Raw genomic sequence first — 115343 nt, forward strand, 5'->3', positions numbered from 1 at the left:
TTATGCATGCATAACAAAATAAAGTGTTTAACTTTAAGAAAATTGACACCTAAAGATATGGATACCACTGCAGAAAAACGATCAATCCGAGGAGGAGAATTCCTCATCAGAGAATCACAAGCCCAAGACATCTTCATCCGAGAAGAATTTACTGAGGAGCAAAAAATGATGGCTGAGGCCACTCAGGATTTCATTGAAAAAGAAATCAACCCTAACATAGAAAAAATTGAAAAACAAGAAGATGGCATCATGCCGTCTTTGATGGAAAAAGCTGGAGAGCTTGGCCTATTGGGCATATCTATCCCCGAAGAGTACGGCGGACTAGGCATGAGCTTCAACACCTCCATGCTCATCGCTGATGAAATCGGAGCTACAGGCTCATTTTCTACGGCCTATGGCGCGCACACGGGCATTGGCACTCTGCCGATCTTATACTATGGCAACGAAGAGCAAAAGAAAAAGTACTTGCCCCTACTCGCTAGCGGCGAATGGAAATCTTGCTACTGTCTCACCGAGCCAGACGCAGGATCCGACGCCAACTCTGGTAAGACCAAAGCAGCCCTGAGCGCTGACGGCAAGCACTACGTGATCAACGGCCAAAAAATGTGGATCTCCAATGGAGGATTTGCAGACCTGCTGATTGTATTTGCTAAAATCGACGACGACAAGAAATTGACTGCCTTCTTGGTAGAAAAAACATACGGTGGCATCACCATGAACGACGAAGAAGTGAAGCTGGGTATCAAAGGCTCATCTACACGTCAAATCTTCTTCAACGACTGCCAAGTACCCGTAGAGAATATGCTCTCCGAACGAGAAAACGGTTTCAAAATCGCTGTAAATATTCTGAACATTGGCAGAATAAAATTAGGCGCAGGTGTGCTCGGCGGATGTAAAACGGTGATCTCTCAGGCCACCAATTATGCCAACGAAAGAAAGCAGTTCAACACACCTATCTCTAGCTTTGGTGCGATCAAACACAAACTAGCTGAAATGGCGATCCAAACTTGGGTCACAGAATCGGCCTGCTACAGAGGTGGACAAAACATCGACGACAAAATCACTGATTTAATCGATAGAGGCACTGATCCAGCTGAAGCCAAACTCAAGAGCTTCGAGCAATTTTCGATCGAATGTGCCATTATCAAAATATTAGGATCTGAAGCATTGGATTATGTAGTAGACCAAGGCGTGCAAATCTACGGTGGCATGGGATTCTCAGAAGAAGCCCCTATGGCCAGAGCGTACAGAGATGCTCGGATCACCAGAATCTATGAAGGCACCAACGAAATCAACAGAATGTTGATGGTAGGTATGATCATGAAGCGCGCCATGAAAGGTGAGCTAAACATCATGGAGCCTGCCATGGCTGTAGCGAAGGAATTGGTTTCGGTCCCTTCTTTCGAAGTGCCTGATCTTTCTAAACCATTTGCCAAAGAAAAAGATGTACTGGTCAAATTGAAAAAAGCAGTGCTGATGGTAGCGGGAAAAGCGGCTCAAACCTTCGGGCCAAAGCTGGAAGAAGAGCAAGAGATCATGATGAATGCAGCGGATATGATGATACAAATCTATGCAGCCGAATCTGCGCTCCTCAGAGCCGAAAAACTGGTAAGCATCCAAGGAGAAGAAGCCAGCAAAATGCAAATCAATGCCGCTAAAGTGTATCTCTACGAGGCCGTAGAATTGATCAATAAAGCAGGCAAAGATGCCATCGCTTCTTTTGCCACTGGAGACGAACAAAAAGTCATGCTGATGGGATTGAAAAGGTTTACTAAAATCAACCCTGTCAACATCAAACAACTCAGAAGAGAAATCGCTGATCACTTGATCAGCAAAAACCAATACGCTCTTTGATTATACAACCCCCAAAAACACAATTGTTTGATTTAGTATCTAGAGGCCGTTTCGTCAGGAACGGCCTTTTTTATTTCAAACTACCCACTATGAGTTTACCATGATAGGCATCTGCCTTTATGAGCTGATCTACAGCAACGAGATTCTTATTAGTGATTTTTCCTGCCGCTATGATTTGAATTTGATTTAAAGCAATAACCTTCATTTGCTGTAATACATTAACTCCTGCTTCGGCAGTTGGCGCTCCTCCAGAAGTGAGCACAGAAGTAATACCTTTTACTTCTAACAATTGTTTCACTCCTGTCACAGGATCTGCTAATTCATCTATTGCCTTATGAAAAGTGACTTTCATGGGTTGTGCGGTTTGCACCAAACGAGTGAGTGCTGCGCAAGCAATTTCTCCCTGCTCCGTCAAGAGCCCCAACACTACCTCTTGCACCCCGAGTGATTTCATAAGCTCGATGGTGGCATGCATCTCTTCCACTTCGGACGATGAATAGACAAAGTTTCCTCCCCTAGGTCGCACCATTACTTTGACAGGAATGGAGATTTGCTTAAGTACCTGCTCGACGAGATCACGCTCAGGCGTAAGTCCATCCAAATCGAGCCTGCCGCACAGCTCCACCTGATCTGCCCCATTGTCTTCTGCCTTCAGAGCTTCCGCTAAATTTTCAACACAAGCTTCTTTGATCATAAATTTCACATTCTATTTAACACAAGTAATAAAAAAACCGTCCACAACACAAATTACTTTACATTACTAATTTGCAAATCAATAACCTAAAAAAGATAGAAGTACAAACCAATAGAATTCATCTAACCCATTAACTTAGTCACTCACAAACTTTATCTTCAATGAAAAAAGCACTCTACTTTTTATCGCTTGGTCTGCTATTAGCCACTACAACTCAGGCTCAAGACAAACCAGTATCGGTATACATCACCCAATTTAACGTGACGCCCGCAGACCTAGAGTCAGGTCTCAAAGATTCGGATGCAACTTTTAGGTTCGATGCCAAAATAAAGACCATCATAGCGCAAGACACTTCAGTGCAATTAGCCGCTTTTGATCCAGAGGCTCCCGTGTCTGAAAAGTGGGTGATCCTAGCCAAAGACGGCGAAGCGCCAACTAAAAAAGAATTCAAGACTTTTTACAAATATCACAATACAAAAAAGGACGGTGTCAATGCCAAGGTTTTGGCAGACAGCTGGGCGATTGAGTCTGAAGACGAAAACAGTCTGGTAGTAAGCTTTCAATACGAAACTTCCTCTCTTCCTAAAAAATATCATTTCCTAGAAGACACGAAAGGTCTTGCCTATATCAATAAATCAGCGAACCGACTGACCCACGTCATTTTCAAAAATGACACTCCGCTACAAGTAAAACAATACAAAACGAACAGCTACGAGCTGTATGTAAAGTACTACTACGACACCCAAGACAAAGTCTACCTCATCGAATGGGAGGACTTGACCATGGAAACTTCCAATGGCAAGATCAAGGAGTTAAGTGAGTTTAATGACTACAGAAAAGAGAAATAACTAGACAGTAAGGATTCGAGAGCCTACGCTTGCGAATATAATATTTCTAGGTAATGAGCTAAAAAAGCGGGGAGACTACCCCTTCTCCCCGCTCCTTCTTAACATAGGTATTTTCTCTCTGGCTGCCGAAGACTCTATCAATACCTTGAGTCGCCTTTGCCTAGTTGCTTCTTGTTTGGCACTTATCACCCACCACACAGATGCCTTTTTTACAGAGGGCGACAGTCCTTCAAAAAAATTCCACGCCTCCTCATTTTTCTTTAATACCTCCTCATACCCTGGACTCAGGCTCACATCTTTTCGCTCAAAAGAAGCCTGATTCGTATTGCTTTTGTCGCGCTGCTCGTAGATAGCTAGTCCAGCAGGGGCAACTAAATTTTCGGCCATGAGTGCTTTCATTTTTTCCAAATTCACCACACTCCAATGGCTTCTAAGTTTTCTCGGTGTAAATCGGATTTTATAAGACGACTCGTCTATAGATTTTCTCAGTCCATCTATCCAGCCATAGCATAGTGCCTGATCTACCGACTCAGGCCATGTCATAGACGGGATTCCCGACTTGACTTTATAAAAGCCGATCCACTGCTCGGTCAATTTTTGATGATTTGAGTCCAGCCATTTACCAAACTCACTGGCTGTTGAAAAAAAGATTACGTCCTCCATGCATTGAATCATTTTATAGTCTATTGAGCCCTAATCAAATATAAATAGCTTCAATGACAAATCTGCCTCACTTCATTGTTACATATCCCATGGTCTCTAATTAGCGACATCAGTTTTATTTGTTTATCAATAATTTAAAACAAAGAGTATGAAGGTACAAACAGCAATCGTCGTGATGGCGATCACCTTAACAGGATGTGGAGGAAACATGCAAAAAAAGCAATCAACTACGGGACCTTTTGCCGCGCAAGTAGACAGCTTAATGTCGCTTATGACATTGGAAGAAAAAGCAGGACAACTCAACCTATATGCTGGCAGCTGGGAGTTTACAGGGCCTGTACCCAAAGATGTAAACAATCAACAAAAATTTGAAAACATAAAAAGTGGAAAGGTAGGCGCCATGCTCAATGTGATCACAGCAGATGGTACCAGAGAAGCACAAAAATTAGCCGTAGAAAATAGCCGCTTAGGTATTCCGCTACTTTTTGGCTACGACGTGATACACGGATACAAAACTATGATGCCCATCCCGCTAGGGCAGGCGGCCAGCTGGGATGCCGGTGTAGCCAAATCTGGAGCTGCAGTAGCAGCCAAAGAGGCTGCTGCCTCTGGCATCAACTGGACTTTTGCACCGATGATGGATATTGCTCGCGATGCCCGATGGGGTCGTATGATGGAGAGCCCAGGAGAAGATCCGTATTTGGCTTCTTATATGTCTAAGGCTTGGATCGAAGGTTTTCAAGGCTCAGACTTGTCTGATATAGCCACTATTGCAGCTTGTGCCAAGCATTTTGCTGCCTATGGATTTGCTGAAGCTGGGAGAGATTACAATACTGTGGATATCAGTATGCAAACCTTGTACAACATGGTACTTCCTCCCTTCAAAGCGGCAAGCGAAGCGGGTGTTGCCAGCTTCATGAATTCGTTCAACGAAATAGGAGGTGTATCAGCCAACGGCAGCGTACTACTGCAAAGAGAGCTACTCAAGGGAGCATGGAACTATCAAAATGGTTTTGTAGTATCTGACTGGGGGTCGATCGGCGAAATGATCACCCACGGCTATGCTGCCGACACACTTGAGGCAGGATACAAAGCCCTGACGGCTGGTAGCGATATGGATATGGAAGCTCATATTTATGAAAACTCCGTCGAAGAACTGGTATCTACTGGTCAAATAGACGAAAACATACTCAACGATGCCGTAAGAAGAATTCTCACCGTGAAGTACCAATTGGGGCTATTCGAAGATCCTTACAGATACTGCGATACCAAAAGAGAGCAAACGGATCTACTGACCAAAGAGCATTTGAACATTGCCCGAGAGGCCGCCAAAAAGTCCATCGTCTTATTGAAAAATGAAAATGATTTATTGCCCCTAGCCAAAAAAGGTCAATCCATTGCCGTAATCGGTTCCTTAGCCAGTAGCAAAGATGTGCCGCTAGGTAGCTGGCGTGCTCAAGCAGTAGAAAATAGTGCCGTATCCGTACTAGAAGGCATCCGAAATGCAGTAGCCGACCCGAATGACGTGCAATACACCAAAGGGTACACACTCACCAAAAGCAGAAGAGCATTCATATACGAATTAGAATTCGTGAATGGTGACAGAAGTGGTTTCAAAGCAGCTATAGATTTGGCTAAAAAAGTAGATGTAGTCGTATTGGCTATGGGAGAAGATTGCTGGCAATCGGGTGAAGGCCGTAGTCAAACCGACATTGGTCTAAAGGGCGATCAAATGGAGTTGATGAATGAATTGCTGAAAGCAAACAAAAACATAGTAGTAACACTTATGAACGGTCGGTCACTAGCCATCCCTGAACTTGACGAACAGGTTCCTGCAATACTCGAAGTCTGGCACTTGGGCTCAGAAGCAGGCAATGCCATTGCTGATGTGCTTTTTGGAGACTACAACCCATCAGGCAAATTACCAGTTTCCTTTCCTAGAAATGTAGGACAATGCCCCATCTACTACAACCACAAAAATGGCGGTCGGCCAGTCACTAATCCGCATGATGCGGGTATGGTCTTTTGGTCGCACTACACTGATTCTCCTAATTCTCCACTATATCCTTTTGGCTACGGGTTGAGTTATACTTCATTTGAATACTCAGACTTATTGCTTTCATCTACTGAAATGGGAAATAATGAACAGATTACAGCAACTATAAAAATAAAAAACACAGGAAAAGTAGCAGGTCAGGAAACGGTACAATTCTACATCAGAGACTATGTAGGCAGTGTGACTCGTCCGGTAAAAGAACTGAAAGGTTTTGAAAAAATTACGCTAAAGCCTAGGGAAGAAAAAGAGGTTAAATTTACTATTTCATACGAGACACTCTCCTATTATCGTGCGGATTTGACTTTTGGTTCTGAACCAGGACGATTTGCAGTCATGATAGGTGGTGATTCCCAAAAAACGTTAACGACTGATTTTAGATTAGTCGATTAATAGATTTTTAGCAAAATTAGTTTTGGGTAAGTGGAGGAGGAGTCGAAAGGCTCCTCCTTTTTTAGTCATATTTTGGCCGCTGAAACCAACGACGCCTAATACTAAAACTCATGGCGACCACATGTGAACTTTCTAATATCAGCCCTTCTGACGTGGTTCCATTGTATTTTCTTTGATAAGAAAGATTCATTGCACTCCCTGTCCTGAGAGGTATACTCAAACCACTGGTGAAAGCGTATGTTTCAGGATTTACTCCATTGATTTTCAAATAAGAGTTTTCATAATACCCTCCAATTCGGTAACTGATCCTTCCCAGTGTCTGATCTCCAAAACGATTTGGGGTGACTTCCAATCCGGCAGAATACCTCCATGTATTCACCAAATCATTAGAATACCCTTCTATTTCGCCATCTTTCCATTGGTTAAACTCTACATCGCCAGCCAACATTACCTTTTTCGTGTTGAGAGAAACTCCAAATCCCATTTTTCTTGGAAGCTTATACCCTGAGGTTGACTCCTTTTCTTCATATAGAACGGCCTCGTCTACGGTAGTACCTTCACTATAGTCCCATGCCGAAATAGTGGATGAAGTATTTCCAGACAGTTGTGTCGGTTTTTTATAAATCAACCCAAAATTGACATAACTATTTTTGGAAACAGGCAGTCGGTAATTCAGACTATACTCTAAATCTAGGTTAGCAATGTAGGTATGATTTTCGAGCATATAGCGCGACAACGACTGACTACCTACCACATCTTCTGTATGATCTATGCTACCAAAAATAAAGGCCAGTTTGAGCCCCACAGAAAAATTCTGAAACAAAGCATAACTATTCGAAAAATAGGCCTCATTTAGCCCTCCACTTCCCTGATAAGCAATATCATAATCTCCCGTCTGAAATGAATTCACCTGATCTTTATAGATATTGTACCCCACATTACTATAACTAGACAAGCCAATAATCGCACTCCCCTTCTGCCCATATTTAAACCAAAAACTAAAATCTGACACCCCCCCATAGCTTCCATTTTCGCTAGTTTCTTGTGTTTGATAATTAGTACTGGCATAATACATCCCAATATCAAATACATGGTTAAAATAACTACCAACCCCGCCATTAGCTGCGGGATTGGTAATATTAATTTGATAAGGGTTAGACAGGCCTATGGCTGTATTGCCCATGGCCTGAGAAGCAACCGAAACAGAACGGCTCAATTCTCCAATTCCGAAAATGGAGTATACCGAACCTGCTCCATTTTGAGCACTCGCTTGATCCACTCCAAACACCAGACTTAAAATCACAACAAAGCGACTAAAGAATTTTGATTCTATTGTATGCATACGGCTCATTTATCAATCCTCATCATCGAGCAGTTGATCCGGTACGAATTCCCAAATATCATCGAACCTATCTGCTCCATTGCTCCCTAATGCTACGAATGCACGCCCATTGATAGTAAAAGAAACTGCCCCTGTTCTCCCTGAGCCCTCAAATGCACTTTTTTCAGTCCAAGTATCTGAAGATGGATTGTACTCCCATGTAGTGTTTGTATTAGCTCCATATGACCCTGTAGAAATATACCCCTTACCATTGATTTGAAAACTAACGGAAGCTTGACGCTGTACTACATATTCTTCGTCTTCGTCATATATATCGCCGAGCTCATACCAATCTTCCTCATCCGAGTCAAATTGCCAAAAATCTATTTCGTACAGTCCATTGTTGGTTCCCGTTCCTAGGTAGACATCCTCTCCTATCACGAATGCCGTTCCCGAACGTCTTTTTTCTCCTTTCAAACTAATGATTTGCTCCCACTGCTTCGTAGAAGTATCGAATTTCCAAAAATCTTTGAGATAATTTCCATCATAGCCTGTACCTATATAACCATTGCCCTGAACGGCAAACCCAATGGCCTGATACCGGGCAGATCCTTCGAAGTCATCAAGCTGACTCCAGCTATCACTGGCGAGGTCATACTCCCAAAAGTCTGAAAGTTCTCCGTCTCCATCATAGCCCGTACCTACATAGCCCTTTCCATCAACGGCAAAGGCCACAGCCCCTGTACGTCCCACTCCTGGAAAATCACTTACTCTCACCCAAAAATTATCATCTGCACTATATGACCAAAAATCAGTGATATAATCATCTCCATCAAAACCCAAACCGACAAACGCTTTGCTTCCTGAGACAAAAGATACTGCCCCTGACCTGCCTACGCCTTCAAAGGACGATCTTCTAATCCAATTTCCTTCTTCGACTACTTCCTCTTCATCATCGGTACAGGCACCCGCCATGAGAGCCATAATTATAAGAGACAAGTAGATTTTTATTGTGTTTTTCATTACTCTTTAATTTTTAGTTCGCTTAATATGATTTTACTATTTCCGTCGCCTTCCTGATCCATCAAAATCAGATGATCCACACTGTTTTGATATATTTCATTGGAAAATTTGATCATGAGTGCATCATTATTTTCGGGGGTGGTTATGTCCAATTGCTCTTCCACAAATGCTTTTATGTCGATCACTATTTTTCTTTGTTCTTTATACTCCAAATCCACTACTAGCTCAGGTATGGTGGTGTATTCCAACAATAATTCGTTGTTTTTATTCACCTTTGATAAGGTCAGGCCATCGACCAGCATATATACCTCCTCTGGAATTTTGTTTTCAAAAACCAACTCCAACTTCACCTCATCCAATAAGGGCGTTTCATCTGTAGACAATAAGGTTTTGAGGTATGGAAGCTCTATGCGAGTAGCTAGACCAGTACCTGATTGAACATAGGCCCTGTGATCCGAATCAGTAGTACTCAAAACTCCATCGTCCAAGTCCGCAAAAAGCGTAGTCGCTTTCTCACCTGTAATCTGATTATACTGTATCTGACCAGATTGTACTGATAGGGTCAATGTACGCTCTATTGAAGGTGACTCTGATTTATCCAAATAGTTGATATTCAACCTAGGGGTTGGTTGAAAACCTACAATAGCTCCTGCTGATTTTGACGAAATTCTAACCCCTCGAAAGAGGTCCAGAAAGTCATTGGTAGCCACCTCTTCTGCTTGCAAAAAATCAAATAGACCCGAGACAAAAGTGGAGTGAAGCGGGATATGGATAGAGTCGTACGAATACGGTCTAGGGCTAAATTCATACGTCCCCAATGTATCAGATTTTATTTCAAATGTTTCTGAATTATAAATGACATTATCATCATCAAGTTCTAATTCCTCAATGACTTCGAATACCTCCAAGGATAATGAAGAAAGGGTGTCTCCATAATAATAGCCATCGTAAATCAAAGTCAGATAGGCATTCACAAACTCAATGTGATCTCCCGAGATACTGTACCCTTCACTGGGGCTTAGTTGAAAATATGAATGAGAAGAAACAGAACCTAAATCCGAATGATCAACTTGACCAATCAGCAGACGTGCACCCAAGCTGGTAGGCAAACTATCATACGCAACGGTGTACATTTTCATCGAGAGGGTATCCCAAGAGGTGATTTCAAACGATGTCTGACCAAAAAAATCCGAACCTATTTCAGGTTCTTCTTGCATACAGGCGATCATGCAAACCCCTACCGATAGTATTAACCAATTTTTCATATACACTTCTTTTTTCAATCACACATCCAAAAGACTGATCAACCTCCAAATGGTTTAGTCATTTTTTCTGCACACAAAAAGGAATGAAAAAAGAAGTGAGAAAGTTGTACTCAGCAAAGTATCTCACATGGAACAAGGAGATTTAAATATAAATATTTAATATAATAGATAACCTTAATATTATCTAATTAATAAATTTATACAAGTCCTTTTCAAGGACAACAAGTAAACGTCACAGCCCTACTGAGGCGACATAAGAGACAATACCCCTAAACACAAAATAAAAAACAAGAATTATTCAGCAAACACAGGCACCCATAATAAATGCTCCTATCGGTATTTTACCTAGCTTGAATTTTTAAAAAAAGAGTGAATTTTGATGGCTACTTTTAATGCATACGGTCAGGGCGCACCTCTAAGGTCTTCAATATCTCTGCCTCTGCAGCCAGAAATTCCGACCATCTTTTCATGACCTGAGCCTCTGGCTTAAATCTCTTAGCCATATCCAAAAAGCCATTGTAATGGCCTGCCTCAGACACCATAAGTTCAAAATAGAACTTACTGAGTTCTTCGTCTTGTATGTTTTGATGCAGGATCTTGAATCGCTCACAACTACGGGCTTCGATAAGGGCATTAAGCAATAGCTTTTCGACCAATTGATCTTCTCTACTACCTCCTCCCTTCACAATCTTCGAAATAGCTAGTACATATTCGTCTTTACGCATTTTAGACAGCTTGATGCCACGCTTATTCATCATCTCTAGTACGCGTTCAAAGTGGCTCCACTCCTCTGCCACCAGATCAGTCAGCATCTCTACCAACTCTTCGTATTCGGGATACTGAACGATAAGCGAAATACCAGACGAAGCTGCTTTTTGCTCACAATAGGCATGATCTATCAATATTTCATCGATCGATTTTTCTGCAATGTTTACCCAACGGGGATCTGTGGGTAGATTCAATCCTAAAGTCGTCTTATTTTGCTCCATGGCCATCAATCGTAAAAATGCCACCTTAACCCCAAGTCTATCATACGACGGGTAGCGGGATAAAATGGTGTTTCAAAGTAACCCTCTTCTTTCTTTTGATTCAAATATTTCACTTTCACCCAAAGCGAAAGTTTCTGTGCCTTCATGACGAAAAACAGATCTGCTGTCCAAAAAGAAGGAACTTCAAAATCGTTTTGAATATAAAATTGCTGTGTAATGGGATCGTAAGCATTGGCATAATAGGCCGATTGCCACCTGACATCAAAACCGACCTGCATTTCCATATAATTATTGAATACAATGTTTTCGTAATACCACTTACCAAAAAAATTCCAATCAGGCGTTCGGATGGCATCTGCGCCATCGCCAGACACATTATTGAAGATAACTTTATTTTCAAGTTTGAAATGCTTGCCCAAGCTCAAATCCGCTTTTACAGAGTAGTTATTGACGAGCGCCACAGCTGAGTTTTGAGTCGGGAGTTTGTCCTCTCCAAAATACACATAGTTGTCTACCGTCGAAATCTTCACTGCAGGCTCTAGCCTAATCACAGGAAAAGTGTAAAAGAGCGATCCAGAAATAGTATTGGACAATACATCTGCGAAACTATTGGTCCATTCATAATGATTACCAAAATAGCGTTCTGACATAAATGACGGAAGACTTTTAGATGACGTGTAAGCAGCCTTCAAAAAATTGTTTTCATACTTGCCTGAGAAGTAATACTGCCCTCCATCCATCACTTCTGCTTGCCCACTAAGTGCATTGGTCTCGGTGACATACAAGGTGATATCTCCTCCGATGTAGTTTTCAGCTATGTGTCCAAAGGAATCCAGATAACTGTAGTTAAAATCTATATCTCGACGCTTCACATAGCCCGAGTAAAATATTCGCTTACCTGCACGTCCTTTGATCCCTGCTCTCACCTTCCATTCGTTGAATAGTGAAGCATCCAACGTAGAATCCGTACGAATCAACATTTGATCATAATAATTGGGAGTGGCTGACAGCGGATAGTCTTCGTATCTGTTTTCTACATTGTTTCGCTCTGCCACCATAAATGCCTCGAAAAATTCTGCCACTGAATACTCTTGGTATAAATGAAACCTTGTCCTGGTATCATAGCTTACTGCATTACGCAAGTTTACATTCGAGTTTTGATATTGAAAATAATCTCGCTCTTCTGGATCATCTGGCAGCAAAATACCTCCCGTCTCAGTCGCCTTATGTTCAAATTTATAAGCATGAAACATCAAATGATATTTTGAATTCTTAGAACTATGGAAAGTATAGGCATCTACGCCTGTACCTGAAATCTGTGTTTCGCGCAACGTAGCCGACCCAATCAGTTTGTTTGATGATATCTTATGTACATCAAAACCCACATTCCATTGGGCATTAATGTTTCTGGAAAAGTTGAAGTCTACCGTATTTCGACCTTTGCCTCCAAAGCCAACATTCAACTCCATAAAGGGAGATTTGCTGTCGTAATATTTGAAATCTGCTGCTTGCTTCACATAAGGTGTGTAGGCTTCAAAACCTGTGGTACGGCCGATGACCTCTGATCCGGTATAATAGATGGGGCGAAGCGCCGTGCCATTATTGCCTAAATCCTGGTAGACTACTTCTGATTGGTCTTTAAACTCAAAATGCTCTAGGTTATAAATACTCGTGTCTATATGATGATACAAAGTATCGCTATGCAGCAGATCACCTTCATACATATACCTAGAAGTGGTTGGGCCATACACCAGTTTAGTAGAGTCATCCAAAATCTGACCCCAGCCTGGGACTGAAAAAAGCATTAAAACAAGTACGAGTAATCTATTCACTATCCGGATTTGCGTTTGGCAAGATGTTCAAAATCAAGCGCTCAAAGTTATGACGATCTGCTATAAATTCTATTTTATCTTTCGAATTAAATGAATTTGATGTTGGGTTTAAGTCATTAATAAAGAATATAGGTGTGTCGGTTTTCAAATAAGGGCGCATTTCTGTCTCCATCGTATGACAATCAGTAAGTGGCGGTGTACCAAGAACCAACACCACATCTGCCCTGCTAGCTGCAGATTTTGGTTCGTTCAGATGACCAATAGGCGAAAGAACATCCTCGTAGAATGGGCGATGATGACTCGTCACCAACACGCGCAACTGCGGTCTGATTTCATTCAAAGCAAACTCATCGTCCATCACTACAGCGACAGTCTCTGGCTCGTACTGATACCATTCGGACAATCCTAATACTTTATGACTGGTACAACATGCTTTTACTTCACTCTCTTGGGTGAATAGTGGTGTGACGTACATCGTCTTTGCATCGGCTACCTTAGTCCATTCATTGCTGGTCAATTTATATCTGTGTATATGCAAAACACCTCCCAGCAGACTACAAATATAGCTCGACACCTCAAGTGTATCATCCTTGGCAAGCGTACCTACATAGATAATGGGCATCTCAAACTCCACCGACTTCCAGACACCCATCTCAAACAAACGCCCACGCAAAGCAGCTCGCAGTCCATTGATCGCAGCCCAAGGTGCCCACACATATTTCCATTTCGAAATCATGGGGTAAAATTAAATAGCCACTTCACTAAACAGGTCTATGAGAGCACATTAATTTAGCAACAGCGAAAACGAGACATTTCTTATCTTTAGGCATATGAAAATAAATGAAATCATTGGGGCACTCAACCATTGGGCTCCACCATCCTATCAAGAATCTTACGACAATGCACGGCTGATCACTGGCAGTCCAGATCAGGACTTGACTAGCATACTCATCAGTCTAGACTGCACAGAAGAAGTAGTGCAGGAAGCCATCGACAAAAAAGCCAATTTGATCATTGCTCACCACCCAATTGTATTCAAAGGGCTCAAATCCTTTACAGGCAAAAATTACGTGGAACGCACGGTAATCAAAGCCATCAAAAACGACATCGCTATTTTTAGTATTCATACCAATCTGGACAGTGTGCATACAGGTGTCAATCACATGATCTGTGAGCGAATAGGCCTATCCAACTGTAAAACACTAGCTCCAAAAAGCGGATTACTTACCCAGCTGGTTACTTTTGTCCCTTCGACTCAAAGCTCTACTGTACTAGACGCACTATACAAAGCAGGCTTAGGCCAAATAGGCAATTACGACGAATGTAGTTTTCAATCCCAAGGCATGGGCTCTTTCAGACCCAACTCCCAAGCCAACCCTGCAATAGGGAAAGCAGACACAAGAGAAACAGTAGAAGAAACCCGTATTGAAGGCATCTTTCCATCCCATCTCAAAAACAAAATAATAAGTGCACTAAAAAAATCACACCCCTATGAGGAAATAGCGTACTATCTCACTGCCCTTGACAATGAAAACCAAGAGGTAGGTGCAGGCATGGTAGGCGAGCTCTACTCCCCTATGGCTACAGGCGACTTCTTTCAATTGCTCAAGGATAAATTTAACCTACAGGTGATTCGCCATACAGCCTTTCATAAAAATGAAGTGAAAAAAATCGCCGTTTGCGGAGGATCTGGCAGCTTCTTGCTTGGCCATGCACTCCGAATGGGAGCAGATGTATTTGTAACTGCAGATTTTAAGTACCACGAATTTTTCGATGCAGAGCAAAAAACCATCATTGCTGATATCGGGCATTATGAAAGCGAGGTATTTACAAAAGAATTGATTTGCAATTTTTTAAAAGAAAAATTCGCTAATATTGCACTCAATTTATCCGAGGTGGATACAAATCCTATAAAATACTTTTAAAATACATGGAAAGTACGGTAGCGCAAAAGCTCGAAGCTCTAACAAAATTACAGTCAATAGATTCACAGTTAGACGAATTAATAAAAGTCAGAGGGGCTTTACCTGAGGAAGTGATGGATCTCGAAGATGAGATAGCCGGATATGAAACTAGGGTAAACAATCATAATAGCCAAATCGAAGAATTAGAATTGGCCATTTCTAACAACAAAACTGCCATCAAGGATTCAGAAAAACTGATCCAAAAGTACGAGGAGCAGCAGATGAATGTTAGAAATAACAGAGAGTATGATGCGATCACCAAAGAGGTAGAGTTGCAACAGCTTGAAATTCAGATTCTAGAAAAAAGAATCAAAGAGGCTTATGCCAATATTGAGGCGAAAAACGAAGCCATTCAGGACACTAAAAATGCCCTCGAAGAAAGACAAAAAGACCTTGACAGCAAGAAAGGTGAACTAGATAATATCACTACAGAAAGCCAAGAGGAAGAAGACAAGCTACTCAAAGGAAGAGAAAAAGCGGCTAAGAGCATTGAAGAACGTTTGCTTTTGTCTTATAACAAAATCAGAGGAAACGTAAGAAACGGACTAGCAGTAGTGCCCGTAAAAAGAGATGCTTGTGGCGGATGTTTTAATATCGTGCCTCCTCAGAAGCAAGCTGAGATCAGAGAGAAGAAAAAACTGATCGTATGCGAGCACTGCGGTAGGGTATTGGCAGACGTAGAAGAAGTGATAGAAGAAGAGAAGAAGCCTACTAGAACAAGAAGAAAAGCAGCGGCAAAGAAATAGATGAATTTGAAGGCACTTCAAAAACATATAAATAATTTAAAGGTGGGCATGGCTCACCTTTTTTTGTTTTTCACCTGCCTAGTTTGTCTACCTAGCCAAGCACAAAGCATCCAAAATCACCCTGAGATACTCGATGCCTACCACGACATACTGAAACTCAAACTCGAAAGCGGCAGAGCTACACTCAACCAAGTCATTCCAAACCAAGCACAACTAGGCCATTATCACTATGTGAAAAGTCTGGCCGACGTGATAGAAATACTCATCACCGAAGACCCTTCCCTCTACAAGAAATATGAAGACAGTGAAGAAGACCACCTAAACGGTCTGGAAGAAATGGATGAAAATGATCCGTATTACAGATACTATAATGCCGAAATCAGAATCCAATGGGCGATAGTCAAAATCATGTTTGAAGAAGACATGAAGGCTGGCCTATCCCTCAAAGCAGCCTACAGTTATGTAGAAAAGAATATTGAAAAATTCCCAGACTTTACGACCAATTACAAATCATATGGTTCCTTGCACGTTTTGTTTGCTGTCGTACCTGAAAGTTACCATTGGATACTCAAACTATTCGGCATCAAAGCCAACGCAGTCCTTGGCTGGAGTGAGCTAAACAAGATCCAACCAGATAATCCATACTGGCTCGAGACTGGACTTATCAAATCACTAATCGCAATAAACATCCTCAACAAAGAAGAACAAACCATGACGCTGCTCAACGAACTCCGGGCAGCTCATACGGACAATCTGATTGTAAACTATCTGTACAATACAGCCTTGATCAAATACGCCAAAAGCGAACAAGCCCTTCCCAATTTGCGCAAGCTCCTGTTTGCCAGCTCCGACTATCTACACATAGACAATGTGTACTACAAACTAGGCGACATCTACATGCAAAAGCAACAATACCCTCTGGCTAGATACCACCTATCCAAGTTTATAAATCAATACAAAGGCAAAAACTACGTAAAAGACACTTGGTTCAAAATATTCTTGAGTTATTGGCTAGAAGGCAACGAAAAAATGGCTGAAATACACTGGAACAAAGCCAAGAATACTGGCAGAACCTTTGCTGCTGCGGATAAAAATGCCAGCAGCATGCTCAACGAAGGTTCCTTTCCTAACCCTCTTCTTATGAAAGCCAGACTGGCCACCGACGGAGGCTATTTCGATCTCGCTACCCAGGCGCTAAAAAAAATACAACAAGGCTCTCTGATAGATAAGAAAGAAGAATCAGAATACTTTTATCGCTATGGCAGACTCGATGACAAAATGAATAAAGAAGAAGAAGCTATATTCAACTACCTCAACGCCATCAAAAAATCAGGAAAAGAGAATTGGTACTATGCCCCATCGGCATGCCTCTATACTGGTTATATCTATGAGGCTAGACGAGACTATGAAAAGGCTCAATTTTACTACGAAAAAGCCATGTCTTACAAAAAACACCCATACAAGGTAGGAATAGATCACAAGGCCTATGCCGCTTTGGCTCTGCTTCAAGAAAAGCAAAAGTAGTTTAGCAGCAAGCGTCCGAACAAGCAGCTCGCTGCCCAAAAAATCGTGAAAAAGCTTCCGATATCGACTCCCATTTTTCAGAATCAATACAGTAGCAAGTACTCGTACCCTCTATACTTCCCTTGATGATGCCAAGGTTTTTTAGCTCTTTGAGATGCTGAGACACCGTAGCCTGCGCCAGTCCTAACTCACCCACTATATCCCCACAGATACAGTTATTAGCCTTGAGCAAATATTCCAAAATAGCAATTCTGGCTGGATGCCCAAGTGCCTTTGACATGATCGCCAGTTCATTCTGATGTGTAGTGAATTTTTCAGTCTTTGATAGTCCCATAATCGCAATATTACGACAAAACTAAGTAATTGTTTTAATTTCTAAATCTTGAGCAGATTGGATTGTTCGCAGCAACACAATCGCCGACTTATTCAGTCGCCCATAGATATGTGGAAACAACGCTTGCCGTGAAGGCACTTCGGTGATTTTCACCTCTACTTCCACCTGAGCCAGATCTATACCCAACAATATCAGCTCGTCCGTAGGGCTAAAATACTGGTGATAACTAGTGAGTAGTTCCGATAGATAAAACGTATGTATAAAACCCTCACTATCGAGCGATGGGTGCACATAGAGCGTGCTCAGTTCCTGCGCCTCCCAGTCAGCTTTGTGAACCAAGTGAAAACAGATAGAAGCTGGCGAAGGTGGAATCTGATGTATTCTTTCTTTCGTAAATTTCAAAAAGGTATTCAGCACAAAGTGATTGGCTTTGATCAAAAACATATGCTGGTGTTTGCCCTCGTTAATCTCCAATCCATCCTTTCCTAAAAAACCATAATACATCCATCCAAAAAACAGAAAAACCAAAAGCAAATTCGTTTGATAATGGTACCACCCTAGTGACAGGGCCAACCAAGAAAAACAAGTACCTATGCCACCCACCAAAAGCGGGATAATTAATTTCTTACGATTGATCATCATGCCTTTGATCGTGAACAAGGGAAAATCCATACGCTTGCCCTTGAACACCACCACCAACAAACCGTCGTAAAGCACCAGCATATACTGTGCGTCGCCACTCTTACCCAAATAGCACTTCAGTAGTATGGGCTGCATCAACTGGCTTTCAGAAAGGATATCATGCGTGACAGCAATTGCACCGAGTGATCGGGCAACTGGGTATCTATCCAGGGGTGCTTGCCCCCAAAAGTATGTCCTGCACCAGCGATACGAAAAGTTTCGGCAGCAGGATAAAAACTCTTCAACATCAGCAGCGACTCCACAGGTACGGTCTCATCTTCATCACCATGTATAGCTAAAAATGGGATGGCCAGTTTGGTCAACTGACTCCCGATCCTGAACCGATCAGCATGGGCTTCAAAATCATCCACCATCTGATAATACATCGGCATATCCTGCTTGGTTCTGGCATTCTTAATGTATTGTACTCCTTTAGCTTTCCAATCAGCCAAAAAATCTGGCGTCCAAAATCGCTCTAGGTCTGGCACTGCGGCCCATGTCACAAGCTTTTTTACACGTGTGTCTTCACAAGCTTTGAGTATAGCCACAGAGCCCCCTCTACTATGCCCTACTAGACAAAGTGACGAAGTATCGATCTCCTCTGCCGAAACACCCAACCCCTCACTGGTAATCTTATCTATCACCAACTCCACATCGTCAAGCTCTATGCTAAAGTTATTGTTGGCAAAAGCCTCCAAATCCACAAAATCCAATGGCTGCTCTGGTGTCACCCCATTGTGAGACATATTCATTTTCACAAAGACATATCCTGCAGCAGCTACTTCACTCGCCATGAGATTGAAATGCATCGCATCTTTGAATCCCTTAAAACCATGTACAAACAAAACCACAGGCTTGGGCGTCCCATCAGGCTCATACCTGAGATCAACAGCAAAGGATCTGTTGTGATGTTTTGACGTCAGTATTATTTCTTTTTTAATCATATCATTTACTTGGCGTTGAACCAAATATCAACATCCTACCGACAATATTGAAATAATTGACAAGAACCTTCTATTTATTTTCAGTCTAATCACTCATTGTATTAATTTGCGCCGAAATAATGGCGCTTAAAATAAAAGACATCCAATCCCCTGTAGCCAATGAAATGGCTGAATTCGAAGTAAAATTCAGACAGTCCATGAAGAGCAATGTAATGCTTCTGGACAAAATCATGGCATATATAGTAAAACGCAAAGGCAAGCAAATGCGACCCTTGTTTGTCTTTTTGAGTGCCGCTACTACCGGCCAGGTCTCTGAGGCCTCCTACCGAGGCGCCTCACTCATCGAGCTGCTGCATACTGCTACTCTGGTACACGACGACGTCGTGGATGATTCTACTTATCGCCGAGGATTTTTCTCTGTAAATGCCCTATGGAAAAACAAAATTGCTGTTTTGGTCGGTGATTTCCTTTTGTCGCGAGGCATGTTGCTATCCATAGAAAATGAAGACTTTGACTTGCTCAAGCTAGTCTCCGTGGCCATTAGAGAAATGAGCGAGGGCGAATTGCTCCAAATGGAAAAAGCCAAAAAACTGGACATTACCGAGGAAGTGTACTATGAAGTGATCCGACAAAAAACGGCCAGCCTGATCAAAGCCTGCTGTGCAGTAGGTGCTGCCTCTACTGGTGCCGATCCCGTGACCGTACAGACCATGGGAGAATTTGGTGAAAAGGTGGGCATGGCGTTTCAGATCAAAGACGATCTATTCGACTATGGCACGCAAGAAATCGGCAAACCGCTAGGCATAGACATCAGAGAGAAAAAAATGACCCTACCACTGATCCACGCGCTCAATCAGGCGACTAGTTCAGAAAAAAACAGCATCAAACGTATCATAAAAAGACACAGCGAAAACACCAAGAAGGTAAATGAGGTCATCGACTTTGTGAAAGAAAAACAAGGCTTAGCCTACGCTACGGATGTCATGAACACCTACCATTCCGATGCCATCCAAATGCTCAAAACCTTCCCAGACTCGCCTGCTCGTCAATCCCTAGAGCAGCTCGTCCAGTTCACCATCGAACGCTCGAAGTAACTTACACTCACTTTCACTCCCTGCGAATGCATAGTATCAGGGTGGCACTCCCCCTCTAGCAACCAAAAAATCCACGAATGCTTTCTCGGTATTGTAGAGATTCCGCGAGGAGCGGTGGTGCTGATTCTGACATTGATTCGGAAAGCTCGCAAGGGCATTCGTGCCTACACTATGTTATCATCTTATTTTAAGTTCGGCGGGATCCTGTCGGCTATTCCAAACTGTTAATATGTTCAGGTCGGTATAGAAGGTAATCTCTGACAATTTTTACTTTTACATCTTTAATATCGGAGTCTTTACCAATGTTTGGGAATTTCGATAGCAGCTTTACTGCTTCGACAAAAAGAGCATTTAGTTTTCGACTATAGCTGTTGTTTCCGTTTCGTTCTTTCCAGTAAACCAGTATTTCTTTTCGCTTTTGCTGGGCAAGAGGAGACCAAATTATTTTGAAAGCCATTCTTCGATTTCTCTGTCTGCCTGTTCAGATGAAACCCCTTGACCATTTGCTAATTGGATTCGAGCTTGCTCGATTTCTTGTTTTTGTTCTTTAGTAGTGTTGTAAATGGTATCGTCAATGTCAACTTCAAGTAGTCGATTAACTTCATCAAGGATATCTCGATCTTGAATTGACTTGATTCGTTCGATCAGGGTTATTCTATATTTTGTTCCAACTGTTGCCATATTCAAATATACGAAGAATTTAGAATTTGATGATAACGTCTGGCTATGATCAATTAATGAAAGAATGTTATTATTAGAGAATTCAAGTTCAGGGAATCTCTCATTTATTTTCTCGCACCAGTTTTCATAGAGGACTTTTGTAATAGGGTTTTCGAATAGGTTCATGGTTTAAGTTCTTCGCAATGAAGGCTAACATCCGAATATCACTTACTTATGGGTAATATATCCTTATGTTGTACTTAAAATATATTTCTTTATTCTCAAAGAGCTACGCAGATCTACTACTCTTAGCCCCTTTCGCCTTACTCCCCTGCCCGTGTAGCTGCTGTCCAGTTGTCCGTCCGGAAAGATGAGGCAGGCAGTAGGTTGGTATCGAAGAGTGTACCTTCCACCCAATTGCGCCAAGCATAGCGAACAGCCACTGGTGCTGGCACCTGATCGCTTTGTACTTCCACTTTCATACGGTCTACGATTTGGGCTTGCGCGGGATAAAACACATGATCTGCGCCCGCTATTTCGAACCCGCTCAACGGTCCATAAGCATACAGCCCCGTCTCGGCATGTGCAAAACTGAGCAAGATGCTTCCTTCACTGATTTCTTGCGACTCGTATACGGGTGATGCGTGGTCTACACTTTTGAAACCATAGGTTTGATTAAGTGCATTAAACAACAGTCGGTCTGCTACTTCTTTCTTTTTCGGCGGATGAATCCAAAGCGAATCCCCTACATCCATCGTGATGGCAATACCCGAATTCGGAATTGAATCCAGACATTGCAACTGGGCTTCCCTGATAAATGCCGAGTTATCCGGTGTTTGATAGCCCCCGTTGGCTTTGTACCTATAGGGTGCGATCTGCACATAATAGAATGGAAAATCGCCTAGTCCCCATCGGCTTCTCCAATCTTTGACCATGGCAGGAAAAGTACTTTTATACCTCTCTGGATCTCTGCGATTAGACTCTCCTTGGTACCACAGCACACCTTTGATCGTGAAGGGCATCAATGGGTACACCATTGCATTAAACAAAACTGTAGGTATCCACTGGGTGTGATCAGACAGATCCACCCCATCTAGTGCTACTTCTTCATACTGGCCGAGTACTTCCTGGCTCATCCAAGCTTCTACCTTGCTCCCTCCCCACGAAGTATGAATCACACCTACAGGCACATCCAAAATCTCCTGCAACTGCTGAGCAAAAAAATAACCCACAGCACTAAACTCACTCACCTGATCCGGATCGGCCACTTGCCAGCCATTGCCTTTCTCCAAATCTGCTAAGGGCGTAACTGAGAACGCACGACCCACAGTAAACAAACGCAGGTTTGGATTGGACGACTTGGCCGTGGCCATCAATCCTCCATAGGTAGGCTGAGCACTAAATCCCTTGACTGGCTGCTCCATATTGGACTGACCAGAGCATAGCCACACCTCACCAAAAAGGATATTATCTAACTTGATCTCCGAGGTCTTGCTTTTGATTTCTATCGTCTGTGGGCTTTTGCTATTGGTGGTTTTCACATCTACTCGCCACGTGCCTTGCTTGTCGGCGGTTAGTTTGAGCTCCTTGGCAAGCCAGGATGTTTTGATGGTCAGCTGCTCACCCGCATCTGCCCAACCCCAAAGCGCCACGGTAGCGTCTCGCTGCAGCACCATATTAGAAGATACGATCTTGGGTAATCGCACTTCGGCATAGGCGCTCAGCGTAGCGAATGAATAAATGAGTGTAAGAAGTGATAAGTAAAGGATACGTTTCATGCGTTGTGTTTTTGTATCCCTAAAAATACAACGCTTCTCTAATTATACCTTGATCAGGCGAAGGGAAATCCGATAGGAAAACCAAATATTTCTAACCGAGCGTAATCAACCAACCCATATCAACTGATCGTAGCCTTCCATCTTTACCTGTCCTTCGTCCACAAGGTATCGAATGGCTTCGGTAAACACGAAATCACCTTTCGTCTCTGTAGCCTCTTTGAGATCGTCGATATAGGTTATACCGCTAGATACCAGGGCCAGTAGTTCCGCTTTGGCTTCCTCTATAGCTGCTAGAAATTTCTCCTGCTTTTTTGCTTTGATACAGACATCACACACCCCGCAGTTGAGGTAGGTTTTCTCGTTGAAGTATTCTTGAAAAATACGGGTACGACAGCTCGAAGTATTGGCAGCATAAGCCTTCATGGCTTCTACTTTTTCTTTGATCACCGCATGGCGAGGTGCCACTTGATTGTAGTACCTTTTGAGATCGGACACGGGCAGTCTCGGTGTCAGGTAGGTTAATTGTGGCAAGGTTTTCATTGGATCGTACACCACTACGCCCTGTTGCTCCAGCAGTTGCAGTTTCTTTACCACCTCACTCTTGGCCGACTTGCTGAGCTTGGCCACTTCAAACTCCGAGATGGACGTAAAATCGACATAGAGTCCACCCCCGTACAACCGAAGCATCGACTTGATCAGCGACTGATAGCCACCATTGGAAATCGTAAACTTATACACCTCATTGGCGTCGAGCGCAAACTTGACCGAGCTGGATTTATTGAGACTCTCACTGACCAAAATCAATCCCATCTCCTCTAGTTTCTGAATACAGAAATGAGCCTCCCGGGGATTGAGCTGATAGGTAGATGCAAACTGCTTCAGGTCAAAATCATAACTTTGCCATTGGCTGCTGCCCGTGGCAAGTTTAAAATAATTGGCAATCGCCTGATAGACCCGCTGCACATAGTCTAGCGTGGGATTGCGGTGTTTTTCATTTTCGCTCAAGCGAAAAAGGTCCGCCGTATTGTATAGCAACACTGCGAAGGCATTTCGCTCATCACGACCTGCACGACCCGCCTCTTGATAATACGCCTCCAAGGATTCGGGCAAGTCTAAGTGTACCACCGTGCGCACATCGGGCTTGTCTATCCCCATCCCAAAGGCATTGGTAGCTACCATCACCCGACGGACGTTTTTGATCCACTCCTCTTGTTTTTTGTTTCTCGTCACTGGATCTAATCCTGCGTGATAAAAATCCGAAGAGATGCCATGTTGATAGAGGTACTTCGCCACGTTTTGGGTTTCAAGACGACTCTTCACGTATACAATCGCCGAGCCTTTCACGTTGTTCAGAATTTCGATCAGTTTTGGCCCTTTGTTTTCTAATTCGAATGCTGAATATGACAGATTGGATCGGGCAAAGCTTTTTTGAAATACCGCTGGCGATTCAAACTCCAGCTTCTCACAAATGTCCTTAGACACGTCGGCTGTAGCCGTAGCGGTCAAGGCTATTTTTTTGACCTCCTCCATCCAAGGATAGATCATAGCAATCTCCACATACGACGGACGAAAATCATACCCCCATTGTGAGATACAATGCGCCTCGTCGATCGCCAATAGACTCACATTCATGCGCTTGAGGCGTTCTATAAAAAGGTCAGACTTGAGTCGCTCAGGAGAAACATACAGAAATTTCACCTTGCCGAAGACGCAGTTGTCGAGCAGAATATCTATTTCTCGCTTGGGCATACCAGAAGTGACTGCCGCAGCAGGGATGCCTCTTTTTTTGAGCTGCTGCACTTGGTCGATCATCAGTGCGATGAGTGGAGAGATGACCAAACAGATACCATCGAGCATCAAGCCTGGTACCTGAAAACAGATCGACTTCCCTCCCCCAGTAGGCAATAGAGCCAATGTGTCTTGACCAGCCATCACAGAAGCAATGATCTCCTCCTGCATCGGACGAAAAGCGTCGTAGCCCCAGTATTTTTTCAGTATGTCTTTGGCCTGTTCCAAACAATTGAATTAAGTGCGACAAATAAACGAAGAACTGAGTTAATTCCTACATATAATAGCTTGTAGCCATTATTTAGTTGCTTGTCGAGACCTCACTAGCAAAGACCATCGGAATAAAAACTGCCAGAGAAGAAAGAACCTCCTTTCACAGGCATCAGCAGAACCGTCAGTCATGGATCAGGGTAGATCCAACTGCTTAATTTTGTCCACAAGCACTTCATTGATTTTCTGATAGGATTCGAAAGACCAACCGCCCACATGTGGAGAAAGTAATACCCGATCGTTCTTAATCAACCGATTGAATGTAATGGCTTGGTCGTCTTTGAGAAAGCTCAATTTTTCATTTTCGAGCACATCTAGTGCAGCCATGCGTACCGTTCCTTCGTCTAGTGCGTCTAGCAAGTCTTTGAGTGGTACTACTTCTCCCCTAGCAGCATTGATAAATACAATCGGTTTTTTGAATTTTCTTAGGTATTCCAAATCCACGAGACACTTGGTTTCTGTAGTGAGTGGCACATGCAGGCTGAATATGTCTGATTGCTCAAATATATCTTCCATAGCGACTTGCTCCGCATAGAGGTCTCCATAGTTTTCTTTGTACTTATCATATGCGATCACTCGGCAACCAAACCCAGCCAATTTTTCAGCGACAGCGCTACCCATATACCCATACCCCAGTAGTCCCACAGTCTTGCCACTGATTTCAAAGCCTCGATTGCCCTCACGATCCCACACCTTGTTTCTCACCTCCATATCGGCATGGCGCAGGTTGTTGGACAAGCAAAGCAACATGCCCAGCACATGCTCGCCAAGTGCATCTCGGTTGCCTTCTGGTGCATTGAGCAGGGTGATGTTTCTGGACGCTAGATAGGGCACATCCACCTGATCCACGCCCGCCCCAGCTCGGGCGATAAATTTCAGTTCGGTCTGACCTTCGAGCAATTCTCGATCGATGGTCGTCTTGCTCCTCACTACAAACCCTACAAACTGGACTTTATGCTGCATCATTTCCTTTCGGGAAATTTTAGGAGCATAGACCGGTTCAAAACCCGCCTGAGTAAGTAGTGGAGAAATGCTATCGTGCATTTCATCGATGATCAAAATACGCCGATTTGACATTAGATTAAAAACCGTATAGAAAGTGTGCAACTAGAAAATAAACCGTAAGCCCCAAGAGGTCATTGGCGGTAGTAATAAAGGGGCCAGAAGCCATGGCAGGATTGATTCCGATCTTGTCCAAGATCAATGGTGTGATCGTACCCATAAATGAGGCCAATAGCACTACACTAAACAAAGCAATGGAAACCGTAGCTGCCATGGCTTGATCTGAAGTAGAAAAAATCACAATTCCAAAAACGATCAGCGCCAGAATGATTCCATTGACTATGGCAACAAAAAGTACCTTGACCATTTTTTTGAATAGCGAATCTTCAAAGGCATTGTAGCTGGCCAAACCCTGCACTACAATAGATGAAGACTGAATGCCCACATTGCCACCTGTGGCAGTAATGAGCGGAATAAAAAACGCCATCGCAGGGATAAGCGCAATGTCTTTTTCGAACAGGCTGATGAACTTGGCTCCAAGCAAACCGCCCACCAGACCAATGACCAACCAAGGCAGTCTGGCTCTGGACAACACCCATACAGTATCGTCTTGCTCCACATCTCCAGAGATACCAGCCATCATTTGTCGTTCTTCTTCGGCCGATTCGGTCATCACGTCGATCGCATCATCGATCGTAATTCTCCCCACCAGTTTGCCTTTCACGTTTACTACAGGAAGTGCTTCCAAGTCATATTTTTGCATGGTAAGCGCCACCTCTTCTTCGTCGGCATGTGTACCTACAGATACAATATCTGCTTCATAGATATCTGCTACCAACGCGTCTGGCTCGGAGAGGATGATTTTTTTGAGCGACACTCTACCGAGAAGTATGCCATCGTTGTCTACCACATAGACCGAATAGATTTTCTCTACGTTTTCGGCTTGTTTTCTTATTTCTTCTATACACTGCTGGATCGTCCAATTCAGATTGGCACGAATCATCTCCTTACCCATCAGACCACCTGCTACATCCTCTTCGTAGCGCAGCAGGTCTAAGATATATCCAGCTTTTTCTTCGTTTTCTACTGAGGCTATTACCTCCTCACGCTTTTCGATGGGCAGCTCATTGATCACATCTACCCCATCATCGGAGTCCATCTGATCTACAAATCCGGCCAGCTCTTCGGCAGTAAAATTTTGCAGAAATATGGCTTGTCGATCTTCTTCTAAATCGACGATAATTTCCGCGCCTACTTCCACGTCGAGTTGGTCTATCACATATTTAGTCTGATCGGCGTCGAGCTCTCGAATCAGCTCTGAAATATCGGCAGGATTGACCCCTTCGAGCGAAGTTTTGATAAAGTCCTCCTCATGCCCATCTACCGCTTGGGTAAATCGGTCCAAGTACTCTTTGGACAGTTCAAACTCCATATGCTCTATCATCCCTCTATTAGTTTAGTCAATTCGACAAAATCTGCGACAGACAGCTGTTCTGCTCGTTTGTTGAGCACGTCCATCTCCTGCATAGATTCGGGCAAATTTAGCCCTTTCAGGGCGTTTCGCAAGGTTTTTCGGCGCTTTTGGAATCCTTCTTTCACTACTCGCTTAAAGAGTGCTTCGTCGCACCCGAGATGCGTCACATCGTTCCTTACCAGCCTGATCACACCTGAGTTGACCTTCGGCGGTGGGTTGAAAACATGAGGGGGCACGGTAAACAAATATTCGATGTCGTAATAAGCCTGTAGCAGCACACTAAGGATGCCGTAGGTCTTGTTACCTTCTTTCGAGGCAATACGTTCGGCCACTTCTTTTTGGATCATGCCTACGACATAGTTTACCTGATTTCGATTTTCTAAAACCTTGAAAAATATCTGAGAAGAAATGTTATAAGGGAAGTTGCCAATGACACTGATGGGCTCATCCCCAAAAAATGCTTTAAAGTCGCATTTTAGAAAATCGGCATGTAGGATTTTTGCATTCTTGCCCACATATCTACGCTTGAGGTAGTCGATCGACTCTTCGTCCAGATCCATCAAAACCAACTCCTTGATCTCTGGCTTATCTACCATCAGATCCGACAACACACCCGTGCCTGGCCCTACCTCTAGTACCTGTTTGGCCTCTGTCACATCAAACAAGCCTTTTACGATGTCTTCAGCTATGTTTTGATCTTTGAGAAAGTGCTGTCCTAGTTGTTTTTTGGGCTTTACTCCGGCCATATTTGTGTTATGATTTAATAAGGAAACAGACACTGTTTCCTCCTATATTTTCTAATTTGATCCCTTTATAATTTCGTAAGGGTATCTCAAGGATTCCGTGTAAATTGCGATCAAATATTCATTCAATACATACCTAAATGTAGATGATCCAACAGCCAATTTGGTAGAAATGGATCAATAAAATTTCGACATTAGACATGGACAAAGAATCTAAAAGCCATAAACAAAAACCGCTCATCGGCATCACCATGGGCGACATCAACGGTATAGGGCCAGAAGTGATCATCAAAGCGCTAGCCAACAATAAGATGACTCAGTACTTCACTCCCATTATTTATGGCTCAGCAAAAGTACTTTCGTTTTATAGAAAGCAGTTGAACCTCGACAATTTTAATTTCTCGCCTATCAACGACCTGTCCAAACCCTACCACCGCAAAGTGAATGTGATCAACTGCTGGGAAGATACCGTGGAGGTCACTCCCGGACAAGACAATAGCACAGGAGGCGAGTGTGCCTTCCAAGCACTCGAAACCGCTACCAACGATTTGAAAGAAGGCAGAATCGACGCACTAATTACTGCCCCGATCAACAAACTCAACATCCAAAATGACAATTTCAAATTTGCTGGCCACACCGAATATTTAGCTGAAAAAGCCGGCACCAAGGAAAGCCTGATGTTTATGGTCTCCGACGCCATGCGTGTGGGCGTACTCACTGGCCACATTCCTCTCAAGGACGTAGCCGCACAGGTTACCAAAGAAAATATCATCAAAAAAGTGAAGATGATGACGAAATCGCTCAAGCAAGATTTTGGTATAGCCAAACCAAAAATTGCCGTACTGGGACTCAATCCTCATGCTGGCGAGGATGGACTACTCGGCAGTGAAGAAATAGACATCATCCGACCAGCCATAGAAGAATTCAAATCCAAAGGACAAATCGTGATGGGTCCCTACCCTGCTGATGGTTTCTTTGGGTCTGGAGAACATCACAAATTTGACGCTGTGCTGGCCATGTATCACGATCAAGGACTGATCCCATTTAAAAGTCTCACCTTTTCTACAGGGGTCAATTTTACCGCTGGACTACCGTTTGTACGCACATCGCCAGACCATGGCACGGCCTATGCCCTCGCAGGAAGAAATCAGGCAGATGAAGGCTCGATGCGTACAGCCATTTTTGCAGCACTGGACATTGCCAACTGCAGATTGGAAAACAAAGAAGCTTAGGCAATGCAGGTGCATTGGATCAAACCCAATCCTCATGGAACCAGCGTTGGTCTGGCAGAGGTCTCTGGCGAAAACGACAAAGACCTCGACTACCTTCGGCCTGATCTGGCGCACCTAAATCCCAAAAAACGCATGGAATTTCTGGCTTCACGTCTATTGACGCAGCGCCTATGTGAAGCGCAGCAAATCCCCTATCACGGTATCGAAAAAGATGAGTACGGCAAGCCGCATTTGATCCAGTCGAACTATCAGTTATCTATCTCACACAGCTATCCCATGGTGGCCTGTGCGATTCATCCCACAGCGCCATGTGGCATCGACATAGAATCTGTACGCCCACAACTAACGAACATCAAACACAAGTTTCTCAACCCTATAGAACTGAGACGCTGCGACACCAACCTCCACCAGCTCTGCATACACTGGTCGGCCAAAGAAGTACTGTATAAAATCCATGGCAGAAAACGTTTGACTTTTGCAAAACAACTAGTCATCGACGAAATAAGGGGAGACCAAATACATGCGAGAATATTGCTCGACGATGCCGAAAAAAAACATCTGCTGAAATACGAAAAAGTTTCAGAATATTATCTGGTTTATAACGTTTGAGGTATGCGATTATGATGAAAACTCAATAAAGTTTATAACTTTATTGAACGCAACCAAAACAACCGCTATGAACCGTAAACTCTACCTAATATTTATCGCTTTGGTGATCACACTGCGCAGCTTTGGACAAAACTATGTAAGCAAAGAGCTCCCCCTCTACAATGTCCTGACGGACACTGACATCACGCTTGCCAAATTCGATTCGCACAGTGCCATTGTCTTGGTATATACCAGTATTCACTGCCCCTATGCCAAGCTATACAAGGAACGGATTTCGTCTATGTCTGACCAGTATGCCAGTCAAAATGTGCGCTTTGCCTTTGTGAATGCCAACGCCAACCACCCCTCCAACAAAGAAACCATCAAGCATATGAAAGACGAAGCCAATACTTCAAACCAAAATGTACTCTACCTAGCCGACAAAAATCACACAGTAAGAAAAGCGCTAAACGTAGAGAAGAACCCTGAAGTAATCATCCTTACCCCCATATCCGAGGGCTATCGCAAAGTATACCAAGGCGCCATAGATGACAGCCCACAATCCGAATCGACTGTGCGAAAAAACTACGTGCAGATGACTCTCAATAGCATACTCACCAACAAGACCGTCCCCCTCACCTACCAACGACCGGTCGGCTGTCGAATTAAATAGCCATACCGCCCTGCGGTTATCTAAAAAAGCAACAACGATTCCCCAAAAACAAAAAAATAAACCGTATTTTTAAACGGATAAAAACGACTACAATGGATATATCAACCACTAGTGTGTGATATCCGGATGTTAGCGATAATCATCAATACTTAATGAAGAAATACTTACTAATCACAACTTTGGCGTTGGCCATTATTAGTTGTTCGGAAAAACCACCAACCAACGAACAAATTGTTAACTCGCTTATTAGTCAAATAGATAGTATTGAATCCATACCTAAATTCAACAAGGCATATTATCGACTTATTGATAGCTTATATTCAGTTGCCCCTAACAATACGTACGTTTTGCCTAAAGTGATTAACAACGCATTTAATGACAAAAATGACAGCTTGGTTATCGTCCTCAGCCAACAACTTTTTGATTCCCTTCCACTTTCTTATTGTAATCTTTTTTACGGTTTAAGTCTTGAGAGAATTGGCTTACAAGATTCGGCAAACCAACATTATCAATATTTATTGCAGAATTACCCAGATTCGATTACTCTCTTGAATGGAAACTTCTCGAAATACGAACTACTAACAGTACTTCACGGTAAGGATTCGGCATTATCAGAATTGAGAACTGTTTCAGATCAGAGTTCCTACGGATACCTTCGAACTCAAAATGATATAGAAAACTATATTGGAAATGGTATGCATGAATTCATATGGTTCGGCACTGACAAAGACTTCCCCAACGAGTATCATGCAATTATTCCAGACTCACTTTTCTTAACAGGAAAAATTAACAGCATGAGAAAAATCAGTGAGTATTTTGTTAAGTATGGAGTCAACATTTACAATGTAGGAACAGACACAAAGAACCAGGCATATATTTTTAGCTCGAAACCTCAATATGCAGAGAAAATCAAGGCCATTAAAGAGTTAACAATTACTCGTACGAATTAAAATATCGCTAACATCCTGTATCAAATCATGGCGGTTCAGTTGTAACTGAAAGCTCTCTGCATTTTGGAATCCCCGCCATATCTCAGATTAGCACTATGGAATCAAAAAGGGATAGCGCAAATCAGAGATTTGGCTATCTTGTAGCCGAAACTTAAACTATATCACACGCCACGCTTGATACAGTGGCGTTGGCATTAATTACAGGAACTGAATGAAAGCAAGTAAACTTCTTGAATTTAAATTAAAAGGAGAAAGAAACATCTCGTCAAGAAAACCACTCATAATAGGTGAACGTATTTATGTTCCTTTCATTTTTGACAAAAAAGGTTTTGTAGCAAGCAAGATGGTCTGTTTGAATAAAAATGACTTTGAAGTCAAATGGGAATATGACTACCCTTTTGTGATTAATAACATATTAGAATCCACAAATGGGAATGTTCTGATTTGCTGCATGGACGGTAAACTAAACGAACTTAAATCACAAAATGGAGAGTTGGTATCAACACTTGAATTAGAAATGGATAGGTGTGGACATTCTTCTGCCATCAGTGACAATAGAATCGTAATAGGTGGCGTTCAAGGAACTAAAAAAATGAACTGTCTTGATTTAGATTCTCAGTCCATAAAATGGTCTTTTGATAATGGTGGGCACTCATATATTCCATTGATTAGTAATGAAAAAGTATATCAATGCACGGAGAAACTAATTAGATGTTTAGAGTTAAACACTGGCAAACTAATTTGGGAAGCGACAGAAGAAAATACTTACATCTTTAATCCGATATCATTCAATGAATTAATTGTTGTTGGTGGTCATGGTTTGATAAACATTTATGACAGCAATAAGGGAAAGCTTCTTCACCAAATAGAAACAGGTATTAGGGAATCGATAAGAGCTATTATATCTGATAATAACAATCTGTACTTTGGGGATAGTTCAGGTGTTTTTTATGCCTATGAGATAAACGAAAAGAAAAACTTACTTGGTAAAAGAAGTATTCAATCTAAGGAACTGTGGAGATTCGAGTCTAATGGAAGTATTGAAAGCCTACCTAAAATTGTTGGAGAATCCATTTTGTTTATGAATGACGACAATAAATTGATTTGCCTTAATATGAGAAGTGGTGAAAGCAATTGGAGTTTCAATACCAAAGGTGAAGCAGGAATATCAAGTATTATAACAGATGAAGAAAATATATTTCTATCTGTTGGAAAAGGATATTTATACAAACTAAAAGAAGAAAACTAATGCCAACAAGGTGCATAGCCAATAGGGCATTAGAGCTAAATTGAAAGTCCTGTTCTTTGAGCAGGCAACGCCAAAACAAAGTTTTGACGTTTGTTGAAATAAAAATTAAAAGTAAAAAAACGTTTGTTTTGGCTTAGTGGTAACCCGAAAGTGAACTGCTTCGAATCTGCCCTACTGTCCATACACAGAACGTTGATGAGTACATAACTAAAGCTCAAATTACCATCTCTGATATTCAAATTGTTTTACAAAGGGAACTCTCTCATTTGCCAAAGAAGAAAACTTTGTTTGAGGCATTTTTCAAGGAAAATCCACATAACAGACGCTGATCGATACCTTTCATAGACTTCCAAACAGGCAAAAATGAAGTTTTAGTAAAAGACGAAATCTTTAAATGTTTTGGCAACTATCAAATCAACAAGACGATATATTAGCAAACAAACTTAAAAATTGCACTTAGTCACAACGTTTACGAAAGGCTTAGATAATGATGGGTTGGTAATTCTAATAGACATTTCTTCATATAGTGGCTTAGAGACGACAAACAAAAAGAGGCTACCTCAACACCTACACCCTTTACAATGGGTAGGCCGAGGCAACCTCTTTCATCGCAATCACTAAAAGTTAGTCTGTCAAATCAAAATCACTCAACAATAATCTTTCTCAAATAAGATTGATCTGTGGTTTCTATTTTCAACAGATACAATCCTGACAGCTGATTGGTATCTAAGGTCAACTTGCCATGCTCAAGGCGCTTTCTCAAAATCACCTTGCCTTGTATATCCAATACGGACACTTGTCCTGCTGAGGCATCCTTCAATTCGATCTGGATATAGTCTTTAGCTGGATTAGGAAAAACCTGAAACCAGCCTTCGCTGACAGTCTCCTCCACATCAGCATCGCCTATTCTTGCAGAGCTACAGTTGCCCAAGTCTATCCACCCTGCACAAGGCCCTGGTTCACATCCTCCATTTTTCACTCCACTGGTCCATTTCACTTCATAGAGATGGCCATTGTGACTGACCTGCTCTCCTTTGCTATAAGAGGTAGGCTGCCAGGCTGGAACAGAACACCCACCACCAGTGCTCTGCACAGAGACTACGCAGGTAGCCGTATACCCTCCATCGTTGGTAGAAACGGTAATCGTAGCACTGCCAGCTGCTACTGCCGTAATCAAACCGTTAGCCGACACGGTAGCTACAGTCGTATGACTCGAAGACCAGCTTACTGCTTTGTTGCTCGCATTGGCTGGCAACACACTGGCCATTGCACTGATGGTGGCTCCCACATTCAGTGAGGCAACACTTGGAGAAACAGCGACATTACTAACGGCAACAGAACCCGTACCACCACCTTGCTCAGTCAGCGTAAAATCATCGGCATAGTACTGTCCTCCTCCGTTATTCCAAAACCAGATTTTATAATCTTGGGTAGCGCTACCAGTCGTGAAAGTTATTTCTGAATTAACGTAAGTGGTACTGGTGATTAGTGTATTGATAATAAATGTACTGGTAGTCTCATTGGTGACACCGAGGTACACACTCTGACCACTGCTACCCACTTTGGCAAAACACGAGGCTGTATAGGTCGTATTTGGCTGCAGGCTCACGGTCTGATTGACCGACCCATTGCCATTGACATAGGCCGCATAAGCACCTGAATGGACGTTGGACGACACCACGCTGGCATTTCCTGCTGTAGTCCAGTCGGTCATATCACCCGTTTCGAAGCCGGGATTGTCCAGTTTGTTAGTATTGACTGGCGGAGCGGATACCGTCACAGCTGCAGTGGCTGTATGCCCTCCATCGACAGACTGAACGGTGATAGCCGCCGCCCCTGCAGCTACGGCAGTCACGATGCCGCTACCGTTGACCGTAGCCACTGTGGGGTTGCTAGTACTCCATGTCACTGCTTTGTTGGTGGCGTTAGATGGGCTTACCGTTGTCGCGAGGTTGCTGGTTTGGCCGGCAGTCAGGCTCAAGTTGGTTGGCGCTACAGAGACACCCGATACTGCTACATTCGTAGGAGGGTTGGTCGTTCCTCCTGTGGTCAAATCGAAATCATCGCAATATGCGGTACCTCCACTCCAATACCAGAACCGGTACGACTCCGCAGATGCACCAGTGGTAAAGGTGATACTTCCCTGACTGTACGACGTACTGGTAAATTCAAAATTATCTATCAATTCATTAGAAATCGCCTTTGAAACACCCATAAAGGCATTGGTGCTTCCAGCGGCTACCTTCCCATACGCCGTTACGGTATAGGTTGTGTTGGCTTCTAGTGCTACGATCTGAGCCACGCTAGCATTGGACACTGAAGCACAGTAGGTGCCTGTGTGTGCATTGTTATTCACGGCTGCGATAGTTCCCGAACTGGCACCCCAATAATCGAGATTGCCCAATTCGAAGTCGTCGTTGCCTAGCTCTCCAGCAGGAAGCGGCGGGTTGTTGTTGGTGCCGGATTTCTCCCAAACTCGGACATAATCCACATACATCGATGTAGGCATTTCAGACAACAATGCATTGGCCTCTGGGTCAGTGACTGGGTTGATGGCATTGTTTCTATTGTCATAAAACTGAACAAATGGTTTTCTCAACCCCAAAGACAAAGTCACATTCATCGGACGATTCCAATAGGTATTGGGTTTTCTGCCCACCTCTACGCCATCCACATACCAGATGATTTCATTTTCATTGACTTCACAGCCATAGATATGGAAATCGTTTCGAGGATCCCAAGGTGCTCTCCACTTGTTGAGCTGCTCGGCTGGATATTGTTTAGGTCTACGCCATTCACGGGCTCCATTCTTTTTGACCACAGCGTGCAGGTTGAGATCCATATCTCGGACATCATCTTGATGCCCTTCGTACCAGTCGAATTGCTGCAGTTCTACTACGTCAATTTCGGAATAAATAGTCTCTCCCTCTGGTGCACTGTCATCAAAATTGCTAAACAGCCAAAAAGAAGGACAAACACCAGACCCAGACAATGGCGAACCTTTGATTTTCGCCTCAAAATACCCATAGGTAAAAGTGTTGTAAGACTTGAGAATACCAGACTTAAAATAAGTCCCCTGCGCTGGCACGTTTCCCGCATTGTGACTCATAGTCAGCTCAGCGATACCATCTTCCACCTTTACATTGTTGGTATTGTCCCAAAGCCATGACGAGGTATTGGGTAAGTTTCCGGTTCGAATCCACTTGGCCCAATCGGGCGATCCACCGTTGAATTCATCCGAAGCACTCCATCTGATCTCCCATGTGTCATTAGGGTTGGTCGTTTTCGCGGGCGATTGCCCGTACGTGATGTTAGCTGCAAATAGCAGTAAACATATCAGTGAATAAATTTTCATCATGTGATAAGCGTTTTAGTTTGTATAAAAAATTGTATTGATTGCAGGCACCTCCTCGTGAGATACCTGCAATCAATTGCTATTGTATGATCAATCGCTGGATGACTGACTGCTGCTGACTCTCGATTCGAAGGAGGTAAATACCCGTTTTCAGGTTTTGGGTATCAATGGTCAACTCCCCTTGCGTATATGCCTGACTCAGGATCTCTTTGCCATACAGATCATGGATGATTACTCGCTCAAATTCATATGAATCGTCTCCGCGAACTACTACATAATCTTCTGCTGGATTAGGATAAACGACCACAGCTAAAACTGCCGATGCCTCTTCGACTGAGCCATCAGCCAAGCGGGCACTACTGCATACACCAAGGTCTTGCCATCCGTTGCAAACACCTGGTACACATCCGCCGTTTTTAGTTCCACTACCCCAAAGCACTTGATACAAGCGTCCATTGTACGAAACTTGCGCGCCTTGAGCATAGCCTTGGGCTTCCCATGCCGGTGCCGAGCAGCCACTACTACTCGCTTCGGTCACGGTGACCGTGCAGCTTGATTGAAACCCTCCATCTGCCGTAGTGACCGTGAGGGTTGCCATACCCGCAGATACTGCGGTGACCTGACCGTTGGCAGTCACAGTGGCAACCTGAGGAGCACTCGAACTCCATGTTTTGCCCTGATTGGAAGCATTAGCAGGCGATATTGCCGCTTGCAAGACCTCTATATCACCTACTGTGAGGCTGCTCACACAGTTGATGATCGAGATGCCTGATACAGAGATGGTAGAGCTCGTGCCTTCCGCCACCAATTTCACATCATCTATGTAGTACTGTCCGCCTCCATTGTTCCAAAACCATATCTTGTATTGGAGATTGGTAGACCCTGTGGTAAACGAAATGGATTTCTGAACATAACTCGTCGTGTTGAAAGACCTATTCTCTAGGAAACCGTTAGCTACATTGTCCAAGCCCATGTAAAACGACTGGTTGGCTCCACCTACTTTTCCATAAGCTGATAAAACGTAAGTGGTGTTGGCTGCTAGTGTGACTATCTGCTCGATGCCTCCATTGCCATTGATGTATCCTGCTTTGCTTCCTGAGCGCTGGTTGCTGGATGCTACACTGGATTGATTGTTGAGCGTCCATGACGCATTGCCAGATTCAAAACCAGGGTTATTCAATTTGTTGGTATTGGCAGGTGGTGCGGTGACCGTCACAACTGCTGATGCCGCGAACCCACCCTCGCTGGTGGTCGCGGTGACTGTAGCCGATCCAGTGCCTAGGGCACTGACCAAACCATTGGCTCCTACAGAAGCTACAGCCGAATTGCTTGAAGACCAAGTGACTGACTTGTTGCTCGCATTGGCTGGAGCGATAACGGCCGTTAATTGGTGATTGTCGCCCACCTCCAGCGATTGGGACGACTCAGAAAGCGATATGCCCGTCACGAGTACCGTCTCCTGATCGGTCACCTCTCGTATTTCTACATCATCGATGTACAACACTTGGTTGCCCGATCCAGAATTCCATAACGACAAGGTATCGTAATAAACGGCAGTTGTACCGTCGCCAGCTGCTGTGATAAATTCGGTAACATATTCATTGTACTGCCCCGAAACACCGTCGATCGTAATGCCCCAAGCATCCCATCCATAGCTTTTCAAGATATAATATCCAGGCTTGCTGGCTTCTGGATTGACTACCTTGGCATTAACGGTTACCTTGTACGCCGTATTGGGTTTGACGGCATAGACCTGTCCAATATTCGCTAAAGACTCTATTTTGGCTGCATAGTTCCCCGACCGTACATGAGTAGGATTGTCTTCCATGGAGTAGGTGCCAAAATTATCCCACCATCCATTGAAACTGCCTTGCTCGAAATCGCCATTGTCAAGCAAATTGAGATTAGGCAATACCGTAACCTGACACTGATCCATCGCACTGTTGTTGTCTTGACTGATGGCTAGGATAGTAGCTGTACCAGGTCCTACTGCCGAGATCAATCCTGCTCCACTCACTTTGGCGACATTCTCGTTGCTCGAACTCCAAATGATGCGCTTATCAGTAGCATTGGATGGTAAAAAGGAAACGCTCACATTGGCACTGTTTCGATCCAAAATCTCAATTTGACTTTCAGAAAGCGTGAGTGAGTTGACCGCTACGCTCAGGCTCGGATCGCTCATGTCTGGTGATTCAAACAAAATGAGATCATCTACTACTACGAGTTTCTCATGCGCATTCTTATTGCCTGCGGCATTATAGCCCGTATTGGTCACATAGATCGTCGCAGAAGTAGCATTTGGGCCAGTAGTAAAGACTACTCCTTTTTGGTAAAATCGAGGCATAAAAATCATATTGTCACGAGCCACATTGCCATAGCCTTTTACGCCGACGAATGCGTTGTACCATAAGTCTGCTTCGTTGGTTTCTGGAGATTTGGCATGACAGGTCAATACATATGTGGTATTGGGATTGAGTCCCGTCACGGTTTGCTCCATAGTAGCTGCCCCGCTCAACTGCGCGGCATACGAACCAGCCCACACGTCTCCATGCGTAGGCTTGGGGATACCTGCTACCTGCCCTTTTAGATTGGTAGCCGTCCCGCTGATCGCCTGTACGGTGCCAGTTGCGCTCCATCCATTGATAGAGCCATTTTCAAAATTGCCATTCGTCAGCAGGTTGATAGGTGCGTTCAGTGCTCCTGATGTACCCGGTGCTCTCTGCCAGACACGCACCCAGTCTGTAATAAAGTCTGCTCCGCCATCTGGAAACATGCTTTTGGTCAATGCCGAATTGGCCATTTCCCAAGCAAACGCTTCTGAGTCCAACCAAACCCGATGTGCAGGCCACATACCTCCTGCGGCATCCTGCCCTAGTGACCAGCCATCTGTTTTGTCCACTTCTTGGCGAGAAGCCATTCCGATCAAGTGACCATCCACATGGTATTTGACATACTCTGGATCCCATTCGATTCCATATACATGGAAATCATCTGCCACTCTGAATTCTAAGATGTTGTCATGCGACCACTTTCTATTGTTCGATTGGTTGTTGTTGCTCCCTCTCCAATCATGAATGGAGGTATGCAGTTTCACATCCGAATAGGGCTTGGTAGGATTGTGTCCATAATGCTCGAAGCAATCGATCTCTCCTCCCGGACCTGTGGTCCAAAAAGAACTTGAAATCGGTGCGTCTGCGGCCTTGCATCGAATCTCCATGTAGCCATGGGTAAAGTCATGCTGAGACTTTGAGATGAGTCCGCCAGTAGTCAACGGTGCTGGGTTTCCATATGCCTCTCCGTAATAATTAGGAGCCCAATTGGTAAAATTATCATCCCACTTGGTCGTGATATAGAGCTTACCATCTTGGACCGTCACATTGTCGGAGTTGTACTGCGAGGGGGGTCTCCCCATCCATGCTCCCGCTCGGTTGTTGCTACCGCCTTTGGTCTGAATATGCCACTTGCTGGCATCTACCGCACTGCCCTCAAAATCGTCGGACAGGCCCTGTACTAATACCCAGTTTTCGTTATTACTAGGATCGTAATAAGGATTCTGAGCCATCGCTCGCTGACCACCCCAAAACAGGAGTAGGCTGAGCATTGAAAGTTTAAAAAGTAAGTTTTGTTTTTGCATTACATTTAATAGTTAGATTTTAGTTTATTATGAGCAATTATTGCCATGCACATACCCTAGATCTGGCCATCATGGATATGTCTGGTGTAGTTATTAAGACTTATTTAAAAATCAACTTCTGTGTTTAGCAGCCCTTGATTGACACAAAACATCAAAGGCACCTTGTTGACACGAATTGGACATAGCTCTCCTCTTGACGAATTCTTATTTTTTGAATTCGAATGATTCACTACGATTCTATATGTTGGATGAGCACGGAATGAGGAGCCTCAACGATCTGTTGTCCTGTGCTTTACAAATTCTTGATTAGTATGGTTTCTCCATAGGCTGATTTTGAATGAAGGAAATCTAATTTACTTATGACTCACCATGAAATATCGAGACGAACACTTTCGCTCGGCATGATGCACTTCACAAAGAAGAATACCCTACTACACTACCATGATACCCCACTTCGTGTACGCTATACAAATTAGAACTCAGTAGCGATTACACACGCCGTTCTAATTTTTAATGTTTCAAATGTACACAGGCATAGTACCAGTTATCCTACAAATATTACCATAGACAAGCAGTATTTTACCCCTATTATTAGGCCAAGTAGTCCCATACAGGATAATTAAATACTACCCATGCAATATTGATGTTCCCTTACGCTCTCGTACACTTCCTTCATAAGATATACCCAAAACTTGCAATCTACTCCACATTAATTTATTCTTGTCTAAGGCCAAGCCTAACCGCAGCCCTTCTGAGAGAAAAGAATACTTTTAAAACTATAACATAAGGAATATATCAACCACTAGTGTGTGATATCCGGGTGTTACCACCAAGCTGAAAAAAAACGTGGATTTAACCATTAAAGACATATTAAACCTTGAAGATTTAAATGAGTTCAGTTCGGAAGAAGTGACTAATTTCCTTGCAATAATATTTGAGACAGGTAGAGAATCTCGGGATATAGAGCAAATTAGGGTTGGACTGAATTTTTCAGAGCGTCAAAAGTTAGAAAAGTTTTCCAATGACGACAAAATGACGTTTCATTACAACATAGCCAACGGGTGGTCTTATTCACAACAATTAACGCAACAGTTAAATTCACCCGAATTTTGGAGCTTTAATTCTATTGAATTGGAGCAACAAATAATTAATTTAAGGCTTGCCTATTCATTCTCCCAAAACAGTAAAGACAATTTTAAAAAGTGTCAAATTCTAACCAATTTAGGTAATCTTTTTAGTCATTTAGGGAGATTCTCAGAAGCTCAATTATATTGGCAAAAAGTATTGAAAATTGATTCTTCTTTTCCAATGGCTCACGGGAATATTGGATTTGGACTTTTTCATTATGCTAAAGTGCTTTACGACAATGGACACCAATTTCTATTTTTTCAATTTGCCCATAAACATTTAAAGAAATCAATCAACTCTGAAATTTATGAAGATGCCAAATTAGCCTTTAAAGAAATCGTCAGTCAATTGGAGACAATTATTAAAAAGGAAGAATTAGAAAACATTCAAGATTTGAAATCCTTTTCAATTGGAACAACTGAACAAGAGCGAGAATACAGAAAATGGTGTTTAAAAAATCAACTTTTTATAAATCCGCTCAATGATGTTACAACAGAAAACATTGCTGGGCACGATTGTCTCCTCTTACCTACAATGACTTTAAAATTTGACCAACCTCCTGTTTATCAAACAATATTCAACCAAATAAAACAAGAATTTGTTTCTGCAAGGCATTTGCTATATAGTGGAATAAACGAAAGAGAATTGCACTATTCTGATAAAGAAAATCTTCAACTTGACACTTTAGATTATGCAGTATATTCATACAGCAGCGAGAAAGTAAAAATTGCTTTCAGAATATGCTATTCTATCTTTGATAAAATTGGATATTTATTAAACGATTATCTTAATTTAGGTTTTAAACCAGAAAAGGTTACGTTTAGAAATATTTGGAGTCTTTACGATAAACAAACGAAATCTCATAAATTAAACCCAAAAGTAATTCAAACTCAAAATTGGGCTTTAAGAGGTTTGTATTGGTTAAGCAGAGATTTATTCGACAAAAACGAGGAGTTCTCTTCAAACATAGAACCTGAAGCACGAGAATTAGCTCAAATCAGAAATTTTATAGAACACAAATCATTTAAGATAATAGACATCGGACAAAGTGCTATTCAAGATAATGGATTAACATATTCTATTGCAAGAGCTGAATTTGAAACAAAGACAATAAATTTAATGAAACTAATAAGAGCGGCTATGATTTACCTATCACTTGGTCTTAACTTGGAAGAGAAAAAAAAGAAAATCACCAAACCCGTTTTACCTATTGATTTCGTTGAATTAAAAGATGACTATAAAAGATAAAGCCAGGTGGTAACAATGTGTATAAGTAATAGCGGTTTAAGTGATAAAACGAAAGTATAAACATAAAACAAAGGTTAGTGTAAAACTGAAAGGTTTGTGAGTAAAAATCCGCTACTACTCATACATGAGACCGTATCTATGCCTCACCCAAAAGACGACACCAGTGAAAAAAGTTACTGAAATCAAACAGAGTTTATTAATAATTTAGAATGAATGTTTATCATAAGTAGCTAAAGGAATTTATAATGAAAGAGACATTTGACACCATTGTAATTGGGGGAGGACAAAGTGGTCTAGCTTGTGGCTACTATCTTAGAAGAGCCAAATTGAATTTTTTAATTATTGATAAACAACAAGTTGCTGGGGGTGCTTGGTTAAATGCTTGGGATAGCTTAACTCTTTTTTCACCAGCCGATTATAGTTCTTTGCCTGGATGGTTGATGCCAAAATCTGAAAATAAATTTCCATTAAAAAAAGAGGTAATTGATTATTTATCAAAATATGAAGCACATTACCAGTTAAATGTAAAACGTGGAGTAGAAACTATCCAAATCACAAAGGATAATAGTTTTTTTCAAGTTCATTCCAATCAAGGCATTTTTAAATGTAAAACAATTATTTCCGCAACTGGAACTTGGGAAAATCCCTTCATTCCAAAATTAAAAGGCCTAGAAAATTTTAAAGGCCTTCAAATTCATTCTCGTAATTACAAAAACCCAGATGCTTTTGTAGGTTTAAAAACTTTGGTAGTAGGAGAAGGTAATTCAGGTGCGCAAATAGTAGCAGAAACCTCAAAAGTCACCACCGTAAAGTGGTCAACTAAAAGGGATCCTGAATTTTTACCTGACGAGGTAGACGGCTATTACCTGTTTAACGTAGCCACTGCAAAATACAAAGCTGAAAAAGAAGGAAAACCTTTTGATGCATCACAATACAACTTAGGAAATATAGTAATGGTACCACCTGTGAAAGAAGCTCGAAAAAGAGGAGTTTTGGTATCGAGTGGGTCATTCCACAAACTAACTAAAAATGGTGTAGTATGGGACAGTGGTATGGAAGAGGAATTTGACGCCATAATTTGGTGCACCGGTTTTGGGTACGCCACAGATTATTTAAAATCATTAGTAAAAACGGATGAAAGAGGTATAGCCAAAACTCAAGAAAGTAGATCACTAGAAGTTGATGGTTTGTGGTTAGTTGGTTACGGTGGCTGGACAGGGTATGCATCGGCTACCCTCGTAGGACTAAACAGAACTGCAAAACAAACCATTAAAGAAATCGAAGAATATTTTAAGGTATATTCTTGAGCAAGAAAAATTTAAACCTTAATGCAATGGAGACACATTTTAAAAAACAGTGAGATTATCAAATCCAAGTGCGAAGGCACACACAATGCATATAAAAAATAGGCGAATAATTACTAAAATCAAAAGTTTTGGCTCGCATTAAACTTTATGCTTAACCGATAGGTTCGTGCTATAAAACCGCCTACTTCTCATATACTAACCTGAACGCCAATAAGCACTCCAAGCCCAACAACTCATACTGGAGGTTTCTTCAACAAAAACGCCAGCCCCCGAAAAAAACAAACTAACCCAAAGCTATTCGGATGGATTTTAATAGCACCCCTCAACTAATCTTCTATTATTTTTACATTTTCACTACCAGTGAATTAAACCAATCACAAACCCTGTAGTCTAAGGCCAAGTCCTAATTAATTAGTAAAAAAATAGCACAAGCGAGGGCTTTAGTAAATAAACTCGTCTAAAGTAAAAATTGAATACCATGAATAAAAAAACGCTTCTAATCATGCTCACCCTATTGAGTGTATCCTATTTGCAAACCCAAGCACAACCCGGCAGACGCATGAACCCTGACGACATGGTGCAAAGAGAAAAACAAAACCTATACAGCAAAGTTGAAAACTTGTCTGAAGACCAAATAATGATCATTGATGGCATATATGAAGAATTTGCTCAATCGATGCAGGAGACTTTTCAGGAAGTAAGAAAAAGTGGTAACAGGGAAGAAATGCGTCCCAAAATGGAAGCTTTAAACAAAGAAAAAGACGGACTCATGTTTGACATACTGAGCGAAGAGCAATACACGATCTATGAAGAGCTTACCAAAGCCCAACGTGAGCGAATGAAAGAAAGACAAGGAAATAGACAACCAAACGAGGGAGTCCAATAATGAAGCGTATCACCGTATGTATCGCCATGATGGCGATAACCCTAACGTCCTACGGACAGGAAATCACAAAAAGCAAAGTATTTGGCAGACTAGTAGACAAGACCGATGGCTCTATGATCATCGGTGCTACCGTCCAAATCCACAACCTCAAAGACTCCTCCAAATCCCGCTACGCCATCACGGACGTACAGGGCATCTTTTTGATGAATGAGGTCGAACAGGCTTTTTACAAAATGAGTATCAAAAGCCTAGGATACAAACCCTACACCCGTACGGTTCGGATCTCGCTAGAGGAAATGAACTTTGGCAACCTCCTCTTGGAACAAGACCTCAAGGTGCTCGAAGACGTAGAGATTCAAGGTGCCATCGTGGCCATGGAGGTGAAAGGCGACACCGTACTATACAATGCCGACGCCTACAAAGTGAACCCCGATGCCAGTACAGCTGATTTGGTAAAAAAAATGCCTGGTATCGTGATCGACGAAAACGGTGTGACCGCTAATGGTGAAACAGTAGAACAAGTACTCCTCGACGGCAAGCGTTTTTTCGGACAAGACCCCCTCCTCTCTCTCAACACAATCCCTGCAGAGGTGGTACAGAAGGTAGAAGTATTCGACCAGCAAAGTGAGCGCTCGCAGTTTACAGGCTACGACGACGGCAACACCACCCGAACCATGAATGTGGTCACCAAAGAAGACAAACGCAATGGCCAATTTGGCAAAGCCTATGCCGGCTATGGCACAGACAGCCGCTACAAGGCTGGCGCTAATATCAACAGTTTCAAAGGAGACCAGCGCCTGACTGTGATCGGAATGACTAACAACATCAACCAACAGAATTTTAGCGGAGAAGACCTGGCAGGACTCAGTGGCGGCGGAGGAGGCTTTCGCCGTGGCAACAACAACCTCATGACAGGCACACAAAATGGGATCACCCAAACCCATTCGCTCGGACTGAATTTTACCGACGAATGGAGCGAGAAGGTAAAATTCGAAGGCAGTTATTTTTATAATCAAACAAATAACAGCCGCGACCAAGTGACTGGACGTGAAATCTACAATGGGGACAGTATTCAATACTACGACGAAAACAAAAATGCCGATACTGACAATCTCAACCATCGGTTTAATTCCAGAATTTCGTACGACATCAACAAAAAAAACAAATTGGTCATTCGCCCGAGCATCAGCTATCAGGACAACGAAAGCCTAACCTATACCGATGGGTCTACCGTAGACGGGTTTGGCACAGTACTCAACCAAACGAAAAACAATTACCTCAGTGGCAATGAAGCCTTTAATGTCAACAACGAAATCAGCTACATGCACAAGTTTGACAAAATCGGCCGAACTGTATCGCTAGAAGTAGAGACGCAGTACAAAGAAACAGACCGAGAAAACTATTACGAAGATATCTCCTTGGACTCCATCACTCAATACCTGACTGATGAAATAGACTATACCATAGGCACCACACTGGGCTATACCGAACCCGTAGGCAATACAGCTCAACTATCGGCTACCTACGAACTCAGCTATCGAGAGCGCAATGCAGACAAAAACACTTACATCATCAACCCTGACACTGGCGTTGGCGATTTCAACGAACAGTTGTCCAACCATTTTATCAGTGGATATACTCAGCACAAAACAGAGGTGTCCTTGAGCAACCGGACTCCAGCCACCTTTTATCAATTTGGGTTAGGCTACCAATATGCCAAGCTCGACAACCAACAAGTGCAGCCTGATGCTGGCAATTTCGTTAATGGATTCAGCAGCATACTCCCCTCCGCCATGGGAAGAGTACAGTTAGGCAGCGAGGCAGATCTATTCATAAGGTACCGTACGAGTACGTCTACCCCATCGATCAATCAGCTCCAAAACGTAATAGACAATAGCGATCCGCTATTTATTTCGATAGGAAACCCAGAACTCAACCAGAGCTACACACATTCGCTCATGATGCGGTTCAATAAACCAAATCCAGATAAAAACAGATCGTTGTCAAATTTTACCAGAGTAGAAACCACCCACAACTACATCACCAACGAAACCACCTACGCACCCAAAGATTCCGTATACACAGGAGGGATCGTTGTACAACGCGGGGCTCAAATCTCTCGTCCGATCAACATGAACGGGTATTGGAATATCAACAACAATACTACGCACAGCTTTTTGATCGACAAGATCAAATCCAACCTCAACACAACAGTAGGATTCAATTACCGTAGATTGCCTGGGCGTACCAACGACCAAATCAATATTTCCAACACCTATACAGGCAATATCAAATTGGCCTTGGTGAGCAACATCAGCGAAAACTTTGATTTCAATGTATATTACGATGTGAGCTCCAATCTAGTCAACAACTCGATAGAGACCATTTCCAATACCAATTACACCACGCAAACGACTGGAGCCAAACTCAATTGGATATTTGGTGGTGGATTTGTGTTTCGCAACGACATCTACTATCAAAAGTACAACGGCATCGAAGATTCATTCGACAGCCAGTATGTACTCTGGAACATGAGTGTGGCGCGTAAATTTCTCAAAAATGATGCAGGAGAATTGGAACTTTCTGTTTTTGACTTACTGGGACAAAACCAAAGCTTTTCGCAAAGTGTGAATGCTGCCTATGTGCAAGAAGTTCGTACAGAGGTACTGCAGCAGTATTTCATGTTGACTTTCACTTATCAGCTCCGACGATTCGCCAGTGCCAAGTAATTCACAGATTTCCCATCAACACAATAGCCTGAATTAGGGCTATAGTATGAGGTTTCGTCCAATTGTTGTACAGTTTGGCAGTGTATGGAGAGAAAAATAATTATCCTCTCCACACAGTCATTCCCTTATCCATTGATTAAATGTGGATAGTCTTTCTGGCGATCTTGAAACTTCAAGATATGATCCTTTACGATAGTTCCTTGATTGACATTGATTGCGTTCTTGATGGTACTGTTTTCATCCCAGCCTTGAGGCCCTGCGATCACAGAAGACAGGTGGACAATCAAAGCTGCAGAAAGTGATCTTGAGGCACTTTCCCAATAATAGCTCGGTGTGTGATCTACCGCATAGTAGTCTACCCCATCCACATATATGATGGGGTGCTTGAAAGTAGTAGGCTTCGCAAAATAAAAGCCCATGCCTTCGTCGCAGCTCACATCTATGATCAAAGTTCCCGGATTGAGGTTAGCTTTTTCCTCTTCGATCACAAAATCGATAGGCTCTTCAGTATCTTGATAGGTTCCATTGATAATGATTTCGGATTCTTTGATCAATTCCATCAGTGGTCTTTCTGATCCGTCGTGCTCTACGATCATCATCCGTGGTTCTCCTGGGTTTCCACTTCTCAAACGGACATAATGTACATCGAGAACTTCTTCTCTTACTTCATGATCTGGTCTTTGGATACAAATGGTGATGTCTCGAAAGCCATGTGCCTTCAGTGCATAAACAGCTCCCCTACTCACAGCTCCAAAACTAAAAATAACCACTTTGCGCTGATTGCCATAATGGCCATCTATACCTTTCAGCTGCAAAGCATGCATGACAGCACTATATCCAGCCAACTCATTATTTTTATAGAACGTGTGTCTTCCCATTTGCCCATTAGGGTGCCACACAAACATATCTTCAAATGCGATCAAAGTCAGTTTACGGTCAATCGCCACCTGAGTCACTGGCATCTGCTGAGCACAATGCGGATACCCCCACAGCGTTCCGCCGACTTTCAATTGTTCTAAATCTGACACGATAGGTTTGGCAATGATCGCGCAGCCTATATCTGATAAAATTTCGCTTCGCGATGCAATCCCACCGGTTTGTGCGGCAATTTCTTCATCAGAAATATGGAAGGGTTTGCCATATCCTTTTTCAAATATGAGTTGTTTCCTTACGGATTCTGAGATTCTACTGAGGTGCTCTGGGTGGATGGGAATGCGGTTTTCGTCTTCCTTCATAGAAGTACCGATAACGCCAAAAATTAGCTTATTCATGATTTTAGTTTTACGGAACTGCTCATTAATACAATGAGCTATTATTTCCTTGAGAGATGTTATGTGGAAAAGTGGTGATGACTCACACATCTACTGAATCACCAAAATTTCAATCGTTGAAAGAGCTCAACTAAAAGATTTCTACAAGGACTCGACACGAGGTAGAAATATTGAAAAGATATTCTAAATACCAAAGATACCATTTCTCCGAAGACTATCTGGTATATTCTCTCGATTAGTAATCTGGAAACCTTAATCAAGGTTCTGCACCTCTTTCTACAAAAGAAAGTAAATCCCACGAGGGATTTCAGAATAAAAACCGTCTAATCTTTTAGAAAACAGAAAATTGATTCAACATGAAAAATTCAACCTTAAATATTCGGTTTAAAACACCTGTATTATTGGTTATGCTTAGCTTTTTTGTCGCTTGTATCGACAACGACAACATCGAAGACAGTACGGATGAAACTACAGAGAGCATCGACGACACCGTTTTTGAAGCCACTGACTGGAGCGCCGATACGCACAGCAATGATGCAGACCCTAATTATGAAGAAGTATTTGAAGACGATGCCGTAAAGCGGTTGGATATTGTAATCACACCAGCTCGCTGGCAAGCCATGCTCGATGACATGACGAGCCTATACGGAACTTTTGGCACGCACAGTAACCACAGCAGTATCTTTGCAGATGAAAACCCCATTTTTGTACCAGCAGAGGTGTTTTACAAAGACAAAGAGTGGTATAGAGTGGGCGTCCGATTCAAAGGCAATTCAAGCCTACTAAACACATGGCAAGATGGCAACTTGAAACTTTCCTTCAAACTAGATTTTGATGAATTCGAAGATGACTATCCGCAGATAGACAACCAGCGTTTTTATGGATTCAAAAAATTGAGTCTAAAAAACAACTACAACGACAAATCCATGCTTCGTGAAAAAGTAGCTGCCGATATCTTCAGGAACGCCGGTCTGGCTAGTTCACACACAGCCTTTTATACGGTATATGTAGACCATGGAGACGGTCCTATTTACTTTGGCTTATATACCCTAGTAGAAGAAGTAGACGATACGGTGATCGACACACAATTTGCCGACAACGACGGCAACCTCTACAAACCAGACGGCGACGCGGCTAGCTTTGCCTCTGGCTCTTTTAGCGAGTCGGATTTTGTAAAAGAAACAAACGAAGACGATGAAGACTGGTCTGACATCGAAAGCCTGTTTAGCGTATTACACGACGACTCTCGCATCACGGATGCGACTACTTGGAGAACCAATCTGGAAAAAACACTCGATACGGATGTATTCTTGAAGTACTTGGCCACCAATACCGTGATCCAAAACTGGGACACCTATGGTAGAATGACTCACAACTACTTCCTGTACAACAATCCCGACAACGGACTACTCACATGGATTCCTTGGGACAACAATGAAGCTCTTCAACAGGGAAATAGGGAGGGTTCCTTGCCGTTGGATTTTGCAAAGCTCTCTGCTTCTCAGTGGCCATTGATTGGCTATTTGTATTCTGACGATGTGTACAAAGCACAATACGACACCTACGTAGAGGAAGTCATAAATGGCGTTTTTGAAACAGCTACTATACAAGCCACATATACCAAATATGCCACACTGATAGAGCCTTATGCTACTACCGAAACTTCAGGCTATAGCTTCTTAAACAATAGTTCTGAATTTCAAACGGCAGTGAACGAGCTCAAAACTCACGCAACCCAACGCGCCACAGCAGTAGAAAATTATTTGGAATAGCTAGGTCATTGGTCTGACCAATAATATCTCATGACCACCCGCAGGGAGACAGTAGCAGCACCGTCTCCCTGTACTTTTCTACGCCCTCTTTCTTGCTCCCTGTTAGAACCAAAACGAATTACCATTCATCGTTTCACACGACCAGAAAAGCATTTATTTTTTAAGTCTTTGCAACCAACAATTACAATCTTGAATTGTAAATTACTAACGGCGATGAATCATAGCAGGCTAACGCTTCGATAGATTTCATCCTATAACGGGCAGCGAGTAGCATGATTCAAGAAAATGAATGGTTGGAGCAGATGGCAAGCGGGAGCGACGAAGCTTTGGTGTGGTTTTACAACCAATACGCCACCAAAGTGTACAACACCATCATCAGCTACACCAAAAATGCCGAAGACGCCGAAGAAGTGCTTCAAGATGTGTTTGTCACCTTGTTCAACACGGCAGCTAAATTCAAACACGAAGCCTCGGTCAGCACGTGGATCTACCGCATTGCGGTCAACAAATCTCTGGATTTTCTAAGGAAAAAAAATAGCGCCAAGCGCATGGGTGTTTTTTCCTCATTGTATAAAAAAGGTAGCAATGAGACCATCATCGAGCCCGTAGATTTTGTGCATCCTGGCGTAACACTCGAAAACTCCGAAGATGCCAAACTTTTGTTTCGTGTGATCGATCGCCTGTCCGACAACCAGAAAACAGCCTTTATCCTAACCCAAATTGAAGGCTTGCCCCAGCAGGAAGTAGCCGACATTATGAAAATAACGCGCAAGTCTGTGGAGTCGCTGCTGCAACGTGCCAAAGCTAATTTGAGAATAGCTTTAGAAAATTATTATCCCGAACGAGGGAAAACATCAAAAAATACGTCTAGTTAATTATGGAAGAGTGGAAAGATAAAATCATGAACAGTTTGGACGGAATGGAAAAAGCCCAACCACCCAAAGACAGATTGCAAAAAATACAAGCTGCCATCGCCCAACAACACCATATATCCGTATCTCCAAAAGGCCTCTCATGGATGGCCGTAGCTGCGGTTATCTTGTTAGTGATTTGCTCCAACGTAATGGTAGTCACGCACTATTTTGATCAAACTTCCAATATTTCTGCTTTCGAAACCTACGTACCTTTGACAGCTAACTTTAATATCTACGAATAATGAAAAACAAGATTTACCAAATAGGTCTGGGTCTCATGTTGCTGGTCAATGGGATACTCATTTTCCTCTTCGTACAAGGTGCCCCTCGCCCACCTCGCCATGACAGATCGCCAAAGCAGAATGGACTCATGGAAAAAATAAGCCAACAATTGCAACTCACTCCCGAGCAACAAGCCAATTATTTTGAATTAGCGAAAGCGCATGCCACACATATGAATGTCATCGACAAATCGCATAAGAAATTGCTGAAAACCTATTTTAAATCACTCATTCTTCCTTCTGAGCAGCAACCAAACCATGACCAACTACTGCATCAGATCCAATCTTTGGAAGCTCAAAAAATCACAATAACCTACCAGCATTTCCACGACCTAAAAGCGCTCTGCAACGAATCTCAAAAGGCTCATTTTGAGCTGATTATCAACGACATGTTTGATGTTTTGATTCGCAACAGCAAAAACAATCCACCTCCCCCGAGGGATTAAGAAAGTCTTCACGTCTATAGGGTATTCATTAAAGAAACTATAGACATGAAAAAGATCGTTATGATAATCGCAGTATTGGGTCTCACTGCCACTGCTTATGCCCAAGGGCCTGGAAGACAGCGTCCTCAGCGCCCAAATGCAGAAGAAATGATAGCCAAGGCTACAGAAGACCTCAATCTGACAGACGAGCAAGTGGCTCAGTGGGAAGCTATTCACAAAAAATACGAATCGTCTAGCAAAAAAGATGGGCGAAAAGCTATGGGTGAAGAGCTAGAGGCCACACTCACAGAAGAGCAACTGGTGGTATTCAAGAAAATGAGAGAAAACCAAAAGCCTCCAAGAGGCGGTAGAAACTAAGCCATCTGGTAACCTTATAAATAGTCTCATGATGGGAGGTCGTCTCAAAAGCTTGATCATCTAAAGCTTGACTCACAAGGCCTACACACCCTAGGAAATTTGATAGTAACAAGGCTTCGAATTTCTGGGTGCGTACTGCTCACCTGATCGCTTTATTTGCTTTTGATTCTGCCTCCTTTTTATTTAACCTCCCTACCCTTGTCCTGAACCAGGCAAAATTCTTTGTACAAGATTTGCGATCTACTCCACATTGATTTATTCTTGTCTAAGGCCAAGCCTAACCGTAGCCCCTCTGAGAAAAAAAGAACACTTTTAAAACTATAACATAAAGGATATATCAACCACCAGTGTGTGATATCTGGATGTTGTAGGTAATTATGAGTAAGACTCAAGAAAAATATTATTTGAAAATATTAAGTGATAAAGATTATAATCACTCAGTTGTTGAGTTAAAATTTCAAAAGCTGGAAATTGATTTATCTAAATATAATTTATTTCAAGTGAAATCGGCTATTTCGTATTTATCTAGATATGAAGATGAAATTGATTCAATAATTATTAATGCAAATCAAAATATAGATATAATACTAAACGCTGCTACTGTAAAACAAGAACGAAGCAAAAATTGATTTAATGGGAACATTTGGTAATAGATTTTACGAAATTGGAAGAGGTTATGAAGTCGTCTCATCTCAATAAAAAAGACCTTATATAATTGGAGTAGATTTAAACGAGAAAGAAAAGCCATTTGTTCTTGCTTCGGGTGATCATCATTCAGACCTAGGAGCAATAACAGTGAGCTTAGAGGATTTATTATCAGAGAAATGGAAAGAACATATCTCAAAATCAAATTGCACAAAATTTGTAACTGAATTACGGATAGCCATTAGTTCTGGAGAATCATTCCCACCTAAATTTCTAATAAAAAGAGTGAACAATGAATAAACTACCTACAACAAGCTGTGATGAAATCATGCGTGGATAGTGCTAGACGACAGTTTTCTGTATTCTGGAAGCCCTGCCAATTCTGCGAATTGGCCTATTGAGAAAATGAAAAAAGTAATAGCCCATTTCGCAGATTTGGCTATTTAGTATCAGAAAGATTAACTTTCCAAAAACGCACGCTTCATACAGGGGCGATAAACTCCATCAGATTAACCGAAAAGTTGATTGTGTTTACTTTCAATCAATTGACTATAATTCCCCATCATTTCTTCGGATAAGAAAGACTGATTTATAAAGTCTATCCAGATATTATGAAGTTTTGAGTACTTATTTAGAATATTCTCGGCCGCTTTATTAGGTATGCCAGAGGTAGTCATAGCGCTAAAAAAATCAGATTTTCTCAGTCTTTTCTTTTTACCGCATAATGTCAAGGCAAGCTCTTCATCATCTCCTTCAACCACTAGAGCTGAAGAAACTAAATCATAAGCAGGAGCCAATTCATAATGACCTTGCTCATTCTTTAGCAATGAAAAGTTCTTTAAATGCATGTCAGCATTTCCAGTCAGAAAACTAAAAAGAGTCAATTCATAAAACCTTACTAAATCAAGACCTGGATTTATACTACTTCGTTTGATCTCTTTAGCTATCTGCTCATGAGATGACTTGTATTTGTCTTCCGTTAGTCTTCCCAGCAGTTGGCACATATCCTCCATATGCTTTTTCACTCCCTCATTTCTATCCATTCTTTTAGTTATGTAAGCTAATTCTCCGGAATCCAATCGCACCAAAGAATGCTTGGCAGTTCTAATTCTTGATAGTTGAGCAAGATGCATGGTCAGGTCTTCTATTTGAGGAAGTTCTTCCCACATTGGCGACTGAGGCTTTAGGATATATTGACCCCAAAGGCCAACTATTGTCAACTTTTCAGGCTCATTGTCTGGTTTTTCTATGTGCAAGGATAATTTCGGCTGAACACCTGTAACTGTTGTCTTCCCCTTAATCATCTGTTTAGCAAGGCTCAGAAGATCTGCCTCAGTGTATGGCACTTTTGGAGGTTCTGAAACTCCGAATATTTTCTTACTACAATTCGGGTGAAAATCACCTTCTGAGTCTCTATAGCAGTATAGACAATTCATATTAATGGCTCAATTGATACAGCTCCTATGCAATCTTTGCATGCAACAAGGAGAACTCCCATTCTATCCTTTTCACTGACTTTCCAATTTTTTTCAACTATATCCAAAATCCAACCTTCTGGAATAAGACCATCAAAAAATGGAAACAGTATATTTGAATGAAACGGCTCTTGTTGTAATTGCAGAGTTAAACTTATGGGTGCTCTCCCTTTTGCGAAATATTCGTATTCGTATTGAAAATGATACCCTTCTTCATCTTCGGTTAGTGTCCCAGCCCACTCATCTTGGTAAAGTACTTTTGCTTTCCTCATCTCTGTTAACTTCTATTGGTCCCAATTCATATCCAAAGAGATTTAAAACTTGATTGACCTTGTCCATTTTCAGTGTTGGCTTTCCTTGCTCAAGCTCTCGAACAAATCTTAATCCAACCCCAGCGGCAAATGACAGATCTTCCTGTTTCATTCTGGCTTGCTTTCTTTTCTCTTTGATGAACTGTGCTAATGTTGTTTTCATCATCTCTATAACTCTATACCCTTTCGGGTGTAATATAGCAAATTATAACAATTTATACCATAACGGGTATAAAATTTTCGATATCTCCACTACTATACCCTTTAAGGTATAAAAATGAAAATATAAGTTAATTACACCTTATCGGGTATAGTGCAAAAAAGACGACAAACAAATTACAGAGTCTAATAAACGACATAGCACATGCCTCTTCTGAGTTACTTGAATCCTATATACAAGACCGATATTTTAGTAGAACTTAAATGAGCCCAGAGGCACGTGCCATATCTGGTCGTTAGTCTGTATAGCAGAGATCAAAAATTTTGGAAATCTAATATTGAAATCTGAAGGATTTAGTTTCTGGAAATTCTTGTCTGGACTCTTCTTTTTCATAGGTATAATCAGCCTGATTAAAAACATCAAAATCATAAAATGATATGCCTGAATTGAACTGTCTTATTTAGGAGATATAGTAAATGGATTTGTCAGAACTGAGTTTATTCTTTCGCAAATATTATCCGAACTGGGTTTTAGGGATAATCGAATAGATTTCTTCGCTGACAGTCGAACCGAGAAAAAACTACAGTCAATACGTATTGAATTCGAAAAGTCCGAACTTCCCAAAAAGCATGAGTTTATCAGATTGATTGATGAACTCGATGAGTTAAGAAAGAAAAGAAATATTGTGGTTCATAGCCTGGTGTTAACTAACGTAGAAGATAGCCACAACCACATGTTTCACAACTATCAGAAAATCAAAGGAGGAATTCTGAATAAGACAACACAATTCAATACGTCAGATTTGAAGAATATTCATATCGAAATTCTAGAAATACATAACTCTCTTTATACCCTTCATTGGGGTGAAAGAGGTCGCTAACAAATGTTTCCATGAATGGAGTTTCATCAATCAGGATATTTTCGTGGAGATTGGAAAGTCCGCCACAAGTTTTAAATTTAAATCAAAGCTGGGCCGAGTAGGCATGGCTTTGAACGAGACGAGAGGTTAGTGCATTCTTTAAAGCGCCATGATGACCGCCTTCTGCTCTACTGCCCACAACGAAAGACTATTTGATTGACCTGCTAGGTTTAGTTTATTGATGATGTTGCTCCTGTGTTTTTCTACGGTACGGGCAGAGATATGAAGCCTTTCGGCTATCATTTGGGAGCTACATTGACTAGCTACAAGCTTGAGAATCTTTTTTTCTGATGATGAAAGCAAATCCAAATTGACAGTCTTTTTGCTATCTGTGGTATGGGTAGTGGAGAGAATCGACAGACTGTAATATGAATTGCCCTTCATCACCTCATCTATGCATTTGAATATTTCTGTGCTGGTATCTTCTTTCAGCAGATAACCCGCAATATTTAGGCTTTTGGCCTGTGCGATAAACGCTGGTTCTTTGTGATACGACAAGAGAATAAACTTAGTCTCTAGCTGCTTTTTTCTACACTCGTCTGCTATGGAGAGCCCACTCAAATAGGGCATTTCGATATCCAAAAGTGCAATATCAGGAGGGTTGTCCAAAATCAACTTTAAAGCCGCAGCACCATCACTTACAGCACCCAATATCTCTATGCCACCCCTTTGAAGCAATAGGTCTTTTAATCCCTGCAACAGCAACGGGTGATCATCAGCTATCACTATACGTACTACTTTTGATTCAGGCATTTTTATTTGGTTTTGAAACATGTAACGTGACGGTTGTCCCTTTTCCTTTTACCGACTCTATCATCAACTTGCCACCCAGCAGCTGGGTTCTTTCTCTAAGTGTCTTCATTCCCAAGCTCGTCACTACTCCTGAGTCTTCGGTCAAATCAAACCCTACACCATAATCCTTTATTTGAATCGACACGCGTCGTGGCTCATCCTTTACCACAACCGAAGCAGACTCACTCTTGGCATGCTTTAGCACGTTATTCAAAGACTCTTGAATGATCCTGTAAATTTGTAATTCCTTTGCTTCGTCAAATAAACCATCTATGGTGTCAATCTCTTCGGAAAAGAAAATGTCGGAGTATTCATCTGCGTCACTTACCAATTTTTGGATGGCAGCTGTAAGACCCAAGTTTTCTAATACAGCTGGATGCAGTGCCTTGGAGATTGATCTCACTTCCTCTAGTGCTTTGGATACCATATTGGTGGTGTTTTCATCTTGATTCAAGGCTACCTTATTTTTGATCAAAATAAGACTTTGGCCGACTGAATCGTGCAGGTCTTGGGAGATGCGTTTTCTTTCATCCTCGTGTGCTACGATCAATTGCCGCGAATAGAGGGCTTCCATTTTTTTGGCTTGAATGGCAAACCTTGATGAGCGATAGAAATAAATTCCCGCAAAGAATAAGAGCAAACCAATCCCGATAGCCCAGCTCAGTCGGGTTTTGAATAAATTGGCTGTTGCGAGAACCTTAATTTCATTTTCTTGATCAGATATCTGCCTCTCCCTGTGCTCTTTCTCATACAATGTCTCCATATAGACCAGTGCATTGGATTTGCTGGCGCTGAGTATGGAGTCTTTGATATGAATGGAAGACTGTAGGTGTATATGAGCATTTTCAAAATCCCCTTTTGCCAAATAGCATTTATAGGTCAAATTCTCCATTTCCATCACCTCTTCGTACTTGTTTTGTGTTCGGCACTGATCGATCAATTGCTTAGACAGAGCAATTGTCTCGTCATATCTGTTTTGACAGTAAAGGGAATAGACCTGTGCCCATAAATAAAGCTCATCCAGCCATTTGGATCCCTTAAACTTGTCTCGTTCGGCTTGCATGCGCTGAAAATAGTGATTCGCAGAATCACAGCGGTTGATTTTGGTATATGCAACCGTGAGCTTACTGTAAGCGGAATACCTTAGGTCTGGCTTTGGGTCGCCAAGTGAGATTGCTTTTTTCAATAAACGAATCCCTAGACTGTCATTATTCAATTTGCGGGCTTCAGTGGCGTAGTTAATATAGTTCACCAGAATCAGTCCTATTTCTGTATTCGCATTGCTCAACTGAATGAGTTTTTTTCGCTGCTCGATCGCCTTTTCAGCAAATCCATTCATCCCATATAGTATAGCCGTCTCATTGATCGTTTTGATCAGGCTAACAGTATCATAGTTGTGGGCAAATATCGCACGGGCATTTTCTAACAATTCACCTGATTTTATAAAATCGCCCTTTTGCATGTGTCTGGCTGCCATATATAAGTAGGCCTCTCCAAATTCTCTCTGAGTTGAATCATTGAGCGTTTCATAAACATGAGCGGCATTGTTATACTCACGTAGTGAACTGTCATATTCGTTTATGTATTCGTAAATATTCCCCCGTTGAATCAACAATGCCCCCCTAGTTGAGGGTGACAACTGATCATCCCAATGAAGTGTTCTGTTAATAATGGCGAAAGCAGAATCAGGAATGAATACTTCTGAATAATAAGTCTTAGCTAAACGGATGGCGTATTTGGCAGCAAAGTCGTACTGTTGTTCTGCTTTAGTGTTTTGGATAGCCCGAGAAAGACACTGTTGGTATAGGTCCAACTTTTCGGGGTATATCCATACGTCCAAGGTATCATACAAGGGAAGCTTAGCCTCCCAAGTAGGTTGACTATCAATGACCTGAAAAAGTGAATCATAGTCATGATTGCCATAGGACTGAGGGCCTATCAAAAATAAAAAAACTACTAAAAGGAATAATCGCTGCACCACTTGAAAAATGTATTTCATTCTATATTCCCAAGATTAAGATAAAATCGACAAACGGAGTTGCATAAATGGAAAACAAAAGTTGTAAAACTAAAAAACTTCTTCCACTGCTTGCTGTCCTCTTTTTATAAAATAGCGTCAAAAAGCTCTCCTTTTCAATCTCTTGATACATTGTCTTTCTCTTCATTTTTTTCAAATATACGTACTGCCACGTATGTTTTTACGAGATGCCTCGTATTGCCTTAGCCAACAGCTGTTTTCATCTTTGTGTTAGTAATCAGCTATGTCATTTTATGAGAACAAACTTCAGTTTTCTATCCACTATTCTTACTTCGCTTATTGTATTGGTTTTTCATCCAGTCATCACCCATGCACAAAGTTTGGCCAATTTTAATACCTCGCCCACGTCAGTGTACAGTGTTCTACATACCGTTTTTTATTCACGGATCTATCCTGATACTTGACTGGCACAACAACGACTGAAATAGAGCAGACCACAGAGGATGCACTCTACACCCTCTCCTGTCCAAATCAAAACACACAAAAAGTAAAATCACGCTGATACAATAATATGATGGTCTCAACAAAAATATATATCCAAACCATTTTTATAGTCAGTTTGGCTTGCTACAGTTCATTTACTTGGGCTCAGCAAATCTCCCCATTCAATCTATACAACCAGAATACATTCCTCATCAACCCCGCTGTAGCAGGGCTAAACCATTGTCTATATGGATTTGTGAACCGTAGCGTACAGACAACTGGAGTGGATCAAGCCCCTTCTGTACAGCAATTAAGTCTATATGGAAGCATCGCGCCTTCACATGGCTTGGGTACAGCCATTCGTTACTCAGATTTGGGGCTGGTATCTCAATTTTCAGGTAACATCAGCTATGCCTATCACCTGAAAATATCACAGGAGAGCGCACTCCATGCGGCCTTTTCTCTAGGCATTGACCAACAACGGCTCAACATGAATGAAGTCATTGCCAGCGATTACACAGACGAACTTTTGATCAAATACAGTCAACCCCAATCAAGTCTATCCAATGGTCTAGGGCTCATGTTTACCTCCCAAAAACTCACACTAGGAATCGCAGTACCTCAAACTTTTTCGAGGAAATCGGAGGTAAATTTCGTACAAAACGAACGCATCAACGCTTATGCATCTTATGGTCTAGTAAACACCCCTCAGTGGCAACTCGAAGGGTTTCTACTCTATCGAAACTATGCATCAGAAACTGACCGACTGGACATTGGCAGTAGAGTGGTTTTGAAAGACATTCTGGGTCTGGGAGCCATCTACAAAACTGGCCGTGGAGTAGCTGTAATGGCTGATCTGCAAATCAACGACCAATTCATTTTTGCCTACAACTACGAAGTCGCTACCAAATCGCAATCTCTCGGAGGCTCTCATGGCCTCATGCTAGGAATCAGACTATGCCACAACAAAAACAAATCTGTAGACAGACAGCTCTATGTGCAATCCATCCCATCAACACCTATGGCTCAACCTGCCCCACCTAAACCGACCCTCATCACCCCTATCAAAATCGAAACAGCCCCATATGAGGAAAAAACCTTACCTGATTCACTCAACAGTATTTTCAAGCAAAAAGATCTAATCATCAGATTCGCTCAAGCTTCTCCAGACTCTGTCGTCTCTGGAAACCAACACGCCGTAGTCTCTAAAGTAGCTGGGATTTTAAAAGCGCATCCAGAACTGAAAGTCACGATCATTGGACATGCCAGCTCATCTGGTACAGAAGAATTTAATCAGCAAATATCTGAAGCTAGAGCTAAAGCTGTGGCCAATATTTTGATCAAAGAAGCTATTGACACCAATCGCATCTCTACGATTGGGAGAGGTGAACTAGCCCCTCTCTCCGAACAGGATGAAGAGAATCGATGCGTACAGGTCGTTTTTCATATTAACTAATTCAGTAAAAATCATCCCTCATTATTCCGATACATAGATGAAAAAGATACTACTCATTGCGCTTACCTTGTCTACATTCACCCTATCCAAGGCGCAAGAATGTGATACGCTCTCCTATGAGTGGGAAAACCCCACTCCAACCACAACTGTTTTTAATTATGGATCAGGTAGACTTACAGGTATACCAGATCCATCGAACTCTACAAACCCAACAGACGCAAAAACAATCTTTGAAGGCTTTACGAGTCCTAGTCCTGGTACGACCTCAGTAGGAGCTGTTTTATTAGGTCTTGGGTTTCTTTCGGATGACAATGATAATCTCAGGATGGATGTGATGGTTTATGATGACAATGGGTCAGGCAGACCAGGCACTCAGATCGGGGGTGTAACAGGTCTTTCGCCTACTTCGTTAGGGGTAGTGCATAATTTTAGAGAGTTTTGGATTGAGCTGCCTTCTTTGCCAGTTCCTACCACCAGTATATTTTATATTGGCGTAGTGATGCACCCTGGGGATGCCAGTGATCAACTGGTTGTCCAAGCTAGTGCTAAAGGACAGGGCAATGGAGATGGATCCAATAGCATTACAACAACCCAATATGGAAATGAAATATTACTTAGTGTTTACAGTAGCGATATAGATCTGAAAATAATAGCAAAACTGGGGGTAGTTAGAGATCCTTCTTTTAGTTACGGTAGCAGCAGCTATTGTTCTAATCTACCTGATCCCACGCCTACTATATCAGGGGATGCAGGAGGTACATTTACCAGTTCTCCTTCGGGTCTTTCTATCAATAGTTCTACGGGTAAAATTGATTTGTCGGCTAGCAGCGGTGGCACCTATACTGTGAGGTACACTACGGGAGGAACATGTTCTCAGTTCAAAACCCAATCTGTAGTCATTGTAGATGATCAACCTACAATTATCTGTCCAGTCAATCAGACGATAGATTTTAACGCCAGTTGCCAATATACTTTGCCTGACTATAGGAGTTTGGCGATCGCCAATGACAACTGTAGTACGCCTACCCTTACACAATCTCCTGCTCCAGGGTCTGTTTTGTCCGCTACTCAAATCGTCACACTTACTGCCAATGATGGGGATGGAAACACAAAAACTTGCACGTTTAGTGTAACCCCATCCGACAACACGAAACCTACTATCACGTGCCCTGCAGATCAAAATGTGAGTTTCGACACCAGCTGTGAGTACACGCTATTGGATTACACGACTTTAGCAACCGCCGCTGACAACTGTGGAACTGCCACAGTCACACAATCCCCAGCAGTTGGGACTGTGATCACGGCAAGCCAAGTCATCACACTCACAGCAACAGATGGCAATGGCAACACAGAGACCTGTACGTTCAACGTCACCCCAGAAGACAACACGAAACCTACGATCACTTGTCCTACAGATCAAAATGTGAGTTTCGACACTAGCTGTGAGTACACTTTGATAGACTTTACATCACTAGCTACAGCCAATGACAACTGTGGAACTACTACAATCACACAATCCCCGGCCATCGGTACAGTAATTACGGCCAGTCAAGAGATCACGCTCACCGCTACAGACGGAAATGGCAACACAGAGACCTGTACGTTCAACGTCATCCCAGAAGACAACACCAAGCCTACCATCACGTGCCCTGCAGATCAAAGCGTCAGCGTCGATACCAGCTGTGAGTATGCTCTGCTGGATTATACAGCTTTGGCTACAGCCAATGACAACTGTGGAACGGCTACAGTCGCACAATCTCCAGCAGTTGGCACAGTGATTACGGCCAGCCAAGTCATCACACTGACTGCCACAGACGGAAATGGCAATACAGAGACTTGCACATTCAACGTGACCCTAGCTGACAACATCAAGCCTATTATAACTTGTCCCGCTGATCTGGAAAGCTGCGAAGAAATCATCTCCTTTGAGGAGCCTACTGCCATTGACAACTGTGCAACACTAACGGTGGTGCAAACCGCTGGGCTAGCCAGTGGATCAGCATTTCCTGTAGGAGTAACTACCAATGAGTACCTCGTCACCGACAATAGTGGAAACACAGCCACTTGTGCTTTCACCATCACCAGACACCCCATCGTCGAGGTAGATGCGGGAGCAGACGCCACCATCAATGCTGGCTTTCCCTATACCCTGACTCCTACTGCAGGTGATGCAAGTCTATTCGAATGGTCTCCTTACGATGGACTGGATGATCCTTTCAGTATGACGGCAGTAGCTCAACCAACTCAAACGACCACATACACGCTACTCGCAACCAATGACAAGGGATGTTCGGCAAGTGACGACATCACCATCACTGTCAATGACCAAATAGAAATCAATAATTTCATTAGTCCCAACTCAGATGGCAAAAATGATTTCTGGGAGATCAAAGGCAATTGGCTTATGGACAATTGCCAAGTCAGCATCTACAACAACAAGAGCGCAGTCATCTATCAGTCTACGGGCTACAACAACGACTGGGACGGAACAGATCACGGCAAATCGCTACCAGAAGGCGTGTACTACTACACCGTATCCTGCCCAGATCGAAACACACAAAAAGGTAAAATCACACTGATGAGATAGGGTGATGGGTCCAAAAACACATTACATTGAAATCATTTTGATGATCAGCTTTGCTTTTCATAGTTCATTTACTTGGGATCAGCAGGATTAAATCGCTAAAGTTAGAAACCATTATAAAGATTTAGAGACTATAAAATTCAACGCAATCTCTCAAATATCAAGGCCTCTAAAGCTACTATGATGACTGGTAAATCATCTAACCTTGGCATGCCTACGATTACTTTTCATTAAAATAATCTCCATATTTGGGATAAAATCTACAAATAATCTAAAGAAAGATATGAATCCTACGGAGCAGCACCATCAGCGAATGGCAAATATGACTTTTGCTTCTGTCTATCCCTTGTATCTCTCTAAAGTGGAAAAAAAAGGAAGAACCAAAGAAGAACTAGATCAGGTTATTTCTTGGCTCACAGGCTTCGACGACCAGCAGTTACAAGAACTTGTCGATGAGAAGGTAACTTTTGAGACTTTCTTCCAACGCGCCACATTGAATCCAAATGCCTGCCTGATTACTGGTGTGATCTGTGGATATCGTGTAGAGGACATAGAGAACCCACTGACGCAACAGGTTCGATATTTGGACAAACTGGTGGATGAGTTGGCCAAGGGCAAGAAGATAGAAAAGATATTGCGCAACATTTAGACAAGAGTCAAAATCACATGATCATCTCTCTTGCCCAAACAAGCCCCATAAAAAACAGCCTAACAGATAGCCTAAATAGCCATAAAGCATGGGTAACAGCAGCCGTCAAAGAAAAATCCGACTGCATCCTATTTCCCGAACTATCCATCACAGGCTACGAACCAACCACTGCACACCAAAACGCCGTGAGTCCAGAAGTACAAGAACTAATGGAACTACAGGCTATGAGCGACCAACACGACATCATCATAGGGGTAGGCATGCCCATCAAAACAGGTCACCAACTAACGATAAACCTTATCATCTTCGCCCCAAACGCTCCAGTCACCTGCTATGCCAAACAGCACTTACACCCCGACGAAACCCCTTACTTTGCCTCAGGCGATCGACAAGTTATTTTCAAAGCAAGCGAATTGAAAATTGCCCCAGCCATTTGTTATGAATCTTTAAAAGAAGAACACCTAGAACATTGCAAAAGTCTGGGTGCTAAAGTCTATGCAGCAAGTGTAGCCAAATCCGAAAGAGGCCTAACTAAAGCCTACGACTACTATGCCTACGCGGCTAAAAAGTATAGCATTCCCATCTTAATGTGCAACTGTGTAGGCACCTACGATCACATGATATGCACAGGCCAATCTGCCATCTGGAACGACCAAGGTGAGCTAGTAGCCTCACTCGACTCTACGAAAAAGGCACTATTAGTATACAACACCCAAACCAACCAAGCCTACAAACGACCAGCCCCCTCTCTCAACCATATGTACACAGCTTCGCACACAAAATATAAAACTTAGTCACACTCTGTATTAATCTTTATTGTTACAGCGATTACCTTTGCCCAACACAATCGTAATAAAATACAAATTAATGAAAGTATCTCGTAGTAATCCTTGGCATAAGGTGGCGGTTGGGAGCCGTACACCAGATGTTGTAAATGGTATTATCGAAATCCCTCAAAACACGCGGGCAAAGTATGAGCTAGACAAAGAATCTGGCCTATTAATGATGGATAGAGTGTTGTACTCAGCCATGTATTATCCTGCCAATTATGGCTTTATCCCTCAGACCTATTGCGACGATGGAGATCCGTTGGACATCGTAGTGCTATCGCAGATAGACATCGTACCGATGTGTATCGTATCCGCCAAAGTAATCGGCGTGATGCGCATGCTAGACGGTGGCGAAGCAGATGACAAGATCATTGCAGTAGCTGAAAATGACATGAGTGTGAACCACATGAATGACATTAGCGAATTACCAGAGCACTTTTGTAAGGAATTGAAAAACTTCTTCGAAGACTACAAAAAACTGGAAAACAAAACCGTAGAGGTAGAAGAATTTCAAAGTGCAGCTACTGCCAAGGAAATCATCCTAAAAAGCATGGAAGACTACAAGGAATTGATTGCAAAATAAACAACCAAACCAGCCATGACCGAAATCCTGATCCCCACCATAGCGGCCCTTATAGGCACCGCTTTTGGTGGGTTGATTACCTACCTTACCCATCGCCAGCAACTTCGCCACGACTTGAAGGTACTGAAAGAAACCTACAAGACGGATTTTATGGCAGAAGAAACCGCCAAACATTTCCTCAGTCACAAGAGCCACATCGAGCGATCCTTCGACGTGCTACAAAAGCATCTGGGTGGATTCGAAGACAACGAACTACGAAAAATCCTCGTCCGTGCCGGAGCTATTCGGGAATTTCGCGAAGACGGCAGCGAGTGGTGGAGATTGCTTTCGCGAATGGATGAATATATCAAGCGAAAGAAAAGCAGCAAGTCAAACTAAAGGCACATCTGACTACCCATTTTTTCACACACAAACCTGCTAGATTATTTTACCGATCTGCTGATATGCTCTAGCTTCGCAACAAACACGTATACATGGCGGGCAAAAACATACAGGAAGAACTCAAAAACTTACTCACCCTTCTCAAAAAAGAGAAAGACGCCGATCTCCAACAATACCGTAAAAAGATGGCTGGTACCTCACTCAAAGAACGCCGAAAAAAAGGTGTCTGCTGGTACCCCATCAATCTCGAAAAAACCAAATACGATGCAGGAGAAAGACTGATTGTCAAAATCTCCCGTCCACCCGAGCATACCGACGCACACCTCTTCCAATCAGGCAAACTGATCAGCCTCTTTTCTAACAGCGCTGGACTCGGCGACCACGAAGATGCTGTCAATGGCGTGGTCAACTCCGTGACCAAGGCTCACATGCATATCACGATGAACGTAGACAGTTTACCCGACTGGCTGCATCATGGTCAGCTCGGCGTACAATTGCTCTTCGACGAAAACGCTTATCGCGAAATGGAGCGCACCCTCACCACCCTGCTCAACACCAAAGAAGATCGACTCACCGAGATGAAAAAAATCCTCCTCGGAGACAAATCCGCTCGATTCACCGACCATGCCACCATACGAGATCTCGGCCTCAACGACAGTCAAAACGCAGCGCTACACCAAATACACAACGCCCAAGACGTAGCCATCATCCACGGCCCTCCAGGCACAGGCAAAACCACCACCGTAGTACAGGCCATTCTCGAAACGCTAAAATCAGAATCTCAAGTATTGGTCTGTGCACCTAGCAATGCAGCTGTAGACCTACTAGCAGAAAAACTCGGAGAGCAAAATATAGAAGTACTCCGTATCGGTCATCCGGCACGGGTCACCGAAGAGATCCTCAGCAAGACACTTGACGCGAAAGTAGCCAACCACAAAGACTACAAAGACCTGAAAGCATTGCGCAAGCAAGCCGACGAATACTTCGCCATGGCAGGCAAATACAAACGGAACTTTGGACATGCCGAAAAGCGACAACGCAACCAACTCCGCGACGAAGCCAAAAGTCTAAAGGCACAAGCCGAACACCTCTCCTACTACATCATCAACGACATCATAGGCAAGGCACAAGTAATCGCCTGTACCCTTGTGGGTGCCAACAACCAAACACTCAATGGCATGACCTTCGAAACGGTCTTTATCGATGAAGCTGCACAGGCACTCGAACCCGCCTCTTGGGTACCTATCCTAAAATCCAATCGCGTCATTTTTGCTGGAGATCACTGCCAACTCCCGCCTACGATCAAATCATTTGAAGCAGCCAGAGCAGGGCTAGAAGTCACCCTGTTCGAAAAAGCCATCCAGTGCAATCAGGCCGACACCATGCTTCGGGAGCAATACCGTATGCACGAAGACATCATGAACTTCAGTAGCCGATTGTTTTACAAAGACCAGCTGATCGCCAATGAAATGGTGAAAAACTGGAAAGTGTACAACGAAGACCAGACCGTAGAATTTATCGATACGGCAGGCTGTGGCTACTTCGAAGAAGTAGACCCCGAAACCAAAAGCTCCTTCAATACCGAAGAGGCAGATTTGCTATTCAAACACCTGACCCAATACCTGTCTCAGCTCGACGCCATGGACAAATCGAGCGACCTCACCAGTGTAGGCATCATCTCTCCCTACAAAGCCCAGGTCATCGCCATGCAAGAGCAGCTCGCCAGCATGGAACTCGATGAGGTTACAGCCAATAAAATAGCAGTAAATACCATAGATTCCTTTCAAGGACAGGAAAGAGACGTGATCTACATCAGTCTCGTTCGCTCCAACGAAAACGGGGAAATCGGATTTTTATCTGATACCCGGCGCATGAACGTAGCCTTGACTCGTGCACGAAAAAAACTCATCGTCATAGGAGACAGTGCCACCATTGGGCAGCATCCATTTTATGAAAAATTTTTAGACTACATCAACGAAATAGACGCCTATCACAGCGCTTTTGAATGGATCAGCGAATAATTTTCAGAGCCCCCTGCCCCACATTGCTTTACTCAATATGAGGAGGCATTTCAACAAATAAACACTAGAGGTAAAGCAAGTCTTTTGGGGGCTTCCTATATTTGCTCAAAAAAAGCGCAATGCCCAATTCAGTCAAAATAGCCCCTTCCCTACTTTCAGCAGATTTTTCACGACTCGGTGCCGATATCGAGATGGTAGAAAAAGGTGGTGCAGAAGTTATTCATTATGATGTAATGGATGGTCACTTCGTGCCCAACCTCACCATTGGCCCATTGGTATTGAAAGACATCAGAAAGTGCACCCAACTACCCATAGATGTACATTTGATGATTGAAAATCCAGACCAATACATTCCTGATTTTGCGAAAGCTGGCGCAGACTGGATCAGTGTACATGTCGAGACCTGCCCTCACTTGCACCGTACCATTCAGCTTATCAAAGAGCTGGGTAAAAAAGCAGGTGTAGTATTGAACCCACATACACCACTGAGTGCCATAGATGAGATCCTACCAGATGTAGATTTTGTACTGATCATGTCTGTCAATCCTGGGTTTGGCGGACAGAAGCTCATCCCTTCTTGTATCGATAAAATCATCAAGCTAAAAGGCATATTAAAAGAAAGAAATTTAGAGCACATCTTTATTGAAATCGACGGCGGTGTGAAACTCGACAATTTGAAAAAAGTAATCGATGCTGGCACAGCTGTAGTCGTCTCGGGATCAGGCATATTCAACACCGAAGACCCGATAGCCACCATCCAGCAAATGAAAGAAGTATAAGACGTTTGAAATCAACAAACTAAGAGGACAAACAATTCAAAAAAGTGCATCAAAATCAACAGATTTATTGATTAAAATTGCGTTCCAAAATTTACAAGCATGAGTAGTGAGAAAGAAACGCAGGATCGCCTGCCGCTCAATTTTATTGAGCAAATGATAGAAAAAGACCTGGCAGAAGGTAAGCACGACGGACGAGTACTTACTCGCTTCCCCCCGCACCCTAATGGGTATTTGCACATTGGCCATGCCAAATCCATCTGCCTAAATTTTGGACTAGCCTTGAAATACAACGGCCAGTGCAACTTGCGCTTCGACGATACCAATCCTGAAAAAGAAGACATCGAATACATCAATTCGATCAAAGAAGACATCCAATGGCTGGGCTTCTCTTGGGACAATGAATTTTATGCTTCAGACTATTTTGATCAATTGTATGAGTATGCCATCCAACTCATCAAATCTGGCAAAGCTTACATTGATGAAAATTCGGCAGAAAAAATCAGTGAAGAGCGTGGTACCCCTACCACCCCTGGCAAACTCAGCGAATATAGAGATCGTACTGTAGAAGAAAACCTTGCCCTTTTCGAAACCATGAAAAATGGTGAAGTAGAAGAAGGCAAGCGCGTACTCAGAGCTAAAATCGACATGGCATCTCCCATTATGCAAATGAGGGATCCTGTAATCTATCGTGTAAAAAAAGCGATCCACCACCGGACGGCTGACAAGTGGTGCATCTATCCTACCTATGATTTTGCACACGGTCAGTCAGATGCTTTTGAGCAGATCACGCATTCGCTATGCACACTGGAGTTTGCCTCTCATAGACCGTTATACGACTGGTTTATCAAAGAACTGGATCTGTACCCGTCTAAGCAAACGGAATTTGCCAGACTGAACCTGAGCTACACAGTAGTGAGCAAAAGAAAGCTAAAAGAACTCGTAGATGATAGACATGTAGAAGGCTGGGACGACCCCCGTATGCCTACACTAGCAGCGATCAGACGACGAGGCTATACAGCAGCTTCGATCAGGGCGTTTGCCAGCAAAATAGGTATAGCCAAAAGAGACGGCGTGAGTGATGTAGCCCTACTCGAACACAGCGTACGAGAAGACCTCAACAAAAAAGCCAACCGTGTATTGGGCGTTTTGGATCCGATCAAATTGATTATTACCAATTACCCAGAAGGCCAAACCGAACAACTCCCTGCGATAAACAACCCCGAGGACGAATCAGCAGGCAAACGCGAAATCCCATTTGGCAAAGAGCTATATATCGAGCGCGACGACTTCATGGAAGAGCCTCCAAAGAAATACTTCAGACTAGGCCCAGACAGAGAGGTGAGATTGAAATATGCCTATATCGTGAAATGCACTGGATTTAAGAAAAATGAAGCTGGTGAAATCGAAGAAGTATATGCTGAATACGATCCAGAAACCAAAAGCGGGCATGACACGACTGGCAAGAAGGTAAAAGGAACACTCGGATGGGTATCTGCACCACATGCGGTAAAGGCAGAAGTGAGACTCTACGACCGTTTGTTTAGTACTGAGAACCTAAACGACATCGACGACGATTTCAAAAATCATTTAAACCCGAACTCACTGACGATCATGGACAATGCCGTAGTAGAACCGTCGGTAGGCGAAATGGCTCCCAACACACAGTTTCAATTTGAACGCTTGGGTTACTTCATCATCGACAAAGCTTCTACTGGCAGCAAGCCAAGGATCAACCGTACGGTGACTTTGCGAGACAACTGGGCGAAGCAAAACAAATAAGCCGATATAAATAAACCTCTTGTTGGGTGTGTTTATGTATAAAACATCCAACAAGAGGTCTTCTTTTTAAAATACCCCTTTCCCCTTCTATTCTGCTTTTTTTGCCACTAAAAGCATAATATGATGAATCAAAATCCTCCACTATAACCTAAACAATCAGAGTAATCTCAAAACATTAATTTTGACATAGCTTCAAAAACGAAACTCCTATTGTCTATCTACTCCATTTGGGAAAACAAATCAAAATTCTGCCGTTATTTTAAAGAGAATCACCCTGTTGTCTGCCAATTGGGACTGAGGTGTATAGACACGAGGTTTAGCAGCTCATCGCGGCTAGTCACCTGATCTACACCTCTTCTGATCAGAACCTGATCGATAAAAGTGTCATTTTCGTAAGTGACCGCAATCAACTCTATATGTTGAAATTTTTGTTTGAACTGCTCCACCCGATCCAAAATACCAGATGTATACACAGACAAATCTATGATCACTAGCTGACCTTCTTTTAGTGTTTGGATGTCCAAAAAATCATCCACTACCTTGATGTGTACCATATCGCTAAGCTTGAGTAGCTCCTGCGTTAATTGCTGCACAATAAGATCACTATTACTACCTATTAAAATCTCCTGCTCCATTTCTCTCAATCTACGCTACTAATAGAATGCAATAAACGATAGATTTAGAATAGATATCAAGCGTATAAAAACTGATTTTTAAGATTAAGAGAATTGCCTATTTGTTAGGCGTGCATAACAAATTTCAAACATGAGACACAAAAAAACCACCACTAAATTAGCGGTGGTTTCAAAGTTCTTTTCAGCTATTTAAATCAGCCAATCACACGATTGACTACATCCACTAGATCATCACCAGTGAAGGGTTTTACAATGTAATCTGACGCACCTAATTCGATACCTTCGTTGATCACAGACTGTTGCCCTACTGCACTTACCATGACTACCTTAGCCGGCAGGTTTTGGCTTTTGAATACTTTTAAAATATCTGTACCAATCATGTCTGGCAAGATATTATCCAGCGTGATCAAATCCGGGTTCAATTCCAATGCTAGATCGATGGCTGTTTCGCCATTTGGTGCTTCTCCTATAATTTCATAGCCTGCTTCTGTAAGCGTATCTTTGATCAAGGTACGCATGTAAGCTGAATCATCAACGACTAATACTTTTTTGCCCATTATTCTGGTATTTATAATCTATTATTTACTTAACGCTAAGTTCTTAATTTTCTGAATAAACTCTTCTTCTAAGAGCCATATAAAGTCTGATTTGATATCGATATCATCGGTATGAAAAACAGAACTAAATTGAATCAACGGACTCAAAGTCACTGATTCGGCATGGATATATTTATTGACCTCGCTAGCCTCCATGATGTGCAAAGATGGCACATTTCCATAAATACCCACATTTAAACTATTGGCAAATTCGGTGATTACCGATGCCGCCATGATATTGTCTATTTCTTTGAGCAACTCTAATCGCATGACTTGAGCATCTTCGCTATCTCCATTGATCACACTTTCTGGTAGACATTTGGCGTAAATCTTTTCCACTTCATCACTTGTAAAAATCAAATGGCAAATGCCTTTCAGCTCTCCCGCCAATTCTGTTCTCAGAATATGTATTTTGTCATCTGTCTTACTAGAGTACTGAGGCTCGTCGTTGAGTACGGCTATTTCAAAATCCACATTAGTCACTTCGATAGCGCTATTGAGAATCATCTTAAGTGAAACAGCTGCACGATCCAGTCCCCTGTTAATCATTTCGACAGCTACGGCCATTTCTTGTGCTGTAAATTTTTCAATCATAAGGTTACTCATTTTGGTTTATTCTGGTTTAGATGATTATTGCCATTATATCTGCCAACTACTGCTGTCGTCATTAGTTGCACGATTAAAAATAAGTGGTAAGTCGCATACATCAAAAGATCCCAACAAGAATTGCCCGTTGCTCATTTTCGAACGTCAAATTTACCTCATCACGACGAAGCACACAATTAGTGATTCTACTTAATTTAAAACGATAAATCCTTTAGTGGTTTTTCCTAGTTGACTCATTTCAAATGTTGATTCCTACACTGTTGACCTAGCTCCAACACTCAAGGCAAAGGCAAAGTAGCCAACAATTGAGGTACAATTCGTGCTTTGGTTTGCTGCTCGAAAGCATAGGCGATAGCGATTAAATCAGCTTCTTTATATGCTGTGGAAAAAAACGAAATACCAATGGGAAGCCCATGCACTTCACCCGCAGGCACCGTAATACTTGGGTATCCAGCCATAGCTGGCATAGACGAACTAGAGATACGATAATTGTCTCCATTCACCTGATCTATGACCCACGCAGGGTCTCCGCTAGGTGCTACTATAGCATCTAACTGATGTGTAGAAATGGCCAAATCTATCCCTTCTACTCGAGAAATTTTCTGGCAGAGAGCCAAGGCTTCTTGATAGGTTTCATCGTTCAGGTCACCTTTGGTTTGTGCCAATTCAAATATCTCTTGCTGAAAATAGGGCATTTCTTGATCTTTGTTAACTCGATTATAAACGATCAGGTCTTCTAAATTTTTATAGGGGAAATCAGGCTTCAGTCCACCCAAATACGCATTCAAACCATCTTTGAATTCATACAATAGTAGTTCATACTCTGCATTACCCAAATAATGCATTTCACCCAGTGCTATAGAATCTATCAAAATCGCACCAGCTGCTTTCATAGCTAAAAAAGATTGCTCCATCACCGCATCCACTCCTTCGTGCTGCCCCATAGGCCCTCTGAATATACCTATCCGCTTACCTTGTAGTCCTTTAACATCCAAAAACTGCGTGTAGTCCTGATAAACTACTGCCGCAGTATCCTGAGTAGCTACATCGTTTGAATCTACACCCACTAGCGCACCTAACAACGTAGCAGCATCTGCAACCGTACGAGCCATAGGCCCTGCAGTATCCTGTGTTTTAGAAATAGGAATAATACCAGTCCTGCTCCACAATCCTACAGTGGGCTTGATACCTACCACGCCATTGAGCGAAGACGGGCAAACAATCGACCCGTTAGTTTCTGTGCCTATAGCAAGTGCACAAAGATTTGCAGAAGCGGCCACACCAGAGCCTGAACTCGACCCACATGGACTCCTGTCCATCGCGTAAGGATTACGTGTTTGCCTGCCTCGACCACTCCATCCACTAGAGGATCTTTCCGATCGAAAATTGGCCCATTCACTGAGATTGGTCTTGCCTAGCAACACTGCACCAGCCTCACGAAGTTTGGCTACGATGTAGGCGTCTTCTTGCACCTCGCTCCCCAGCAATGCCAACGAGCCCGCAGAAGTCTCCATCTGATCGCCCGTATTGATATTGTCTTTGATCATGACTGGGATGCCATGCAAGGGGCCTCGCAGCTGCCCTGCTTTCCGCTCAAGATCCAAAGCCGCAGCTATAGTCAATGCATCTGGATTGAGCTCTAGGACGGAATGCAAACCATCCTCTCCTTGATCTACAGCCTTGATACGATCGATGTATAACTGACATAGTTCAACAGCAGAATAGGTTCCATCGCTCATAAGCTGCTGAAGCTCAATAATGGTTTTCTCTTCAAGTGGGAATGACTCTGAATGTTGATTTTCAGATGTCACACAGCTTAAGTTAAGGAGCACTAATAGCACATAAAAACTGAATACTTTTTTCATTTCTAAATCAGGGTTAATTCTTTAGGGTTATGATCATGATAAAAATACATTACATTTTTTACAATGATTACAATTCTCCTGTCTCGCCTCCTTTTTGAGCTGTTTAACGGAACTTTAAGTACCAGTTTTCAGTAGATTGAATACATACAATTAGAAAAACGCTCAACATGAAAAAAGAAACAATCGCCATCCATGGCGGGTACACTTCCGAACCCACTACTAAATCCGTAGCGGTTCCCATTTATCAAACAGTAGCATTTGAATTTGATAATGCGCAGCATGGTGCTGACCTGTTCAACTTGGCCGTACCTGGCAATATCTATAGCCGAATCATGAATCCTACTGTAGATGTACTGGAACAAAGAGTAGCTGCACTCGAAGGAGGAGTAGCCGCACTCTGCGTAAGTGCTGGTATGGCAGCAATCAACTATGCCATCTTGAATTTGGCAGAAATGGGGGACAACATCGTCTCTACGCCTCAACTATATGGTGGAACATACACCCTTTTTGCTCACATGCTACCCAAACAGGGTATTGATGTGAAGTTTGCTAAATCTGCCAACGCAGAAGATATCTCCGCACTGATCGACGAAAACACCAAAGCGGTCTACTGTGAATCTATCGGGAATCCTGCTGGAAATATCTGCGACATAGAAGCGATCGCCAAAGCAGCGCATGCCAAAGGTGTACCGCTGATCGTAGACAATACCGTAGCTACCCCTGCACTAATCAAACCCATTGAACTGGGTGCCGACATTGTGGTACATGCGCTGACCAAATACATAGGCGGTCATGGCACTACACTAGGCGGCATTATTGTAGATGGCGGCACATTCGACTGGGCCAAACACAAAGAAAGATTTCCTGCTTTTAGCACACCAGAGCCTTCATACCATGGCGTAATATATACGGAAGCGTTAGGGCCTGCTGCCTACATAGGTAGAGCCAGAACAGTAGCCTTGCGAAACACAGGATCTGCCCTTTCTGCCATGTCTGCCTTCCAAATCCTACAAGGATTGGAAACTTTAAGTTTGAGAATGGAGCGGCATGGTGATAACGCATTGGCTGTAGCCAAATATCTGGAATCGCATGATCAGGTGGAATGGGTACGATATGCAGGACTAGCATCTAGTGAATACCACGACTTAGCTAAAAAATACTGTGATGGCAAACCTGCTTCCTTACTTTCTTTTGGCATCAAAGGGGGATTCGCTAACGCAGAGAAATTTTACGATGCCTTGGGACTATTCAAGAGACTGGTCAACATCGGTGATGCTAAATCTCTGGCGTGTCACCCAGCCTCTACCACCCACCGTCAGATGACACCCGAAGAGCAACTCCAGGCTGGCGTCACTGAGGATCTTATCAGACTATGTGTTGGCATCGAACACATCGACGACATCATAGCCGATCTCGATCAGGCATTAACAGCAGCCAAATAATACTGGCATGAGTCTACAGTAGGCTCAGCATACTAAGAGGCTACCACAAAAGGCAAATTGTAATGATTTAGCTTCGTGTGGTAGCCTCTTTTTTGTTATTCAAAAGGATTTTAAAAACGACAGGTTTACATTTGCTGCTGATAAGCGAAAAACATGGAAAATCACCGTACAGAAATCACAAACGACATCACCCAGAGTATCCGTAATTTTCTTGACGGAAAAAAATACAGCCAAATAGCTGTAATCTGTGATGAAAACACAGAGGAACATTGTTTGCCTATCGTCTTGAACGCTTTGCCTGAGCACTTCTTGCTCCGTATAGAGAGTGGTGAAGAAAACAAGCACTTGGGTACCTGTGAGCAACTGTGGATGGCTCTTACTGAGGCAGGGTTCGATCGCAAAGGTCTCGTGATCAACTTAGGTGGGGGAGTGATTGGCGATATGGGAGGTTTTGTAGCCAGCACTTATAAGCGTGGCATGGACTTTCTGAATATCCCTACGACACTATTGTCTCAGGTAGATGCCAGTGTGGGGGGCAAACTTGGTGTGGATTTTCATGGCTTCAAAAATCATATCGGCATCTTTGCAGAACCTCAAAATGTATTAATTGACACTTGTTTTTATGAGACACTTCCTGCGAGGGAACTCCGCTCTGGGTTTGCAGAAGTGATCAAACACGGTTTGATCTATGACAAGACTTATTGGGAGAAAGTAAACACCATAGACCTGGCTGATGCCAATTGGGCAGAACTAGTGACTAGATCTATAGCTATCAAGAAAGAAGTAGTGACTGCAGATCCTTTTGAGTCTGGACTAAGGAAAATCTTAAATTTTGGTCATACCCTGGGGCATGCCGTAGAATCTTACTTCCTTGACAAAGGCGATCAAAAACTGTTGCATGGCGAAGCTATCGCCGTTGGCATGATATGCGAAGCCTACCTTTCACAAAAATATACAGGCTTGAGCCCAGAAGAGCTGGACGAGATCGCCAAATATCTGATCAAAATCTATCAGCCTATAGCCATAGAGAAATCACTCTTTGATGAAATCATAGGGCTTACGCTCCAGGATAAGAAAAATGAAGGCGGTGTAGTGCAATTTAGCTTGTTAAAAACAATAGGCGAGTGCCAAGTGAATATTCCAATTTCAGCGCCAGATATGCTAGACAGCTTGTTTTATTTCAACAAACTGGTGGATTAAATTTCTTTTAACAATTCTTTCACCCCATAATCTGGACTAGTCAATATTTCTCGTTCGAATAACTTGAGATGACGCTTTGCTCCTTCCATGGAAGCCTGTGCTAAAAACACCACATCAACTTCAGTTGACAAGTGTTCTATTTTTTGAGCAATGCCTTTTTCATACTCATCCTGTTGACCTGCCTCGAAGAATTGCCAACAATCAGTACAATCTATGGGGATGATTTCTACTGCTTTGTTAATGACAGTCGCCGAGTCCAACAATAGTTTCTGACTGGCTTTATGTGTAGAAGATGCTGCATAAGCCATGCCTATTTTCTTATAGCTGTTTACTAAATATTCGGCGATGGGTCTATCTATTCTGGCCACTCCTCCTTCCTGATCGGATGCTTCTCCGTAGGTAGAGCACGAACAAATCACAAGCGAGGGTTGCTCCTTTTTGATATTCACAATTTCGCTCTTAAATAGCTGGAAGTCCACTTCACCAGTACGCAAGGCTGTGGTGAGCAATTGCTCATTGACAAAGTGTTTGACAACAACTTTATCATCGTATTGACGAACTAATTTTTCAAACTTGTCTGCATTGGAGGCAATCGTGTGTAAAAATGCTATCATAATTATTGTATACACTTCTGTTTACCCCATTGGCAAACAGAAGGTATTTAGCTATTCTTAGACGAACAAATTAACCTTGGTATCGATATCTTCTGAAACGATTTGATCATCTACAGGATCTATCTGTATTTTGCCATTTTTAAAATAGAGGTATGTAGCTAACCCTACCGTAACGCCCGCTGTTGCCCCTGCAAACAACTTGCTCAAAATGCCTTTTCTTTTCTTGTGTGTGTGCTTCATCGTAGTATTCTTTGACCTATCTATATAACAACTTTGGGTACTATATCCCTCAAGCCATGGTTTGAATTAATTAAACGGATTTTTTCAACAATAGATTTTCAAAACCGAGATCAACAATAGATTAAGTTTAAGTTTCTTGGTTCAGGGGATTATCTATTGTTGATCTCCAATTAAGTATAAGCAAGTACGCTTCTATTTAAATTAAAATCCTGTCGAATGACTTCATTTTCCTGCCTAGCCTTTAATATTGCAACTTTAAAATTCAAATCAAGAACATGAGCGGCTCCATTCGATTAAGCAAACCCACAACAACATTAACCCTCGATGTTCCTCTGACTTCCTCCAAAAGCGAGAGTAATCGTGCCCTGCTATTGAATGAATTGGGTGGTGGCAAGTCTGAGCTAAAGAATTTATCCTCGGCTCGAGATACTGTCACGATGACAAGATTGCTCGATATCAATGAACATACGCTAGATGTGCTTGATGCAGGTACAGTGATGAGGTTCATGACTGCCTACTTGGCCATGGGTAAGACGGAGAGAAAAATAACTGGTACACCGAGAATGTGTCAACGACCAATCAAACTGCTCGTGGATGCACTTAATGATCTGGGTGCTAATATCACTTATGAAAAAGAAATAGGCTTTCCTCCTCTCCTTTTCAAACCATTTAGCCAGCAAAAGACCAATCAACTGACTATACCTGGTAATATCAGCAGTCAATATATATCTGCGCTACTAATGATCGCACCTACCTTGCCTGAAGGGCTTACGATCACACTAGAAGGGGATATATATAGCCGTCCATACATAGAAATGACGCTCAACCTGATGAAGCACTTTGGGGTGTCTGGTCAGTTCGAAGGACATACGATCACTGTAGCACCTCAAAATTATAAGTCCAACAGTTATACCATTGAGTCAGATTGGTCTGGTGCCAGTTACTGGTATAGCTTGTTCGCCTTGGCTGAAGACGCCAAAATCACCCTTAAGGGGTTAAGAGAGATATCAAACCAAGGCGATCATGCCATTGCTTCCATCATGGAAGGGTTGGGTGTGAAGTCGACCTTTGATGGCGAAACGGTAACGTTGAGCAGAGGCGATATCCTAAAAGAAATGACGATTGATTTCAAATCTTGTCCTGATCTGGCTCAAACCGTAATGGCGTGTGCTGCCGCTCTAGGGGTAAACCTCAAAATGACAGGTCTTGAAAGTCTCCGAATCAAAGAATCTGACCGAACGGCTGCTATGGCAACAGAATTGGCCAAGATAGGTGCCACACTTGAGGAACATGAAAACGGTCTTTGGGTGCTGACTTCACCAGACAAACCACAGGTTTCTGGATTGATTTCGTTCGATACGTACGACGACCACAGAATGGCGATGGCTCTAGCTCCTCTATCTATGAAATTTGACTGTGAGATCCACGAACCCGAAGTAGTAGTAAAATCATACCCCGAATACTGGGATCATTTAGAAATGGCAGGGGTAAAAATATTGAAATAATGCAATGAAGAAAATCAACCTCACCTTTATACTCACCTTCTGTTTTGCTTGTGCTTTCTCTCAAAACAACCTTGACATTGGGCATTTCATTACCAACACAGGGGAACTCATTGACCAAATGCTTGCTTTTGATCCTGCAGAAGGACAAACCATCATTATTTCTGTCAACACGAAGGAAGACTTTCTTTCAGGTTACTATATCAATAGCAACAACGAAAGAATAGATGGCTATATCAAAGGATCATACCGATCTACAGAGTTCCTATTCAAACCAGACCAAGAAGCAGAATCAATCAAGATAAAAGTGGAGGAAGCTACTGGCTACAAAGTAGGACTTGACTCCTTTGTCGTGATGCAAAGGACAATCCCTGTCAACAGCAGCTATGACACACCTATCATCAAAAATCCGTCCTTTGTTTTGGTAGAGTCGCATGACGACAATTTGGTTTTGTATAAATCCAACAACAGCACTTGGCCATATTTCTTTGAATACCAAGACAGTATATACCGAGTCCCTTCCTCTCCCATGGGTTTTAAAGACCTGATGTCCCGTCTGTTTGACGAACTGCATCCTATGTTTGAATATATAGAAAACAACAAATTGAAAGGCGCAGGCATTATTCAATTTGCAGATGCTTATCACACCTATCAAAAATTTATAAAAAAAGACACCCTCTACCTCGATAATCACTATGCTAAATGCAAAAAAAGCAAAGCTAGCTTCTACGCATTAGTAGAAGATTTTAATGGCAGTGAATTTCAAATCACATACTATGGCATGGATGACATTAAAATAATGACTGGTCCTTACTCTTCTTTAAAACCCACAAAAAACGATGGAGACTTCACTTGGTACCATACCAATGGATTAGTTAGAAAAAAGATGACCTATAAGTATGGAGCGTACACCGAATTATACACTTATTTCAGAAATGGCCAGTTACACCTTGATTATAGTCCACCTTCTTTTTTAGGGGTTTATTACGACCATGTCTATAGCCCTACAGGCAAGGAAATGGTGGACACAACAAAACCGAAGCAGTTTGAGACTTTTTATGATAGCACGCGTGCCCGACAGATCAAACGACAATACAATCGTGGAATAATGATTGAAAGTGCGGTATATGAAGAAGGAGAAAAATCCTACATGCAACTCACCAAGAGAAATGTAAAATTCGCAAAACCTTCAAACAAACTTTGGGAGTATTTTGAGTCTGTTTTATGCTATGATGACCTAATGGTTCAAAACGAAGAAGAAGGAATCGCTTATGTGAGGCTATTAATAGATGAAAAAGGAAAACTAGATACCGTAGAAGTGCTTAGTGGAATCAGTGAAACCACAGACAAAAAAATAATAGAAGCTTTCACCAAGACGGATGAAAAATATCAAATATGCAAGCCCGCTATGGATTTCAACGGCTTTACAGTTCCTCAAGAAGTAGTAGTGCCCATCAATTTTATAATTCAATCAGACATTATTAGAAACAATTACTATTACTACAATCCTGCATTTGATCACCAAATGATGCATCAAATTAATTTTGACAATATCCCTGTCCCTACTCGACCTACAGGGTTCTAAATGAATGATCCTCGGGCCAAGTCCACGAGGTATTAACTTTCTAATCGGTTAATTGCTTCGACCAGAGGGTCGGGGCATTAAACCCAATGGGCTATCGCCCTGCGATTAAAACCTTACCGAAACGGCATACCCTACCCAGGCCGATAGGTGCAAGTCTCCTTGGGTACTTTCATAAAAAGAAGGATGGTCGAGGTCTCCATAAGTATCTGTGTCTGCATGGTAGATTTTGGTCAGGTATAGATTCAGCACCGGTCCAGCATTCACCGACAGGTGCTTGCCGATTTGATACCCCACATTGAGATTTAGTCTGTTGAGTAGATTCAAATCATCGGCATTGCGATCTGGCTGTTCGATGTTGTGAGCGGCCAATTCCACATTGCCATACCATTTGGGCCTAATCGTGAACTGGCTCCCAAAACCTACGCCATAACTCCACAAATTGTTGTTTGATGGGTCTATACCTGCACTCAGTACCGTGTAAAATCGGTAGATCCCAGATCTAAACGCCACTTGATACGGCATGAAATCGTTGTGCTCCGCTGCGAATTGATGCATGCCCGACCGAACGATGTTGATCAAGCCAATAGGTGTACCACTAGATACTGTGTCCGAAATATTGACAATGCCTAGCTGCATCCCTTTGAGTGTTTTTGTGACATTAAGAAATCCGCTGATTTGGGCTCCACGAGTAGCCTTGCTCTTATTCAGAAATCCTGACACCTGAGCACCCTGAACAGTCTTGGCTGAATTTAAAAAACCAGCAGCTTGCAGGCCGTTCATTTCTTTGGTAGCAAGATTCACAAAACCAGCAGCTTGCACGCCATTGACCTTGTTGGAGATATTTACAAATCCAGCTGCCTGTACGCCTTTTACATCATCTGTTACCACATTGAGAAAGCCTGCTGCTTGTACCCCATGGGTATAGCCTTTGGTGGTGTTGATAAACCCTGCCAACTGGACTCCATGAGACGCTCCTCCCACGGCATTGCCAAACCCGGCCATTTGCAAGCCGTTCATTTCACGCCGACCGATGTTGTACAATCCGCCCAATTCTACCCCGTTTACACCGTAGGCATACCCTGCCAATACATTGACTGAAATTTTATTTCTCACCTGTCCACTTAGTTTTCCATTAGAGCCAATCATGGGCACCAACGACACTTGCCATATCCGTTCTTCATCCATACGGACATTGCGAGCATTCTTCTGCGATTCGTCGGAAGTGAAAAACTGAACAAGTTTTTTGGTCTCTATTTCAAACCGATCCTTTACGGAAGTTTTTTCTTTTTTGATAGGCTGAAGCGCCAATGTCATTTCTGAGATGTCTTGTACCTGAATGATTGTATCTTGATAATTTTCTCTACTAATCGCAAAAGTGACGTAATCGGTTTTAGCCGAAACTGTTAAGTCAAATTGACCTCGCGTATCTGTGAGTGTAGCATTTAGTTTATTTATTTCATAGATGGTCACATCAGGGATTACTGCGCCTGTTTCTGCATCCTTTACCGCTCCAGAAAGTTTGACTGGATGCTTCTTTACTTCTTCTTTTTTGGGTTGGATAATGATGTAACTTCCTCTGTACTTAATATCGAAATTTGCGCCAAGCATTTTTTTCAAAACCAGATCCAAAGGTACTTGTTGAAAAGACTCATTAACCACACGGTCAGCAGGTATATGATCTGGATTATAAGACAACTTCACTCGATCAAAGGTATTGACATCGCTAAGCGCTTGCCTTAATGGTGTATTTTTAAAATCTATCGTAATCAAAGGGCGGGCAGGTTCTTGTGAACTCGCTGGCAAAGCGATCAGCCATAAAATACACCCGAGCAAAATGTAAATGCTACTGCGGACATCCATATCCTGCTAGCAAATATGCATGTCCTTGATTAGACCAAACCAGATTAAGTGTTTCTGCCATGATATCTAATACATTTTCCACGGGTTCGTTTTCGAAATCTACGTTGATTTTACAATAGGCAATATCTGGATTGGAGTATTCTACTTTAACCTCATAAACTTCTTGTATGGTACGTACCGCCTGGGCAACTGTAGCGCCTCTAAACGATAGCTTTTTGGTGCGCCAATAGTTGTGCATACCTACATGGTCTATAGCTACTTTCACAAGTGTCTGACTGCTACGATAATACACCCCCCTAAACCCTGGGGTAAGGATTTCCTCTTTGCCACCTACCGACATCAATACTCGTCCAGTGTCTACACTCACAATGACACTATCAGCATTGGCATTGTTTACATTAAAAGATGTACCTAGCACCGTGACCTGTATTTCGTCCGTTTGAATCACAAAAGGTTGATCTGGGTCTTTAGTTATTTCAAAATACGCCTCTCCTTTCAAGACTACATTTCGCTGATTCTCCTTGAACCGATCTGGATAGATTAATTCACTTCCTTTATTAAGGGTCACATTTGACCCATCTGCCAATTCTACCCCTTGCGTCTCCGCTACAGCCACTGTAGTCTGTGTTTCTACCTGACTGAATAAATAAGCGAACCACCCCGCTCCTGCGACGAGCAATATGGTTACAGCAATTTTCATCCAATTCCATGTTATGCTTTTTTGTGACATAGAGGCTACTGGCTTGCGCCTCTGTACTTTTTCCCACGCCTTCAGTACATCATACGAAGCATGATCACCGCCTATACTCCTCAGGGCTTTCACATCCAACAGAAATACTCTGACACGCTCAAATTCGGCATAATTGGCCTCAGACATGGCCTTCCAAGACAATACAGTTTCCTGTTCATCAGGGCTTACCTCCTCGATGAAATATCTGAACAATAGTTCCTCAGAAACACTATGTCTTTTTCTTTCGCTCATACTCTGCTATAATGTGGACAATTACCTTTCATTTTACCCCCACAAGTTTTTTTGTACTATCGTAATAATCCAAAAAACCAAACTGGGTATATGTTTACTCAATGCAGCACGCATCACTTTCAGTGCTCTTCCCATTTGATTTTCTACAGTCTTGATCGACAAGCCAAGTTCTTCGGCGATCTCCTTATATTTTTTCTCTTCGAATCGACTCATTTCAAAAATCTGTCGACACTTATCTGGTAGCTGATCCAATGCTGCATCTATTTCACCCTGAAGCTCATCAAGTTCTAAAAAATTAGATTCATAACCCTCAGGCTTGCGTCCTTCATAGACTTCGTGCTGCCGCACTACTTTCTTATGCTTGATATGATTGAGACAGGCATTGCGCACAGCTCCATAGAGATACGATTTTACAGCCGTTCGAATTTCTATTTGATCAGACTTAGACCATACATTGGCAAACACCTCTTGCACGATTTCTTCGGCCGTATCATGACACGCCACATACTGATAGGCAAAAGCTGCCAACTGTTGATAGTAGGTTTTAAACACCTTTTCGAAGGTACTTTGATTAGAGAGATCGGTGATGTTTATGGCTATGTCCAAGTCGAATTGCTACAGCTCAACGAAGCTATCAAGATTTGAGAAAAATCACAGACATCAACCCTATTTTTAAAGGCTCATTCTTCCGTTCGACAAAATATCGATTCTTTTCGCATTATTTTTTTTGGTGAATAGGTTGATTTCTGTAGCTTAGTTTGAGCTAAATGGTATAAGAATACCATTCGTTCTCTAAAAAAACACGCTACATACCTTTATTCCTATATGAATTTATTGCTTGCAAAATTAAAACCCCTACTCCTTACGGTTTTATTCCTTTATTCAACAGGGACTATCGGTTTGGCACAAAGTACTAGCCATCAGGAACATGCAAGAATAAATGCCTTATTAGCCAACGCTAAAACCAATCTGAGTAATCAAAACTTAACCACTTCCCTCAATCAAGCCCAGTCCGCACTTAGGATCGCAGAACAAATAGAGGACGTACAAAAAACTTGGGAAGCCGAAAACCTAATTGGAGAGATTTATTTGACACAGAATGATTTTCAAAAAGCCATTCAGCTCTTTTTGGAATTAAGTATAGAAGCAGAGAAGGTCAGAAACTATAGTGTGTCAGCCAATGGCTATTTGTCTCTCGCAAACATCTATTCACACATGGGAGCGTTTGTCAAAGCCAATGAAACCTATGAAGTCGCTTACAATCAATTCAGTCAAATTGATTATGAATTAGGCATGGTGGAGGTAACAGCCGCTGCCAGTCTCAACCATCTTACTGCAAATGAGGCTAAAAAAGCCTTAACCTCATTCAAAAAACTATTGGCTCTAGCCGAAAAAGATAGTTTAGCCTATTTCAAATTGATCGCACATGATGGGCTACTCGAAGCCTATCACAAGCTGAAGGAAGACAAAAAAGGCATTGCCATAGGCGAAGCGTATCTATCCATCATAGCCAATGAAGGAGGAAGTCCACAAATGGCTGCCAATGCCAACAATAGAATGGCTAGTATGTATTTTGAAATGAAAGATTATCAAAAAGCATTAGCTACTTTGCAAAAGTCGGAATCGATAAGCATACAAAACCGCACAAACAATAAAATACTAGTACAGAGCTACTTACAACTTGCCGAAACATATGAAGCGCTAAACAATCAAGCGCAAGCCAATGCCTACCAAACAAAATACGAACAACTCAGTCAATCACTACCTGAAGAAATCACCTACCACCCAGACGATCTCGAAGACGCTGAAACTCTGGCTAGAGAGCTAGAGAGAAACTCTAAAGCGATCATCACTGAAGCCTTTCTTACCAAAAAAGAAGTAGAGCGAAATAAGCGAAAGGATGTAATGAATGATGAACTGGCTCGGTTGAAATACCTAGAACATGAGGCGCTTGTAGGCAACCGAAACATAGGACATACAGCACTAGAAGCTGAATACATCCACCAAGATCTGATGGTAGCTCAACATGAATTCGAAAGCACCGAGCGGCAATCAGAAATATTGAGCTACAAAGAAAGCCTCATTCGCCACCAGTTAGAACTAAAAGTGGCCGAAGAAGAAAAACTCATACTAGAGCAAGAAGCTGAAATACAGAAAAGAAAGCAACAAATCTATTTGATACTGGGCGGAGCTTTTCTACTCATAACCATCATACTCGGAGTAGAATATATAAGAATTAGAAAACTGAATAAGCTACTCAAATCTCAGCAAGCAACAATACACCAAAGAAACGTGGAACTTGAAATGAGTAATGCCACCATTATGGAGAAGAACTCTAAACTCCATAAGGCACACAATGAACTCAAACGTACCCAGGCCAACCTCATACAGGCAGAGAAAATGTCGGCACTCGGCATGCTTACTGCTGGCATTGCCCATGAAGTAAACAATCCCATCAGCTTTGTAAGCAATGGACTGCAAATTTTGGAAGAAAACATCTCAGAAGCATTCGATGACCTGACTACATTCGAACAAATCATCCAACTCAACGATATAGATGAGATAAAGAGCAATTACAATATTTTTAAATCAGAAAACACCAGTATCTCTGTTTTGAAAAAAGATACTGCGGACCTGCTGGGAGATGTCAAATTTGGCGCAAGCCGCATTACCGAAATAGTGGATGGGTTAAGGATTTTCTCTAGAAAAGACGAGAAGAAATTCAAAAAAGCTCACTTACATGAAATTATCGATTCGGCCTTGCTAATCTCCAAATCAAAATACAAAGGTCGTGTACAAATCATCAAGGAATATGGAAGTGATATACCTTCGATCGATTGTTTCCCTGGTCAGTTGAATCAAATATTCATTAACCTAATTGGCAATGCTGCCGACGCCATAGAAGGCGAAGGATGGATCAAAATTATGCTACAAAGTATAGGTAGTAAGTACGTCCGGGTCATCGTACAAGACAGTGGTAGTGGTATGACCGAGGAAGTAAAAAAGAAAATATTCGAGCCACTCTATACGACCAAGGAATCTGGAAAGGGTACTGGACTGGGCTTATCCATATCTATGGACATCATAAAAACCCACCGTGGTCACATAGATGTACGCAGCAAAGTAGGTGTAGGCACAGCTTTCATTCTGACCCTTCAGGTAGACCTTATGAAGTCAGAAAAAAGCTCAAATCAATCCTAACACAGCGGTCAACATTTCACATTAGGTCATCCAGCCTATTCTGTTTAGATTTGCCGATTGGCCTTTGGCAAACTTCTTGCATTCCCGCGGAAAACCGAGGCTATCAAAATCGGAGATATAGAATAATAAAGCAGCTATGATCAGATACAAGTTTTCTAAAAAACAAGATCAAGAATTTACCGCCACCCTAAGATCGAGAGTTAATGCCTATTTTCAAGACAATGGCATAAACAGAGATGCAAATTCTACCATGGTGGTAAAATCGATCTGCTTGTTCGCTTGGTATCTCACCCCCTATTTCATCCTCATTTTTAGTGGCATCACTAGCATGCCTATTTTGATTTCTCTTTGGATAGTTATGGGATTAGGTAAGGCATTTATTGGCACTGCCATAATGCACGACTCACTACATGGATCATACTCCAAGAGCAAAAAAGTAAACTTCTGGATGGGGCTTTCGGCCATGCTCATAGGCGTGGACTCGCTAATTTGGAAGATCCAACACAATGTAATCCACCATACCTACACCAATATAGAACATACCGACGAAGATATTTTACCACGCATTGTCTTTCGCTTCTCACGAAATCAGCCTAAAATGTGGTTTCACAGGTTCCAGCACATCTATGCACCACTATTCTACTGTGTACCACTACTAGAATGGCTAACCACTAAAGATTTCCTAAAAGCATTCGACTATCGGAAAATGCGTTTGATCAAACCAGGAAAAGAATTCAGAACAGAACTATTGGGTATCATAGCTAGAAAGTTCTTCTACTACATCTTCTTCGTAGCTGTCCCTATGATCGTCATCCCTATTCCTGCTTGGATCACGTTAGTCATGATCCTAATCTCTAGCGGCGTGACGGGTATCATGCTTGCGATGATTTTTCAAACGGCCCATGTAGTGCCTTCTGCAGCTTTCTTTGAGATAGAAGGCGAAGAAGTAGATCACAGTTGGTCTGCTCACCAACTGCTTACCACTTGCAACTACGGCATGAATGACAAAATACTAAGCTGGCTCGTGGGTGGGCTCAACTTTCAAGTAGAGCATCACCTATTTCCAGACATTTGTCACGTACACTACCCTCAGATCGCACCTATCGTGCAGCAAACAACCAAGGAATTTGGTCTGCCCTACTATGCTGTAGATACATTTGGAGATGCAGTAGCCAGTCACTTTCACATGCTTAAAGAGCTGGGGCGAAACCAAGAATATGCTGGGCAGCCCGCATACTTTGTAGCAAAGGCCTAAAGAATAACAATCAAAAAAAGAGCGGTCAGGATAAGAATCCTGACCGCTCTTTTTTTGCACTTAGTTGTTTTATAATTTCTCCAAAATGCTCTCCAACTGACCCAAATCTGCATTTATTTCAATCGCCACTTTTTCACGCTCAATATAGTCTTGTAAACGTTGTGGAATTTCTACCTTTTCGTCAATAATAGGCTCTACTACATCCAAAAACTTAGCCGGATGAGCGGTCTCCAAGAACACCCCTATACCATCATGATCTTTCATATACTCCTTCAGACCCAAGTAGCCTACCGCTCCATGAGGATCTAACAGGTATCCAGTATCACCATATACTTGTTTGATGGTATCGGCTGTTTGCTCATCGGAATAAGTATAGCCTTTGAGTTCATTTCTAAAATTGTCTACCTCGGCTCCAAACAGATCATTCATACGATAAAAATTGCTCGGATTACCTACATCCATAGCATTAGAGATGGTTTCTACAGATCTTCTTGGCTCGAAATTGCCTGATCGCAAATAAGCTGGCACAATATCGTTGGCATTAGCGGAAGCTATATATTGTTTGATAGGCAAGCCCATTTTCTTAGCGAGCAATCCAGCAGTCAAATTACCATAATTGCCACTAGGCACAGAAATATACAAATCCTTATCTCCTCCCAACATGGCATAAGTCCAGAAGTAATAAAATGACTGTGGCACCAATCTCGCCATATTGATAGAGTTGGCTGAGGTGAGATTATATTTCTCTTTAAGTTCCAAATTTAAAAAGGCATCTTTTACCATTTTCTGACAATCATCAAATGTGCCTTCTACTTCACAAGCCGTGATATTTTCTCCTAAGGTAGTGAGCTGCTGCTCCTGGATCTTGCTGATTTTCCCTTTCGGGTAGAGAATCACAACATTGATATTTTTCATTCCCAAAAAACCACTGGCAACTGCACTACCAGTATCACCAGAAGTAGCCACTAAAATGGTCGCTTTCTTGTCGCTTTGGCGTGAAAAATAGCTAAGACACCTCGCTAAAAACCTAGCCCCTACATCCTTGAACGCACAAGTAGGGCCATGATACAATTCCAATGCATAGACGTTGTCTTCGACCTCGACTAAAGGCAAATCGAAACTAAGCGTACCTGCTACTATTTTTCTTAGTTCCTCTTCAGGGATTTCGTCTTCGATATAACATTTGGCTACTTCATATGCAATATCGTGCAGCTCCATGTCATGGATATTTTCGAAAAATGCTCTAGGCAATTGTGTAATGGTTTTCGGCATGTATAATCCATTGTCATCTGGCAACCCTTGGAATATCGCTTTTTCGAAACTTACTTCTGGTACTTGTTTATTTGTGCTGTAATATTTCATTGATTTTTTAACTCTTCTATTCGCCAAACGAATAGATGGTTTACATTTTCTCTCCTTTAAACATCAGAATAGACTCTACAGATCCGTCTTTCAAATGTTTGAACTGCAAGCGGGTATCGTCTTTGAAAAACGCTTGCAATTTTTCTTCCGATTCAAAACTCACAATATGAATTTCGTAAGGCTTTTTTTCTTCCCCTGCCACATAGGTCTCTTGGGTTGGCCGTAAACGCTGAACCAATCGACCAGTATATTTTCCCATCAATGGAATTGCCTGATTTTCAAATGCATGAAATTCAGCTTCTTTCCCAGGTTTGATATATATGAGTTGGGTAATAAAAATCATAATTTCAAATGGTTCTTACTCCCTTTTCGCCAATCTTAGACATGTAGGTATAGGCCAAAATACCGACCTCGTCGTATTTCTCTTGCATCATAGACTTGATCTTGAGCGCCGTTTCTTCGCCTTTGCTAAACGCAAAAATAGAAGGGCCAGAGCCCGCAATACTGCAACCTAGTGCCCCATCGGCCAAAGCCTGCGCCTTTACATCATCGTACAGCGGGATCAATATTTTCCGAATCGGCTCTACAATCACATCGACCATCGAACGGCCAATCAAATCATAATTTGATTCATATAATCCAGCTACCAATCCTCCTACATTGCCCCACTGCTTTACGGCCATAGATAAGTCTACCTGCTTTTTCAAAATCTTCTTGGCATCTGTGGTTTTTACCTCTACTTGTGGATGCACGATGGTCACGTACAGATCCTCTGGCACGGGCAAAGACAAAACATCTAATGGCTCATAACTACGAACGAGAGTAAAACCACCAAGTAAATTAGGCGCTACATTGTCTGCATGTGCCTTTTTTGACACCGCCTTTTCGCCTTCCATAGCAAACTCCACCAGCTGCGCAGATGTATAGGGTCGGCCGAGCAATTCGTTGACAGCAAATACACCTCCTGCTGAGCTAGACGAACTCGTCCCCATGCCACTGCCAGGATTGATAGTTTTTTTGATTATAAACGAAAAACCTTGTTTACTGCCAACGGCATCCAACAGTGCTTGTGCTGCTACCGTAGCGGTGTTTACGGCAGGGTCTTTGGGCAGATCAAACCCTATGATCTCCTCAATAACCAATTGACCATCGTCTCGTTTAGATACTGTCATTTCCTCACCGATCCCATCTAAGGCAAAGCCTAGCACGTCATAACCGCAGCCTACATTGGCTACGGTAGAGGGTGAGAATATTTTAATTTTATCAGGCATAGTTTAGCTATTTGCAATTCGCATAATGTCTGCAAATATACCCATAGCAGTCACTGCTGCACCTGCTCCAGCGCCTTTTATCACCAAAGGCTGATCATCATATCTATTGGTATTGAACAGCACAATATTGTCGCTACCTTCCAGGATATACAAAGGATGTTCTTTCGTAATTTCTTTCAATCCTACCGAAGCCTGTCCATTGTCGTATGTAGCTACTACCTTCAACCTTGCTCCTTTGTCTTCGGCCTTTTTCACCAAAGCTTGAAAGTGAGCCTCGTGCTCTTCCAACTTAGCATAGAATGCCTCGTTGTTTTTGGTATTCATACAATCCTCGGGGATAAACGATTCGCTCTTGATGTCAGACAGTTCGGCCTCTACTCCACATTCTCTGATTAGAATCAGGATCTTTCGCATCACATCCACACCACTCAAGTCGATCTTTGGATCTGGCTCTGTATAGCCTTGCTCTCCTGCTTGCTTTACAATATCTACGAACTTGACCCCTGACTTGAAATTATTGAAAATAAAATTCAAACTACCTGAAAGAACTGCTTCGATCTTCTTCACCTTATCACCACTCTTAATCAAATCGTTGAGTGTGGTGATCACTGGCAAACCAGCTCCTACATTGGTTTCGTACAAGAATTTTGACTTGTACTCCCTTGCTGTGTTTTTCAATTCTTGGTAATTGTCGTAAGACGATGCACAAGCTATTTTATTGGGTGTCACTACGGAGATGTTTTTTCTCAAAACTCCATTATACAAGGCGGCAATATCTGCGCTTGCCGTATTATCTACAAACACACTATTGCGCAAATTCATCTCTTCGATAGACTTAATGAAAGCCGTATTTTCCATGGTCAAGTCGCTGCCCATCAGAAGGTCTTTCCATTTCGCTAAATCGATTCCTTCCTCATCGAAATACATTTTTTTGCTATTAGCCAAGCCTACAATTCTTAGATCGACGTGCTCGTTTTCTCTGAGATATTCTTTTTGTTTAGCTATTTGCTGAATCAACGTACCTCCCACATTGCCTATACCTACAAGAAACAGGTTGATTCTTTTCTTTTCAGAAAGGAAGAAACTTTCATGTAGTACATTGAGTGATTTTCTTAGGTGTCTTTCTTCGATTACCACCGTGATATTGCGCTCCGACGAACCTTGAGCGATAGCTTTTATGTTTACACCATTTTCACCTAATGCAGCAAACATTTGCCCACTGACGCCTACATGGTCGCGCATTTTATCCCCTACCAAAGCTACTATGGCCAGATTTTCTTCCACCTCTAGTGGATTCAGCTTTGTGTAGACTCAATTCGAATTGAAATTCTTCTTCGATAGCAGCTCTACTTGCTGCTACATCGTTGCCGTCTATCCCTACACAGATCGAATGCTCAGAAGATGCCTGTGTGATAATGATCACATTTACTTTAGCCTCGGAGAGTGCTTTAAACAGCCTAAAAGAAAATTTAGGGATACCTATCATGCCACTACCTGACAAGTTGAGCAAGGCAATATTTTTCACACTCGACAGGCCTTTTACGAATTGCTTCGAGCCATTAGCATCGGCACTAATAGTCGTGCCAGCGTCGTCTGGTCTAAAGGTATTTTTAATCTTGATTGGAATATTCTTATCCAAGGCAGGCTGGATAGTCGGCGGATAGATCACCTTGGCTCCAAAGTGAGAAAGTTCCATGGCTTCTTGATAAGACAGCTTTTCTATCGGGTGTGCAGATGATACTGCTCGTGGATCTGATGTCATCATACCACTCACGTCTGTCCATATTTCGAATGTATCTACATCCAAGGCTGCTGCCAGAATAGCTGCTGTATAGTCAGACCCTCCTCTACCTAGCGTGGTAGGTACGTTGTCGGTGTTGGAAGATACAAAGCCAGGACAAACTACAAGATCAGAAGAAGTTGCAAAAAATTCCTTGATATTTTTATTGGTCGTCTCAAATGCTACAATGGCATTATTAAAGTTGCTATCGGTTTTGATCATTGCGGCACTGTTGCCCCAATCGGTAGTCAAACCCTCTGCATTGAGAAAATCTACGATAATATTAGAAGACAAAATTTCTCCCATGCCTAATACACGATCCAAAGATCTTGGCGATAGTTCCCCAATCAAAAAGATACCTTTCATGATATCCTCTAGGTCATTGAGCAATATTTTAGTTTTGCTCAAAGTGCCTGACTGGTTTTTCACAGGGAGCAATTCCTTTACGGTATCGAGATGTCTGGTTTCTATTTTAGCAAACAGTTCTTGGTATGATTCGTCGCCAGCTGCGGCCAAGTCACTGCACTCATGGAGCAGATTGGTCACGCCCCCGAAGGCAGAAACTACACATACTTGTTTTTCGCTCTTCCCAGCTGATAATATATCCTTTACCACTCTCAGATTATCCGGGGTACCTACGGATGTACCTCCAAATTTCAACACTTTCATTCTTCTAGATTTAAGATTCGAGCGTTAAGCATGCCGCTTAATACTCCTATTTATTTTCTGTATTCCAAACCTTCGCTTACTACAAACTAAACTAGGGTTCGATTTTTAATGATTTACTTTTTCAATGAGTAAATGATTTAACCAAACATTGACTCAATCGTTTGCTTATACCAAATACTGCATCAAGTCTGGTTTTTCATTGAGGTATTCAAAGACGAAGCTTTTGGCTTTCAGTCGTTCGAACAACTCACTCAAACTGTCTTTATTCTGCAGTTCTAAACCAATCAATGCAGGACCATTTTCTCTGCTGTTCTTTTTCGAATACTCGAAATGAACAATATCATCGCCAGGCCCAAGTACCTCTGTCAAAAATTCTCTCAATGCCCCCGCTCGCTGCGGAAAACGAATGATAAAATAATGTTTGATGCCTTCGTATAGCAATGACCTTTCTTTTATCTCTTCTGTCCGAGTAATGTCGTTATTGCTACCACTTACGACACAGACTACGTTCTTGCCTTGGATTTTATCTTTGTAAAAATCCAAAGCTGCCAAACTCAAAGCACCAGCTGGCTCTACTACGATCGCTTCCTGATTGTAGAGCTGCAAGATCATTGTACACACTTTTCCTTCTGGCACAAGCACCAGTTCATCCAATCCGTCTTTGCATATCTCTAGGGTTTTGCTACCTACTTGCTTCACCGCAGCACCATCGATAAAAGTATCGATCTTGTCTAGCATCAGGTTGTTGCCCGCAGCTATAGACTCTTTCATAGCTGGTGCACCAGCAGGCTCTACACCTATGATTTTGGTGTTGGGTGACAAAGTTTTGAAAGCGGTGATCGCTCCAGAGGCTAATCCTCCTCCTCCTATTGGCACAAACAAATAATCTATTGGCCCATCGGCATCTTCCAATATTTCTAAAGCTACTGTTCCTTGTCCTTCTATTACTTTTTCATCGTCGAATGGATGAACAAAGGTGGCTTTATTTTTTTCACAAAAAGCCAATGACTCTCGGTACGAGTCATCGAAAGTATCTCCCGTGAGCACCACATCGACCATATCTTTACCAAACATTCTGACCTGACTGATCTTCTGCTTAGGTGTTACATTGGGCATGAAAATAGTGCCTCGGATACCTAGCTTCTGACAGGAATAGGCTACTCCTTGAGCATGGTTGCCCGCACTAGCGCATACGATACCATTTTTGCTTTCTTCTTCGCTAAGACTTGAGATTTTATTATAAGCGCCACGAATTTTGTACGAACGCACGGCCTGTAGGTCTTCTCTTTTGAATGACACATTGGCGTCGAACCGCTCCGAAAAATTTAAATTTTTCACCAGCGGTGTACGCACCACTACGTTGTTCAATTTCAGCTTTGCAGCCTGTATGCCTTCGTATGTGGGTACTCTTAATTCTGCTTCTAACACTCCCATGATTCTATCTTCTTATGCCACTAATTCTTTTTCCACGTCTGAGGTACAAAATTCGTTGATGGCGTCAGCTATTTTGCTAAAAGTCTCGTGTAGGACTTCTTTATTCTCTTCTAATAGAGTGATTCTGAATCCTCTCAATTCGGACTGAAAGGAAGACAAAGGCACTACGCACACACCTTTTGCGGCCAGTAAATAATACACAAACCGTTTGTCTGGCTCTCCTATACGCTCCACCCATGACTCTGCTAGTTCTTTGACCGCAGGGTCTTTAATTTTCAAGGTTTGCATGTTGTTCAACACGCCATCTTTAAATACTATGGTGTTATAAAACGCTCCGTTGGTCTTATTAAAAGTAACGTAAGGAAGGTCATTCAAATACTGAGAAATGATCTCACTGCGTTCTGCGATTTCCATTCTACGCTCGGCCAAATACTCCTGATATTTGGGATGCTCCTGAATGATTGGCAAAGCCTTTTGTGGCAGCGTAGTTGAGCATACTTCTACCATTTTGGCATTTTCCAAAGTAGCACAATACTTGTTAAATTCCTCGTCTACATGACGGTTGTAAAACTCCATCCAACCACATCTGCTCCCTGGCCATGGGCAATCTTTCGAAATTCCTTTGAGGGCTATACCTGGTACCTCTCCCAATACTTCGGCCAATGCTTTGGTCTTGGTGTCGTTGTAAATGATGTTGGTATAGATTTCATCGCTCGCGATGAAAAGATTAAATTCTTTTGCTATCTCTACGATCTTTAGCAAATACTCTTCTGGGTAGACCATTCCTGTAGGGTTGTCTGGGTTAATGATCAATATCCCTACGATATTCGGATTATACTTCACCTTTAGACGCAAGTCGTCTAGATCTGGATACCAGTTGTTTTCTGGATCGAGATTGTATGTGAGTGGCTCCTTATTGGAATGCGCTGCTTCTAACGCAGAATGCGTAGAATAAGCAGGAGACGGCCCTATTACTCTTGAATAGGGATTCAAAAACTGATACAGTTTGCCGATAGCATCTCCCAGTCCGTTGAAAAACAAGACATCATCAGAGGTGATTTGCACACCTCCTTTTTTATTGTTTTTAGTTGCCAGATATTGTCTGGTTTCTAACACCCCTTTGGAATGACAATACCCATAGGTGCTGTTTTCATTGACTAGGTTGGTCAATATCTCTTTGATCCATGCGGGTACTACTGCATTTTTCAATATAGGGTCTCCAATGTTTTCCCAATAGATCCGCTGGCCGAGTGCTTGTAGTGCTTCGGCTTTCTTGACTATGTCTCTGATTTCATAATCGAGCTGACTGGAACCTTCGTGTAATAGTACTTGGCGCATCTTCTTTAAGTAGTTAATATGCGTATCGAATAGCTAGACCAAAGGCCTAAATATTCGATACACCTATCTCATGTCTATTTTAATAATCTTTTATGCTCAGCTCATTGGATCTGGTCTCTTCCAATTCCTTGATGTATGCTTCCGTTTTACGTTTGGACTTGGAAATGGCTACTCTGCCTGATCTCACAAATTCTAACAAGCCTAACGGCTCCAATTTGCGATACAAATCCTGCGTATCTTCCATATGCCCTGTCTTCTCTATGATGATATGATCTGCTTCAATAACCAAAATCCTTGCGCCATTGTTTCTCACCAATGTCTCAATCTTGTTTCCATTTAGGAATACAGATGTTGGCACTTTGTACAAAGCAAGCTCTTGATAGTAAACTTCATCTTCTTCGTAGACAAAAGCGCCCAAAACATCGATCAGTTTCCTGAACTGCTTCACGCAATTGTCCACCTTATCTTTCGACGTAGTGACTACAATCGTGAAGCGGCTGATGCCTTTGACTTCAGTAGTAGAGACGTTTAAAGAGTCTATGTTTATTTTCCTTCTGGTAAGGATAATTGTCAGGTTATTGAGTAATCCCGCTTTGTCTTCTGTCAAAACGGACATTGTATATTGCTTTTCCACGTTCTTTTCTGTTTTTAAGCTTCCAATTTGATGTTAGACACGGATTCGCCCGTAGGAATCATCGGGAACACATTTCCTTCTTTTTCTACACACACCTCCAATAGATAAGGACCGTCGTGCTCTAGAAACACCTCAATGGCAGTTTCTAGTTCGGCACGTTTATCCACCTTGTTACAAGGAATGCCATAACCTTTAGATATCATTTGAAAATCTGGGTTAGTCATTTCTGTAAAAGAGTATCTACGATCGAAAAATAACTCTTGCCACTGGCGAACCATACCCAAGAAGTTGTTATTCAAAATCAAAACCTTCACCCCTATTTTACTTTGAAAAATGGTTCCTAGTTCCTGAATAGTCATCTGGAATCCTCCGTCTCCGATTACCGCAATCACTTGCTTGTCCAATCGCCCCAGTTTGGCTCCCATAGCTGCTGGCAAGGCAAATCCCATCGTCCCCAATCCTCCCGAAGTCACGTTGCATCGTGTATCTTCGAATTTGTAATAACGGCTAGCAATCATCTGATGCTGTCCTACGTCGGTCACGATTACAGCCTCCCCTTTGGTCTTTTCGGAAATGATACGAATCACTTCAGCCATTTTAACCTCTCCCGAGGTAGGGTGTAGATCTGCCTCTCCCACTTTTTCGAATTCGATGGCATCAAGGGCTCTAAATTCTGCCAACCACTCATCGTGACTGTTTTGCTCTACCTTCTTTTCCAATGCGATCAACGCCGCCTTGGCATCGCATACGATGGCCACGTCAGACTTTACATTTTTATCTACTTCGGCAGGGTCTATTTCGATGTGAATCACTTTGGCCTGTTTGGCATAAGTGTTCAAATCACCAGTCACCCGATCATCGAATCGCATACCAACAGCAATCAACAAATCACATTCGTTGGTTTTTATATTGGGAGCATAATTACCATGCATACCGAGCATTCCTACATATTGTGGGTGCTTATTGGGTACAGCAGACAATCCCAAAAGCGTAGAAGCCATTGGTATTCCTGCTTTTTCAGCCAAGGCGAGCAATTCACTTTGTGCCTTAGAGATCAGTACTCCATGTCCGACCAATAGCATAGGTTTTTTGGCTTCATTGATCAATTGAGCTGCGGCATCCACACTTGCTGATTCCATAACTGGAAACGGATGATAGCTTCTTATTTTAGTACACTTTTCGTATTCAAAATCGAATTCTGAAAACTGTGCATCTTTAGTAATATCTATCAACACAGGCCCTGGTCTACCAGAATTAGCTATATAAAAGGCTCTTGCGATCGCATAAGGGATTTCCTCTGCTTTGGTCACCTGATAATTCCATTTAGTCACAGGCATAGATATGCCCATTACATCAGTTTCCTGAAAAGCATCCGTACCTAACAAATGAGAGGCTACCTGACCCGTAATTGCCACGAGTGGTGTCGAATCGATCTGAGCATCAGCGATTCCTGTAATCAAATTAGTAGCTCCTGGACCAGAAGTAGCAAAGCAGACACCTGTCTTGCCTGTCACACGAGCGTATCCTTGCGCAGCATGCGAAGCGCCTTGTTCGTGACGTACTAAGATGTGATTGAGCTTGTCCATGTACTTGTACAACTCATCGTAGATCGGCATGATGGCTCCGCCCGGATAGCCAAAAATCGTATCCACACCCTCTTCCAACAAACATCTTAAGACGGCCTCAGAGCCGCTAATTCGTTGCGCATTGGTTTTTGGTTTTTCTTCTACTTCTAATGTTGATGTGTTCATTGTAATTAGATTCAAGATTTCAGAATCAAGAATCAAGATAATTTTATGTCTTGATTCTTGTGCCTAGATTCATTTTTGGTTACTCGTCAGTTACACAACCTTGTGAAGCCGACGATACTTGCTTGATATATTTTTTCAAAATTCCTTTAGTAGCCTTATATGCGGGCTGTACCCAAGCAGCTTTCCTAGCTGCCATTTCCTCGTCAGAAATTTTTAAATTCATTTCATTTTTCACTGCATCGATACTGATGATATCACCATCTTTGACAAATGCCAATGGTCCACCTTCTTGCGACTCTGGCGTAACATGCCCTACTACAAAACCGTGTGAACCACCAGAAAATCTTCCATCGGTAATCAAGGCTACGTCTTTGCCCAACCCTGCGCCCATTACGGCACTTGTTGGTTTCAACATTTCAGGCATACCAGGCGCTCCTTTAGGGCCTGATTGTCTGATGACGATTACTTCTCCTTTTTTCACATCTTTGCCTATGCCTTCAATCGCTTCAAATTCGTCGTCGTAGCATCTGGCAGGTCCTTCGAAGTACTCGCCTTCTTTGCCCGTAATCTTGGCAACAGCACCTTCTGGCGCCAAGTTTCCGTACAGAATCTGCAGGTGACCGCTTGGCTTGATTGGATCAGAAAACGAATGAATAATTTTCTGGCCTTCTTTTAATGACGGTCCTTCTTCGATGTTTTCAGCTAAAGTTTTACCTGTTACGGTCATACAGTCGCCATGCAAATAACCTTCGTGCAGCAAGGCCTTCATAACTGCAGGTACTCCACCTACGTAATGGAGATCTTCCATCAAGTATTTTCCACTCGGTTTCAAATCAGCTATAAACGGTGTGCTATCAGATATTCTTTGGAAATCATCTAGTCCAATAGGTACATCTACAGATTTCGCCATAGCGATCAAGTGAAGTACGGCATTGGTAGAGCCTCCCAAGATCATGATCAGTCGAATGGCATTTTCGAATGCTTCCTTGGTCATGATGTCTCTTGGACGCAAGTCCTGCTCCAATAGATGCCTTACTGCTTGACCTACTCTATAAGTCTCTAGTTTCTTGTCCTCGCTCTCAGCAGGGTTAGAAGAGGAAGAAGGCAAGCTCATGCCCATAGCTTCGATAGCCGAAGACATGGTATTGGCGGTGTACATACCTCCACAAGCACCAGGTCCTGGAATCGAGTTTTTGATGATCCCAGCATAGTCTTCATCAGATATGTTATTGGCTAGTTTCTGACCATAAGCCTCAAAAGCCGATACTATATTAAGATCTTCGCCTTTCCATTTCCCAGGTCTTACTGACCCTCCATAAACCATCAAACCTGGTCTGTTCAATCTACCCAAGGCCATGATAGAGCCTGGCATGTTTTTATCACATCCTACTACTGGCACTACTGCATCATAAAACTGTGCATTGACCACTGTCTCTATAGAATCTGCAATAATATCTCTTGAGATCAAGGAATACTTCATGCCTGTTGTTCCGTTGGAAATGCCATCGCTCACTCCGATCGTGTGAAATATCAATCCGACAAGATCAGCTTCGCGAACACCCTTTTTCACTTGATGTGATAGAATGTTGAGATGCATATTGCACGGGTTACCTTCGAATCCAGTGCTTACTATCCCTACTTGCGCTTTACTCATGTCCGCTTCTGTCATTCCTGTAGCATACAATTGCGCTTGTGATGCCGGCTGAGAAGGGTCTTGAGTGATCGTTTTACTGTATTTATTTAAACTCATGTTATTCGGATGTTAGACTCCAGAGGCGAGGCTTAATGTCTCGCTACAATTGATGTCCTATATTTTTATTAATTAACTCTTGTCTTGGTTCTTATTACACTAATGTAAAATCGCTTAGTTCGGCATTGCTCACTCGCTGACGATACATGAGAAACAGGTCATAAGCTACTGTTTCTTTCCAATCGGCTTTAAATTCCATGTCGTCGATCGATGCAATACTCGCTACCTCTGTAGCTGTACCTGTAAAAAAGGCTACTTCTGCTCCTTTCATTTCTTCGGGTTTGAATAGCTTTTCTACTACTGGATACCCCAACTCCATGGCATATTCGATGATGGTAGCTCTAGTGATACCTGGTAAGATATTGCCCAAAGGTGGTGTATAGATCACATCATCTTTTACAAAGAAAAAGTTTTGACCAGACCCTTCGGCTACATAACCGTCAGCGTCTAACATCAATGCTTCGTCGAATCCTTTCCGCTTGGCTTCATTGGAAGCCATGATCGAGTTGGTATAGTTGCCACTTACTTTGGCATCTACAGGGATCGATTTCGGATTAGGTCTTTCAAACGACGAGATCATTACTTTCAGTGCTTCGTCACCCAAGTATGGAGGCCAATCCCAAGCAGCCATCATCACATGTACTTCTCCACAAGAAAGCAGTTTCATATTGGCACCGAGGTATACCAGCGGGCGGATGTAGGCATTGGTCAAGCCGTTTCTATCTAGTAATTCATAAGAGACTTTGACTAACTCATCGACGGACTGAGTGATTTTAATATTCATTCTTTCGGCAGAATACTTTAGTCTTTCAAAATGTTCCTTGGCCTTGAAGATATTGGGTCCTGCTGCACCAGCATAAGAGCGTATCCCTTCGAAGACACCATTTCCATAATGCATGGTCTGGCTAAACAAGTCAACTTTCGCTTCTGATGCCTTTACCCATTGTCCGTCAAGGAAAAGGATCGAGTTGTCGTTGTAATACATAGTCTGTCTCTTTAGTTACTTAATTGATTCGATCATTGTCATAAAAAAAGCCTTACTCGGAGGAGAAAGGCTTTTTAGAATTTTTTAAAGTTCCAATATACCAATCTCACGACATACCAAAAATGGTAATAATCACGACGGCTAAGACGATGACAATAATCGCTATCATTTTTTGGGCTAACATTTGGGTATTAAGCTTCCATGAATAAATTCATTTCGGCGAACGCATAAAAAAAGCGTCATTCTGTTGGGAATGACGCTTTAGATTATCTTTTTAAACTATTGCATATCACTCCCGATCTGAGGTCACTGTGACCTCAATAATAATCGCTAATGCTATGACAATAATGTTCTTCATTTTTGTTGTTCTTTCGAATACCAAAGGTAGAACATTTCGTTTTTACCATCCTAACAATCTTAGCGATTTTTAATACGATTTTATTTAAGCTTCTAATACACTGCGATTTGCACGTATCAACTCCGCTATTTTATCTCCTACTTCTGTAGTCGATTTTGCATTTTCTTTATTCAAGTCTTCTGTCAAAAATCCTTCTTGAACAGCCTGGTTTACCGCAGCCTTGATGGCGTTGCTCTCTTCGATCAAATCGAATGAGTACTCCAATAGCATGGCTGCAGACAAAATGGCTCCGATAGGATTGGCTATGTTTTTGCCTGTAGCCTGAGGGTATGATCCATGAATAGGTTCATAGAGGCCCAAGCCACTACCCATAGACGCAGATGCCAACAACCCTAGTGAACCAGATATCACTGATGCTTCGTCAGTAATGATGTCTCCAAACATATTCTCAGTCAGTACCACGTCGAAATGTGCTGGGTATTGGATGATCTGCATGGCCGCATTGTCTACAAACATAAAATCCAGCTCTACGTCAGGATACTGTGGTGCCATTTCTGTCACTACTTGTCTCCATAGTCGAGACGTAGCCAATACATTGGCCTTGTCTACTAGGGTTAATTTCTTCCTTCTGTTTTGCGCAGATTTGAACGCCAAGTGCGCCACACGCTGAATCTCTGCCTCAGTATAAGTACACGAATCGAATGCGGACTTACCATCTTCTGATCTTCCTCTAGGCTGTCCAAAATATATTCCTCCTGTCAGTTCTCTAAAAACTACAAAGTCAACACCTTTGATTCTTTCTTCTTTTAAAGGAGAAAGAGAAAGCAAAGCTTCGAAGCTAGCCACTGGTCTGACATTGGCAAACAAGCCAAGATTTTTTCTCATTTTCAACAGCCCTTGCTCAGGTCTTACCTTGGCGTTGGGGTCGTTGTCATACTTAGGATGTCCAATGGCTCCAAACAAGATCGCGTCAGAAGACTTACAAACTTCTTCTGTCTCAATTGGGAATGGCTCACCTGTAGCATCGATAGCGATCGCTCCGATTAAAGCCTCTGTCTTTTCGAACGAATGTCCATAAACTTCTTCTACTGCTTCTATGACTTTTACTGCCTGAGCAGTAACCTCTGGTCCTATACCGTCGCCTGATAATATGGCTATATTTTTATTCATGTGTATATGATGTATTTTATTGCACTTGTCACACTCAAAGTCAATTAAGTACTTCGTTCAATTGTGTTTTTCAAATTTCAGCACCGAAGGCAAACAAGTAGCTTTTTCGTTCGCCCATGCATTGAGTGGATGATAAAAACTCACGACTATTAGGGTTTAAAGCTTTGGTTTTTGCTTCTTTTTGACCTGTTTTAGTCTCGTTTGTACTTCTTGCTTTATTTTTCATTTTCTTTTGTTTTAAAAAACCAATTCCTTGGTTTCGTATGCTGCTATCTCATCTGCTTTGCTGATTAGGAAGTCGATATCGTCGAATCCATTGGTCATGCAATGCTTCTTATAAGCTGTAATCTCAAAACTCTCAGCATCGTCGGTTCCTACAATCGAAATGGTTTGTGTAACCAAATCAACCGATACCTCTTGCTTAGGGTCTGCCTCTACTGCCTTAAATATTTTTTGCAAAAAACCTTCCGACACTTGTACTGGCAGCAGGCCATTGTTCAGCGCATTTCCTTTGAAAATATCAGCATAAAAACTAGACACCACAACTCTCAATCCTGAATCGTAAATCGCCCAAGCAGCATGCTCACGACTAGACCCACAACCAAAATTTTTACCCGCTACCAAGATGGTACCGCTGTATTTTGGGTTGTTCAACACAAAGTCTGGGTTGGGTTGATCGTTTTTATCATACCTCCAATCGCGAAACAAGTTGTCGCCAAATCCCTTACGATCTGTAGCTTTCAAAAACCTCGCTGGTATGATCTGGTCTGTATCTATATCTTCCACTGGAAGTGGATATACACTCGATGTTATATTTATAAATTTCTCCATTAGTTCATCAATTCTCTCGCGTCAGAAATATACCCATTGATGGCTGTAGCAGCCGCTGATAGTGGACTGGCTAGCATGGTTCTAGCACCAGGACCTTGTCTTCCTTCAAAGTTTCTGTTGGACGTAGACACACAGTAAGCACCTGCTGGCACTTTGTCTTCGTTCATTGCCAAACAAGCCGAGCATCCTGGCTCTCTTAGCTCAAATCCTGCTTCTTTTAGAATAACATCCAGTCCTTCTGCAATGGCTTGCTGCTCTACTTGCTTTGAGCCTGGTACAATCCATGCTTCAATATGATCGGCTTTCTTACGGCCTTTCACCAAGTCTGCTACTAATCTCAAATCTTCGATTCTTGAGTTGGTACAGCTTCCAATGAATACATAGTCTACTTTTTTTCCTATCAACTTCTGACCTGCTTCCAAGCCCATATAATCCAAAGATTTTTTGAAGTTGTCCGTAGCGTTTCCGTTAGGGTTTGGCACATTATCATTGATTCCGATTCCCATGCCTGGGTTAGTACCATAAGTGATCATAGGATCAATATCCGCCGCATCGAAGCTGTATGCTAAGTCAAACTGAGCACCTTCATCGGTTTTCAAACCTTTCCATTTCTCTACCATTTTGTCATATTCTTCTCCTTTAGGAGCGAATTCACGACCTTTGATATACGCATAGGTAGTCTCATCTGGAGCAATCATACCTCCACGAGCACCCATTTCGATACTCATGTTGCAGATAGTCATTCTGGCTTCCATAGACAAGGCCTCGATGGTATCGCCGCAAAATTCCACAAAATGACCTGTGCCTCCACTGGTAGAAATTTTAGAAATGATATACAAGATAATGTCTTTCGAAAGCACGCCTGGTTTCAATTGGCCGTTAATTTCGATTTTCATGCTCTTTGGCTTGTTCTGAAGAATACACTGAGTAGCCAAAACCTGCTCTACTTCACTGGTACCAATACCAAAAGCAATGGCTCCAAAAGCACCGTGCGTAGAAGTATGGCTATCTCCACAAACCATCGTCATACCTGGCTGGGTGATCCCCAGTTCTGGCCCGATCACGTGTACTATTCCCTGAAAAGGATGGCCCAAACCATATAGTTCTACTCCAAATTCATCACAATTTTTGATCAAAGTATCTACCTGATGTTTCGACAAAGCGTCTTTAATTGGTAGATGTTGATCTTTGGTAGGCACATTATGATCCGCTGTAGCAATGGTTTGCTTTGGGCGAAATACTGGTATACCTCTACTTCTTAATCCGTTGAATGCCTGAGGACTAGTTACCTCATGAATGTAATGTCTATCAATATACACTACCTGTGGCCCGTCTTCGACGTTGTGTACCACATGGCTATCCCAAACTTTATCAAATAGTGTTTTTGCCACTTCTTTTTTCTTTATTACAATTCTACATTCGTCATCAAATAGTCGCTAAGCATGCCCTTGAGCAATTGATCATCGACTACATCATGTTGATCTGCCACTTTCAAAAATGCGTGGTAGACGTTTTCCAATTCTTCTTTTGTGAGTTTCACATTGAGTTTTTCAACTCGATAATTCAATGCTGCTCTACCACTTCTGGCTGTCAATACAATCGACGACTCATCTACTCCTACTTCTGCGGGATCGATAATTTCATAATTGTCTCTGTTTTTGATTACCCCATCTTGGTGAATACCTGAAGAGTGTGCAAATGCATTGCTACCTACAATTGCCTTGTTTGGCTGCACAGGCATTCTCATGGTTTCTGACACGAGTCTAGACATCGCGTTGAGTCGGGTTGCATCGATATTGGTATCTGATTTCATCCAATTGTGCTTGCGCATGATCATGACCACCTCTTCTAAAGAGGTGTTGCCTGCTCTCTCACCGATACCATTGATCGTACATTCGATCTGACGAGCGCCGTTTTGGATACCTGCAATTGAATTGGCTGTAGCCAAACCAAGATCATTATGACAGTGTGTCGATATGATGGCCTTCTCAATGCCCTTCACGTTTTCCATGAGGTATTTGATTTTAGCGCCATATTCTTCTGGCAAACAATAGCCTGTAGTGTCTGGAATATTGACCACGGTAGCTCCTTCTGCAATCACAGCCTCTATGACTTGAGCCAAGAAAACATTGTCTGTACGGCCAGCATCTTCTGCGTAGAATTCTACATCTTCTACGTATTTTTTAGCCCACTTCACTGCTTGCTTGCTTCTCGCAATAATGTCTTCTCTTGTGGTTTTTATCTTAGTAAATACGTGCTGATCTGAAGTACCAATACCCGTATGTATTCTAGGTCTTTTTGCAAATTTCAATGCTTCAGCAGCACATTCTATATCTTTTTGAACTGCGCGAGTCAAACCACAAACGGTGGTATCTTTGACTAATTTTGAAATCTCGGTAACAGATTCGAAATCACCTGGGCTGGAAATTGGAAATCCTGCTTCTATAACATCAACCCCTAGGAGTTCTAATTGCTCGGCAATCAAGAGTTTGCCTTTGGTATCTAGTCTGCAACCCGGCACTTGTTCCCCATCACGCAGTGTAGTATCGAAAATGTGTATGCGATTGTCCATAGTTCTCTTTTAATTATGTCACAAAACTACGTAGCGACAATTCGCTAAAAAATGCCTATTATTTATTTAATTACGATCTCTAAAAGAATATATAATGCGTATTATTACACATAAATAGATATTAACGCATTTTTAATTACAATGTCTAAAGAAAGATCGGACGCTTTATTTTATTTAATCAAGTCTTTAAAGAAGAGTGAAAAACGGTATTTCAAGCTTACCATGGCCAACTCCGAATCGAAAAAATTTTCTAAGCTGTTTAATATCATAGAAACACAGACCTCCTTCGATGATGATGAAATACTAAAAGCTGACCCTTCCATAAAACCAACTCAGCTTTCTAATATGAAAGCACATCTATATACCAAGATCCTACACGCCTTGCGTGATTACAACGCCAACACACTCCCCAACATCAAGATTAGGGACATGATTGATCATGCGGAAATTTTGTTTAACAAGGGGCTATATAAACAATGTGCTGAGGTAATCAAAAAGGTAAAAAAAATAGCCATAAAAAGTGGCAACTTAGAGATGCAATTGGAAATATTGAAATGGGAGAAACAAGTGCTATTTCACACCGCAGGCAAAGAAAATCAAACTAGAACGAATGAAATCATAGCTGATGTACAGCGGGTAAACAACCGCATCAACAACATCAATTCATTCTCTAATTTGCAAATGAAATTGCAGTCTCTCTATCAGAAAATAGGCTTTATTCGAAACGAAAACGACTACCACAAAATTCAAAATGTATTTTCCGCCAGTCTACCTGTATTCGTAGAAGAAGAACTATCTAATAGCGAAAAAATAAGCCTCTACAACCTATACATTGGTTATTACTTTTTCTTACAGGATTTTAAAATGGGCTATCAATATGCTAGCAAACTGGTGGCACTATTCAATCATAATAAGGCTCTTATGAACTCGATGTTGGAATCGTATATAAACAGCCTAAATCATCTACTTATTGCGCAAAACAAGTTACTGATGTACCGTGAGTTTCAGGCTACGACAAGAGAGCTTCGATCGCTCAACAATCTCCCCTCTGCTCAACTCAACGAAAACATACGAATGAAACTACTCAAATACACCTTCGTGCATGAGTTTAATCGCCTGTTTTTGATGGGAGACTTTGAAAGAGGTGTCAAATTGATGGAGCGCATAAAGCCTGGCATGGAGCAGTTCATCAGCCAAATAGATATGCATTCAAAGGTAATTTTGTTTTACAAAACGGCTTGTTTGTATTTCGGAAACGACAACTACCAGACGGCTATCTATTGGCTTAATCAAATCATCAACTCCAAAGAGGCGGACCTACGGGCCGACATTCATGGCTTTGCTCGCATCCTCAATCTGATTGCTCACTATGAACTGGGCAACATGGAATTGATCGAATACTATGTGCGATCTACCTACCGTTTTTTACTCAAAAAGAAGGATTTGCATCAATACCAAAAATACATACTCAACTTTCTGGTACGCTTGAAAACCAACATCACACAAGAGGAATTGATCAAAAGATTTCGTCAATTGAGAGAAAATTTAATTCCACTCACCAAAGACCCATACGAACGACGAGCCTTTATTTATTTTGATATCATATCTTGGTTAGAATCCAAGATCGAAAGAAGGCCTGTACAAAGCATCATCAAAGACAAGGCGCTAGAGAGGCTTAATGAGATTTGATAAAAAAACGACATAAAAAAAGTATCCTAGCGGCCAGACTAGGATACTTTGCATGATACAAAAACAAAACTACTTAACGATTAAATTCTTTGAAATGAACCGAGAATGACTCAGGTTATTTCTTTTCTATTTTTTTCTTGATGCTATAAGCATCATTGTATACTTCGTATGAATAAGTACCTGCAGGCAGATTAGATACATCGTATCTTTTTACCGTTTTTACATCCTTTTTTACTGTTTCGCTATAAAGCGTAATACCTGCTTCATCAGTGATTACAATTTTCACTTTGCTATCTGCTGGATTCTCTAGCTGCACGAAAATCATATTACCATTTATGTTTACAATGTTTGCCTTTACTTCTGCAGTTTCTTTAGCGTCTGCTCCGTGGATTTTGGCAGTAGCTACTGATGACAAGGTCAGGGTGGCGATTACTAATAATGATAAAACTTTCATAGAGAATTATTTTTCGTTGTGTTTAATAATTACAAGGCAAGGATAGCGGCGAATCGCGACTGGAGAAAGCAAATTTCGGTGAGCTTCATTATTTTTAGGGTGAAATGAAGCAAAAAACAGATGAATTTATATGTGATTTTTACTCGTTATTTGAAATTAAATTATATCACATGTTTTATTATGTCATTCAGCAGTTTAAAAACACAAATACTCCTCAAAATAGACTTAATAATAGATTAAAACATGCAATTATATTTACACAAAGACAAGAACTGAGTCCAAAAAGCAATCAAAAAAGAATAATATTAAGATAATATTAATACAATATTAACACCTTATAAAGAGAGAAGTTGACAACACAAACCACTTACATTGAAGTCGTCTGCTCGTTGCACATGATAGGCCTCGCCTTTTTAGGATCGCATAAAATACAAGAAACGACTCCCTTAGCCAGGGAAACAAAACCAGTATAGAAACCCTCTTTAGAGATCAGCCTTTAAAGCTGAGCATTACACTGACTTTTCAATATTTGAATTTGAGTATTACTATTTAGAGCAAATGAAAGGAGAAGGCTAAGACAGACCATGACATAAAAAAAGTATCCTAGCGGCCAGGCTAGGATACTTTGCATGATACAAAAACAAAACTACTTAACGATTAAGTTCTTTTTGAAATGAACCGAAACCGGTTATTTCTTTTCTATTTCTTTCTTGATGCTATATGCACCATTATACACCTTGTAAGAATAAACTCCCGCAGGAAGGTTAGACACATCGTATCTTTTTACCGTTTTCACATCCTTTTTTACTGTTTCGCTGTAAAGCGTAACGCCTGCCTCATCGGTGATTACAATTCTTACTTTACTATCTACAGGATTCTCTAGCTGCACGAAAACCATGTTATCATTTCTGTTTACGATGTTTGCCTTTATTTCCTCAGTTTCCTTAGTACCTGCTCCGTGAATTTTGGCAGTAGCTACTGATGATAAAGTCAGGGTGGCGATCACGATTAACGATAAAGCTTTCATAAGAATTTGTTCTTCTTGTTTAATAATTATGTAGCAAGATTAACGGCGAATGGTGACTAGCGAAAGTAAATTCCGGTGAGCTTCATTATTTACAAGGTGAAATGCAGCCGTTTTCTGATGAATTTAGTGAAGAGAAATCAGACCAAAAACAAACACTAGAGCAATACATATTTAAACCTGCCACATGACATATTTTACACTACAAAAGGGCATATAAAAGAAATGAGACCTAAAAGGGCTTACTGCTAATCTTGGTTTTTAGTCTAACGTTACTGAGAGGTCGCTTGACAAAACTATCTATTCGTCAAGCTAATTTCACATTAGAAGCAGCTTGCTGGTAATAACAACACCAAAGTCCGAAATAGCAGAAAACACCTCAGCTAATCCAAACTTTGAACCGATCGAATACCCCCATTTTATCCTCCAAATTCACTCCTATCTCAAACACCCCAAATACTGCCGACCCCGTTCCTGTCATGGAGGCGTAGTCTGCACCTAAGTCCAGAAGTTGTATTTTTATTTTTTGAATTTCTGGGTGGGCGGCGAAGACGGTTTCTTCGAAGTCGTTGATCACAGTGCCTTGCCAAGATTTGGGGGATTGCTGGAGGATGGTTTTAAGATCGTATGCTGGCTCTTGGGGTGTGATGCCTGCAAAGGCAGTCTTTGTGCTCACATGGATACCCAGAAATACCACCACGATTGAATAATCGGACAAATCAATGCTGACATCCTCCATCACCTCTCCTATGCCTGTGACTAGCTTGGGTTTGTTGTCAATAAAGAAAGGACAATCCGCACCTAGTGTTTTGGCGTAAGCTTCGAGTTGAGTGTTTGTCAAACCTAATTCAAACTGATCGTTCAACAACTTCAAAGCAAAAGCCCCATCCGCAGATCCGCCTCCTAACCCTGCGCCCATAGGAATGACCTTGTGCAAGTGCATCTTCACAGGTGGAATGTCGTGCTTTTCTTTTAGGAGCTGATAGGCCTTCACACAAAGATTGCCGCTGCTGTCGCCTGGAATATCTAATCCAGATGAAGTAAACTCAAACTGATCCGCAGGTACAATTTCTAGTGCGTCCTTCCAATCGACGGGTAAAAAGCAAGAAGAGAGATTGTGATAGCCATCTGCTCGTTTGGAGGTAATGTTGAGGCCGATGTTGATCTTGGCGTTGGGGAAGGCAATCATGGCAAATATGATAGAAGTCGGGAGATGGATGTCCGAAGTGAAATAATCGAAGTGTAAAGAAATCCCCCGCGGCTGTGCAGCCCGCTGGGGATTTCTCCTTCCTACGTCAGTCGAAATGACGCTGTTTTAGTTTACTTAGTCATCTGATCGATGATGTCTTGCGTGATACCAGACGAAGAGAATCCGCCGTCGTGCATCAAGTTTTGCATTGTCACCATCTTGGTCAAATCTGAGAACATTGAGATACAGTAGTCTGCACATGCTGCAGCAGATGCATTGCCTAATGGCGACATCTTCTCAGCATAGTCCATGAATACATTAAATCCGCCTACTCCAGAACCAGCCGTAGTCATGGTCGGAGACTGGGAGATCGTATTTACTCTTACTTTCTTCAAACGTGCGAATCTTTCGCCATAACTACGAGCGATAGACTCCAGCATTGCTTTGGCCTGCGCCATGTCTGAATAATCTGGGAAGGTTCTTTGCGCCGCGATGTAAGTCAAAGCCAAGATAGAACCCCACTCGTTCATGGCGTCTTGCTTCTCAGCTACTGCCATCACTTTGTGAAATGAAATCGCAGAGATGTCCATGGTCTTGAGCATCCAGTCGTAGTTCAAATCGCCGTATTCTTTATTTTTCCTCACATTCGGGCTCATGCCAATCGAATGCAGTACGAAATCCAATTTTCCACCTAAAACTTCCTGAGACTTAGTGAATAAATTTTCCAAGTCCTCTACAGAGGTAGCATCTGCTGGAATCACTTCAGATCCACACTGCTCTGCCAATTGGTTGATCGCTCCCATACGCAAAGCGATTGGTGCATTGGTCAATGTAAATGAAGCACCTTGCTCGTGAGCTTTCAAAGCCACTTTCCATGCAATTGAATTTTCGTCCAAAGCACCAAAAATGATCCCTCTTTTTCCTTTTAATAGATTATTAGACATTTGATTTAGTTTCTATTTGTTATAAAATCGTAAAGATAAACTTTACTCCCTATTTCGTATTTAGTATTCAGTATTTAGTGGCTCAAGCTCCCATTTTAACTTTTCCAAAGTTCGTATTTCCAACACATCCGGATGAGATAATGAACCATGGTTTAAAGCATCAACTTTGAAAAAGATCACTCCATTTCAATTAGTTCTCTTGCGCTATTGCGAGCGGTATCCGAAGGATTCTCCCCTCCAATCATTTTGGCTATTTCTTCCAGACGATCCGCTGGCTCTAGTTTACGAATCATACTCTCGGCCTTTTCTGCTTCATTGTTTTTATAAACAAAGTAATGCGCTTGACCACGTGCCGCTATCTGTGGCAAATGACTGATCGAGATGATTTGGTGATTATCCGACATCCTTCGCATCATATTCGCCATTTTAAGGGCAATTTCCCCAGACACGCCCGTATCGATTTCATCAAAAATCACTGTTGGCATGGCTGTTTTACTGGCTAGTAAATACTTGATACAAAACATGAGTCTCGAAAATTCACCACCTGAAGCCACATTACCCACAGGCTCCGGCTTGATGCCTTTATTGGCACTGAATAGTATTTCAATTTCATCTACACCTAACTTCCAAGGCTCCACTCGCTTGTATACAAACTCCACATGACCATCGGGCATTCCTACTTCAGCCAATAACTCATTGAGCGATGCAGAAAACACATCAATTTGCCCTCTGCGTTTCTCGGAAAGAATTTCAGCAGATCGAACCATTTCTTGCTCTAGCTGCTCCTGAGCTACTTTCAATTGTTTGATCTCTTCCTCTAGGTTTATCGCACCTAAAGTTTCAGTTTCCAGCTGTGTCTGGATTTTGAGCAACCTTTCTACGTCACCTATCTTGTGCTTTTGCTGCAGCTTATAGATCAAATCTAGCCGCTGGCTCACCTCTTCCATCCGCGCGGGATTGTGTTCTACACTGGCCTGAATGCCTGCTACATCGTGAATAATATCAACAATCTCCTCCGTAGCGGATTCGAATCTCGTACTCAGCGTTTCCAAGTCCTTGGAAAAACTGGCCATATTTCGCAGAATGGCAGCAGCTTCCTTCAATCGATCATTGACAGAGACTTCGCTTTCGCTAAATTCTGTTGAAATCTGAGCCAGTTTCAATTTGATTTCCTCGGCATGTTCCAAGATTTGAAGTTCATCTTCTAGCTTGGTCTGTTCGCCTTCTTGCAGATTGGCTTGCACCAATTCGTCAAGCAAAAATTTCTTAAATTCCTCGTCAGTCTTAGACGATTTTTCTTCTTCGAGCAGGTCTGAAAGTTTCTTGGCAAGCTTACTGTATGCCTGATAGTCCGATTGGAATTTGGTCAATTCCTTAGTGGTCTGCGCATAATCATCCAACAATTTCACCTTCACAGACTTGTTGCCTAGCTGGATACTTTCGTTTTGCGAATGAATATCGATCAGTCGCAGCCCAATGGTTTTCATGATCTCTAAGGTCACTGGCACGTCATTGATGAACGCCCGAGATTTGCCCTTGGGGTTGATTTCTCTACGGATAATCGTAGAATCTTCGTAGTCCAAGTCCTCCGATTCGAATAAGGAGTGCAAGCCTAATTTGGCAATATCAAACTCCCCCTCTACCACACATTTCACTTCCTTATCTAAGAGTGCTTTGGTATCGGCCCGATGCCCCAGCAACAAACCAACAGCACCTAGCATGATCGATTTTCCAGCACCTGTCTCTCCCGTCACGATATTGAGACCAGCATCTGGCTCCAATTGCAACTTCTTGATCAAGGCATAATTACTAATGGACAAACTGGAAATCATGTATTGGTTATGCTTCTAAAAGGTGAAAAATGACGTCAAAAATAAAAACTTTAGGGCTATCTATTTGATAATCTTTTTCAAAGTTATCAACGAAAGAAAAAGACCAGTGATTAGTTTTCTAGAATCTTACCAAACTGCTCCGTTTTGGCTGGTTCCAAGGCCTTTAGTATGTTATATACTTCTCTGCGCTCTGCCATATTTCCCTCAGAAAAAATACCAACTAGTTCATCCATTTTGGCGTCTAAGAAAGAAATAACCATAATCGCTCGTGGTTTTGACCGATTGACCTCCTGTACTTTTTTCAAGGCAGCTAGTATGTTGGTTCTTCCTTCTTCCGGATTGTCTGCCATCATATCCAAACCCTTGATGTGGTACTCATACATAGCCTCTCTCATAGGCTCCATCACCTGGTCGATGCTATTTTCTGCCCACCAATAGCGATTTCTCACACTGTTGAACTGATCCCATCCGCTGTAGCCAGACTGCTGAGCATTGCTCACCACTTGCCAGGCCGCTTCGTAGTACCGCTGTCCTCCCAGCTTTTCAAATGAATCGTAATCATTTGCGATAATCATATAAGCATAGAAACCTAAAATGGATGTGATGTTAGACATAAATGTAGTAGGCTGAAAATCCAATGGTTGCGACTCCGTATATTCAAAATCAAAATCACGATCAGCGTAATTAATCATCACGGCATCATAGGTAGAATTGAAAACAGGGCGTGCCGAAACTACTTGTACCGTAGCCTGAAAGTTTCCCAAAGAAGGCTGTGATTCCAACGTGATATTGATTCCGCAGTTGATACGCTCATTGTTTTCGAAGCGCTCATCTGCCCACTTTCTATCATTGAGGAATTTGGCAAACTCAACCTCCATCTCATCAAAAACGCGTCGTTCGGTAGATTCAATCTGAATGGCCTCTACAGCTACCTGACAATTGAGCTCTTGGGCATTTGCATAGCCACTGACTCCCAATAGGAATAGGATAAAAATGCTAAGACTGGAGTTTTTCATATATGCAATTAACAATATCTTCCGCAACCACCTGCTTCGTCTTCAGTGGAAAAAGCTTCGGTTTTTGATCAACGCTGAAGATAGTAATTTTATTAGTATCCACAGAAAACCCTGCGCCATTATCATTTAGAGAATTGAGTACGATCATGTCAAAATTCTTTTTGGCCATTTTTTCCTGCGCATATTCTTCTTCTCTTTCGGTCTCCAAGGCAAAGCCTACATTGATCTGGTTCTTAACCTTGCGCTTACCCATTTCTGCGGCAATGTCTTTGTTTTTCACCAACTCGATCGTCATAGACTCACCAGACTTTTTGATCTTTTCTTCGGCTGGCGCCGCAGGTCTATAATCTGCCACTGCTGCTGCAAACACAGAAACATCTGCTTGATCAAATCGACTAGAGACTGCGTCAAACATATCATCAGCAGAGGATACGCGTGTCACTGTAATGGCTTCTGAGGTTACTAAGTAGTTACCTGGTCCTGCAATAAGCTGTACCTGAGCTCCTTCGCTGGCGAATACGTGTGCCAAAGCCAACCCCATTTTTCCAGAGGAATGATTGCCAATAAACCTAACGGGATCTATTTTTTCGTAAGTTGGTCCAGCAGTAATTAACACTTGCTTGCCTTCAAATCTTTTTTTTTTATTGAAATGACCTTCTACAGTCTGGAGCAAATGTTCAGGCTCTGCCATTCGTCCTTCTCCTACGAGGCCACTGGCTAGCTCGCCATGTTCGGTATCGAGCACTTGATGTCCGTAAGCTTGTAAAGTCTGTAAATTTTGCTGAGTAGCGGGATGTTTGTACATATCCAAATCCATCGCTGGAGCAATCATGACGGGACATTTGACAGACAAATAAACCGCAGACAATAGATTATCACACATCCCATGAGCCATCTTGGCAATGGTATTGGCACTGGCTGGGGCTACCAAAAACAAATCGGCCCAAAGACCCAATTCGACATGGTTTTCCCATTGCCCTTGGTCATCCTTTTCAAAACTGGATACCGCAGGGTGCTTGGATAGTGTAGCAAGAGTGAGTGGCGTAATGAAGCTTTTGGCTGAGTGGGTCATTACTACCCGCACTTCACAGCCAGCCTTGACCAGTAATCTGATCAGTAGAGCGGATTTGTATGCGGCAATACTGCCGCATACTCCAAGTAATATTTTCTTCCCCGTCAGCATTAGGGGGGCAAATTAAATTTCGATGCCGCCTTCTTCTTTCACCGCATCTCTCACCAAAATTTTCCCTTCAGAAAATTCCTCGATAGCCACGATGGTTGGCTTTGGCATTCTTTCGTAAAACTTAGAAATTTCGATTTGCTCTCTGTTTTCGAAGATTTCCTCAAGGTTGTCCACTGTAGATGCAAATTCTGCCAATTTCCCGCTCAACTCTTCTCTTACGTTAGAAGAAATTTGTCTTGCTCTTTTAGAAATCACATTTAGAGATTTGTATATGTTGCCTGTAGATGATGACAACTCAGTAATATCTCTTGTTACAATTGATGGTTTAACCGCCATTATTATGAATTTTTAGATAATTTTTTCGTTTCTTCAAGTGCTTCCACATAAAACTTTTCAGCCTTCTTAGCGAATTCACTATTAGGGTATTTGTCTATAAAGTCCTCGTATAGGTCTATAGTTTTTTGATAACGCTCTTTTTGCTTAGAGCGAATACTTTGCTTAGCATAGCTAAATTCAGAGTCCACTGCGAAGTAAAGTATCTCTTCATTTAATTTAGAGTCTGGAAATTCATCTGCAAAAGTCTCAAAGGCCACTCGTGCGGCTTCCCACCTTTCGAGTTTATGATATTGTTTAGCATTTTCAAATGCCTTTTTCTCCAGCTTTCTTTGAAGTTCATCGATATACTTCGTTGCGGGTTCCGCATATTCGCTATATGGATTTCTATTGATAAAAGCCTGAAATG

Annotated in this window: 98 protein-coding genes (1 of these 98 cut by a window edge); 38 read left to right on the forward strand and 60 right to left on the reverse strand. The window is 42.2% G+C overall.

Features of this window, described 5'->3' with window-relative positions:
* The first annotated feature begins 57 nt into the window (after positions 1–57).
* On the forward strand, positions 58–1854 hold the full coding sequence (locus tag N7E81_RS17530) for an acyl-CoA dehydrogenase family protein (RefSeq protein ID WP_263050900.1): 1797 nt from the start codon (positions 58–60) through the stop codon (positions 1852–1854).
* Between the two features lie 70 nt (positions 1855–1924).
* Here the strand turns inward: N7E81_RS17530 and N7E81_RS17535 are convergent, their stop codons facing one another.
* Complete coding sequence (locus N7E81_RS17535) at positions 1925–2548, reverse strand: copper homeostasis protein CutC (protein ID WP_263050901.1); 624 nt, start codon at positions 2546–2548, stop codon at positions 1925–1927.
* A gap of 161 nt (positions 2549–2709) precedes the next feature.
* On the opposite strand from N7E81_RS17535, the gene N7E81_RS17540 reads away from it, so the two are divergent.
* Entirely contained in the window at positions 2710–3396 is a 687-nt protein-coding gene (locus N7E81_RS17540) for a hypothetical protein (RefSeq protein ID WP_263050902.1), read from the forward strand.
* Between the two features lie 75 nt (positions 3397–3471).
* On the opposite strand, the gene N7E81_RS17545 is transcribed toward N7E81_RS17540, so the two are convergent.
* The gene (locus N7E81_RS17545; protein WP_263050903.1) at positions 3472–4059 is read right to left on the reverse strand and encodes a YdeI/OmpD-associated family protein; all 588 of its coding nucleotides are present in this window, start codon (positions 4057–4059) and stop codon (positions 3472–3474) included.
* Positions 4060–4207: 148 nt separating this feature from the next.
* On the opposite strand from N7E81_RS17545, the gene bglX reads away from it, so the two are divergent.
* Positions 4208–6505 (forward strand): beta-glucosidase BglX, encoded by a 2298-nt coding sequence (gene bglX / locus N7E81_RS17550; protein WP_263050904.1) that lies wholly within the window; start codon positions 4208–4210, stop codon positions 6503–6505.
* Positions 6506–6566: 61 nt separating this feature from the next.
* Here the strand turns inward: bglX and N7E81_RS17555 are convergent, their stop codons facing one another.
* From N7E81_RS17555 to N7E81_RS17580, 6 genes are all read right to left on the reverse strand, one after another.
* Positions 6567–7847, reverse strand: coding sequence for a hypothetical protein (locus N7E81_RS17555; RefSeq protein WP_263050905.1), 1281 nt, complete (start codon positions 7845–7847; stop codon positions 6567–6569).
* A 12-nt stretch (positions 7848–7859) separates the two neighbouring features.
* On the reverse strand, positions 7860–8849 hold the full coding sequence (locus N7E81_RS17560; RefSeq protein ID WP_263050906.1) for a Kelch repeat-containing protein: 990 nt from the start codon (positions 8847–8849) through the stop codon (positions 7860–7862).
* Positions 8849–10114: a DUF4270 domain-containing protein gene (locus N7E81_RS17565; RefSeq protein ID WP_263050907.1), complete on the reverse strand. Its 1266-nt coding sequence runs from the start codon at positions 10112–10114 to the stop codon at positions 8849–8851. The genes N7E81_RS17560 and N7E81_RS17565 overlap by 1 nt, the downstream gene beginning before the upstream one ends.
* A 389-nt stretch (positions 10115–10503) precedes the next feature.
* On the reverse strand, positions 10504–11109 hold the full coding sequence (gene miaE, locus N7E81_RS17570) for a tRNA-(ms[2]io[6]A)-hydroxylase (protein WP_407692717.1): 606 nt from the start codon (positions 11107–11109) through the stop codon (positions 10504–10506).
* The gene (locus tag N7E81_RS17575; protein WP_263050909.1) at positions 11109–12935 is read right to left on the reverse strand and encodes a putative porin; all 1827 of its coding nucleotides are present in this window, start codon (positions 12933–12935) and stop codon (positions 11109–11111) included. Before N7E81_RS17575 ends, miaE begins: the two co-directional genes overlap by 1 nt.
* On the reverse strand, positions 12928–13671 hold the full coding sequence (locus N7E81_RS17580) for a tetraacyldisaccharide 4'-kinase (RefSeq protein WP_263050910.1): 744 nt from the start codon (positions 13669–13671) through the stop codon (positions 12928–12930). Before N7E81_RS17580 ends, N7E81_RS17575 begins: the two co-directional genes overlap by 8 nt.
* 94 nt (positions 13672–13765) lie before the next feature.
* On the opposite strand from N7E81_RS17580, the gene N7E81_RS17585 reads away from it, so the two are divergent.
* The 3 genes from N7E81_RS17585 to N7E81_RS17595 are packed head-to-tail and all read left to right on the forward strand — an operon-like array spanning position 13766 to position 17169.
* On the forward strand, positions 13766–14860 hold the full coding sequence (locus N7E81_RS17585; protein WP_263050911.1) for a Nif3-like dinuclear metal center hexameric protein: 1095 nt from the start codon (positions 13766–13768) through the stop codon (positions 14858–14860).
* 5 nt (positions 14861–14865) lie between these two features.
* The gene (locus N7E81_RS17590; protein WP_263050912.1) at positions 14866–15645 is read left to right on the forward strand and encodes a zinc ribbon domain-containing protein; all 780 of its coding nucleotides are present in this window, start codon (positions 14866–14868) and stop codon (positions 15643–15645) included.
* A 48-nt stretch (positions 15646–15693) separates the two neighbouring features.
* Complete coding sequence (locus N7E81_RS17595) at positions 15694–17169, forward strand: hypothetical protein (protein ID WP_263050913.1); 1476 nt, start codon at positions 15694–15696, stop codon at positions 17167–17169.
* Position 17170: 1 nt separating this feature from the next.
* Here N7E81_RS17595 and N7E81_RS17600 read toward each other — a convergent pair whose 3' ends face one another.
* The 3 genes from N7E81_RS17600 to N7E81_RS17610 are packed head-to-tail and all read right to left on the reverse strand — an operon-like array spanning position 17171 to position 19128.
* Positions 17171–17503: an ArsR/SmtB family transcription factor gene (locus N7E81_RS17600; RefSeq protein ID WP_263050914.1), complete on the reverse strand. Its 333-nt coding sequence runs from the start codon at positions 17501–17503 to the stop codon at positions 17171–17173.
* Positions 17504–17524: 21 nt separating this feature from the next.
* A complete protein-coding gene (locus tag N7E81_RS17605; RefSeq protein WP_263050915.1) occupies positions 17525–18280 on the reverse strand; it encodes a DUF952 domain-containing protein in 756 nt (251 codons plus the stop codon).
* On the reverse strand, positions 18280–19128 hold the full coding sequence (locus N7E81_RS17610) for an alpha/beta hydrolase family protein (RefSeq protein ID WP_263050916.1): 849 nt from the start codon (positions 19126–19128) through the stop codon (positions 18280–18282). Before N7E81_RS17610 ends, N7E81_RS17605 begins: the two co-directional genes overlap by 1 nt.
* Positions 19129–19247: 119 nt before the next feature.
* Here N7E81_RS17610 and N7E81_RS17615 point away from each other — a divergent pair, with 119 nt between their 5' ends.
* Positions 19248–20222 (forward strand): polyprenyl synthetase family protein, encoded by a 975-nt coding sequence (locus N7E81_RS17615; RefSeq protein WP_263050917.1) that lies wholly within the window; start codon positions 19248–19250, stop codon positions 20220–20222.
* A gap of 211 nt (positions 20223–20433) precedes the next feature.
* On the opposite strand, the gene N7E81_RS19525 is transcribed toward N7E81_RS17615, so the two are convergent.
* The 7 genes from N7E81_RS19525 to rsmA form a co-directional block, all read right to left on the reverse strand.
* Positions 20434–20679 carry a type II toxin-antitoxin system RelE/ParE family toxin gene (locus N7E81_RS19525; protein WP_407692704.1) on the reverse strand — a complete coding sequence of 82 codons (246 nt, stop codon included), beginning with the start codon at positions 20677–20679 and terminating at the stop codon, positions 20434–20436.
* The gene (locus N7E81_RS17620; RefSeq protein WP_263050918.1) at positions 20664–21068 is read right to left on the reverse strand and encodes a hypothetical protein; all 405 of its coding nucleotides are present in this window, start codon (positions 21066–21068) and stop codon (positions 20664–20666) included. The genes N7E81_RS19525 and N7E81_RS17620 overlap by 16 nt, the downstream gene beginning before the upstream one ends.
* Positions 21069–21205: 137 nt before the next feature.
* Positions 21206–22660 (reverse strand): sialate O-acetylesterase, encoded by a 1455-nt coding sequence (locus N7E81_RS17625; protein WP_263050919.1) that lies wholly within the window; start codon positions 22658–22660, stop codon positions 21206–21208.
* Positions 22661–22765: 105 nt separating this feature from the next.
* Positions 22766–24676, reverse strand: a complete 1911-nt coding sequence (locus N7E81_RS17630) for a RecQ family ATP-dependent DNA helicase (protein WP_263050920.1) — start codon at positions 24674–24676, stop codon at positions 22766–22768.
* 177 nt (positions 24677–24853) lie between these two features.
* Entirely contained in the window at positions 24854–25795 is a 942-nt protein-coding gene (locus N7E81_RS17635) for an NAD(P)-dependent oxidoreductase (protein WP_263050921.1), read from the reverse strand.
* A 4-nt stretch (positions 25796–25799) separates the two neighbouring features.
* A complete protein-coding gene (gene mgtE, locus N7E81_RS17640) occupies positions 25800–27164 on the reverse strand; it encodes a magnesium transporter (RefSeq protein WP_263050922.1) in 1365 nt (454 codons plus the stop codon).
* Positions 27161–27940, reverse strand: a complete 780-nt coding sequence (gene rsmA, locus N7E81_RS17645; RefSeq protein WP_263050923.1) for a 16S rRNA (adenine(1518)-N(6)/adenine(1519)-N(6))-dimethyltransferase RsmA — start codon at positions 27938–27940, stop codon at positions 27161–27163. Before rsmA ends, mgtE begins: the two co-directional genes overlap by 4 nt.
* A gap of 197 nt (positions 27941–28137) precedes the next feature.
* Here rsmA and pdxA point away from each other — a divergent pair, with 197 nt between their 5' ends.
* From pdxA to N7E81_RS17670, 5 genes are all read left to right on the forward strand, one after another.
* Positions 28138–29169, forward strand: a complete 1032-nt coding sequence (gene pdxA, locus N7E81_RS17650) for a 4-hydroxythreonine-4-phosphate dehydrogenase PdxA (protein WP_263050924.1) — start codon at positions 28138–28140, stop codon at positions 29167–29169.
* A 3-nt stretch (positions 29170–29172) separates the two neighbouring features.
* On the forward strand, positions 29173–29778 hold the full coding sequence (locus N7E81_RS17655) for a 4'-phosphopantetheinyl transferase family protein (protein WP_263050925.1): 606 nt from the start codon (positions 29173–29175) through the stop codon (positions 29776–29778).
* A 67-nt stretch (positions 29779–29845) separates the two neighbouring features.
* Complete coding sequence (locus N7E81_RS17660; protein ID WP_263050926.1) at positions 29846–30430, forward strand: redoxin family protein; 585 nt, start codon at positions 29846–29848, stop codon at positions 30428–30430.
* A gap of 152 nt (positions 30431–30582) precedes the next feature.
* Entirely contained in the window at positions 30583–31380 is a 798-nt protein-coding gene (locus N7E81_RS17665) for a hypothetical protein (RefSeq protein WP_263050927.1), read from the forward strand.
* 211 nt (positions 31381–31591) lie between these two features.
* Entirely contained in the window at positions 31592–32629 is a 1038-nt protein-coding gene (locus tag N7E81_RS17670) for an outer membrane protein assembly factor BamB family protein (protein ID WP_263050928.1), read from the forward strand.
* A 643-nt stretch (positions 32630–33272) separates the two neighbouring features.
* Here the strand turns inward: N7E81_RS17670 and N7E81_RS17675 are convergent.
* Both N7E81_RS17675 and N7E81_RS17680 read right to left on the reverse strand, forming a co-directional pair.
* Positions 33273–35987, reverse strand: a complete 2715-nt coding sequence (locus tag N7E81_RS17675) for an Ig-like domain-containing protein (RefSeq protein ID WP_263050929.1) — start codon at positions 35985–35987, stop codon at positions 33273–33275.
* Between the two features lie 76 nt (positions 35988–36063).
* The gene (locus N7E81_RS17680) at positions 36064–39585 is read right to left on the reverse strand and encodes an Ig-like domain-containing protein (RefSeq protein ID WP_263050930.1); all 3522 of its coding nucleotides are present in this window, start codon (positions 39583–39585) and stop codon (positions 36064–36066) included.
* Between the two features lie 879 nt (positions 39586–40464).
* On the opposite strand from N7E81_RS17680, the gene N7E81_RS17685 reads away from it, so the two are divergent.
* The 4 genes from N7E81_RS17685 to N7E81_RS17700 all read left to right on the forward strand — a co-directional run bounded on the left by N7E81_RS17685 (position 40465) and on the right by N7E81_RS17700 (position 46916).
* Positions 40465–41994 (forward strand): LA2681 family HEPN domain-containing protein, encoded by a 1530-nt coding sequence (locus N7E81_RS17685; protein ID WP_263050931.1) that lies wholly within the window; start codon positions 40465–40467, stop codon positions 41992–41994.
* 245 nt (positions 41995–42239) lie between these two features.
* Positions 42240–43301 carry an ArsO family NAD(P)H-dependent flavin-containing monooxygenase gene (locus N7E81_RS17690; protein ID WP_263050932.1) on the forward strand — a complete coding sequence of 354 codons (1062 nt, stop codon included), beginning with the start codon at positions 42240–42242 and terminating at the stop codon, positions 43299–43301.
* Between the two features lie 478 nt (positions 43302–43779).
* Positions 43780–44187 carry a hypothetical protein gene (locus tag N7E81_RS17695; protein WP_263050933.1) on the forward strand — a complete coding sequence of 136 codons (408 nt, stop codon included), beginning with the start codon at positions 43780–43782 and terminating at the stop codon, positions 44185–44187.
* Positions 44187–46916 (forward strand): outer membrane beta-barrel protein, encoded by a 2730-nt coding sequence (locus N7E81_RS17700; protein WP_263050934.1) that lies wholly within the window; start codon positions 44187–44189, stop codon positions 46914–46916. The genes N7E81_RS17695 and N7E81_RS17700 overlap by 1 nt, the downstream gene beginning before the upstream one ends.
* A gap of 125 nt (positions 46917–47041) precedes the next feature.
* Here the strand turns inward: N7E81_RS17700 and N7E81_RS17705 are convergent, their stop codons facing one another.
* The gene (locus tag N7E81_RS17705) at positions 47042–48187 is read right to left on the reverse strand and encodes a N(5)-(carboxyethyl)ornithine synthase (protein ID WP_263050935.1); all 1146 of its coding nucleotides are present in this window, start codon (positions 48185–48187) and stop codon (positions 47042–47044) included.
* Between the two features lie 356 nt (positions 48188–48543).
* On the opposite strand from N7E81_RS17705, the gene N7E81_RS17710 reads away from it, so the two are divergent.
* The 6 genes from N7E81_RS17710 to N7E81_RS17735 all read left to right on the forward strand — a co-directional run bounded on the left by N7E81_RS17710 (position 48544) and on the right by N7E81_RS17735 (position 52586).
* Positions 48544–49959, forward strand: a complete 1416-nt coding sequence (locus N7E81_RS17710) for a CotH kinase family protein (protein ID WP_263050936.1) — start codon at positions 48544–48546, stop codon at positions 49957–49959.
* 272 nt (positions 49960–50231) lie between these two features.
* Positions 50232–50834: an RNA polymerase sigma factor gene (locus N7E81_RS17715; RefSeq protein WP_263050937.1), complete on the forward strand. Its 603-nt coding sequence runs from the start codon at positions 50232–50234 to the stop codon at positions 50832–50834.
* Positions 50835–50836: 2 nt separating this feature from the next.
* Positions 50837–51115, forward strand: coding sequence for a hypothetical protein (locus N7E81_RS17720; RefSeq protein WP_263050938.1), 279 nt, complete (start codon positions 50837–50839; stop codon positions 51113–51115).
* Positions 51115–51600 (forward strand): periplasmic heavy metal sensor, encoded by a 486-nt coding sequence (locus tag N7E81_RS17725; RefSeq protein ID WP_263050939.1) that lies wholly within the window; start codon positions 51115–51117, stop codon positions 51598–51600. The genes N7E81_RS17720 and N7E81_RS17725 overlap by 1 nt, the downstream gene beginning before the upstream one ends.
* A 45-nt stretch (positions 51601–51645) precedes the next feature.
* A complete protein-coding gene (locus N7E81_RS17730) occupies positions 51646–51957 on the forward strand; it encodes a conotoxin (RefSeq protein ID WP_263050940.1) in 312 nt (103 codons plus the stop codon).
* Positions 51958–52334: 377 nt separating this feature from the next.
* Positions 52335–52586, forward strand: a complete 252-nt coding sequence (locus N7E81_RS17735; protein WP_263050941.1) for a hypothetical protein — start codon at positions 52335–52337, stop codon at positions 52584–52586.
* Positions 52587–53111: 525 nt separating this feature from the next.
* On the opposite strand, the gene N7E81_RS17740 is transcribed toward N7E81_RS17735, so the two are convergent.
* From N7E81_RS17740 to N7E81_RS17760, 5 genes are all read right to left on the reverse strand, one after another.
* The gene (locus N7E81_RS17740) at positions 53112–53906 is read right to left on the reverse strand and encodes a HipA domain-containing protein (RefSeq protein ID WP_263050942.1); all 795 of its coding nucleotides are present in this window, start codon (positions 53904–53906) and stop codon (positions 53112–53114) included.
* A 128-nt stretch (positions 53907–54034) separates the two neighbouring features.
* Positions 54035–54349 carry a HipA N-terminal domain-containing protein gene (locus N7E81_RS17745; protein ID WP_263050943.1) on the reverse strand — a complete coding sequence of 105 codons (315 nt, stop codon included), beginning with the start codon at positions 54347–54349 and terminating at the stop codon, positions 54035–54037.
* On the reverse strand, positions 54318–54554 hold the full coding sequence (locus N7E81_RS17750) for a helix-turn-helix transcriptional regulator (RefSeq protein ID WP_323131642.1): 237 nt from the start codon (positions 54552–54554) through the stop codon (positions 54318–54320). Before N7E81_RS17750 ends, N7E81_RS17745 begins: the two co-directional genes overlap by 32 nt.
* A 1012-nt stretch (positions 54555–55566) precedes the next feature.
* Positions 55567–56220 carry a response regulator gene (locus N7E81_RS17755; protein ID WP_263050944.1) on the reverse strand — a complete coding sequence of 218 codons (654 nt, stop codon included), beginning with the start codon at positions 56218–56220 and terminating at the stop codon, positions 55567–55569.
* Complete coding sequence (locus N7E81_RS17760) at positions 56213–58258, reverse strand: tetratricopeptide repeat-containing sensor histidine kinase (RefSeq protein ID WP_263050945.1); 2046 nt, start codon at positions 58256–58258, stop codon at positions 56213–56215. The genes N7E81_RS17755 and N7E81_RS17760 overlap by 8 nt, the downstream gene beginning before the upstream one ends.
* 550 nt (positions 58259–58808) lie before the next feature.
* On the opposite strand from N7E81_RS17760, the gene N7E81_RS17765 reads away from it, so the two are divergent.
* The 9 genes from N7E81_RS17765 to N7E81_RS17805 all read left to right on the forward strand — a co-directional run bounded on the left by N7E81_RS17765 (position 58809) and on the right by N7E81_RS17805 (position 69782).
* On the forward strand, positions 58809–60176 hold the full coding sequence (locus tag N7E81_RS17765) for a PorP/SprF family type IX secretion system membrane protein (protein WP_263050946.1): 1368 nt from the start codon (positions 58809–58811) through the stop codon (positions 60174–60176).
* Positions 60177–60213: 37 nt separating this feature from the next.
* Positions 60214–62763, forward strand: a complete 2550-nt coding sequence (locus N7E81_RS17770) for an HYR domain-containing protein (protein ID WP_263050947.1) — start codon at positions 60214–60216, stop codon at positions 62761–62763.
* A 280-nt stretch (positions 62764–63043) separates the two neighbouring features.
* Positions 63044–63409, forward strand: a complete 366-nt coding sequence (locus N7E81_RS17775) for a DUF2200 domain-containing protein (RefSeq protein ID WP_263050948.1) — start codon at positions 63044–63046, stop codon at positions 63407–63409.
* Between the two features lie 17 nt (positions 63410–63426).
* Entirely contained in the window at positions 63427–64203 is a 777-nt protein-coding gene (locus N7E81_RS17780; RefSeq protein ID WP_263050949.1) for a carbon-nitrogen hydrolase family protein, read from the forward strand.
* A gap of 73 nt (positions 64204–64276) precedes the next feature.
* On the forward strand, positions 64277–64822 hold the full coding sequence (locus N7E81_RS17785; RefSeq protein WP_263050950.1) for an inorganic diphosphatase: 546 nt from the start codon (positions 64277–64279) through the stop codon (positions 64820–64822).
* Between the two features lie 15 nt (positions 64823–64837).
* Positions 64838–65200 (forward strand): hypothetical protein, encoded by a 363-nt coding sequence (locus N7E81_RS17790; protein WP_263050951.1) that lies wholly within the window; start codon positions 64838–64840, stop codon positions 65198–65200.
* Between the two features lie 95 nt (positions 65201–65295).
* Positions 65296–67224, forward strand: coding sequence for an AAA domain-containing protein (locus N7E81_RS17795; protein ID WP_263050952.1), 1929 nt, complete (start codon positions 65296–65298; stop codon positions 67222–67224).
* A gap of 119 nt (positions 67225–67343) precedes the next feature.
* Positions 67344–68003 carry a ribulose-phosphate 3-epimerase gene (gene rpe, locus N7E81_RS17800; protein WP_263050953.1) on the forward strand — a complete coding sequence of 220 codons (660 nt, stop codon included), beginning with the start codon at positions 67344–67346 and terminating at the stop codon, positions 68001–68003.
* A gap of 99 nt (positions 68004–68102) precedes the next feature.
* Complete coding sequence (locus tag N7E81_RS17805) at positions 68103–69782, forward strand: glutamine--tRNA ligase/YqeY domain fusion protein (RefSeq protein WP_263050954.1); 1680 nt, start codon at positions 68103–68105, stop codon at positions 69780–69782.
* A 269-nt stretch (positions 69783–70051) separates the two neighbouring features.
* Here N7E81_RS17805 and N7E81_RS17810 read toward each other — a convergent pair whose 3' ends face one another.
* From N7E81_RS17810 to N7E81_RS17825, 4 genes are all read right to left on the reverse strand, one after another.
* Positions 70052–70417, reverse strand: a complete 366-nt coding sequence (locus N7E81_RS17810) for a hypothetical protein (RefSeq protein ID WP_263050955.1) — start codon at positions 70415–70417, stop codon at positions 70052–70054.
* A gap of 194 nt (positions 70418–70611) precedes the next feature.
* The gene (locus N7E81_RS17815) at positions 70612–70974 is read right to left on the reverse strand and encodes a response regulator (RefSeq protein WP_263050956.1); all 363 of its coding nucleotides are present in this window, start codon (positions 70972–70974) and stop codon (positions 70612–70614) included.
* Between the two features lie 21 nt (positions 70975–70995).
* Positions 70996–71607, reverse strand: a complete 612-nt coding sequence (locus tag N7E81_RS17820; protein ID WP_263050957.1) for a chemotaxis protein CheC — start codon at positions 71605–71607, stop codon at positions 70996–70998.
* 290 nt (positions 71608–71897) lie between these two features.
* Positions 71898–73484 carry an amidase gene (locus N7E81_RS17825; protein ID WP_263050958.1) on the reverse strand — a complete coding sequence of 529 codons (1587 nt, stop codon included), beginning with the start codon at positions 73482–73484 and terminating at the stop codon, positions 71898–71900.
* A 167-nt stretch (positions 73485–73651) separates the two neighbouring features.
* Here N7E81_RS17825 and N7E81_RS17830 point away from each other — a divergent pair, with 167 nt between their 5' ends.
* Positions 73652–74926: an O-acetylhomoserine aminocarboxypropyltransferase/cysteine synthase family protein gene (locus N7E81_RS17830; protein ID WP_263050959.1), complete on the forward strand. Its 1275-nt coding sequence runs from the start codon at positions 73652–73654 to the stop codon at positions 74924–74926.
* A 153-nt stretch (positions 74927–75079) separates the two neighbouring features.
* On the forward strand, positions 75080–76126 hold the full coding sequence (gene aroB / locus N7E81_RS17835) for a 3-dehydroquinate synthase (RefSeq protein ID WP_263050960.1): 1047 nt from the start codon (positions 75080–75082) through the stop codon (positions 76124–76126).
* On the opposite strand, the gene N7E81_RS17840 is transcribed toward aroB, so the two are convergent.
* Positions 76123–76740 carry a hypothetical protein gene (locus N7E81_RS17840; protein WP_263050961.1) on the reverse strand — a complete coding sequence of 206 codons (618 nt, stop codon included), beginning with the start codon at positions 76738–76740 and terminating at the stop codon, positions 76123–76125. The two genes, aroB and N7E81_RS17840, sit on opposite strands and share 4 nt — an antisense overlap.
* Positions 76741–76797: 57 nt before the next feature.
* Positions 76798–76980: a hypothetical protein gene (locus N7E81_RS17845; RefSeq protein ID WP_263050962.1), complete on the reverse strand. Its 183-nt coding sequence runs from the start codon at positions 76978–76980 to the stop codon at positions 76798–76800.
* A gap of 275 nt (positions 76981–77255) precedes the next feature.
* On the opposite strand from N7E81_RS17845, the gene N7E81_RS17850 reads away from it, so the two are divergent.
* Together N7E81_RS17850 and N7E81_RS17855 are read left to right on the forward strand one after the other, a co-directional pair.
* Positions 77256–78485, forward strand: coding sequence for a 3-phosphoshikimate 1-carboxyvinyltransferase (locus N7E81_RS17850; protein WP_263050963.1), 1230 nt, complete (start codon positions 77256–77258; stop codon positions 78483–78485).
* Between the two features lie 4 nt (positions 78486–78489).
* Entirely contained in the window at positions 78490–80067 is a 1578-nt protein-coding gene (locus N7E81_RS17855; RefSeq protein ID WP_263050964.1) for an energy transducer TonB, read from the forward strand.
* 105 nt (positions 80068–80172) lie between these two features.
* Here N7E81_RS17855 and N7E81_RS17860 read toward each other — a convergent pair whose 3' ends face one another.
* Genes N7E81_RS17860 through N7E81_RS17870 form a run of 3 tightly spaced genes read right to left on the reverse strand, consistent with a single transcriptional unit; the run spans position 80173 to position 83515 of the window.
* Positions 80173–81927: a carboxypeptidase-like regulatory domain-containing protein gene (locus tag N7E81_RS17860; protein WP_263050965.1), complete on the reverse strand. Its 1755-nt coding sequence runs from the start codon at positions 81925–81927 to the stop codon at positions 80173–80175.
* On the reverse strand, positions 81911–82909 hold the full coding sequence (locus N7E81_RS17865; RefSeq protein ID WP_263050966.1) for a FecR family protein: 999 nt from the start codon (positions 82907–82909) through the stop codon (positions 81911–81913). The genes N7E81_RS17860 and N7E81_RS17865 overlap by 17 nt, the downstream gene beginning before the upstream one ends.
* Positions 82910–82942: 33 nt before the next feature.
* Positions 82943–83515 (reverse strand): RNA polymerase sigma-70 factor, encoded by a 573-nt coding sequence (locus N7E81_RS17870; protein ID WP_263050967.1) that lies wholly within the window; start codon positions 83513–83515, stop codon positions 82943–82945.
* Positions 83516–83734: 219 nt separating this feature from the next.
* Here N7E81_RS17870 and N7E81_RS17875 point away from each other — a divergent pair, with 219 nt between their 5' ends.
* Both N7E81_RS17875 and N7E81_RS17880 read left to right on the forward strand, forming a co-directional pair.
* A complete protein-coding gene (locus N7E81_RS17875) occupies positions 83735–86110 on the forward strand; it encodes an ATP-binding protein (RefSeq protein ID WP_263050968.1) in 2376 nt (791 codons plus the stop codon).
* 136 nt (positions 86111–86246) lie between these two features.
* Positions 86247–87365, forward strand: coding sequence for a fatty acid desaturase family protein (locus tag N7E81_RS17880; RefSeq protein ID WP_263050969.1), 1119 nt, complete (start codon positions 86247–86249; stop codon positions 87363–87365).
* A gap of 69 nt (positions 87366–87434) precedes the next feature.
* Here the strand turns inward: N7E81_RS17880 and thrC are convergent, their stop codons facing one another.
* From thrC to N7E81_RS17960, 16 genes are all read right to left on the reverse strand, one after another.
* Positions 87435–88727: a threonine synthase gene (gene thrC / locus N7E81_RS17885; RefSeq protein ID WP_263050970.1), complete on the reverse strand. Its 1293-nt coding sequence runs from the start codon at positions 88725–88727 to the stop codon at positions 87435–87437.
* 40 nt (positions 88728–88767) lie between these two features.
* Positions 88768–89070 (reverse strand): DUF1330 domain-containing protein, encoded by a 303-nt coding sequence (locus N7E81_RS17890; protein WP_263050971.1) that lies wholly within the window; start codon positions 89068–89070, stop codon positions 88768–88770.
* A 4-nt stretch (positions 89071–89074) separates the two neighbouring features.
* Positions 89075–89998, reverse strand: coding sequence for a homoserine kinase (locus N7E81_RS17895; RefSeq protein ID WP_263050972.1), 924 nt, complete (start codon positions 89996–89998; stop codon positions 89075–89077).
* 3 nt (positions 89999–90001) lie between these two features.
* Positions 90002–91282, reverse strand: a complete 1281-nt coding sequence (locus tag N7E81_RS17900; RefSeq protein ID WP_263050973.1) for an ACT domain-containing protein — start codon at positions 91280–91282, stop codon at positions 90002–90004.
* Entirely contained in the window at positions 91242–92447 is a 1206-nt protein-coding gene (locus N7E81_RS17905) for an aspartate kinase (RefSeq protein WP_263050974.1), read from the reverse strand. The genes N7E81_RS17900 and N7E81_RS17905 overlap by 41 nt, the downstream gene beginning before the upstream one ends.
* A gap of 165 nt (positions 92448–92612) precedes the next feature.
* A complete protein-coding gene (gene ilvA, locus N7E81_RS17910; protein ID WP_263050975.1) occupies positions 92613–93881 on the reverse strand; it encodes a threonine ammonia-lyase IlvA in 1269 nt (422 codons plus the stop codon).
* A gap of 12 nt (positions 93882–93893) precedes the next feature.
* On the reverse strand, positions 93894–95219 hold the full coding sequence (locus N7E81_RS17915; protein ID WP_263050976.1) for a pyridoxal phosphate-dependent aminotransferase: 1326 nt from the start codon (positions 95217–95219) through the stop codon (positions 93894–93896).
* Between the two features lie 79 nt (positions 95220–95298).
* The gene (gene ilvN, locus N7E81_RS17920) at positions 95299–95853 is read right to left on the reverse strand and encodes an acetolactate synthase small subunit (RefSeq protein WP_263050977.1); all 555 of its coding nucleotides are present in this window, start codon (positions 95851–95853) and stop codon (positions 95299–95301) included.
* Positions 95854–95867: 14 nt separating this feature from the next.
* Positions 95868–97604 (reverse strand): biosynthetic-type acetolactate synthase large subunit, encoded by a 1737-nt coding sequence (gene ilvB / locus N7E81_RS17925; RefSeq protein WP_263050978.1) that lies wholly within the window; start codon positions 97602–97604, stop codon positions 95868–95870.
* A gap of 79 nt (positions 97605–97683) precedes the next feature.
* Entirely contained in the window at positions 97684–99354 is a 1671-nt protein-coding gene (gene ilvD / locus N7E81_RS17930) for a dihydroxy-acid dehydratase (protein ID WP_263050979.1), read from the reverse strand.
* Positions 99355–99448: 94 nt separating this feature from the next.
* A complete protein-coding gene (locus N7E81_RS17935; RefSeq protein ID WP_263050980.1) occupies positions 99449–100339 on the reverse strand; it encodes a branched-chain amino acid transaminase in 891 nt (296 codons plus the stop codon).
* Positions 100340–100781: 442 nt separating this feature from the next.
* Positions 100782–101867, reverse strand: a complete 1086-nt coding sequence (leuB, locus tag N7E81_RS17940; RefSeq protein ID WP_263050981.1) for a 3-isopropylmalate dehydrogenase — start codon at positions 101865–101867, stop codon at positions 100782–100784.
* A 70-nt stretch (positions 101868–101937) separates the two neighbouring features.
* Positions 101938–102093: a hypothetical protein gene (locus tag N7E81_RS17945; RefSeq protein WP_263050982.1), complete on the reverse strand. Its 156-nt coding sequence runs from the start codon at positions 102091–102093 to the stop codon at positions 101938–101940.
* 11 nt (positions 102094–102104) lie between these two features.
* Positions 102105–102698 carry a 3-isopropylmalate dehydratase small subunit gene (gene leuD / locus N7E81_RS17950; RefSeq protein ID WP_263050983.1) on the reverse strand — a complete coding sequence of 198 codons (594 nt, stop codon included), beginning with the start codon at positions 102696–102698 and terminating at the stop codon, positions 102105–102107.
* Positions 102698–104089, reverse strand: coding sequence for a 3-isopropylmalate dehydratase large subunit (leuC, locus tag N7E81_RS17955; protein ID WP_263050984.1), 1392 nt, complete (start codon positions 104087–104089; stop codon positions 102698–102700). The genes leuD and leuC overlap by 1 nt, the downstream gene beginning before the upstream one ends.
* A gap of 14 nt (positions 104090–104103) precedes the next feature.
* Positions 104104–105270, reverse strand: a complete 1167-nt coding sequence (locus N7E81_RS17960) for a 2-isopropylmalate synthase (protein ID WP_263050985.1) — start codon at positions 105268–105270, stop codon at positions 104104–104106.
* Positions 105271–105411: 141 nt separating this feature from the next.
* On the opposite strand from N7E81_RS17960, the gene N7E81_RS17965 reads away from it, so the two are divergent.
* The gene (locus N7E81_RS17965; RefSeq protein ID WP_263050986.1) at positions 105412–106959 is read left to right on the forward strand and encodes a hypothetical protein; all 1548 of its coding nucleotides are present in this window, start codon (positions 105412–105414) and stop codon (positions 106957–106959) included.
* Positions 106960–107074: 115 nt separating this feature from the next.
* On the opposite strand, the gene N7E81_RS17970 is transcribed toward N7E81_RS17965, so the two are convergent.
* The 9 genes from N7E81_RS17970 to N7E81_RS18010 form a co-directional block, all read right to left on the reverse strand.
* Entirely contained in the window at positions 107075–107413 is a 339-nt protein-coding gene (locus N7E81_RS17970) for a T9SS type A sorting domain-containing protein (protein WP_263050987.1), read from the reverse strand.
* Between the two features lie 688 nt (positions 107414–108101).
* On the reverse strand, positions 108102–108440 hold the full coding sequence (locus tag N7E81_RS17975) for a T9SS type A sorting domain-containing protein (protein WP_263050988.1): 339 nt from the start codon (positions 108438–108440) through the stop codon (positions 108102–108104).
* A gap of 376 nt (positions 108441–108816) precedes the next feature.
* Positions 108817–109626 carry a 4-(cytidine 5'-diphospho)-2-C-methyl-D-erythritol kinase gene (ispE, locus tag N7E81_RS17980; RefSeq protein ID WP_263050989.1) on the reverse strand — a complete coding sequence of 270 codons (810 nt, stop codon included), beginning with the start codon at positions 109624–109626 and terminating at the stop codon, positions 108817–108819.
* Between the two features lie 131 nt (positions 109627–109757).
* Positions 109758–110570 (reverse strand): enoyl-ACP reductase FabI, encoded by an 813-nt coding sequence (locus N7E81_RS17985; protein ID WP_263050990.1) that lies wholly within the window; start codon positions 110568–110570, stop codon positions 109758–109760.
* Between the two features lie 176 nt (positions 110571–110746).
* Positions 110747–112402, reverse strand: coding sequence for a DNA repair protein RecN (locus N7E81_RS17990; protein ID WP_263050991.1), 1656 nt, complete (start codon positions 112400–112402; stop codon positions 110747–110749).
* Between the two features lie 110 nt (positions 112403–112512).
* Positions 112513–113418, reverse strand: a complete 906-nt coding sequence (gene porD, locus N7E81_RS17995) for a type IX secretion system protein PorD (protein ID WP_263050992.1) — start codon at positions 113416–113418, stop codon at positions 112513–112515.
* Positions 113399–114601 (reverse strand): bifunctional phosphopantothenoylcysteine decarboxylase/phosphopantothenate--cysteine ligase CoaBC, encoded by a 1203-nt coding sequence (gene coaBC / locus N7E81_RS18000; RefSeq protein ID WP_263050993.1) that lies wholly within the window; start codon positions 114599–114601, stop codon positions 113399–113401. The genes porD and coaBC overlap by 20 nt, the downstream gene beginning before the upstream one ends.
* A gap of 12 nt (positions 114602–114613) precedes the next feature.
* The gene (locus N7E81_RS18005) at positions 114614–114937 is read right to left on the reverse strand and encodes a DNA-directed RNA polymerase subunit omega (protein WP_263050994.1); all 324 of its coding nucleotides are present in this window, start codon (positions 114935–114937) and stop codon (positions 114614–114616) included.
* Positions 114938–114939: 2 nt separating this feature from the next.
* On the reverse strand, positions 114940–115343 hold the final stretch of the coding sequence (locus N7E81_RS18010) for an outer membrane protein assembly factor BamD (protein ID WP_263050995.1). The gene runs 412 nt beyond the window's last position; 404 of the gene's 816 nt are visible here — the last part of the coding sequence; its start codon lies beyond the right edge, outside the window; it ends in the stop codon at positions 114940–114942.

Origin of the sequence: Reichenbachiella carrageenanivorans (genome assembly GCF_025639805.1) — a bacterium.
GTDB lineage: Bacteria > Bacteroidota > Bacteroidia > Cytophagales > Cyclobacteriaceae > Reichenbachiella > Reichenbachiella carrageenanivorans.

What these genes read in the sequence shown, in the direction of transcription:
- N7E81_RS17710 (WP_263050936.1), top strand. Translation starts at nt 48,544, where the DNA reads ATGAAAAATTCAACCTTAAATATTCGGTTTAAAACACCTGTATTATTG.
- N7E81_RS17565 (WP_263050907.1), bottom strand. Translation starts at nt 10,114, where the DNA reads ATGAAAAATTGGTTAATACTATCGGTAGGGGTTTGCATGATCGCCTGT.
- aroB (WP_263050960.1), top strand. Translation starts at nt 75,080, where the DNA reads ATGGAAAATCACCGTACAGAAATCACAAACGACATCACCCAGAGTATC.
- N7E81_RS17810 (WP_263050955.1), bottom strand. Translation starts at nt 70,417, where the DNA reads ATGGAGCAGGAGATTTTAATAGGTAGTAATAGTGATCTTATTGTGCAG.
- N7E81_RS17760 (WP_263050945.1), bottom strand. Translation starts at nt 58,258, where the DNA reads ATGAAATACATTTTTCAAGTGGTGCAGCGATTATTCCTTTTAGTAGTT.
- N7E81_RS17915 (WP_263050976.1), bottom strand. Translation starts at nt 95,219, where the DNA reads ATGCGCCAAGTACTATTACACGAAGGTTCCAGTCAGCTCGATTATGAA.
- N7E81_RS17620 (WP_263050918.1), bottom strand. Translation starts at nt 21,068, where the DNA reads ATGAACCTATTCGAAAACCCTATTACAAAAGTCCTCTATGAAAACTGG.
- N7E81_RS17555 (WP_263050905.1), bottom strand. Translation starts at nt 7,847, where the DNA reads ATGCATACAATAGAATCAAAATTCTTTAGTCGCTTTGTTGTGATTTTA.
- N7E81_RS17945 (WP_263050982.1), bottom strand. Translation starts at nt 102,093, where the DNA reads ATGAAAAATAAAGCAAGAAGTACAAACGAGACTAAAACAGGTCAAAAA.
- N7E81_RS17895 (WP_263050972.1), bottom strand. Translation starts at nt 89,998, where the DNA reads ATGCCTGATAAAATTAAAATATTCTCACCCTCTACCGTAGCCAATGTA.
- N7E81_RS18005 (WP_263050994.1), bottom strand. Translation starts at nt 114,937, where the DNA reads ATGGCGGTTAAACCATCAATTGTAACAAGAGATATTACTGAGTTGTCA.
- N7E81_RS17665 (WP_263050927.1), top strand. Translation starts at nt 30,583, where the DNA reads ATGAAGAAATACTTACTAATCACAACTTTGGCGTTGGCCATTATTAGT.
- N7E81_RS17695 (WP_263050933.1), top strand. Translation starts at nt 43,780, where the DNA reads ATGAATAAAAAAACGCTTCTAATCATGCTCACCCTATTGAGTGTATCC.
- miaE (WP_407692717.1), bottom strand. Translation starts at nt 11,109, where the DNA reads ATGGCCATGGAGCAAAATAAGACGACTTTAGGATTGAATCTACCCACA.
- N7E81_RS17735 (WP_263050941.1), top strand. Translation starts at nt 52,335, where the DNA reads ATGAGTAAGACTCAAGAAAAATATTATTTGAAAATATTAAGTGATAAA.
- rsmA (WP_263050923.1), bottom strand. Translation starts at nt 27,940, where the DNA reads ATGGCCGGAGTAAAGCCCAAAAAACAACTAGGACAGCACTTTCTCAAA.
- N7E81_RS17970 (WP_263050987.1), bottom strand. Translation starts at nt 107,413, where the DNA reads ATGAAAGTTTTATCATTATTAGTAATCGCCACCCTGACCTTGTCATCA.
- N7E81_RS17790 (WP_263050951.1), top strand. Translation starts at nt 64,838, where the DNA reads ATGACCGAAATCCTGATCCCCACCATAGCGGCCCTTATAGGCACCGCT.
- N7E81_RS17845 (WP_263050962.1), bottom strand. Translation starts at nt 76,980, where the DNA reads ATGAAGCACACACACAAGAAAAGAAAAGGCATTTTGAGCAAGTTGTTT.
- N7E81_RS17535 (WP_263050901.1), bottom strand. Translation starts at nt 2,548, where the DNA reads ATGATCAAAGAAGCTTGTGTTGAAAATTTAGCGGAAGCTCTGAAGGCA.
- N7E81_RS17615 (WP_263050917.1), top strand. Translation starts at nt 19,248, where the DNA reads ATGGCGCTTAAAATAAAAGACATCCAATCCCCTGTAGCCAATGAAATG.
- N7E81_RS17720 (WP_263050938.1), top strand. Translation starts at nt 50,837, where the DNA reads ATGGAAGAGTGGAAAGATAAAATCATGAACAGTTTGGACGGAATGGAA.
- N7E81_RS17590 (WP_263050912.1), top strand. Translation starts at nt 14,866, where the DNA reads ATGGAAAGTACGGTAGCGCAAAAGCTCGAAGCTCTAACAAAATTACAG.
- N7E81_RS17690 (WP_263050932.1), top strand. Translation starts at nt 42,240, where the DNA reads ATGAAAGAGACATTTGACACCATTGTAATTGGGGGAGGACAAAGTGGT.
- N7E81_RS17545 (WP_263050903.1), bottom strand. Translation starts at nt 4,059, where the DNA reads ATGGAGGACGTAATCTTTTTTTCAACAGCCAGTGAGTTTGGTAAATGG.
- N7E81_RS17805 (WP_263050954.1), top strand. Translation starts at nt 68,103, where the DNA reads ATGAGTAGTGAGAAAGAAACGCAGGATCGCCTGCCGCTCAATTTTATT.
- N7E81_RS17700 (WP_263050934.1), top strand. Translation starts at nt 44,187, where the DNA reads ATGAAGCGTATCACCGTATGTATCGCCATGATGGCGATAACCCTAACG.
- bglX (WP_263050904.1), top strand. Translation starts at nt 4,208, where the DNA reads ATGAAGGTACAAACAGCAATCGTCGTGATGGCGATCACCTTAACAGGA.
- N7E81_RS17840 (WP_263050961.1), bottom strand. Translation starts at nt 76,740, where the DNA reads ATGATAGCATTTTTACACACGATTGCCTCCAATGCAGACAAGTTTGAA.
- N7E81_RS17625 (WP_263050919.1), bottom strand. Translation starts at nt 22,660, where the DNA reads ATGAAACGTATCCTTTACTTATCACTTCTTACACTCATTTATTCATTC.
- ilvD (WP_263050979.1), bottom strand. Translation starts at nt 99,354, where the DNA reads ATGAGTTTAAATAAATACAGTAAAACGATCACTCAAGACCCTTCTCAG.
- ilvB (WP_263050978.1), bottom strand. Translation starts at nt 97,604, where the DNA reads ATGAACACATCAACATTAGAAGTAGAAGAAAAACCAAAAACCAATGCG.
- N7E81_RS17750 (WP_323131642.1), bottom strand. Translation starts at nt 54,554, where the DNA reads ATGATGAAAACAACATTAGCACAGTTCATCAAAGAGAAAAGAAAGCAA.
- N7E81_RS17960 (WP_263050985.1), bottom strand. Translation starts at nt 105,270, where the DNA reads ATGGACAATCGCATACACATTTTCGATACTACACTGCGTGATGGGGAA.
- N7E81_RS17880 (WP_263050969.1), top strand. Translation starts at nt 86,247, where the DNA reads ATGATCAGATACAAGTTTTCTAAAAAACAAGATCAAGAATTTACCGCC.
- N7E81_RS17540 (WP_263050902.1), top strand. Translation starts at nt 2,710, where the DNA reads ATGAAAAAAGCACTCTACTTTTTATCGCTTGGTCTGCTATTAGCCACT.
- N7E81_RS17635 (WP_263050921.1), bottom strand. Translation starts at nt 25,795, where the DNA reads ATGTCAAATCGGCGTATTTTGATCATCGATGAAATGCACGATAGCATT.
- N7E81_RS17795 (WP_263050952.1), top strand. Translation starts at nt 65,296, where the DNA reads ATGGCGGGCAAAAACATACAGGAAGAACTCAAAAACTTACTCACCCTT.
- N7E81_RS17585 (WP_263050911.1), top strand. Translation starts at nt 13,766, where the DNA reads ATGAAAATAAATGAAATCATTGGGGCACTCAACCATTGGGCTCCACCA.
- N7E81_RS17605 (WP_263050915.1), bottom strand. Translation starts at nt 18,280, where the DNA reads ATGCAGCCCATACTACTGAAGTGCTATTTGGGTAAGAGTGGCGACGCA.
- N7E81_RS17595 (WP_263050913.1), top strand. Translation starts at nt 15,694, where the DNA reads ATGGCTCACCTTTTTTTGTTTTTCACCTGCCTAGTTTGTCTACCTAGC.
- N7E81_RS17675 (WP_263050929.1), bottom strand. Translation starts at nt 35,987, where the DNA reads ATGATGAAAATTTATTCACTGATATGTTTACTGCTATTTGCAGCTAAC.
- N7E81_RS17715 (WP_263050937.1), top strand. Translation starts at nt 50,232, where the DNA reads ATGATTCAAGAAAATGAATGGTTGGAGCAGATGGCAAGCGGGAGCGAC.
- thrC (WP_263050970.1), bottom strand. Translation starts at nt 88,727, where the DNA reads ATGAAATATTACAGCACAAATAAACAAGTACCAGAAGTAAGTTTCGAA.
- N7E81_RS17755 (WP_263050944.1), bottom strand. Translation starts at nt 56,220, where the DNA reads ATGCCTGAATCAAAAGTAGTACGTATAGTGATAGCTGATGATCACCCG.
- N7E81_RS17890 (WP_263050971.1), bottom strand. Translation starts at nt 89,070, where the DNA reads ATGATTTTTATTACCCAACTCATATATATCAAACCTGGGAAAGAAGCT.
- N7E81_RS19525 (WP_407692704.1), bottom strand. Translation starts at nt 20,679, where the DNA reads ATGGCTTTCAAAATAATTTGGTCTCCTCTTGCCCAGCAAAAGCGAAAA.
- N7E81_RS17610 (WP_263050916.1), bottom strand. Translation starts at nt 19,128, where the DNA reads ATGATTAAAAAAGAAATAATACTGACGTCAAAACATCACAACAGATCC.
- N7E81_RS17785 (WP_263050950.1), top strand. Translation starts at nt 64,277, where the DNA reads ATGAAAGTATCTCGTAGTAATCCTTGGCATAAGGTGGCGGTTGGGAGC.
- pdxA (WP_263050924.1), top strand. Translation starts at nt 28,138, where the DNA reads ATGGACAAAGAATCTAAAAGCCATAAACAAAAACCGCTCATCGGCATC.
- leuB (WP_263050981.1), bottom strand. Translation starts at nt 101,867, where the DNA reads ATGAATAAAAATATAGCCATATTATCAGGCGACGGTATAGGACCAGAG.
- leuD (WP_263050983.1), bottom strand. Translation starts at nt 102,698, where the DNA reads ATGGAGAAATTTATAAATATAACATCGAGTGTATATCCACTTCCAGTG.
- N7E81_RS17860 (WP_263050965.1), bottom strand. Translation starts at nt 81,927, where the DNA reads ATGGATGTCCGCAGTAGCATTTACATTTTGCTCGGGTGTATTTTATGG.
- N7E81_RS17600 (WP_263050914.1), bottom strand. Translation starts at nt 17,503, where the DNA reads ATGGGACTATCAAAGACTGAAAAATTCACTACACATCAGAATGAACTG.
- N7E81_RS17815 (WP_263050956.1), bottom strand. Translation starts at nt 70,974, where the DNA reads ATGGGCAAAAAAGTATTAGTCGTTGATGATTCAGCTTACATGCGTACC.
- porD (WP_263050992.1), bottom strand. Translation starts at nt 113,418, where the DNA reads ATGAAAAACTCCAGTCTTAGCATTTTTATCCTATTCCTATTGGGAGTC.
- N7E81_RS17730 (WP_263050940.1), top strand. Translation starts at nt 51,646, where the DNA reads ATGAAAAAGATCGTTATGATAATCGCAGTATTGGGTCTCACTGCCACT.
- N7E81_RS17745 (WP_263050943.1), bottom strand. Translation starts at nt 54,349, where the DNA reads ATGAGGAAAGCAAAAGTACTTTACCAAGATGAGTGGGCTGGGACACTA.
- N7E81_RS17875 (WP_263050968.1), top strand. Translation starts at nt 83,735, where the DNA reads ATGAATTTATTGCTTGCAAAATTAAAACCCCTACTCCTTACGGTTTTA.
- N7E81_RS17530 (WP_263050900.1), top strand. Translation starts at nt 58, where the DNA reads ATGGATACCACTGCAGAAAAACGATCAATCCGAGGAGGAGAATTCCTC.
- N7E81_RS17775 (WP_263050948.1), top strand. Translation starts at nt 63,044, where the DNA reads ATGAATCCTACGGAGCAGCACCATCAGCGAATGGCAAATATGACTTTT.
- N7E81_RS17865 (WP_263050966.1), bottom strand. Translation starts at nt 82,909, where the DNA reads ATGAGCGAAAGAAAAAGACATAGTGTTTCTGAGGAACTATTGTTCAGA.
- mgtE (WP_263050922.1), bottom strand. Translation starts at nt 27,164, where the DNA reads ATGATAGAGCATATGGAGTTTGAACTGTCCAAAGAGTACTTGGACCGA.
- N7E81_RS17660 (WP_263050926.1), top strand. Translation starts at nt 29,846, where the DNA reads ATGAACCGTAAACTCTACCTAATATTTATCGCTTTGGTGATCACACTG.
- N7E81_RS17985 (WP_263050990.1), bottom strand. Translation starts at nt 110,570, where the DNA reads ATGTCTAATAATCTATTAAAAGGAAAAAGAGGGATCATTTTTGGTGCT.
- N7E81_RS17705 (WP_263050935.1), bottom strand. Translation starts at nt 48,187, where the DNA reads ATGAATAAGCTAATTTTTGGCGTTATCGGTACTTCTATGAAGGAAGAC.
- N7E81_RS17990 (WP_263050991.1), bottom strand. Translation starts at nt 112,402, where the DNA reads ATGATTTCCAGTTTGTCCATTAGTAATTATGCCTTGATCAAGAAGTTG.
- N7E81_RS17935 (WP_263050980.1), bottom strand. Translation starts at nt 100,339, where the DNA reads ATGTATTACAACGACAACTCGATCCTTTTCCTTGACGGACAATGGGTA.
- N7E81_RS17770 (WP_263050947.1), top strand. Translation starts at nt 60,214, where the DNA reads ATGAAAAAGATACTACTCATTGCGCTTACCTTGTCTACATTCACCCTA.
- N7E81_RS17780 (WP_263050949.1), top strand. Translation starts at nt 63,427, where the DNA reads ATGATCATCTCTCTTGCCCAAACAAGCCCCATAAAAAACAGCCTAACA.
- N7E81_RS17820 (WP_263050957.1), bottom strand. Translation starts at nt 71,607, where the DNA reads ATGATTGAAAAATTTACAGCACAAGAAATGGCCGTAGCTGTCGAAATG.
- ispE (WP_263050989.1), bottom strand. Translation starts at nt 109,626, where the DNA reads ATGATTGCCTTCCCCAACGCCAAGATCAACATCGGCCTCAACATTACC.
- N7E81_RS17765 (WP_263050946.1), top strand. Translation starts at nt 58,809, where the DNA reads ATGATGGTCTCAACAAAAATATATATCCAAACCATTTTTATAGTCAGT.
- coaBC (WP_263050993.1), bottom strand. Translation starts at nt 114,601, where the DNA reads ATGCTGACGGGGAAGAAAATATTACTTGGAGTATGCGGCAGTATTGCC.
- N7E81_RS17580 (WP_263050910.1), bottom strand. Translation starts at nt 13,671, where the DNA reads ATGATTTCGAAATGGAAATATGTGTGGGCACCTTGGGCTGCGATCAAT.
- N7E81_RS17740 (WP_263050942.1), bottom strand. Translation starts at nt 53,906, where the DNA reads ATGATTAAGGGGAAGACAACAGTTACAGGTGTTCAGCCGAAATTATCC.
- N7E81_RS17655 (WP_263050925.1), top strand. Translation starts at nt 29,173, where the DNA reads ATGCAGGTGCATTGGATCAAACCCAATCCTCATGGAACCAGCGTTGGT.
- N7E81_RS17830 (WP_263050959.1), top strand. Translation starts at nt 73,652, where the DNA reads ATGAAAAAAGAAACAATCGCCATCCATGGCGGGTACACTTCCGAACCC.
- rpe (WP_263050953.1), top strand. Translation starts at nt 67,344, where the DNA reads ATGCCCAATTCAGTCAAAATAGCCCCTTCCCTACTTTCAGCAGATTTT.
- N7E81_RS17670 (WP_263050928.1), top strand. Translation starts at nt 31,592, where the DNA reads ATGAAAGCAAGTAAACTTCTTGAATTTAAATTAAAAGGAGAAAGAAAC.
- N7E81_RS17965 (WP_263050986.1), top strand. Translation starts at nt 105,412, where the DNA reads ATGTCTAAAGAAAGATCGGACGCTTTATTTTATTTAATCAAGTCTTTA.
- N7E81_RS17725 (WP_263050939.1), top strand. Translation starts at nt 51,115, where the DNA reads ATGAAAAACAAGATTTACCAAATAGGTCTGGGTCTCATGTTGCTGGTC.
- N7E81_RS17825 (WP_263050958.1), bottom strand. Translation starts at nt 73,484, where the DNA reads ATGAAAAAAGTATTCAGTTTTTATGTGCTATTAGTGCTCCTTAACTTA.
- N7E81_RS17680 (WP_263050930.1), bottom strand. Translation starts at nt 39,585, where the DNA reads ATGCTCAGCCTACTCCTGTTTTGGGGTGGTCAGCGAGCGATGGCTCAG.
- N7E81_RS17850 (WP_263050963.1), top strand. Translation starts at nt 77,256, where the DNA reads ATGAGCGGCTCCATTCGATTAAGCAAACCCACAACAACATTAACCCTC.
- N7E81_RS17855 (WP_263050964.1), top strand. Translation starts at nt 78,490, where the DNA reads ATGAAGAAAATCAACCTCACCTTTATACTCACCTTCTGTTTTGCTTGT.
- ilvA (WP_263050975.1), bottom strand. Translation starts at nt 93,881, where the DNA reads ATGGGAGTGTTAGAAGCAGAATTAAGAGTACCCACATACGAAGGCATA.
- N7E81_RS17975 (WP_263050988.1), bottom strand. Translation starts at nt 108,440, where the DNA reads ATGAAAGCTTTATCGTTAATCGTGATCGCCACCCTGACTTTATCATCA.
- N7E81_RS17905 (WP_263050974.1), bottom strand. Translation starts at nt 92,447, where the DNA reads ATGAAAGTGTTGAAATTTGGAGGTACATCCGTAGGTACCCCGGATAAT.
- N7E81_RS17560 (WP_263050906.1), bottom strand. Translation starts at nt 8,849, where the DNA reads ATGAAAAACACAATAAAAATCTACTTGTCTCTTATAATTATGGCTCTC.